The following is a 113434-nucleotide window of genomic DNA, read 5'->3' on the forward strand; positions in this document are numbered from 1 at the left end:
AGCACTTTCTCGATCGCGCCGATCGGGGCAACGGTGAATTCCGAAGGCTCCTGTGCGTGGGCGGCCATGGCGACGATCTTGGCGACCGGTTCCTGCCCGTTGGTCTTCGCAACGCTCTCGCGCGTCAGCACAACCGCCGCTGCGCCGTCGGAGATCGAGGAGGAGGTCGCTGCGGTAATCGTACCGTCCTTGGCGAAGGCCGGGCGCAGCTGCGGGATCTTGTCGGGGCGGCCCTTACCGGGCTGTTCGTCGTGCTCGACCGTCACATCGCCCTTGCGGGTGGAGAAGGTGACCGGCACGACTTCACCATCGAAGGCGCCGCTTTCGATCGCGGCATTGGCGCGGCGGAGCGATTCGATCGAGTAATCGTCCATCTCCTCGCGCGTCATCTGATAGTCATTGGCGGTGTCCTGCGCGAAGGTGCCCATCGCGCGGCCTTCCTCATAGGCGTCTTCGAGCCCGTCGAGAAACATGTGGTCGTAGGTCGTGTCATGGCCCAGGCGCGCGCCCGAGCGGTGTTTCTTGAGCAGGTAAGGCGCGTTGGTCATGCTTTCCATGCCGCCCGCGACGACATAGTCGATCGTGCCGCTGGCCAGCGCTTCTGCGCCCATGATCACCGTCTGCATACCGCTGCCGCAGACCTTGTTGACTGTGGTCGCCTGCACCGACTTGGGCAGACCTGCCTTGATCGAGGCCTGGCGGGCAGGGGCCTGACCGAGACCTGCGGGCAGCACGCACCCCATATATGTGCGGTCGAACTTGTCGGGCGCGACGCCAGAACGCTCGACCGCCGCCTTGACTGCCGTTGCGCCGAGATCGGTTGCCGAGACATCGGCGAGCGCGCCCTGCATGCCGCCCATCGGAGTGCGGGCGTAGGACAAAATGACGACGGGATCGGATGCGCTGAACTGGGTCATGCTTGTGCTGGTCCTTGTGTTCTGGAATATCAGTTGCCGAAGGCGACCTATCTGGTTGCCCAATATCCTAGTGCTGCATTGCAGCAAGATCAAACGGAGAGAGCAATGGCGGACGAACGGAAAAGTGAAATGGAAGTCGTACTGCGCAAGCAGCGAGCCGCCCACCACCAGATGCGCCCCGAGCCGATGGCGCTGCGCAAGGACCGGATCGAGCGCGCAATCAAGCTGCTCACGGACCATGGTAAAGACCTGTGCAAGGTGATGGCCGCCGATTTCGGCAACCGCTCGCCGCACCAGTCGATGATTACCGACATTGCGGGCACCGTGAATTTCGGCAAATATTGCCTCAAGCACATGGACAAGTGGGCGCGCCCCGAGAAACGCCATGTCCAGTTCCCGCTCGGCCTGCTCGGCGCGAAGGCCGAGGTGCGCTACGAACCCAAGGGTGTCGTCGGGATTCTCAGCCCGTGGAACTTCCCGGTAAATCTTGCCTTTGGCCCGCTGATGCAGATTTTTGCTGCCGGCAATCGCGCAATGATCAAGCCGAGCGAATTCACCGAGAAAACCAGCCTGCTGACCAAGGAACTGGTGGAAGAGTATTTCACCCCCGATGAATGTGCGGTCTTCACCGGCGGCCCCGAAGTTGCGGCGGCTTTCAGCGAGCTGCCCTTCGATCACCTGATCTTTACCGGCTCGACCGCCACAGGTCGCAAGGTCATGGAAGCAGCGGCGAAGAACCTCGTGCCCGTCACGCTCGAACTCGGCGGCAAGTCGCCGGTCTTCATGGGCGAAAGCGCCGATTTCGCCAAGGCAGGCGAACGCGTTGCGCTGGGCAAGATGCTGAATGCGGGCCAGATCTGCCTCGCACCCGACTACCTCTACGTCCCCGAAAGCAAGCAGGACGAAGCGATTCACGGCGTGTGGCAGGGCACCGCCAATATGTATCCGACGCTGCTCGACAACGAAGACTATGCCAGCGTCGTGACCGATCGCCACTTCGACCGTCTGCAGGAACTGGTGGCCGATGCGCGCGACAAGGGCGCGGAAGTGATCGAGGTCAATCCGGGCAATGAGGATTTCTCCAACACCAATGCCCGCAAGATGCCGTTGACGATCCTCAAAAACGTTACCGAAGACATGAAGGCGATGCAGGAGGAGATCTTCGGTCCCGTCCTGCCGGTGAAGACCTACGGCCATATCGATGAGGCCATCGATTACGTGAACGAGCACGACCGTCCGCTGGGTCTGTACTATTTCGGCCAGGATGCCGGAGAGCGCGAGAAGGTTCTGACCAAGACCATCAGCGGCGGCGTGACCGTGAACGACGTTATCTTCCACGTCTCGATGGAAGACCTCCCGTTCGGCGGTGTCGGGTCATCGGGCATGGGTAGCTATCACGGAGTGGAGGGTTTTCGCGAATTCAGCCATGCGCGCAGCGTCTATACTCAGCCCAAGATTGACGTCGCCAAGCTGGGCGGGTTCAAGCCGCCCTATGGTCCGGCCACGGAAAAAGCCGTCAAGACGATGATGAGATAGCGATAATGGAGGCCCTTGTCTTCGGGCGGGGCCTCCAACTGGGGAGCATATCGGTTTGTGCAGGAATTGGGCCATCCGCACCCTTGCACCATACGGGCGAGCGGCCTAGAGGCGGGCGCGAACCAAGCCCGACGCCTAGGAATCATTCGTGGTCGACCTCGAACAATACCTGCCCATCCTGATCTTCCTGTTCATCGCCGTGGCTCTTTCGGCGCTTTTCGTGTTCCTGCCGATGGGCGTTTCGCGGCTCACGGGTGCACACAAACCCGATGCGGAAAAGCTCAGCGAGTATGAATGCGGCTTCCCGGCGTTCGAAGAGCCGCGCAGCCAATTCGATGTGAAATTCTATCTCGTCGCGATCAGCTTTCTGCTATTCGACCTGGAGGCATCCTTTCTCTTTCCATGGGCGGTGAGCCTCGAATATACCGGGTGGACGGGCTGGATCGCCATGATGATCTTCCTGGGCATCCTGGCTATCGGCCTGGCCTATGAATGGAAGATGGGCGCGCTGGACTGGGACTGACATGAGCACTTCTACCATCATCACCCCGCCTCAGAGCGTCCCCGCCGCGCAAGGCGGCGAGGTGCGCCAGCCCGATGCGGATTATTTCAACGCCCTACAGACCGAAGTGAACGACAAGGGGTTCCTCGTCGCGTCGACCGAGGATCTGTTCCAATGGGCGCGGACCGGATCGCTGTGGTGGATGACCTTCGGTCTTGCCTGTTGCGCGGTGGAGATGATCCACGTCAACATGCCGCGCTACGACATGGAGCGTTTCGGCGTCGCGCCGCGTGCGTCGCCGCGACAGTCGGATGTGATGATCGTCGCCGGCACGCTGTGCAACAAAATGGCTCCGGCGTTGCGCAAGGTTTACGACCAGATGTCGGAACCGAAATACGTTATTTCGATGGGTAGCTGCGCCAATGGCGGCGGCTATTACCATTACAGCTATTCCGTCGTGCGTGGCTGTGACCGCATCGTGCCGGTGGACATCTACGTTCCCGGTTGCCCTCCGACTGCCGAGGCGTTGCTCTACGGCGTGATGCAGCTGCAGCGGAAAATCCGCCGCGCGGGCACGATCGAAAGGTAAGTGGCGATGGCAGTGTTACATTCCGCGCCCCGGTTCACGCAGATCGACGGGCTCAAGGCTACGCTTACGCAGGCTCTCGGCGATCATCTCGTCGAGGCGGATGAAGAACATGGCGAGTTGCTGTTCACCGTGAAGCGCGACAGCATCGGGGATGCGCTACGCATCCTGCGTGACGATCACGATTATCAGCAGTTGATGGAAATCGCGGGGGTTGACTATCCCAGCCGCGCCGAGCGGTTCGAAGTGGTTTATATGTTGCTCTCGCTCACCAGCAATAGCCGCATCATGGTGAAGTGTTCGGCTTCCGAAGATACGCCCGTGCCGACCGTGACCACGCTGTGGCCCAATGCGGGCTGGCTCGAGCGCGAAGTGTTCGACCTCTATGGCGTGCTGTTCGCGGGCAATACCGATCTGCGTCGTATCCTGACCGATTACGGCTTCGAAGGGCATCCCTTCCGCAAGGATTTCCCGCTCACCGGCTATCACGAGTTGCGCTATTCGGAAGACGAGAAGCGCGTCGTCTACGAGCCGGTTGAGCTTGCCCAGGACCTGCGTCAGTTCGATTTCATGAGTCCGTGGGAAGGTGCCGATTACGTGCTGCCGGGCGACGAGAAAGCGGACACGCCACCGGTCGACGATCCCAAGACTACCGAAAGCCCAAAACAGACGGGCGCGGGGGCAAAGGCCGATGCCAAGGCTGCCGAAAAGGTCAGCGCGGACGCTCCGGCCGAGAAGGACGGCGGCAAGAGTCCTCCGGCGCCCGAGCCGACCGAAGACGAGCCGGCCCGTTCCGAGCGCAAGGGCAAAACGACAGACACTGCCGAGGCCACCGAGCCGAAGACAAAGGATGGGAAATGATGCATCGTCTTTTTCTTCCTCTTGCGGCTCTCGCTCTGGCGGCCTGTTCCTCCGAACCTGCCGAGCAGGAAAATGCCGACGCTTTTGCCGATCGAATTGGCCAGGGTGGCGAGGCAACCGAGCTCGCCGGGGCTGACCCGGATGCTCCAAACACTGCCGTTCCAGTGCCGCCCGCTGGCGCCGATCTTACAGCGCTTCAGAAGCTCGGCGACATTGGCGGCGTCGAACTTGGCCCGCGCGACGGCGGGTGCACGTTGATGGTCGGCAGTGAAGAAATGCTGATTGCCGCCGGTATGCGCGACAAGGCGCTTCCCGGTAAGGCTGTGGTTCGGCTTGGCGGAAGCCTGATCGTCGTCGATGCCGATATGGGGGGTCTCGACGCCATCAGGAACGGGACAACCTTCAACGGGGAAGGTTTCGCCATCACCGTGACCCCGGCAGCGGGCGAGCAGCAGAGCCGCCCCGCAAACGTCACGGTGCGCGATGCGGCAGGCAAAACCCAATCCTATAGCGGTAACTGGATCTGCGCATGAGCCACGCCATGCATCTTGAAGAGTCGCCGACGACCGGCGACGAGGTGATTACCAATTACACGATCAACTTCGGGCCTCAGCACCCTGCGGCGCACGGCGTGCTGCGCATGGTCATGGAGCTCGACGGCGAGATCATCGAGAGGATCGATCCGCATGTCGGCCTGCTGCATCGCGGCACCGAAAAGCTGATCGAGCACAAGACCTACCTGCAGGCGCTGCCGTATTTCGACCGGCTCGACTATTGCAGCCCGCTGGCGCAGGAATACAGCTACGTCCTCGCGATCGAGAAGCTGCTCAACGTCGAAGTGCCCGAGCGCGGGCAGTATCTGCGCGTGCTGTTTGCCGAGCTGACCCGTATCTGCAACCACATGCTGAACATCGGCGCACATGTGATGGATGTCGGCGCGATGACGCCGAACCTGTGGGTGTTCGAGCTGCGCGAAGACTGCATGAACTTCTTCGAGCGTGCCTCTGGCGCGCGCATGCACTCGGCATGGTTCCGCCCCGGCGGCGTCCACCAGGACGTGCCCGAGAAGCTGCTGGTCGATATCGGCAACTGGATCGACAACCGCCTTCCCGAGCTGTTCGGCGATGCAATGAGCCTCGTGCTCGACAACCGCATCTTCAAGCAGCGCAATGTCGATATCGCTGTCGTAAGCAAGGACGACGCCGTGGCCTGGGGTTTCTCCGGCCCGATGATCCGCGCTGCGGGCATCCCGTGGGACCTGCGCAAGTCGCAGCCCTACGATGTTTACGACCGGATGGAGTTCGACATCCCCGTCGGCACCAATTCGGACTGCTACGACCGCTTCGTCGTGCGCGTGAAGGAAGTTTACGAGAGCGCGAAGATCATCAAGCAGTGCCTGGCGCAGATGCCGAGTGGCCCGATTTGCTCCGATGACCGCAAGGTTTCGCCGCCTAAGCGCGCCGAGATGAAGCAGTCGATGGAAGCGCTGATCCACCACTTCAAGCTCTACACCGAGGGCTTCCACGTGCCTGCGGGCGAAGTCTATGTCGCGACCGAAAGCCCCAAGGGCGAATTCGGCGTCTATCTCGTCAGCGACGGCTCTAACAAACCCTATCGCTGCAAGATCCGTCCGACGGCCTTCAGCCACCTGCAAGCAATGGATTTCATGTCGAAAGGCCACATGCTGCCTGATGCCACCGCCATCCTTGGCGCCATCGATGTCGTGTTCGGGGAGTGTGATCGCTAATGGCCCGCGAACTGTTCATCTTCGTCGTTGCATTCGCTGCATTCGCTTCCGCTGTGGCGGCTTACCTCGCCGCCTTCCACGGCGAAGCGTCGCTCAAGGAAATTCTCTCGACGGCCTTCGCTGCCGTCATCGGTCTCTATGTGGGCCGCTATGTCGAACGCAGGTTGATCAATGGCTGACCGTTCCCCCGCACCCGATACCCCTGAGCTGCGCGAGCGCTGGGGCGCTTTCGAGTTCACCGAAAGCTACCGTGAGCGCGCGGACGCGGCGATTGCGCGCTATCCCGAAGGGCGCCAGCGCTCTGCCGTAATGCCGCTGCTCGACCTTGCCCAACGCCAGGTCGGCGAGGAAACCGATACGCAGGGCTGGCTGCCGCTGCCGGTAATCGAATATGTTGCCGACTATCTCGATATGCCGGTCATCCGCGTGCTCGAGGTCGCCAGCTTCTACTTCATGTACAATTTGAAGCCGGTGGGTAAGTACCACGTGCAGGTCTGCGGCACGACGCCCTGCATGCTGCGCGGTTCGGACGGTCTGTTCGAGACCTGCAAGAAGCGCGGCATGAAGAAGGGCCATGTCACGGAAGACGGCCTGTGGACGCTCACCGAAGTCGAATGCATGGGCAATTGCGCCACCGCACCAATGGTCCAGATCAACGACGACAATTACGAGGACCTCAGCCCTGAGCGCCTCGACGCGATTCTCGACGAGTTGGCCGCAGGCAAGCAGCCCAAGACCGGCACGCAGATCGAAGGCAAGCGCACCAGCGAACCCCAAGGCGGGCCGACCACGCTTAAGGAAATGGTCGACGCCAATCACGATTACCGGAAGGAATGGTGATGGGCATTGCCACCATCCTCATCGCGCTGATCGTCGGCTTCATTGCCTGGAAGCTGCTCGTCGGCCTCGTAAAATTCGGTGTGCTCGCAGTGATCGCGGTCGCCGCCATCTACTTCCTCTCGCAAGGGGGCGCATTCTGATGCTGGCTGACAAGGACCGCATCTTCACCAATCTCTATGGCTTCCAGGACTGGGGCCTGAAGGCGGCGCAGCAGCGCGGCGACTGGGACGATACCAAGTCGCTGATCGCGCGCGGGCATGACAATATCATCGAGGAAGTGAAGGCTTCGGGCCTTCGCGGTCGCGGGGGTGCGGGCTTCCCCACGGGGCTCAAATGGTCGTTCATGCCGAAGGAATCGAAGGACGGCCGTCCCAGCTTCCTCGTCATCAATGCCGACGAATCCGAACCCGGTTCGTGCAAGGACCGCGAGATCATCCGCCACGATCCGCACAAGCTGATCGAAGGCGCACTGGTCGCCGGTTACGCCATGCGGGCGAGGGCGGCCTATATCTACATCCGCGGCGAATATATCCGCGAGGCCGAGACGCTGCAGGCCGCTATCGACGAAGCCTATGACGCCGGTTTGATCGGCAAGAACGCTTCAAAGTCTGGCTACGATTTCGACGTCTTCCTGCATCGCGGCGCGGGCGCATACATCTGCGGTGAAGAGACTGCGATGATCGAGAGCCTCGAAGGCAAGAAGGGTCAGCCCCGCCTCAAGCCGCCATTCCCGGCCGGCGCGGGCCTCTATGGCTGCCCGACCACGGTCAACAACGTGGAATCGATCGCCGTCGTGCCGACCATCCTGCGTCGCGGGGCAAGCTGGTTCGCGAGCTTTGGGCGTGAGAACAACAAGGGCACCAAGCTCTTCCAGATCAGCGGCCATGTGAACAAGCCCTGCGTGGTCGAGGAAGCGCTTTCGATCCCGTTCAGCGAGCTGATCGAAAAGCATTGCGGCGGCATCGTGGGCGGCAAGGACAACCTCCTTGCCGTGATCCCCGGCGGTTCGTCGGTCCCGCTGGTCCCGGCCGAGCAGATCTGGGATGCGCCGATGGACTTCGACGGCCTCAAGGACCTCGGCTCGGGCCTCGGCACGGCGGGTGTCATCGTTATGGACAAGTCGACCGACATCGTCCGCGCAATCAGCCGCCTGTCCTATTTCTACAAGCACGAAAGCTGCGGCCAGTGCACCCCCTGCCGTGAAGGCACGGGCTGGATGTGGCGCATGATGGAACGCCTGCGCACCGGCGACGCAGCAATCGAGGAAATCGACATGCTGCAGCAGGTCACCAAGCAGGTCGAAGGCCACACCATCTGCGCGCTGGGCGATGCAGCCGCATGGCCGATCCAGGGCCTCATCCGCCACTTCCGCCCCGAGCTCGAACGCCGGATCAATGAGCACAACGCCAAGTTCGCGGAGGCAGCGGAATGAGGGTGTCCTGCTTGAAAGCGATCATCGTTGGTTCGATCTTCGTGGGCGTCCTCTGCGGGAGTCCAGGTCATGCCCAACTGAAGCCGCATACTCCTGCAGGCACTCGTATCGCTAGCAACCCCAAAGCGATCGATCCCGACCTTGCTCGGAAAATGAAAAAGGACTTCGCCCGCTGCATTTACGAGCGAGACGACGATGTCGTCGATCGTTTGCTAAACAGCAGCGACCCGAAGACCGTAAACTTCGAGCAACTTGGCTTTGATGAAGCCGATCTGGTCGAGAAACTTGGGATGTCCAAGTGCCTGTCCCGAGCAATGACCGACGATCAATTGAGAGCGATGATGTCGTTTCAAATGGATGGCCTGCGGCCATTGCTAGCCGAAGAAGCTTACCTGAGTGCGACACGTGAACCGCCGCAGCTTGGCCCGGACGACGATGAATTCCTTACCAACAGGGTTTTTGTAGAGTCCGGCAAAGTCGTTCAGGCTAGGCTATACGGAGCGCTTGCCGACTGTATCGTCTTCAATGCACCTGCCGATGCCGATCGTCTTTTGCGGACTACTCCCGCAAGCGATGATGAATTGGCAGCAGTGAACGCGCTTGTCCCGACGCTGGGCAGGTGCGTGACGCAGGGGCAGGAGATCGTTCTTACGCCCTTGAGCGTGAGGGCACTGGTTGCAGACGGCCTATGGTCGCGGGTGCGATTTGGTGCGGAACGTGTGATGGAGGCCGCGGAATAATGCCTAAAGTCACCGTAGACGGACAGGAAATCGAGGTTCCGGACGGCGCGACCGTTCTTCAGGCCTGCGAGCTGGCGGGCAAGGAAATCCCACGCTTTTGCTATCACGAGCGGCTGTCGATCGCCGGCAACTGCCGCATGTGCCTGGTCGAGGTGAAACCCGGGCCGCCCAAGCCGCAGGCAAGCTGTGCGCTCCCGGCTACCGAGGGCCAAGAAATCCGCACCGACAGCGAGATGGTGAAGACCGCGCGCGAAGGCGTGATGGAATTCCTCCTTATCAACCACCCCCTCGATTGCCCGATCTGCGACCAGGGCGGCGAATGCGACCTGCAGGACCAATCGGTCGCCTATGGCCGCGGGGCGACGCGCTATGAAGAAAACAAGCGCGCGGTTACCGAGAAATATATGGGGCCGCTGATCAAGACGGTCATGACGCGCTGCATCCATTGCACGCGTTGTGTCCGGTTCAGCGAGGAAATCGCGGGCGTGGACGAGATCGGCGCGGTCGGTCGCGGCGAGGATATGCAGATCACGACCTATCTGGAACAGGCCGCCGAACACGAGTTGAGCGCCAATGTGATCGACCTGTGTCCGGTCGGTGCACTCACCTCGCGCCCCTATGCTTTCGAGGCGCGGCCGTGGGAGCTCAAGAAGACGCTCAGCATCGACGTATCCGATGCCGTCGGCGCGAACATCCGTCTCGACAGCCGTGGCCGCGAAGTCATGCGCGCGCTTCCGCGTATCAATGACGACGTCAACGAGGAATGGCTGTCCGACAAGGGCCGTTACCAGGTCGATGGCCTGACCAAGCGCCGCCTCGACAAAGTGTTCATGCGCAAGAGGGGCGGCCTCCAGCCCGCGAGCTGGGACGAGGCTTTCAAGGCTATCGCCAAGGCGAAGCCGGGCAAGGACATTGCCGCCATCGCGGGCGACATGGTCGATTGCGAAACCATGTTCGCAGCCAAGGCGCTGCTGGAGGCTTGCGGATCGAGCCTGCTCGAAGGCCGCCAGACCGGCATGGATTACGATGTGTCGAATCTTGCCGCAGTGAATTTCAACTCGACCTTCGCGGGGATCGAGACCGCCGATGCGATCCTGATCGTCGGCAGCCACATTCGTTGGGAAGCCCCGCTGGTGAATGTCCGCCTCCGCAAGGCGGTGAAGCGCGGCGCCAAGGTTTTCGTCATCGGCCCGCGCTGGGAGACAACCTATCCAGCCGAATTCCTCGGCGAGGACCTGTCGGTCCTGTCCAAGCTCCCGAAGGAAGTCGCCGAGGCTTTCAAGGGTGCGGAACGTCCCGCTATCATCATGGGCGGTGCGGCTCTCGCCAAAGGCGCGCTCGGCGCGGGCCTTGCCTTCGCCGAGACTTACGGTCTCGCGAAGGATGGCTGGAACGGTTTCAACGTCATGCACTTCAGCGCCGCGCGCATGGGCGGGCTGATGCTCGGCTATGCGCAGAAGGGCGGGATGAAGGACATCGCGGCGGCGAAGCCCAAGGTGGTCATCAGCCTTGGCGCGGACGAGATGGATTTCGAACCCTTCGCCGACGCGCTCAAGGTCTATATCGGCCATCACGGCGATCGCGGTGCGCACGCGGCGGACATCATCCTGCCGGGCGCCAGCTTTGCCGAGAAGGACGGGACCTACGTCAACACCGAAGGGCGCGTGCAGTTTGCCGAGAAGGCCGTTTTCGCACCGGGTGACGCGCGCGAGGACTGGACGATCCTGCGTGCGCTGGCCGATGCGCTGGGCGTTAATGTCGGCTTCGATAGCTTCGCAGAGCTTCAGTCGGCGATGATCGCTGAAATCCCGGCGCTGGGCGAGGAAGGCCTCGCGAACTACGGGGCCTTGCCCAAGGCAGATGCTAAGGCCAAGGCAGAGGGCGTCATCAACGCCTATCCGATCAAGGACTTCTACCTCACCAATCCGATCGCCCGCGCCAGCGCGGTGATGCAGCAGTGCTCGAGCGAACTGCTCGGCAATGGCGAGCTCGCGGAGGCTGCGGAATGACCGAATTCTTCCAATCCCTCGGCATGAACTACGAATGGGCGTGGTTCACCGCGACGATCGCGGGCATCCTGCTGATCGCGCTGCCGCTGATGCTGGCGGTCGCGATGATAATCTATGTCGACCGCAAAGTCTGGGCGGCGATCAATTTGCGCCGCGGCCCGAATGTGGTCGGCCCCTTCGGCTTGCTGCAGAGCTTTGCCGACGGTCTGAAGGTGTTCCTGCAGGAAACCATCATTCCGAGCGCGGCGAACAAGGGTATCTTCCTGCTCGCACCGATCGTGACTTTCACGGTCGCGCTGCTCGCCTGGGCGGTGATCCCCTTCGATGCGGGCGTTGTGCTTGCCGATATCAACGTCGGCCTGCTCTACGTCCTCGCGATCAGTTCCCTCGGCGTTTACGGCGTGGTCATGAGCGGGTGGGCGAGTAACTCGAAATACCCGTTCTTTTCGGCCATGCGTGCCGCCGCGCAGATGATCAGCTATGAAGTCTCGATCGGCTTCATCCTCGTCTGCGTCGTGCTGTTCGCAGGCACGTTCAACCTGTCCGGCATTGTCGCCGCGCAGCAGCAGTTCGGCCTCGGCATCATCAATGCCTATGTCGTGCACCCGCTGATCTTCCCGATCTGGGTGATGTTCTTCATCTCCTGCCTTGCCGAAACGCAGCGCGTGCCCTTCGACCTGACCGAGGCGGAGAGCGAGCTCGTCGCGGGTTACCAGACCGAATACAGCTCGATGAGCTTCGCGCTCTTCTGGCTGGGCGAATACGCCAACATCCTGCTGATGTGCTCGCTCAACACGGTCCTGTTCTTCGGTGGCTGGCTCCCCCCGCTCGATATCGACCTCATTCCGTGGTTCGATGTGCCGGGGATCGTCTGGTTCCTGCTGAAGACCTTCTTCTTCTTCTTCATGTTCAGCTGGGTCATGGCCACCGTACCGCGCTATCGCTACGACCAGTTGATGCGTTTGGGCTGGAAGGTCTTCCTGCCGCTCAGCCTTGGCTTCGTCGTTGTCATTTCCGGATATCTCATGGCCACCGGCCACTATGGAGCCGCCGCATGAGCGTCGCGCATCTGATCAAGTCGTTCACCCTGTGGGAGTTCGTGAAGGCGCACGCCCTCACGCTGAAGTACTTCTTCAAGCCAAAGGTGACGATCAATTACCCGTTCGAGAAGAACCCGATCAGCCCGCGTTTCCGCGGTGAGCATGCGCTGCGCCGCTATCCCAACGGGGAAGAACGCTGCATCGCCTGCAAACTGTGCGAGGCCGTGTGCCCCGCGCAGGCGATCACGATCGAGAGCGAACCGCGCGAGGACGGCAGCCGCCGCACCACGCGCTACGATATCGACATGACCAAGTGCATCTACTGCGGCTTCTGCCAGGAAGCCTGCCCGGTCGATGCGATCGTCGAAGGACCGAACTTCGAATACGCGACCGAAACGCGCGAGGAACTGCTGTACGACAAGGCGAAATTGCTGGCCAACGGGGACAAGTGGGAGCGTGCGATCGCCGCGAACCTTGAAGCCGACGCGCCCTATCGCTAACCGCCGCGCCAACGAGAAACGGGGCCAATGATTCAGATTATCGCCTTCTACCTGTTCGCTGCACTGGTCATCGCCAGCGCCGTCATGGTGATCATGGCGCGCAACCCGGTGCATTCGGTGCTGTGGCTGATCCTCGCCTTCTTCAACGCCAGCGGCCTGATGGTGCTGGTGGGCGCGGAATTCATCGCAATGCTGTTGCTGATCGTCTATGTCGGCGCGGTTGCGGTGCTGTTTCTGTTCGTCGTGATGATGCTCGACATCGATTTCGCCGAACTGCGCGCCGGATTCATCGCGAATTTTCCGCTCGGCATCGCCATCGCGTTGATCCTGGCTGCCGAGCTGATTTTCGGCATCGGGGCTTACCAGGCGGGGCAACTCGACCTTGGGGTTGCGGATGGGCGTGCATCGCCGATGCTCGAAGCTTCGAACACGGCCAATATCGGGGCTTTGCTCTACAGCGACTATGTCTTCCTGTTCGAAGCTGCCGGTATCATCCTGCTCGTGGCCATGGTGGGGGCGATCGTTCTCACCCATCGCAAGCACCCCGGCGGCAGACGCGGTCACCAGGATATCGGCAAGCAGAATCGTCGCAATCCCGATGAAGCGACTGTCATGAGACAGCCCGAAGTGGGCAAGGGGGTAGAGCTGTGATCGGCATCGAACACTATATCGTCGTCAGCGCTCTGCTTTTCGTGCTGGGTGTGCTGGGCATCTTCCTGAACCGGAAGAACATCATCGTCATTCTGATGGCGATCGAACTCATACTGCTCAGTGTAAACCTGCAACTGGTGGCTTTCAGCGCCTTCCTTGGCGATCTGGTCGGGCAGGTGTTCGCCATGTTTGTCCTGACGGTCGCTGCGGCAGAGGCTGCTGTCGGGCTCGCCATTCTTGTCATCTATTTCCGTGGCCGCGGCACGATCGCGGTCGACGATGTCGACCGGCTGAAGGGGTAAGCCACGGTGCATCCGATCCTTCTTATCGTCTTCCTGCCGCTGCTTGCGGCGATCGTTGCAGGGCTGGTCAACAAGTCCGCGCCCAGCATATTCGCCAAGTCGATCACGACTGGCGCGCTGTTCGTCAGTGCCGCGCTGAGCTGGCCGATTTTCCTCGGTTTCGTGGGCGGGACCTACGAACCGACGGTCGTGCCGGTGCTCAAATGGGTACAGTCGGGTACGCTGACCTTCGACTGGGCGTTGCGTGTCGACACGCTGACCGCAGTGATGCTGGTGGTGATCAACACCGTCTCCGCGCTCGTTCACCTGTATAGCTGGGGCTATATGGAAGAAGACCCGGATCAGCCGCGGTTCTTCGCCTACCTCTCGCTCTTCACCTTCGCCATGCTGATGCTGGTGACCGCCGACAATCTGGTTCAGATGTTCTTCGGTTGGGAAGGGGTGGGCCTTGCCAGCTACCTGCTCATCGGTTTCTGGTTCAAGAAGCCCAGCGCCAACGCCGCCGCGATCAAGGCCTTCGTGGTCAATCGCGTGGGCGACCTCGGCTTCATGCTCGGCATTTTCGGCACCTATCTGGTGTTCGACACGGTCTCGATCAGCGAGATCCTGGCGGCTGCTCCCGGCATGAGCGGGGCATCGATCGGATTCCTCGGCTACACTGTCTATACGATGGATGTGCTGTGCATCCTGCTGTTCATCGGTGCGATGGGCAAATCCGCGCAGCTTGGCCTGCACACCTGGCTTCCCGATGCGATGGAAGGCCCGACACCGGTCTCCGCGCTGATCCACGCCGCTACGATGGTCACTGCCGGCGTGTTCATGGTCGTCCGGCTATCGCCCATGTTCGAAACAGCTCCTATCGCGCTTGGCTTGGTGACCTTTGTCGGCGCCGCGACCTGTATCTTCGCCGCCACTGTCGGCACGACGCAGTGGGACATCAAGCGCGTCATCGCCTATTCGACCTGTTCGCAGCTCGGCTACATGTTCTTTGCTGCTGGCGTGGGCGCATACGGCGCGGCCATGTTCCACCTGTTTACGCACGCCTTCTTCAAGGCGCTGCTGTTCCTGGGCGCAGGCTCGGTCATCCACGCGATGCACCACGAACAGGACATGCGCTATTACGGCAACCTGCGTAAGCATATCCCGCTGACCTTCTGGGCGATGATGATGGGCACGCTGGCGATTACCGGGGTGGGCGTCTATCATCTGGGTGTCGGTTTCGCCGGTTTCTGGTCGAAAGATGCGATCATCGAAGTCGCCTTTGCACGCGGCACGGAACTCGGCAATTTCGCCTTCTGGATGGGTGTGTTCGCCGCGCTGCTGACCAGTTTCTATAGTTGGCGTCTGATGTTCCTCACCTTCTGGGGCAAGCCGCGCTGGATCGAGAGCGAACACATCCAGCACAGCGTTCACAAGACACCTGAAGAAGCGGGCGAGGATACCACCGGGGGCTATCACCCGCATGAAAGCCCGATTTCGATGCTTGTCCCACTTGGCGTTCTGTCGATAGGTGCCGTGTTGGCCGGTCAGATTTTCGCGCCGACCTTCCTCGACGATGCGGCGTTCTGGGGCAGCTCGATCTTCTATAACGAGCCGTTGATCCACGCGATGCACGCCGTGCCTTACTGGGTGAAGTATTCGGCGTTGGTGGTGATGCTGATCGGCCTGTTGGTCGCCTGGCTGGCCTATATCAAGGACACCAGCATTCCGGGTAAGACCGCCGAACAGCTCGGCCCGATCTATCGCTTCCTCTACAACAAGTGGTATTTCGACGAACTCTACCACTATCTCTTCGTGGTCCCGGCCTTCTGGCTTGGCCGCCAGTTCTGGAAACTCGGCGATGTCGGCACGATCGACCGCTTCGGCCCCAACGGCGTGGCCTGGGTCGTCGAGAAGGGGGCCGTCGGCGCCCGCAAGTTCCAGACCGGATATCTGTATAGCTATGCGCTGGTGATGCTTCTCGGGCTCGTCGCCGCGATCACCTGGGTGCTGTTCTGATGGAGTTTCCCATCCTTTCCCTGATGCTCGCCATCCCGCTGGCCGGCGCAATCGCCTGCCTTTTCCTCGGGGCACAGGCCGCGCGGATGACCGCGTTGCTGGCCACGCTGGTCAATCTTGCTCTCGGCATTCTCCTCTGGGTGAATTTCGAGATCGGCGGGCCGCAGTGGCAGTTCGTCGAGCGCGCCGAAATCTTCGCCGTCTTCAGCTATGCCCTGGGGATAGACGGTATTGCGCTCATGCTGATCATGCTCAGCGTGTTCCTGATGCCGATCTGCATCCTCGCCTCCTGGGACGCGATCACCAAGCGCGTGGGCGAATACATGAGCGCCTTCCTGCTGATGGAAGTGCTGATGATCGGCGTGTTCGCCGCGCAGGACCTCTACCTGTTCTACATCTTCTTCGAAGCCGGTCTGATCCCGATGTATCTGATCATCGGCGTGTGGGGAGGCGATAACCGCATCTACGCCTCGTATAAGTTCTTCCTCTACACGCTGCTCGGCTCGGTCCTGATGCTGATCGCGATGATGTGGATGGTGAACCAGGCGGGCACCACCGACATCCCGACCCTGCTGAATTACGACTTCGATCCTTCGGCGCAGACCTGGCTGTGGCTTGCCTTCTTCGCCAGCTTCGCGGTCAAAATGCCGATGTGGCCGGTCCACACCTGGCTGCCCGACGCGCACGTTCAGGCGCCGACCGCCGGTTCGGTAATCCTTGCCGGCGTATTGCTGAAGCTCGGCGGCTACGGTTTCATCCGCTTCAGCCTGCCGATGTTCCCCGAAGCGAGCGAACAGTTCGCCTGGCTCGTCTACATCCTCTCGATGGTCGCGGTGATCTACACCTCGCTGGTCGCGCTGGTACAGAACGACATGAAGAAGCTGATCGCCTATTCCTCGGTCGCCCACATGGCGATCGTGACCGTCGGCCTGTTCGCCTTCAACGTGCAGGGCATAGAGGGCGCGATGATGGTCATGCTCGGACACGGCCTCGTCTCGGGTGCACTGTTCCTGTGCGTGGGCGTCATTTACGATCGCCTGCACACCCGCGAGATCGCGCGTTATGGCGGGCTGTCGATCAACATGCCGAAATACGCGCTGTTCTTCCTGCTGTTCACCATGGCCAGCATCGGCCTGCCGGGCACCAGCAACTTCATCGGCGAATTCCTCGCGCTGGCCGGGATCTACAAGGTTTCGACATTGGTAACGCTGGTCTGCACCACGGGTATCATCCTGGGCGCCGCCTATATGCTTTACCTCTATCGCCGCGTGGCCTTTGGCGAACAGAAGAACGCCGATGCGGCCGCCATGCCCGATCTCAACGCCCGTGAATGGGCCATGCTCGCCCCGATCGCAGCCGCCGTGTTGTGGATGGGCGTCTATCCGGAAAGCTTCCTTGCCCCCATGCGTCAGGACATTGCCGCACTCGAGGCGCGCATCGCACGTGCCGCACCCGATTTCGACGCCGACAATGTGATCGGCACCCCGCGCGAGCATAATGCGAATTATGTCGCGGCGGCCCATGGTGAGGAGGGAGCGCACTGATGTCCTATGCAAGCTCTCTTTACCTGACCGGGGCTGAGGTCGGGCTTTCGCTGTTTGGGCTCGTTCTTCTGCTGGTGAGTGCCTGGAGCGGTCCCAGGTCGGGACGTCTGCTGACGGTAGTTACCGTTGCCGCGCTCGTCGCCGCTGCGGTGTTCAGCGCCCACCTTTTCGGCCGTGCCTCCGGTGGTGACGCAGTCGTGCGCGCCTTTGGCGATCTCTATCGCGCCGATGCTTTCGGCAGCTTCGCCAAGGTTCTGATCTATCTTGCGACCGCGGCCGTTCTCGTTGTGACACCGCGTTTCTTCGCGCAGGTCGGCGGGTATCGCGGCGAATACCCTGTTCTGATGCTCTTCAATGCGGTCGGCATGGGCATGATGGTCTCGGCCAGCGATCTGATGACGCTCTATATCGGCCTCGAAATGTCGAGCCTGTCGAGCTACATCCTCGCAAGCTTCCTGCGGCAGGATGACCGCTCGGCCGAAGCAGGGCTCAAATACTTCGTTCTCGGCGCGCTGGCTTCGGGCATCATTCTTTACGGCGTGAGCCTGGTTTACGGCTTTACCGGCACGACCAATTACGAAGGAATTCGCGCCGCTTTCGACACCAATTTCTCGACCGGTGCGCTGTTCGGCGTGGTCTTCGTGCTGGCAGGGCTAGCTTTCAAGGTGAGCGCCGTGCCGTTCCACATGTGGACGCCGGACGTGTATGAAGGCGCTCCGACACCCGTCACCGCGTTCTTCGCCAGTGCCCCGAAAGTTGCGGCAATGGGGATGTTGCTGCGAATGGCGATGGATCCCTTCGCGGGTGAAGTCGATAGCTGGCGGCAAATCGTGATCTTCGCCGCGCTCGCCTCGATCGTGGTCGGTGCGCTGGGCGCGATCAGCCAGCAGAACCTGAAACGCCTGCTTGCCTATTCGTCGATCAACAATGTCGGCTTTATCCTGATCGGTCTGGCAGCGGCCACTCCGGCGGGCGTGGCCGGTGCGTTGACTTATCTCACCATCTATGTGGCGATGGTGGTCGGCAGTTTTACGGCCCTGCTCATGCTGCGCGATCCGACAGGCAACAATCTGGAAACCTTCGCAGACATTTCCGGCCTGTCGACCAGGCGTCCCGCACTTGCCTGGTCACTGCTGGCCGTGATGTTCAGCCTTGCCGGCATTCCGCCGCTATTCGGCTTTTGGGGCAAGTTCGTGGTGTTCCAGGCCGCAGTGCAAGCCGATCTCGTCGCGCTGGCCGCCATCGGTATCGCGGCCAGCGTGATCGGTGCCTTCTACTACCTCAAGTTCATCAAGGTGATGTTCTTCGACGAGCCTATGCGCGAAGTCGAAGCGAGCAGCCCGATGGGACACTGGGCGGTGTTGGCCATCTGTGTCGCGATCATTTCGCCGCTCGGCTACCTGCTGACCATACCGCTGGGTGAGTGGACGGCGCAGGCGGCGGCGTCCTTCGTCGCCGCGATGTGATCCGCTTCGTTACCGAGACCGGTTCCACCAATTCCGATCTCGCCGCGCAATTACGCGCGGGCGAAACGGTGGCCGAGGGGCAGTGGCTGGTTGCCGATCGGCAGCTATCGGGGCGAGGGCGGCAGGGCCGTACCTGGTTCGATGGCCGGGGCAACTTCATGGGCTCCACCGCAGTTCATATCGCCCCGCGCGATCCAAATCCGGCGACCCTTGCGCTGGTGGCGGGCGTCGCGGCCTACGAGGCGGTCTCGAAGGTACTCGCCGACCCCAGCCAGTTGCGCCTTAAATGGCCGAACGATCTCATGCTCGGCAATGCGAAGCTCGCGGGCATCCTGCTCGAACGGGAAGGCGATGCGATCATTGTCGGCATGGGGGTGAACCTGGCGGCGGCACCCGAATTGCCCGATCGCAAGACAATCGCGCTGTCTGCGCTGGGGCCGGTGCCCGACCGCGACCTTTTCGCCCATGCGCTGGCCCGTGAATTCGATCGCGAGCTGGAGCGCTGGCGGACCTATGGGCTCGAACCGCTCGTGCGCCGCTGGGTTTCGGTGGCACATCCTGCCGGAACATCTTTGGTCGTCCAGCCACCGGGTGAAGGCCGGATAGAAGGAAGCTTCGCTGGTCTGACCGCCGATGGGGCGCTCTCGTTGCGCTTGGCCGATGGCTCCACCCGTGCCATCCATGCGGGCGATGTAATGCTCGCGAATGAGGAGAGTTGAGCCATGTTGCTGGCAGCCGATGTGGGGAATACCAATGTCGTCTTCGCGCTGATCGACGGGCGCGAAATCAAGGCGCGCTGGCGCATCGCCACCGACCCGCGCAGGACCGGCGACGAATACGCGGTATGGCTGTTGCAGCTCGCCGAATTCCAGGGCTTCGACAAGGGCGATATCACGCAGATGATAATCGGTTCGGTCGTGCCGCGGGCGATCCACAACCTTACCGTCCTGTCGGAAAAGTACCTCGGCATAACGCCCCTGATCGCGGGACAAGGAAGCGCCCAGTGGGGTTTCGAACTCGATATCGAACAGCCCAGTTCGCTGGGCGCCGACCGGGCGCTCAACACGCTTGCCGCCCATGCGAAATACGATGGCGACCTGGTTGTGGTGGATTTCGGAACAGCGACCACTTTCGACGCGGTCGACTTCACCGGAGCATATAAGGGCGGAATCATCGCACCGGGCATCAACCTCTCGCTCGATGCGCTGGTCGGCAATACCGCCAAGCTGCCGCGCATAGCGATCGACCGGCCCGACAGTGACAGCGTGATCGGCCGCAATACCGAAGACCAGATGCTGATCGGCGTATTCTGGGGCTATGTCGGACTTATCGAAGGATTGATTTCCCGAATGAAACACGAAATCGGCCGACCGGCCAAGGTAGTTGCGACCGGCGGATTGGCGATCCTGTTCGATGATAACACCGCGCTTTTCGACGCGGTCGATACCGATCTGACGCTTGAAGGGCTTGCCATTCTTGCGGAGCGCGCAGCTTGAAGAAGGACTTCACTCCCGAAGACGAACTGCTCTTCCTCGCGCTCGGCGGCTCGGGCGAGATCGGCATGAACGTCAATCTCTACGGATGCCAGGGTCGGTGGCTGATGGTCGATCTCGGCATGACGTTCTCGGGCGATCAATATCCCGGCGTCGACCTCGTCTTCGCCGATCTCGAATTCATCGAAGACCGCGCCGACAAGCTCGATGCGATCGTGCTGACCCACGCGCATGAAGACCATATCGGTGCGGTGCCCTATTTCGCGGCCGATCTCGACGTGCCGATCTATGCGACGCCGTTCACTGCCGAGCTTGTCCGGCGGAAACTGCAGGAAGCCGGGCTGGTCGACCAGGTCGATGTGCATGTCATTTCCGACGATCACGGCAGCTTCGCCGTCGGTCCGTTCGAAATTACCTATATCCCGCTCGCCCACTCGATCGCAGAGGGCAATGCGCTGTTGATCGATACGCCGCATGGGCGCATTTTTCATACGGGCGACTGGAAGCTCGATGAAGACCCGATCATCGGCGAGCCGACCACCGAAGAAGAGCTGACCGAAATCGGTGATGAGGGCGTGCTTGCGCTGGTCTGTGACAGCACCAATGTCTTCAATCCCGCCCCCAGCGGATCGGAAGGCGCCGTGCACAAGGGGCTGCTCGAAGAAGTGCAGCGCCACGCAGGCAAGCGTGTACTGGTCACAACCTTCGCCAGCAATGTCGCGCGTTTGCAGACATTGGGCGATGTCGCGCGCGAAACCGGACGGCAGATATGTGTCGCCGGGCGTTCGCTCGATCGGATCATCGAAGTCTCTCAGGATAATGGCTATCTGCTGGACTTCCCCGAGCCGCTCGACTTCGACACCGCGATGGGCCTGCCGCGCGGCGAATTGCTGATCCTGGCCACGGGCGGGCAGGGCGAACCGCGCGCGGCGCTTGCCCGGATTGCCGACGAGAACCACCCGCTCGAACTCGTTGGCGGCGATGTCGTCCTGTTCTCGAGCCGCCAGATCCCCGGCAACGAAATTTCGATCGGGGCGGTGCAGAACAAGCTGGCCGCGCGCGGAATCACCATGGTCACCGATCGCCAGAGCATGATCCACGTATCCGGCCATCCGGGACGCCCCGAGCTGGAAGCGCTCTATGGCTGGCTGCGACCGGACATTCTCGTTCCCGTTCACGGGGAGATGCGCCATATGCAGGAGCAGGGCAGGCTGGGTAAGGCCAATGGCATTCCCGATCAGGTCGTGCAGCAGAACGGCGATATCGTCCGCCTCGCGCCGGGCGCACCGGGCAAGGTGGCCGAAGTGCGGGCAGGCAGGCTCGTTCTCGATGGCGATATCATCGTGCCCGCCGATGGCGAGGCGATCGCCATGCGCCGCCGGATCATGCGCGAGGGTGTGGTCATCGTTGCGCTGGACGGCGATCTCAATCCGCGTCTCGACAGCATCGGCCTGCCGCTGGACGAGGATTACGGGGATTTTCTCGCGGAAGCGGCGGACGATATCCGTGCGGCGATAGCGAAGCTGCGCGGGCGCGACCGGCGCGACGAGGCGAGCATTCACGAGGCCGCGCGTCTCGCCGCTCGCCGCGCGGCCCAGCGCTGGTCGGGCAAACGCCCGCAGGTTCGCGTCATTCTGCCCAATCTGTAGGAGCCTTACCCATGGAATGGACCAGCATTCTCGCGATCTATTTCCTGTTCTTCGTCTTCAGCGCCTTCGTGCTGCTGCCTTTCGGCGTGCGCACGCATGACGAGGCGGGTATCGAGAAAGTCCCCGGCCAGGCAGACAGCGCACCGGTGGAATTCCGGGGCGGACGGCTGTTGTTGCGCGCGGCCGTGCTCGCCGCTCTCGTCACGGCGGTCTATGTGGCCAACTACATCAATGGCTGGATAACGGTCGAGGACCTGATCCTCTGGGGTCCCGACGCGGGGTGATTATTGCCGCAGGCGTTCGAGCGCCTGCGCCAGTACGACATAGAGCTTGCCCATATCGCTGCTGAGCAGGGTTACGCTGACTGCATTGCCATCACGTGTCGACAGCATGGTGCGCAGCATGGATTCGAAATCATGGATGTAGCGGCTTACATGCTCGCGAAAATCCCGATCGGTATCATAGAGTTCCGCGATCTCGCGCGCTTCGGTATTGTCGACAAGGCGGACTGCGCGGCGAGTGAATATGCCGCGATCCCCGCGCAAATAGCTCGCCCAGGCGGTGTCGGTAACTTCGGTCGAAAGCACCTTCGCGATGTCGATTGCGTTGGAATTCAGGCTTTCCGTGATTAGCGCGACACGGCGCGAGAAGTCGTTATCGACCTCCTCGCTGGCGCGCTCGCGTGCATGCGCGATGCGGCTTTCGAGATTGCCGGTCAGTTCGTTGACCTTGGCGAGCTGATCGCGGAGCTGGCGCATGGAATCGCGGCCTGCTTCGGCTGAGCGTGCAGTAGCCTCGCCCAAAGCGGTAATCGCCTCTTCGGTATGTTCGCGCAAAGCCCTGTCGATTGCTTCCGCGCTCTGTTCCCCGACCTTATCCGCGATGCGGGCAATGCGTGTCGCCTGTTCGCTTTCAATCGCTGAAAGGGCGGTGCGGGCGCTTTCTTCCAACTGTGCGATCGCGGCGCGCAATTCGCCGTGTACCCGCTCGGATAGTGTGGCGCTTTCGTCGCCCAAAGCAGCGACAGCGGAGCGCAACCGTTCGATACTGTCGATCTGAGCCACGGCGGTCTCGCCGAAGCCGGCCTGGAATTCGTCGACCGCACCCATCGCTTCGCGGCTGCGCAGCTCTGCGGTATCCATGCTCGCGGTCAGCGCCTCGCCCGCCGTTTTCGCCTGGTCGAGCAGATTCTTCACCTCCTCGGCACGCTCTTCGATACTGGCCAGACGATCCTCGCTCGCCGCCATTGCCACGGGCAGTTCGTCCCGGCTGTGCTTGACGCTCGCCTGTATAAGTTCGAGCAGGCGCACGCTGGCGTCGGTCAGGGCGGAGACTGCCTCATCGGTTCCCGTAAGCGCCTCCCGGCTTTCCGCCAGCTTGGCGTCGAGCGTGGCAATCCCGGAAGAGAGCTCCTGGCGGGCTTCGCGCCCTTGCTCGCTGACGGTGGAAAACGTCTCTCCGAGTGCGGCAATGCGGTCGGCAAGTTCTTCGCCTTCGGCGGCCATCAACGACAATTGCTCTGCTTGGGCGGCCCGGCGCTCGGCGATCACTTCATCGAGTTCGGCCAGGCGCTCGCTCATGCTGGTGCGCGCCTCGTCCTCGGTTTGAGATAGTTCGGCTTGGCGCCGCGAAGTTTCCTCCGCGAACAGGCGGTTGCGCTCGGCAATGCGCGCGTCGACCGTCTCGGCCTCGGCGAACAGATCCTTCAGCTTGGCATTGGCCGCGGCAATCGCCGAATCGTCGATCCGCGTAATCTCGGCAATGGCGTCGCGCAGCCGCTCCTGCATCGCTTCGACTTGTGCATTCCAAGCCGTCAAAGCATGCGCTTCTCCATCACGGATCGAGCTCGCTGTTTGGGCGGTTTCGTCTCTTAGACTGTCGAGGCGCTCGCGCAGGCTTTCCATGGCCGAATCCCGTTGGCGGGCGGCTTCGGCATCGGTTTCGGCCAACTCGCTGCGGAGCCGCTCGAACCGCGAACGGATCGAGGCGAGGGCCTCCACCTCGCGGCTGTCCAGCTCCCCGCGGAATGCTTCGCTGTTCGCGCGCAATTCGGCGAAACGCTGTTCTGCGATCGTGCCGAGCTGTTCGGAGCGGTCCGATAATTCTTCAAGGGCGGCGTCGACCCGTTTCCGCAACGAGCCCACCTGTCGTTCGCTTGCCATCCCGAATTCGTTGAGCCGCTCGAACCCGGCGATCAGCTCGTCCAGTTGGCGCTGTGCCTCGCGGCCTGCCCCGCCGATCTGGTTCGAGACATCCTTGGCCGAAGTCGAGATGACCGGCAAATTGTCGCGCAGCCGATCCATATTTTCCAAGGCGGTGACACTTACGCGCGCAATAGATTCGACCTGCTCTCCATTGTCGCTGATCAGCGATTGCAGGCGATCGGCATGCTCGGACAGGCGATCTGTCGCCATGCGGCCCAGGTAATCGAGTTCGTTCGTTTGCGTGGCCAGGAATTCGCGCGCCAGGCTGAGTTCGCGATTGACCGTGACGAGCCGGGTTTCCAGTTCCGCCGATCTGGCCGACAGGTCCTGAGCAACATCGGAAAAGCGTTTCGCTTCGCGCGTCGAATTGCGCATGGCCAGAAGCCATAGCGACACGATGAGTAGCACCGGTACAGCCCATTGGGTGACGATTTCCGTCCATCGGGACGGGGTGGGGCCGGCCAGTATTTCCAACTGGTGAGCCCAGCCGTAAAATGCCGTCCAACCGAACGTCGCCACTATGGCGAGAGTGGGGACAACCCACGCACGCTCTCTGGCCGGGTCCTCGTCCGCCCACCAATCCTCGTCGACAACCTCGTCATTCTCAAGCGAGGTTTCCTCGGTAACGCCCTCGGACCTAACGGCTTCCGGGGAACTTTCTTCGGTCGTCTTGTCGACGGCCTGGATTAGCGGACGCTTTGTCATGATTGCGAAATCTATCACCAAAGCGACCGGGCTTAAACCACAATTAACCGCGTCGAGGGCATAGGGTATCGATGGCCTATCATTCTGCCGAATTCGACGCCGCCCTGGCAACGGCGGCGGGCGACGATCCTTCGCTCCAGGGCGAGCTGCGCGCGGCTTTCGCAGGCAGCGTGGTTCGGCAACTGGATTTGCTGCGCCGTGCCCGCTGCGATGCCAATTGGGAAGTCGCTGCGGACAAGCTGCACGCTGTCGCCGCAGGCTTTCATGCCGTGGAACTGATGGGTTTGGCCGACGAGGCGCGTTTGGCGGCTCCCGGGGAGCCTACTGTTCTGCGCCGCATCGATGCTTTTGCCGAGGCTCTCGCCTGAGGGTAAATTGGCTGCGCGACTTGGCTTGTGGTGGAAGACCGCCCTAGAAGATGGGTTCGTCCAAAACGTCGCAACCGGAGTGAAGCGTGCGCGTCGCCCTGCTGTCCGTGCTCGATGGCCAATCAGAACCGCGCAAGACAGGAGCGCCCTTCCGTATGCTCGCCGGTGCGCGCCTCGTGGAGCGGCAGCTCGATATCGCGCTAGCTGCGGGATGCGAGGTCATAGCGTGTCTGGCAGACACGGTGGGGCGCGAAGTGATCGAGCTGCAACACCGGGCCGAAGCGGGGGGCGCGCGCTTCATCGCGCTGCACGAACCGCGTAAGCTGTCCGGAATGGTCACGGCAAGCGACGAATTGCTGGTCCTGGCGCCAGGCGTATTGCCCCATGAGGATGCGGTGCTGCGGCATCTGGCAAAGCCCGGCGTGCTCGTTTTTCCCGCCGATCCCGCAGTCGATCGAGGGTACGAGAGGATCGATGCGCATTTCGCGTGGGCGGGAACTCTGCTGGTTCGAGGCAATGCCGTCGAGCATCTGGCGCAGCTACCCGACGATGTGGACACTCCTTCCGCGCTTCTGCGGATCGCCCTGCAATCGGGCGTGCGCACGCATCCACTTGAAATGCGCCTGCTCGACGAGAATGTCTGGCTGCGCGATCCCTCTCCCGAGGAGCTTGCGGATAGAGAGCGGAGCTGGGTGGCCGGTCATGCCGATGTCGCGCCATTCACGGCACCCGGCCTTGCCATTGCGGAGCGTATGGGCGCCCGCCTCGCGCGCGATACGCCGGGAGAGCGCCTGCCGCGCTTTCTGGCGCTGGGCACCGTTGCCGCAAGCCTGCTCGCTTTGTCTCTAGGCCTGGCAGGGTGGGTGTCCTCGGCCTTCGCTCTGGCCGCGTTGGCGGTAACGCTGTTCGCAATGGAGGGAGTCGTTCGGCGGGTCACCACTGCCGGACAGGTCCGTCCGCGCGTTCCGATGATCGTGCAGATTCTAACTGTCCTGATCGATCCCCTGATCGTCCTGCTCATCGCTCTCGCATCTCCCGAAGACACCCAATGGCTGCGTCTCTTCGTGCCCGCGATCCTGATCGGTCTGTTGCATCTCGGGGAACGGGTCAGTGCACTGCGCTGGCGACGGAGCTACGCCGATCGGGTAGTGCTGGTTTCGATACTGCTTCCCGCAGTCCTGCTCGGCATCGTTCAGCCCGTCGTCGGGGCTTTGGCGCTCGCGGTTTTGATATCGATTTTCGTGACTTCGGACCCCAGGAACTAACGCTCGCTTAACCATGCCGCTGCTAATTTCGCACTATGCCGATGCCTGATGCAGCATCCCCCGGGGTCACCGACGACCAGGAGCCCCTGCGCGATGCACTCGCGCGGGGCAACGCCGCGCTTGCGCGGATCGGGCCGATACTGACGCACCTGATCGCCACTCCGGATCACTCGCTATTCAGCGACGAGATCATCGCTCGAGTCCGCGGCATGTGTCATAGCCTTGCCTGGCAGGCCCTGCGCGCCCAGGCCGAGGCGGCCGGACAAGTGGGTAGCGAGACCTTTGCCGAACGCCATGGCGAAGACCTTGCCAAGCATTTCTTCAACAGCCCTTCTTTGCTCGCGCATTGTCATGCGCTTGCGCTCGAATGGCAGCTCACGGAAAAGCTGGAGGTGCAATACGGGATCGATCCGGTTCTCTCTCCACTGGTTCAGGAACTGATCGCCGCGCCCGATAGCGGGCTCGCCAGCGCTGCCATGGCCTTGCTGACCTCGCAGGCGCGCTTCGCCCAGGCGCAGCGCCGGATGGAGCTACCTCTGGCGGAGTTGCCGGGCGACCTGTTCCATGATCTGCTGATGGGGTGGCGCGCCTATGGTGGCCAGTTACGCTCCGACGCCATGATTCGAGCTGAGGCGAAGCTGCGCAATGCCTTCGACGAGGGGGCGGGCCGGTTGGCCCTGCTGGCGCGGGTCGTGGCGGGTATGGGCAATACCGCATTGAGGGCACTGGACATCGATCAGGCGGGTACCGCATTGTATCTGACCGCGCTTGCCGTGCGATCGGGGCAGTCGCGGACCGCAGCCGTCCTGTCCACCAACCATCAGCAAACGGCCCGCCTGGCACTGGGGTTGCGGGCAGCAGGCCTCGATAGCGCCGACGTCGAGCGCCAGGTGTTGCGCCTTGTGCCCAAAGCGTTTCCCCCGCGGGAAATCGCCGGTATCGCCGCCGAGGAGGCGCGCTGTTTGCTTGCCGAGTCGGCACTTCCGGGAATGGCATGACCATGGCGAGCGTCGGAACCCGATACGTTGCCCATGGCAAGGCCGATGCTGATGGAAATCTGGTACGGGCCGATGACGTTCTCGCCCAGCTTCATCAGGCTTGCGGTGGGAAAATCGGATCGCGGATTGCGATCCCCGAACTGCTCGCCTTGGTCGAAAAGGCTTTGCGTTTCGGGTTGAAGCTGGCTCGCCAGTTCGAAGCCATCGACGGCGAAAACCGGGTCACTGCCTGGGTGGAGATTTGCCCCTTCACGGACGAAGCGGGAGAAGTGGCAGGCTGCACGATCGATGTTGTCAGTTGGCATAGCGAAGAATTGCCGCCCGAAAATGAAATCGAGGCGGCGCGGCGCCGGGTGGAGATCAATCGGCACCTTGCGGATTGCACCGCGCGGCTCGATTCGAACCAGCGGCTCTTGTCTATCGAGACACAGGCTCCCGACCTTGCCGATTTCGCCGAACAGGCGCTGGCCGCAGCCGGAAAACCGTGGACCGACCTGGTCCGCCTGCCGGGCAATACCCATCGGCAGCCGCTCCACTGGCGTCTGCTCGATGGTGCCACGTGCGAAATCGACGGATCGAACCGCAAGTGGACAGCCCATCTCGAACCATTGGGTCAGCCGCAACCAGGTAGCGCAGGTTTCGTTCTCTATCTGAGCGCCGAGCGCCCACTGGCGGACGATGGTGGCGATAGGGACCAAGACGAAGCCGAGGCGCCGTCCTTCGGCAGGGATCTCACGCCTGTTCTGCGGCAGCCGATCAATCGTATCATCGCCAATGCCGAAACGATCCGCACCAAGCTCGCCGGGCCTCTGGCCGATGAATACAGTTCCTACGCCGCCGATATCGCGACCGCCGCGCAGCACCTGCTTGCGCTGATCGACGACCTGTCGGATCTGGAAGTCGTGGAATCGGAGGATTTCATGACCGCACCCGACCGTATCGAACTTGCCGACGTTGCCCGCCGGGCTTGTGGTATATTGGGCGTTCGCGCTCGCGAGAAAGGAATCACGCTTGTCGCGCCGCCCGAGGGCGAAAGCCAGTTGGCGATCGCCGAATTCCGGCGTGTGCTGCAGATTCTGCTCAACCTCGTCGGCAATGCGATCCGGTATTCTCCGGACGACAGTCAGGTATGGATTCGGCTTGACCGGATCGGCAATCGCGCGCTCATAACCGTCGCCGATCAGGGACACGGGCTCGAACCGGAACAACAGGAGCGCGTTTTCGAGAAATTCGAACGCCTCGGGCGCAGCGGGGATGGAGGATCGGGTCTTGGCCTCTACATTTCCCGGCGAATTGCGCGCGCCATGGATGGCGATCTGACCGTGGAAAGTGCGCCGGGACAAGGTGCGCGGTTTACGCTTTCGGTTCCTGCGGCGGAGGATTTGCGCAAGGAGCCGCGCGACGGCCCGACCATACTGAAACCGCGCGACAAAGGCTAAGCGATCGGTCTCGATCGCGGATGAAAAAAGGGGCGCCGGATGGCGCCCCTCAACTATCCCCAAATTACCTTGTCAGCGCTGGCCGATGGGCACGTAGTCGCGTTCGGTCGGGCCGGTGTAAAGCTGGCGCGGACGGCCGATTACCTGAGCGGGGTCGGAAATCATCTCGTTCCACTGTGCGACCCAGCCGACCGTGCGTGCCAGCGCAAAGAGCGCGGTGAACATGGTGGTCGGGAAGCCGATCGCGTTGAGAATGATGCCGGAATAGAAGTCGACGTTCGGGAAAAGTTTCTTTTCCTTGAAGTAATCGTCGTTCAGGGCAAGCTCTTCCAGCTTCAACGCGGTTTCGAAGACCGGATCGTTCACGTTGAGCGCTTCGAACACTTCGCGCAGCGTCTGCTGCATCACCGTCGCGCGCGGATCGTAGTTCTTGTAGACCCGGTGGCCGAAGCCCATCAGGCGGAACGGATCGTTCTTGTCCTTGGCGCGCTCGATATAATGCGGGATGCGATCGGGCGAACCGATTTCCTGCAGCATGTTGAGCGCGGCTTCGTTGGCACCGCCATGCGCCGGCCCCCACAGGCAGGCAATGCCGGCCGCGATACAGGCAAAGGGATTCGCCCCCGACGAACCGGCCAGGCGCACGGTCGAGGTCGAGGCGTTCTGCTCGTGATCGGCGTGGAGGATGAAGATCCGGTCCATCGCGCGTTCGATCGCGGGGTGGATTTCATATTCTTCTGCCGGAACGCCGAAGGTCATGCGCAGGAAATTGCCGGTATAGCTGAGGTCGTTCTGCGGCTGCAGGAACGGCTGACCGACTGCATATTTGAACGCCATCGCCGCGATCGTCGGCATCTTGGCGATCAGGCGGTGGCTGGCGATCTTGCGCTGTTCGGGGTCCGAAATGTCGGTGCTGTCGTGGTAGAAGGCCGACAGCGCGCCGACCACGCCGCACATGATCGCCATGGGGTGCGCATCGCGGCGGAAGCCCTGATAGAACTGGCGGAGCTGGTCGTGCACCATAGTATGGCGCGTGATGGTGTAATCGAAATCGTCGAGTTCCTGCTGCTTCGGCAGCTCACCGTTCAGCAGGAGATAGGCGACTTCCATGAAGCTGGAGTTCTCGGCGAGCTGGCCGATCGGGTAGCCGCGATGGAGCAGGACACCTTCTTCGCCATCGATATAGGTCAGCGCACTCTCGCAGCTCGCGGTCGACTTGTACCCTGGATCGTAGGTGAATTTGCCGGTCGTGCCATAAAGCTTGCGAATGTCGACGACATCCGGCCCGACGCTGCCCTCCAGCACGGGAAATTCCTGGGTCTTGTCGCCCAGATCGAGAGTTGCCTGCTTGTCGGCCACGCGTTTCTCCTACTCGTTCTTCTCGGTGCCTGTCGGCGAGACCTGCGCATCGATACGCAGGAGCGACTCTTCCTTGCCCAACAGGACCAGCACATCGAAAATGCCGGGCGACGTGGTTGTGCCCGTCAACGCTGCGCGCATGGGCTGCGCGAGCTTGCCGAGACCCAGTTCGAGCTGCTCGGCATAGGATTTTGTAGTGGCTTCCAGCGCCTCGATTGTCCAGTCATTTTGCACATGCAGCATTTTTGACAATCCGGCGAGGCGATGACGAGCGTCGTCGTCGAGGAGCTTGGCTGCCTTTTCGGTCATTTCGAGCGGGCGGTTCGCAAAAAGAAATGCTGCGCCATCAGCAAGTTCAACGATGGACTTCGCGCGGGTTTTGAGAACCGGCATCGCTTCTGTCAGCAGCGCGACATCCGCTTTTGGCCCGATCCTGGCGGCAACGATTTCCGCCAACCGTGCATCGTCGGCCTCGCGTATATAGTGGCCATTGAGGTTCTGCAGCTTCTTGCTGTCGAAGCGTGCGGGGCCTTTGCCGACTCCGTCGAGATCGAACAGCTCGATGGCCTCCCGTTTGGTGATCTCTTCGCGGTCGCCATGACCCCAGCCGAGCCGAAGGAGATAGTTGAAGAGGGCTTCGGGAAGAATGCCCTCTTCATCGCGATAGGCCTCGACGCCCACGGCGCCATGGCGCTTGGACATTTTCGCACCATCCGGGCCATGGATCAGCGGAACGTGCGCGTAGACCGGGTCGGGCCAGCCGCCCTCGATGGTGTCCATCGCACGGATGATCGGCAACTGTCGGAAAGCGTTGTTCAGATGATCGTCGCCCCGGATGATGTGCGTCACCCCCATATCGTGATCGTCGACAACAACCGCGAGCATGTAAGTCGGCGTGCCGTCGGCGCGGAGCAGGACGTAATCGTCGATCTCGGCGTTGTTTACCGTGACCGCGCCCTGGACCGCATCGACGATCGTCGTCTCGCCTTCGGTCGGGACCTTCAGGCGGATCACAAAGGGCGCGCCGTCGGGCGCTTCGCTCTCGTCGCGGTCGCGCCAGCGTCGGTCGTAACGCATCGGCTGCTTGTTCGCGCGCTGCTCGGCACGCATTTCCTCGAGGTCCTCCGGGGTCGCGAAGCACTTATAGGCATGCCCCGCTTCGAGCAGCTTGTGTGCGACTTCGGCATGGCGTTCGGCGCGGTCGGACTGAAACACCGGTGCCTCGTCGAAATCGAGGCCCAGCCAGTCGAGGCCGTCGATGATTTTCTCGATCGCATCGGGGGTGCTGCGTTTGCGATCGGTATCCTCGATTCTCAGCAGCGCGCGGCCACCATGATGCCGCGCGTAAAGCCAGTTGAACAGCGCCGTTCGCGCACCGCCGATATGGAGATATCCGGTAGGCGAGGGAGCAAAGCGGGTGACGACCTGCCGGGTCTTGCTGTCACTATCGCTTGCCATTGTCTCACGCTTCCTTTCAAACACTTGCATGGCGACGCAGGGGACGCCTTCGATACCGATGGGGGAAGCGGGCGAAGAAGCCCGCCAGATAGTGCCGCGCCATTGGCGCATGCGCGGTCTCTTGTCCAGTTTCGCACAGCGTATCGAGGCCTTTCTGGAGACCGCACGTTTCGATCGCGGACCGTGGCTCGTCGTAGCTTTTACCGGTGGAATAGGTCTCTGGTTCCAGTTGGGAACACGGTGGCAGTGGCTGGCAGCGATCGGGCTGGCGCTGGGAACAGCTCTCGGCGCGATCGCTCTATGGCGCGGCGAGGAGAAGCGCGGCATCACTTTGGTCGCAATCGTCTCGATCTGCATTGCCTTGGCCGCCGGGATCGCACTGGTCTGGGCGCGCTCGGCGATGGTGGGAGCGGAACCTATCCCGCACCCGCGCTTCGAACGGATCGACGGGCGGGTTCTTGAGCGCGAGGAACAGCCTGCGGAAGATCGCGTAAGGCTCATCCTCGCCGCTCGGGATTCCCAGACCGGCCGGGCGGTGGCCTATCGGGTCAACATACCGTGGACGCAGGACCGGGCGGAGCTGCGCGAAGGGGCGAGGGTACGCCTTTCGGCCCGATTGATGCCTCCGTCTCCGCCGATTGTCCCGGGTGCCTATAACTTCGCGAGACGGGCCTGGTTCGAGGGGCTTTCGGCGACCGGATTGGCAGTCGGCGAAATCGAGCTGATCGAGCCATCTCGGGATTCGGCGGCCTCCCTCGCATCGATCCAGAGAGGCCTTTCGGGACATGTCCGCGATAGGCTCGGGGGCACCACGGCCGGCGCGATTGCAGCAACGCTGGCCAGCGGAGATCGGGGCGCCATCCCCCAGGCGGACGAAGAGGCCATGCGCGATGCCGGGCTGACGCATCTGCTTTCGATCAGCGGGTTGCATGTCAGCGCGATCATTGCGGCAACCTATCTGCTGGCTCTCAAACTGCTCGCCCTTTGGCCCTGGCTGACCTTGCGCGTGAGGCTTCCGCTGCTTGCCGCCGGTACGGCTGCTCTTGCTGGAATTGGGTATACGTTGTTGACCGGGGCCGAGGTTCCGACGGTTCGGAGCTGTATCGGGGCTTTGCTCGTCCTCGTTGCGCTGGCGCTCGGGCGAGAACCGCTTTCGATGCGGATGGTGGCGGTGGCGGCAGGCGCCGTGTTGGCACTATGGCCCGAATCGCTGGTGGGGCCGAGCTTTCAGATGAGCTTCGCCGCGGTTATCGCCATCGTTTCCCTCCACAATGTTCCGGCAATCCGGCACTTCCTTGCGCCGCGTGAAGAAAGCTGGCTGCGCCGACTCGGGCGGCGCGCATCCGTGCTTTTTCTCACCGGTCTCGTGATCGAGCTTGCGCTGATGCCGATCGTCCTGTTCCACTTCCATCGGGCGGGGGTCTATGGCGCGGCAGCCAACCTGATCGCGATCCCTCTGGTTACGTTCGTTTCCATGCCTCTCGTGGCGTTGGCTCTCTTGCTGGATCTTGTCGGAGCGGGCGCCCCCGCATGGTGGCTGGTCGGCCATTCGCTCGATCTGCTGCTCGCCATTGCGCATTTCTTTTCGGAGCAGCCCGGCGCGGTGAAACTGGCTCCGCGGATCGGGTTGAGCACCTTAACGCTATATCTCGTCGGCGCGTTGTGGTTGGCACTATGGCAGGGCAGGGCTCGCCTGTGGGGACTGGCGCCGGTTGCGATGGCCGCCTTCCTCATGATCTCTACGCCGACGCCTGATCTTCTCGTCACGCGTGATGGGCGGGATATCGGCGTGGCGAACCAAGCCGAACACGTGCTGGTCCTGCGCGGTGGCGAGACGAGCTACGCGCAGCAGAACTTGCTTGAGCTTTCGGGAAATGATCTGGAGCCGATACCGTTGGCTCAATGGCCGCAAGCCCGGTGTAGTGCCGAATTTTGCACGCTGACCGCAAAGCGAGCGTCCCCTGAGCAAGAACCTCGCTACTGGACGATCCTCGTCGCGCGCAACCGGGATCTTGTGGCGGAGCGCGCCCTGGCGGCGGCTTGCCAGAGAGCGGATATCGTTATCGCCGAACGCTATTTGCCACGGAGCTGCCGCCCACGCTGGCTGAAGATCGACCGCCGCTTCCTCCGAAGGGAAGGCGGGACGGCGATTTATCTTTCTTCCCGGAAAGTCGAGACTGTCGCGCAGGATCAGGGTGAACATGGCTGGTGGCGGGCTTCCGTCCGCTAATCACCGATCCGTTCATCAGTGGTAGCGCCGCAAGAGCCCCGCCAGCTTACCCTGCACCTGGACCCGGTGCGGTTCGTACATCTGTGCCTCGTAAGCGCTATTCGCCGGATCGAGCCGGACACGACCTGCATCGCGGCGCAGATATTTGAGCGTGGCCTCCTCATTATCGACCAGCGCGACCACGATCTCTCCATCACGTGCATTGTCGGTACGCTTGATCAGCGCGAAATCGCCGTCGAAAATACCCGCCTCGACCATCGAATCGCCCGACACTTCGAGCGCATAATGTTCGCCAGGGCCGAGCAGCGCGGCAGGCACCGGCATGCTCGACTGGCCTTCGATTGCCTCGATCGGAGCGCCGGCAGCGATGCGGCCATGCAGGGGAACGTCGATAATATCGTTGGCCGGCTCGGGAGCGACCGCCTTCGCGGTCAGCGCGGTGGCCATTGCATCGTTCGCAGGTGCAGGCTTGGGAGAACCCATGACTGCGTCTTCCGGCAGCTTGACAACCTCGAGCGCCCGCGCCCGATTGGGCAGCCGACGAATGAAACCGCGTTCTTCCAGCGCGGAGATAAGTCGGTGGACACCCGACTTGCTCTTGAGGTCCAGCGCCTCTTTCATTTCCTCAAAGCTGGGGGAAATACCGGTATCCTCCAGCTTTTGCTGGATGAAGCGGATCAATTCGTGTTGCTTGGCGGTCAGCATGGTGCGAGCTCCCGTGTCGCCTGTTCACAAGCGCGTGAACGAATGCGGAACAAGTAAGCAACCTGTTTCGACAAGTCAAGCAATAGCCCCGGTTTGGAGCAAGTTGCGCCGGAACAGACGTTCACGCTTTGCTCCGCTTCGGCCGTTTCAGCCGACAAGCAGCGCTCGGGTTGCTGCTTCGACATCGGGCTGCCGCATCAGGCTTTCTCCGACAAGGAAGCTGCGCACGCCAGAACGGGCGAGGCGGGCGCAATCGGAATGGGTCGAGATCCCGCTCTCGCCGACCAACAGGGCACCTTCCGGGGCGCGGGCAGCGAGCGTTTCGGTTGTCGCAAGATCGGTATCGAAGGTCTTGAGGTCGCGGTTGTTCACGCCGATCAAGCGCGATTTCAGCCCGGCAGCGCGTTCCATTTCGACGCTATCATGCACTTCGACCAGCACGTCCATTCCGTAATCGAATGCCGCTGCCTCGATTTCACGCATGGCACCATCGTCGAGCGCGGCGACAATGATCAAAATCGCATCGGCGCCGATCGCGCGGGCCTCGGCGACTTGCCACGTATCCACCAGGAAATCCTTGCGCAGGACCGGAAGGCTGCAGGCTGTGCGCGCTTCGACGAGGTAATCCTCGTGCCCCTGAAAGTAGGGGGCATCGGTCAGCACCGACAGACAGGCAGCTCCGCCTGCGGCATAGGCGCGCGCGTGATCGGCGGGCCGAAAATCCTTTCGGATTAGGCCCTTGGAGGGTGACGCTTTCTTGATCTCGGCAATCAGGCCGAAACCGCTCTGCTGCGCACGTGCCAAGGCCGAGCGGAAACCTCGAGGCGCCGATTGTCCAAGCGCCGCCGCGTCGAGATCGGCGCGCGAACGGGCTCGCTTGCGCGCGGCGACTTCCTCGCGCTTGGTTGCGCAAATCTCTTCGAGTTTGTTCATGTCAGATGGCCATCGCGATCCATTTTTCGAGCAGCGTCTTGGCCTTGCCCGAATCCAGCGCCTCGGCGGCGATTTCCGCGCCTTCGGTCCAGTCGTCGGTCCGCCCGGCGACGATGAGCGTCGCGGCGGCATTGAACAACACCGCGTCGCGATAGGGGCCGGGGGTCCCCGACAGAAGAGCCTCCAACGCCCGTGCGTTATGTTCGGGTTCGCCCCCGCGGATCGCTTCGACGGGTGAATGGGGCAAGTTGGCCTGCACGGCGACGACGCGGCGCATCTCGAAATCATTGCCCGTCACGTCGGCCAGTTCGTTTCCGCCCGCCAGGCTCAGTTCGTCGAGGCCTTCATCACCCGAGGCAATGAAGGTCCGCTCGGTCCCCAGCTTGGCCTTGGCGGCGGCATAGATAGGGACATAGGCGGGACGGGCGATGCCGATCAGTTGCCGCCGTACCCCGGCAGGGTTCGACAATGGCCCCATCAAATTGAAAATAGTCCGCACGCCGAGCTTCTGGCGAATGGGTTGAATGCGACCCATCGCAGGGTGGTGGTTTTTGGCGAAGAGAAAACAAATCCCGAGTTCCGCCAAAGTCTTCTCGGCGCTTTTCCCCGCCGCTTCCATGTCGAGGCCAAGCGCTTCGAGCGTATCCGCCGCGCCCGATTTGCTGCTCGCCGCGCGATTGCCGTGCTTTGCCACCGGAACTCCGCATGCCGCGACGACCAGGCTCACCGCTGTCGACACGTTGAGCGTGTGATGCCCGTCACCCCCGGTGCCGCAGCAATCGACGGTCCCTTCGGGAGCTTCGACCGGAATCAGCCGGGTCCGGAGCGCACGGGCAGCCCCGGCGATTTCCTCGGACGTTTCACTGCGCGCCGACATGTCCACGAGAAAGCGGGCGACGTCCTCGTCGGATGTCTCGCCATCGAGAATCCAGCCGAAGACCTCTTCCGCCTCCTTCTCGCCAAGGTGCTGCTTTGCATCGGGAAGTCGTTTCATGCCGGGACCTTGGCGGCGATACCGCAGATTTCGAGGAAGTTGGCAAGCAACGCGTGGCCGTGTTCGGTGGCAATGCTTTCGGGGTGGAACTGAACGCCGTGGATCGGCAGTTCGCGATGGCGGAAGCCCATCACGCTGCTGCCGTCGAGACCCGGTGTTTCGCTGGTGGCGTTGATCTCCAGGCAGTCGGGAATGTCCTCGACCACCAGCGAGTGATAGCGCGTCGCCGTGAAAGGCGAGGGAAGGCCGACAAAGATCCCGCTGGCATCATGCGTTACCGGAGACGTCTTTCCATGCATCAGCCCGCCGCGGACCACGCGCCCGCCGAAATGCTGACCGATTGCCTGATGGCCGAGGCACACGCCGAGCAGCGGCTTGCCCGCATCGGCGCAGGCCCTCACGAGGTCGAGGCTGACCCCCGCTTCGTTCGGCGTGCAGGGACCGGGCGAGATCAGATAACCCGCATGGTCTGCCGCCAGAGCCTCGCGCGCCGAAATGGCGTCATTGCGCAGCACTTCGACATCTGCGCCCATTTCCGTGAGGTAATGGACGAGGTTGAAGGTGAAGCTATCGTAATTGTCGATTACGAGAATGGCGCGGCTGTCGGTCATGTGTGCCGTCAATGAAGCTCTGGCGCTGGGCTTTCAAGCAAGGAAAGCTGCGAGATGCGAAACGTCAGCGTGACGTCACGCCCGTTTCCCGGCCAACCGGTCGGTGGCCCGGACCAGACCGTCGACAATACCGGGTTCGCTCGCACTATGTCCGGCATCGTCGACCATCCAAAGCTCCGCCTCGGGCCAGGCCTTCTTCAGAGCCCAGGCCGCGCTTGGCGGGGTGCAGATGTCATGGCGGCCCTGTACGATAATACCAGGAATACCGGACAGCCTGTCGACCTTCTCGAGCAGTTCGTTCTCCTCAAGGAAGAATCCTTCGAGGAAGAACTTGGCGCAGATACGCGCGAAAGGGACGGCCTTGGCCGGATCGCCGAAGCTTTCCAGCAGGGATTCGTTGGGCAACAGCGTGGCGACGTGGCCTTCCCACAGAGACCATTCGCGCGCCGCGGCAAGCCGCGTCGCCTCGTCCTCGCTCGTCAGGCGGTTGTAATAGGCGCGCACCAGATCGCCGCGTTCCTGCTCGGGAATGAGATCGATGAACTGGTCCCACTGTTCGGCCATGATCTCGCTCGCACCGTAGCCGTAGAGCCAGGTTTTTTCCCGTTCCCGAGCGAGAAAAACGCCTCGTAGAACCAGTTCGCTCACCCGGTTCGGATATTTCTGGGCATAGGCAAGCGCCAGCGTCGACCCCCAACTGCCACCGAAGACCTGCCATGTGTCGTGGCCGCACATCTCGCGCAGTCGCTCGATGTCGTCGACGATCCGCCAGGTGTCATTGTGTTCGATTTCGGCGAAAGGTAGCGATTTTCCGCAGCCGCGCTGATCGAACAGCAGCACATCGTAGAGATCCGGATCCCACTGTCTGCGATGATCGGGCGCCATGCCGCCACCCGGACCTCCGTGGAGGAACACTGCAGGCTTCGCGCCCCTGGTGCCGACCCGCTCCCAATAGAGCGAGTGACCTTCTCCGACATCGAGCATACCGGTCTCGAACGGTTCGATCTCGGGATAGAGCGTGCGGCGGGTTCCGGTCATTGGGAGGCCTTCTTCTTGATGACGGCGATCGGGCCGATGGGGGCCCCGGTGTCGAGCCGGTCGGTGGCGGGGTTCCACAGCAGAGACACATTGCCGTCGAGAAACAGTGCATTCTTTACATTGAGCTCGTCCTTGTAGAACCGGGCCAGCTTACCGAAAGAGATCGGGGCATTCGAGATCACGAAATGCGCGCGACCATTGTCGTCGACGCCGACTGCGTTGCGGATCAGGCGCGAAGGCCCGTCATGCGTTATTGTGGGATGGATTTTGCCATCCACCACCAGCATTGGTCCAGATTGCGTGCCGAATTCCGGGCGTTCCGTAACATTCGCGAGAAAGCTGTCGGTGCTGCGAACGACCCACTTGCCATCGCTGCCGTAGAACACGCCGTTGGGCTTCATGTGGAAATTGCCCTCGCCATCGGCGGTGTTGAGCGCCTGCAGGCGCTCGGAATCCTCAACGAAGTAGCCGATCGGCTCGCCCTCGTCGTCATACATCCCCGCATTCATTGCGAAAGCGATGGTGTCAGGATCCTGCGCGCGAGCGAAATCGGTCAGGCTGCGATAGGGCGCTTCGCCTTCTGGTCCGAGGTCCATCGCGATCCGATGCCGGGAAGGCACTGCGAGACAATGGGTTAGCGGTGTGTCCTCGAAAATGATCGAGCGGCAGGCGCTCTCGACCTGGCTGGCGAGCGTGGCGGTGGCGCTTGGCTCCGGAGTGGGAGCGGCGGCAGGCTCCTGCCCGTCGATGCGCGCGCGAGCGACCGGTTCGCCTTCCGGCTGAGCCTCGCAGGCCGTTAGCGCCAGCAGGGCCATGGCAGCGATGGAATATCTCATTGGCCAAATCCGGGTTCTCTCGCGAGACGAATGGCTTCTTTCGCCGCAGCGAGCAGGGCACCCGCTTTCGCTTCGCATTCACGCTGTTCATAGGCTGGATCGCTGTCGGCGACTATCCCCGCACCGGCCTGGACGTGCATCGTCCCGTCTTTCACGACAGCGGTGCGCAGGACGATGCAGCTATCGACCGATCCATCGGGAGCGAAATATCCGACCCCGCCGGCATAGGGGCCGCGCGTCGCCGGCTCGAGTTCGGCGATGATCTCGCACGCGCGTACCTTGGGCGCACCGCTGACGGTACCGGCGGGAAAACCGGCAAACAAAGCGTCGATCGCATCCTTCGACGGATCGAGCCTCCCGGTGACATTGCTGACGATATGCATGACGTGGCTGTACCGCTCGACAGTGAAACTCTCGGTGACAGTCACGCTGCCCGACTCGGCCACACGGCCCACATCGTTGCGGCCCAGATCGAGCAGCATCAAGTGTTCCGCCCGCTCTTTCGGGTCGGACAGCAGCGATTGTTCGGCGAGCCGATCTTCGGTCTGCGTCGCACCGCGCGGCCGCGTACCGGCAATCGGACGGATCGTGACCTCGCCCTCGCGCACGCGGACGAGGATTTCCGGGCTCGAACCGACGATCGCGAAGCCGGGCATATCGAGGAAATACAGGAAGGGCGACGGGTTCACCCGGCGCAGCGCCCGGTAAAGGGCCATGGGCGGTAGCGCGAAGGGCGACGTGAAGCGCTGGGACAGCACGACCTGGAATATGTCTCCGGCCTCGATATAGGCCTTGGCCCGCAGCACCATGGACTCGTATTCGTCCGCCGGCACGGTCGAGATGAGCTCGGGTTCCGGATGGTGCTGCACGGCGCCGCTTTCTACCACGACCGGACGAGCCAGCTTTCGCAGAACTTCGTCGATCCGCTCCGCTGCTTTTTCGATCGAGCCTTCGCGCCACACCGGTGCGATGCAGAACAGCGCATCGCTGAGGCGGTCGAAAACCAGCAAAACGGTCGGCCGGACGAAAAGCATATCCGGCAGCGCCAGTTCGCTTTCTGCCGGACGAGGCAGCTTCTCTACCAGCCCGATAGTTTCGTAGCCGAAATGACCGACCAAGCAGGCCAGCGCAGGGGGCAATTCGCCGGGCACATCGCATCGGCAGGTTTCAACCAGCGCGCGCAGACTCGCCAGCGCGCCATTCTCGCATGGTTTGAAAGCGTCCTGCCGCTGCTGCCAATCGCCGTTGATTTCCGCATCGTCGCCCGTCGCGCGGAAGACCAGATCGGGATCGAGGCCGATAAGGCTGTAGCGCCCGCGAATCTCTCCCCCCTCGACCGATTCGAGCAGAAAGTCGCCCCGGCCTTCTTCGAACAGCTTGAGGGCGGCGCCTACGGGCGTCTCCGTGTCCGACACGATCTCGCGCCAGATAAGCGTAGATCTGCCTTGCGCCAAGGCCTCGCGGGCCTGGCCGACACCTTTCAGACCGTTGTCCAACCGCGCCTCAGTTCCCGGCAAGCTGCTTGCGCACCGCCTCGATAGCCGACGCGTTGCGCGAAACACTCAGTTCCTGCTGCATGGCCTGGCCGAACTGTTCGACATATTCCTCGCCGATCAGTGGACCCATCTGGCGCTTCGCTTGGCCGATCAGCGGGTCGTCTTCCGCGATATCGTCCATCTCGATGTCGTTGAGCCGCACGATGAAGAAACCCATATCGCCTCCCGCATCGAGCTTTTTCGTGGTGTTCTTCGCCATGCTGAACAGCAGCGCGAGCGGCGGGGGAATACGCTGGTCGCGTTGGCGAGCCAGTTCCTCGCGGGTCATATTGACCGACTGTGCGGGCGGCACGCGGCGCTCTTCGGCCGCGAGAGCCTCGGCCATCGAATCGCCTTCACCGAGCCTGGCGATGACCCGGTCAGCGGCGGCCCGTGCGGCCTTCATACCCTGTGCGGCACGCCACCGGGCCTCGACCGCTTCCTCGATCTCGGCAAACGGAGCCGCAGCAGCGGGAGTGATGTTGCTGGCCTCATAGACCAGGTAGGTCCGACCGCTTTCGACCGGAGCGATCTCGGGTTCTTCCTCGTCCATCTGAAAGGCGGTGGCCAGAGCAGGTCGCAACACTTCGGGAATCGACTGGCGCGGATTATCCGCGAGTCGCCCGTCGGCCAAGACGGGACCGACCGAGGCAAGTTCGAGATCAAGCTCTTCGGCGACTTCGGTAAGCGTGGCACCGTCTCCCAGTTGCTCTTCGATTTCGCTGGCTAGGTTGGCAAGTCCGCTGACACGTTTTTCCTCGCGCACATCTTTGGCGATTTCTTCGCGAACCTGAGCCAGGCTGCGCGCAGGCTTGGTTTCGACATCGTCGACCCGCGCGACATGCCAGCCAAGCGGGCTACGGGCAGGCCTGCTCATTTCGCCTTGGACTGCTGTGAAATAGGCTGCCGCTACCGCTGGCGATGCCTGCGAAGCCAGTCCCTCACGCTCGACGTCCACGACAGGCGAGGCACGCAGGCCCGCTTCGCGCGCGACCTGTTCGAACGACGCACCGGCGGACACGCGGTCGCGGATCGAATTCGCCGCTGCCTCTGTGGGGACGATCAACTGGGTGAAATCACGGGTTTCGCTGGCCGCGTACTGTTCGGCGTCACGCTCGTAACGCGCGGCGATTTCGGCATCGGTCGGTTCGATCCGGTTGCCAAGCGCTGCCGAATCGAATGTCGCATAACGGATGTTTCTGCGTTCGGGGCGCACGAAATCGGCACGATTGGCATCGTAATATGCACGCAAGACCTTCGTCTCGGGATCATCCGAGGGCGCGTAAGTGGCCGCTGGCAAAAGTGCTATCGAGCCCTGGCGTCGTTCCTTGAAAAGCTGCGCGTACCGATAGGCCAGCTTGTCCGGTACGCTGGCGCCGAACCCTGCGGGAATCAGCATTTGCTGCGATAGCAAACCGATACCCAGATCTTCGCGTAACTGCGCGTCGGTCACGCGCTGGAGCGCCAGTGCCTGACGATAGGTATCCTCGCTGAAGTTCCCATCGGGACCGCGAAAAGCCGGGATCATACGGATTTCGCTGTTCACCAGATTGTCGCCCGCACGAATGCCATGTTCATCGGCATAGGCTTTTATGGCGGCGCGTTGAATCAGGGCATCCAGTGCGGAGGTCAAACCCCCGTCCCGCAGGAACTGCTGCATCGTGGCAGTGGGCTGTTCCCGTCGAACCTGTTCCAACCCGTTATTGGCGGCGCGAACAAGGTCGGATGTGGAGATTTTTTCATCTCCCACCACTGCGACACGATCGCCACCGGCAATTCCACCGAAAGTTCCAGTGCTCGATACGTCGGCGCTGGCAAAGGCCAGGGCGATCAATCCCAGAAAGGCGAGAGAGATCGCCAGACCGAGTTTGGTTTTGAAAAAATTGCGGAAAAACTGGAACATGATGTGCGGGCGATCCGGTTGGCTTGCTGCTGTCGATCAGGCGGTGCCTGAATTGGTTGAGGCGCTTTATCCCCCCTGCGACCTCGCGGCAACAGGTTGGAAAGGGTTTTGACGTGTGAAGAAACCTTCTCTAGCGGAGCGCGAGCAAGGCCCCATATAGCGGGCCATTCACTCAGACAATTCGCAGGACCTACTCATGGCCGAACGGCCCTACATCGTCGGAAACTGGAAAATGAACGGCACGCGTGCAATGCTTTCCGAAGCGCGCGCGATCGACCGGGCTGCGCAGCGGTATATGAAGGTCGAAGTGGCCGTCGCACCGCCTTACACCCTGATCCACGCGGTGCACCGCGAAGCCGAGCAGATCGGCGTTGGCGCGCAGGATTGCCATCCCGGTGCAGAAGGCGCGCACACTGGGGATATCAACGCCTCGATGATCGCCGATGCCGGCGCCAAGTTCGTAATTCTCGGCCATAGCGAGCGACGCCAGGATCATGGCGAGACCGGAGAGCTGATCAATGCCAAGATCGAATCGGCCCTCGAATCCGGATTGCGGGTGATCCTGTGTTGCGGTGAAACGCTCGAGACTCGCGATGCGGGGGAGGCCGAAAGCTACGTCCTGAACCAGATCGAATCTGCGCTGCCCCTGTTCGAAGATCCGGGTGAGCGCCTTACGATCGCCTATGAGCCCATCTGGGCCATCGGTACCGGGCGCACGGCCACAACCGACGATATCGCTTCAATGCATGGCGCGATCCGCGAGTTGCTCGTCAAAACCTATGGAGAGGAAGCTTCCGCGCAGGTCCGCATTCTGTATGGCGGGTCGGTCAAACCAGACAATGCGCGTGAAATCCTCGCCACGCCCGAAGTCGGCGGCGCGCTCGTTGGCGGGGCGAGCCTGTCGGCCGAAAGCTTTCTGGGCATCGTTGTCGGCGCCTCGGAATCGGAAGAGGCCTAACTCCCGCAACCTTGCCGTTTGCCACGCGCGCGCCTAGATGCGCGGTAGCCCAGCAATCCCAGTTCCAAGAGTACCCGCATGTTCCTCTTCCTCACCGTCGTTCAGGCGATCGTCGCAGCCGCGCTAGTCGGTGTCATTCTGATGCAGCGTTCCGAAGGCGGCGGCCTGGGAATCGGTGGCAGCCCCTCGGGTATGCTCAGTGCCCGCGGTGCCGCGGACTTCCTCACCCGTTCGACGAAATGGCTCGCGATTCTGTTCGTGGTGCTCTCGATCGCGCTGGCTGCCGTGGCAGTCGACACGACCGGAGGGGACGCCATCGAATCGACGCTCGATCGCACGGTGGCTCCGGCTGCACCGGCCGATCCGCTGGGCGCGGCGACCACCGGCGAGGAAGCGCCGGCAGGCGACGATCCGCTGGCTGACGTTACCGAATAATCCTCTTTCCATCGCAGGGGTGTGGATTGGGCCGCGTCGGCGGCGCAATGGTCATGTCTTTGCGCTTGCCCCGACTCCACTCTTCAGCTTAAGGCCCGACCCCCATGGCGCGGTATATCTTCATAACCGGCGGCGTGGTCTCCTCGCTTGGCAAAGGTCTCATGGCGGCATCGCTTGCTGCCCTCCTACAGGCGCGTGGCTACAAGGTCCGCATTCGGAAATTCGACCCCTATCTCAACGTCGATCCGGGGACGATGTCTCCTTATCAGCACGGTGAGGTCTATGTGACCGATGACGGGGCCGAGACCGATCTCGACCTCGGTCACTATGAACGCTTCACGGGCGTTTCGGCGCATCAGGGCGACAACATCACCTCGGGCCGCATCTATCAGGACATCATCGCCAAGGAACGCCGCGGCGACTATCTCGGCGCGACGGTGCAGGTGGTTCCGCATGTCACCGACGAGATCAAGGCCTTCGCCCTTGCGGGGCAGGATGATCACGATTTCATTCTGTGCGAGATCGGCGGCACGGTCGGCGACATCGAAGGCCTGCCCTTCATGGAAGCGATCCGTCAGCTTCGTAACGATCTGGAACCATGGCAAACGCTGAGCGTCCATGTCACGCTGGTTCCTTACATCGCGGCGGCGGGTGAGCTTAAGACCAAACCGACCCAGCACTCGGTACGCGAACTCGCCAGCCTCGGTATCAAGCCCGATGTGCTGCTATGCCGCGCCGAACATCCCATCCCCGACGGCGAGCGGCAGAAAATCGCCAATTTCTGCAATGTTCGCAAGGAAGCGGTGATCCCGGCGCTCGATGCGCCGTCGATTTATTCGGTGCCGTTGCAGTATCACGGCGAAGGCCTCGATACCGAAGTGCTGCGAGCCTTCGGAATCACCGACGCACCCGATCCGGACCTTTCGCGCTGGTACGATGTGGTCGATCGCCATTCGAACCCCGAAGGTGAGGTGACCATCGGGGTGGTGGGCAAGTATGTCGGCCTTCAGGACGCCTATAAATCGTTGAACGAGGCTCTGGTGCATGGGGGCATGGCCCACCGCGTCAAGGTCAATCTCAAGTGGATCGACGCCGAGGTCTTCGAAGGTGAAGACGCGGAGATCGCCGCCAAGCTCGAGCCGATGCACGGCATTCTGGTACCGGGCGGTTTCGGCGAGAGGGGGAGCGAGGGCAAGATTGCCGCAGTGCGTTTTGCCCGCGAACGCAAAGTGCCGTTTCTCGGCATCTGCCTGGGTATGCAGATGGCTTGTATCGAAGCCGCGCGCACGGCAGGTTTCGACAAGGCTTCCTCCACCGAGTTCGGTGAGACCGAAGAGCCGGTCGTTGGCATCATTACCGAATGGATGACTGCGGAAGGGCTGCAGACCCGCGAAGCGGGAGGGGACCTTGGCGGGACGATGCGTCTGGGTGCTTATGACGCGGCTCTGACCGCGAATAGCCACGTGTCGAACATTTACGGAGGCGCAACGACGATCTCGGAACGCCATCGTCATCGATATGAGGTCAATGGCGCCTATGTCGAGCCGCTTGAAAAGCAGGGGCTGATCTTTTCCGGAATGTCTCCCGACGGACTTCTCCCTGAAATCGTGGAACGACCCGATCACCCGTGGTTCGTGGGGGTGCAGTTTCACCCCGAACTGAAGTCAAAGCCGTTCGACCCGCATCCGCTGTTTGCCGGATTCGTCGGCGCGGCGCTGGAACAAGCTCGTTTGGTATAACACACCGCCAAATCGCGCGCCTACCTAAGTGGCTGGAATCGCGGAGTTGTGATCTTCAGGCGCTTGTAACGAGGCGACAAAATTCCTGTGCCTGGGATCCGCGGGTTTATCTTTTGATATAGATAATGCAGAATACACCTGTTTCCGCAGTCTTATGCGGAAGTTTTGAGACATGCGCTTCGCTTGCAAGCGGTGGGGCTTGCCTCGATGACGGCTGTCTTCTGCGACCCGGACGGTCGATTTCGAGGTTAGGCGGCGTTAAACGTCGCGGGGGCGGAACCCAGTTCCGCCCCCTATCGTTTCAATTGAGTTGTGAGTGTAGGGTTCAGGCAGCCTTGCTGCCGTCTTCCCCGTCATCCTTCACCACTTCGAGCGGTTGCTGGCCGCCGATAGCGATCTTCTTGGGCCTCATCGCTTCGGGTACCTCGCGCACGAGATCGATGACGAGCAGGCCGTCGGCGAGATCGGCATTCGCCACACGGACGTAATCGGCCAATTCGAAACGGCGTTCGAAGCCGCGATTGGCGATACCGACATGCAGCATTTCGCCGTCCGCGAGTTCATCGCGCTTCTTACCGGTCACGACCAGCAGGTTCTGCTGGGCGACGATGTCGAGATCGCCCTTGCGAAAGCCCGCGACGGCGAGCGTTATGCGATATTCGTCATCGCCGCGCCGTTCGATATTGAAAGGGGGGTAGTTGTCGCCACCGGCATTGCGTGCCTGGCGTTCCATCAGGTCGAAAACACGATCGAATCCGACGGTGGAGCGACGAAAAGGGGTAAGGTCCATACGGTTCATCGAAACAAATCCTCTTATGAGCGATTCTATGGTGGCGGGGTCCGCATTCGGCACCCCGTCGCCGCCACACCCATAGTGGCGACGCATTCGAGATAAGCGCGCCATTTCGGCTTTCAAGAGCTGCCTGTGTGCTCTAGTTTTGTCTTTGAGATACAAGGGACATTCGATGAACCAACCCCAAGTGGACATTTATACCAAATTCGGCTGCGGATACTGTTTCCGCGCCAAGCGCCTGCTCGATGAGAAGGGGGTGGATTATACCGAGTTCGACATCACCATGGGCGGCCCCAAGCGCGAGGAAATGCTGCAGCGGGCACCCGGCGCGATGACCGTTCCGCAGATTTTCATCGGCGATACGCATGTCGGCGGGTCGGACGAACTCGCCGCGCTCGAACGTGAGGGCAAGCTTGACGCGTTGTTGACTGCCTGAATGCCCAGAATTGCCATCCTTCAGATGACCTCGGGAATCGATCCAGAGGCCAATGCGCATATGCTTGCCGATGCGGTAGAGCGAGCTGCGGGGGAGGGGGCGGCAATGCTCTTCACTCCCGAAATGTCCGGATTGCTCGATCGTGATCGGAAACGCGCGGCAGGCGCGATCTCGATCGAACAGGAGACACCCGCCCTTGCCATGGTCCGGGACGCGGCCAGCAGGGCTGGAATCTGGGTGTCGCTGGGATCACTGGCCGTGGCGACCGATGAAGAGCGCTGGGCCAATCGTGCCTTCGTGATCGATCCGCGCGGGGAAATCGCAGCCCGCTACGACAAGATTCATATGTTCGATGTCGACCTTGCTAGTGGCGAAAGCTGGCGTGAATCGAATGCCTACAAGCCGGGCGACGAGGTCGTGACCGTGGCCGATACACCCGTCGGAAAGCTGGGTCTGTCGATTTGCTACGACATTCGGTTTCCCGCGTTGTTCGAGGCGCTCGGGCGCGCGCGTTGCGACTGCATCGCCATTCCCGCTGCTTTTACGGTTCCGACAGGCAGTGCACACTGGCACGTACTCCAGCGAGCACGAGCGATCGAGGCGAGCGCGTTTGTCGTGGCGGCAGCGCAGGTGGGCGAGCATGAGGATGGACGCCAAACCTACGGCCACAGTCTTGTCGTCGATCCCTGGGGCGAGGTGCTGCTCGACATTGGCGGGGAGCAGGCCGGGTTGGAATTTGCGGATATCGACCTTACCCGTATCGCTGCCGTGCGCGAGCAAGTACCAAGCCTTGCCAATCGCCGCGAAATCGCCAAATAGGCCGGTACGATGATCGTATTCGACCTCTCTTGCAGTGAAGGCCATCGGTTCGAAGGCTGGTTCGGTTCTTCCGAAGATTATGCCGATCAGAAAGCCAAGGGCCTGTTGGCCTGCCCGGCCTGTGGAAGTGCCGAAGTTGCCAAAGCGCCGATGGCGCCTTCCGTACCGGCCAAGGGTAGCATGCGCGAGCAAAGTGGTGGCGATGTCACGCAGTTGGCGACAGGTGAAATGCCGGCGGAGGTCAAAAAGGCGCTGGAGACTCTCGCCAGGGTCCAAGCCAAGGCGCTCGAAAACAGCACTTGGGTGGGCGACCAGTTCGCCGAAAAAGCGCGCGAAATGCATTATGGCGAAGCCGACGAGGGGCCAATTCACGGACGCGCAACCCGCGACGAAGCGGAAGACATGCTTGCCGAGGGAATAGCCGTCGCGCCGCTGATTGTGCCCGTTGCGCCACCCGACGAACTCAACTGATTGCCACCTCGGTCCGAGCCGCTATACGGGGCTCCGGAGCGCCCGTAGCTCAGTCGGATAGAGCATCAGATTCCTAATCTGGGGGCCACAGGTTCGAATCCTGTCGGGCGCACCAATCTACTCCGGATGGCTGCCAATCGAACGCAAATCTCCATCGCGTGGAGCAAGGCCTGGCAAGTTTCCCGACGGCGTCACCGACCAAATCGACGTGCGATCGCGGCGAGCGCCGTAAGTGTCACCGAGCACAGGCCGAGCAGGATACAGGTCCCGGCCCAGCCATAGGCGTCATAGGCGGCGGTTCCGGCATAGCTCCCGAGCCCGCCGCCGATGAACATAATCACGACATAGACGGTGGTCAGCCGGGTTCGGATCGCTGGGTCCAGCGCGAGGAATGTCATACGTCCGGTCACGTCCACTCCCGGCCCGACCAGGTTCGTGATGATGAGGGGCACGAGCAACCCCCACAACGAACCGCCGAGTGGCCATAGGAGAAGGATCCCCACGAATTGGATCATCGCGAATATGGTGCGGGCATTTCGTGGACCGACATGATCCGCCCATCGCCCCAGTCGCGGGGTCGAGATGATGCTGACCGCTGCCAGACCGGCCAGATACCCTACCGTATCGGTGCCATATCCCATTTGCGGAGAGGTGAGGTAGAGCGCCAGTCCCAACCACACGGCAATGAACTGCGCGAAATTGAGGGCCTGGATCGTGCCCGACAGCAACACTTCCTTGTGTTTTCCGACAAGCGGGAAGACCGACAACAGCAGGTTTCGATAGGACTGGCGCCCTTCGGCGGAGCGTTCCCCGCCTTCCATCAACCGCGGCAAGGCGATGGTGACCGCCAGCATGAGAGTTGTCGCTATCCAGTACACGGCGCGCCAGCCGTACCGCTCGGAAACGACGCCCGCGCCGACACGGGCCACCAGAATACCGAGGATGATACCTGCTGCCAGCTTGGCGGTCACCTGCCCGAGCCGTTCCGGTGCCACGCGTTTGGAAGCGTAGGCGGGCAGGAGGTACGGGGCGATAGTGAAATAGCCCAGCAGGGTAGAGCCCAGCACGAAGAGAGAAAATCCTTCGGCCAGGGTCATGATGGCCAGTGACAGGGTCTGACCGGTGGCGAAAGCGATTGTCAGACGGCGGTTCGATATCCGGTCACCCAGCGGGAGCAGCATGAAAATACCGACTGCCAGCGCGAGCTGGTTGAGCGCGGGCACGAGCCCTATTCGCGCATGGCTCACACCGAAATGATCGGCGACATCGCCGATGATCGGGTGAATGTAATAGGCGTTGGCGGTCACCACCGCTGCCGCAATGGCGAGCGAGGTTTCCTGCGCGCCGGTCAGTCGCGCGGGCTGTTTCAAACCAGATGGCCCGCCTTGCGCGCCATATCGATCACACCCTGCGCCAGCGCCTCGGGCTGGTCTTCCTGGCAGAAATGTCCGCAGCTCGGCAGCGTTCGGTGGGGCTGATCTTTCGCGCCGACTATCCGCTCGATAAGGAAATTCTCGCTGCCCTTGGTTACCGGATCGTCCTCGCCGAACAGGGTCAGGAAGGGCTTGTCGTACGCCGCGAGCGAGGGCCAGGCCCGCTTGTTGTCGTCAACCCCGGGCATGCCATCCTCGACCGGTACGAGCGCGGGGAAGGCGCGCGCGCCGGCCTTGAAAGGTTCGTCGGGGAAGGGGGCGTCGTAGGCGGCGATCTCTGCTTCGCTGCGCGGCGTGGCCGTGGCGCGGTCGAGCAGGGGGCCGATACGGAAATCGGGCGAGCTCCTTGCAAATTCGCGCCAAGCAAGAAAGGCTTGGCTCGGTGTGCCCCCTGCGGGCAGGAAGGTATTGCTGGCGACAACGCAAGCAAACAGGTCTGGGGCGTGTGCGACCATGCGCAGGCCGAGCAATCCGCCCCAGTCCTGGCAGAACAGCGCCGCCGGTCGCGGTTCGATCGCCGTGCGCCACTGTTTCAACCAGGCGACATGGCGGGCGTACGTGTAAAACCCGATATCGTCGGGCTTGTCGCTCTTTCCGAAGCCGATCAGATCGGGGGCGAGCACGCGGAAACCGGCGTCGACAAGGATCGGGATCATCTTGCGATAGAGGAACGACCAGCTCGGCTCGCCGTGAAACAGCAAAACCGGCGGAGCATCTTTCGCCCCTTCGTCGACATAATGCTGCCGGGCGGTCAGCCCGTCGCCAAGATCGACCTCGAACCAGTTTTCCGCAAACGGATAATCCGGAATCCCGGCGAAACACTCTGATGGCGTGCGCAGGATCTGCATCGGTCTCTCCTTCCAGGAGACCGCGCAACCCGGTCTCGATTCGAAACCTTAAGGCGTCTTGCGATCGGTGTCACCCAATTGGCTGACAGGCACGGCCTCTTTGAAAGTGTGGGTGACATAGGGGAAAGGGATCTCGATCCCGGCATTGTCCAACGCAGCCTTGATCGCGCGCACGACCTTGTCCTTGCTTTCCCAGCCGTCGCGAGGCGTCGAGCCCGCCCACCAGCGGACGAGAAAATCGACCGAACTCGAATTGAATTCCTGCGCGAAAATGTCGACGCCCTTGCTCGCCAGTACGTTGTCGAGACCCTCGACCGCGCGGCGAATGATATCGGCGGCATGGTCGAGCTGGGTGTCGTAGGAAACCCCGACCACGACTTCGTGCCGCCGCTGTTCCTTATCGGTGAAGATCTCGACCGGGTTCTTGAACAGGATGGAGTTCGGAACGACCGTCAACTCGCCCGAGAGCTTGCGCACATGCGTCTCGCGCAGCGTGATGTGTTCGACCTTGCCGGTAATCCCTTCGCATTCGATCACATCGCCGATGCGCATTTTCTCGCGCACCATAATGAGCACGCCGGCCAGAAAGTTCTCGAAGATGTCCTGGAATGCGAAGCCGATCGCCACCGCGCCGATACCCAGGCCTGCCAGCAAGCTGGCGGGCGTCATGCCGGGCATGACCACGATCAGTGCAATCATCAGACCGACGATCCAGATCGCGAGGCGCACGATCGTGTCGATCAATTGTTTGAGGCTGGGGCGGATTTCGGTGCCAGCGGTCAGCCGGTCGGCAATCCGGACGGCAAATTTGGCTATGATCCAGGTCAGCAGAAGAATGAACAGTGCGATGACGAGCCCGGGCACCGCGCGAACGAAGCCCTCGGCCATATCGACCAACTGGTCCTGCAATGTGGAGAAGGTATTGACCGTCTGGTCGTAGGTTTCGCCGGCCGGCGTGGTCTGCGTGGCTTGCATGGAGTTCCTCGGTTGTCCCGCACTCAACGGGACAACCGGAGGTGAGTTCCAGACCGGTTAACCCTTGGCTTTTTGGGCGTGTTCCTTGCGCGCGATCTCATGCAGCCAGTCGGCATGGCGCGGCGCTTTCTTGGTTTCGCTCCATTCGTCGAGCATCAGCGGCGCGACGCGCTTCAGTTCCGCATATTGCTCGTCGGTCCCGATATCGGCGGCCAGTTCCACACGGTGGCCGTTCGGATCGAAAAAGTAGATCGACTTGAAAATGCCGTGATGGGTCGGGCCGAGCACGTCGATGCCGAGGCTTTCGATATGCTCCTTGGCGGAGAGCAGCTCTTCCTCGCTATTCACGCGAAATGCGAGATGCTGAACCCAGGCGGGTGTATTCTCGTCGCGGCCCATGTCCTTCTGGTTGGGCAGTTCGAAGAAGGCGAGGATGTTGCCGTTACCCGCGTCGAGGAAGACGTGCATGTAGGGATCGTAGGCGCCGGTCGAGGGCACATGATCCTCGGCAAAGGCAGTGGTATAATCCATGCCCAGTACCTTGCCGTACCATTCGACGGTCTCTTTCGCGTCCTTGCAGCGATAAGCGGCGTGATGCACGCCGCCCAGCTTCACGGGGTGGTCTGCGACGTCGCTCATTCGGCAGGCTCCGCTTCGACCGTTTCGGCATCTTCGACCTGGAGAACGCCGCGACGCACCTGATCGCGTTCCATGCTTTCAAACAGCGCCTTGAAATTACCTTCGCCGAAGCCTTCGTCACCCTTGCGCTGGATGAATTCGAAGAACACCGGGCCAACCTGCGCTTCCGCGAAAATCTGTAGTAGCAGACGCGGCTTGCCGCCTTCGGTGGTGCCGTCAAGCAGGATGCCGCGCGCCTTGAGCTCGTTTTCGTCCTCGCCATGGCCCGGAAGACGTTCGGACAGCATTTCGTAATAGGTTTCGGGCGGAGCGGTCATGAAGGGGACGCCGAGCTCCTTGAGATTATCCCAGCATTTGACAAGATCGTCGCAGATCAGCGCGATGTGCTGGATGCCTTCACCGTTGAATTCGCGCAGGAACTCTTCGATCTGGCCCTTGCCACCTTCGCCTTCTTCGTTGAGCGGGATGCGAATCTTGCCATCCGGCGCGGTGAGCGCTTTCGAGGTCAGACCGGTATATTCGCCTTTGATGTCGAAGAAGCGGATTTCGCGGAAGTTGAAGAGCGTCTCGTAATAGTCTGCCCAATATTTCATGCGGCCATTGTAGACGTTGTGCGTCAGGTGATCGATTACGTTGAAACCGGCGCCGACCGGCCATTTTTCCACTCCGTCGAGATATTCGAAATCGATGTCGTAGATCGATAGGCCGTCGCCGTCCTGGTCCGCATAGCGGTCGATCAGATAGACGATGGCGCCGCCAATCCCGCGGATAGCGGGAATGCGCAGTTCCATGGGGCCGGTCTCGACCGCAACCGGCTCGGCTCCGCGTTCGAGCAACTCGGCATAGGCGCCTTTCGCATCGCGCACGCGAAAGCCCATGCCACAGGCCGACGGGCCATGCTCGCGCGCGAAGAACCATGCTGCGCTTTTCGGTTCGTAGTTCAGAATCAGATTGATCTGGCCCTGACGCCACAGATGCACGTCTTTCGAACGGTGCGTGGCAACGTGGGTGAAACCCATGGCTTCGAAAACAGGCTCGATCACACCCTTTTCAGGAGCGCAGAATTCGACGAATTCGAAGCCGTCGAGGCCGATGGGGTTTTCGAAGAGATCGGGCATTTCAGTCCTCTGGTCACGTGATTTGGTTTCAGGAGAAACTAGTTACACCTGCAACCGTATCCTGTCAAGAAAACGAACGGGGCAAGGCCATGCAGTGTTCCGCTCCTGCGGCGAAGCGGTTCCGGAGGAGAGAATTGCCTTGCGCGAAGGGGTTAACTGTGATTCTCTATTCCTATGCGGCGAACACACTCCATGGCGGCGATTCAGCGGGCGAAGGCAATGCAGCATGCTGCACTGGCGGCGCTGCTCGTCATGGGAGGTCTGGCGATTGCTGGCCCTTCCGGCTTGCTTGCCTGGAGTGAGAATTTGCGCTTGCTGGACCAGCGCGAAGCACAGCTCGCTCAGCTTGAGGCACAGCGTGAGGCGCTGGAAAATCGCGTCGCCTTGCTGCACCCCGACCATGCCGATCCGGATATGGTGGGCGAATTGCTGCGTAGCCAGCTCAATGTGGTCCACCCCGACGAAGTGGTGATCAAGCTCGAAGATTGACGGGGCGAAACCTTCGCTTTCCGTAAGGGTTTTTCGTATGCACCCGCGCTCTGCCGTTGCGCGAGGCCTGCGCCTGTGCCTATAGGCGCAACCGATATTCCTCCCCGGAAGTACAAGGACAAAAGTCTTGGCCAAAGCCCCTCGGAGCAAGAAAAAGCCCGCTCAGTCGCCTGCTGAAGATACCGACTTCGTTCTCCATTCGCTGCAAGACGCACTGGAGAAGAAGAAGCGCTATGACGCGAGCCAAGAGCAGATGCTCCACTTTTACGAGCAGATGCTGCTCATCAGACGGTTCGAGGAACGGGCCGGGCAGCTCTACGGGCTTGGTCTGATCGGCGGGTTCTGCCACCTCTACATTGGCCAGGAAGCCGTTGCCATTGGGCTCCAGTCGGCGCTCGACGGGGAGAAGGACAGCGTCATCACCGGCTATCGCGACCATGGCCATATGCTTGCTTACGGCATCGATCCCAAGGTCATCATGGCCGAGCTCACGGGCCGCGAAGCCGGCATTTCGAAAGGCAAGGGCGGGTCCATGCACATGTTCTCGACCGAGCATAAGTTCTACGGCGGGCACGGCATTGTCGGCGCGCAGGTTGCACTCGGCGGCGGGCTCGCACTTGCGCATCAATATAACAACGATGGCGGCCTCTGCCTCGCCTATTTCGGCGATGGCGCAGCCAATCAGGGCCAGGTTTACGAGACCTTCAACATGGCGAGCCTGTGGAAGCTGCCGATCGTGTTCGTGGTCGAAAACAACCAGTACGCCATGGGCACGAGTACGGCCCGGTCGAGTGCCGAAACCGAATTCTATCGCCGTGGCACCGCTTTCCGCATCCCGGGCATGGATGTGAACGGAATGGACGTGCTCGAAGTGCGTCAGGCAGCCGAAATCGCCTTCAAGCATGTGCGCGAGGGCAAGGGGCCTGTGCTCATGGAGTGCAACACCTATCGCTATCGCGGCCATTCCATGTCCGACCCGGCCAAATATCGCACCCGCGAGGAAGTGCAGGATGTGCGCGAACATAAGGACCCTATCGAAGGACTTAAGAAGGTGCTCCTCGAGAACGGCTCGACCGAGGACGAGCTCAAGGCAATCGACAAGGGTATTCGCAAGACCGTGACCGAAGCCGCCGACTTCGCCGAGAATTCTCCCGAGCCGGACGCGTCCGAACTCTACACCGATGTTCTGGTGGAGGAGTATTGAGCCATGGCTATCGAACTGAAGATGCCCGCGCTGTCGCCCACCATGGAGGAGGGCACGCTTGCCAAGTGGCTCAAGGCCGAAGGTGACGAGATCGTCGCCGGTGACATTATCGCCGAGATCGAAACCGACAAGGCGACGATGGAGTTCGAGGCGGTCGATGAAGGTACGCTCGGCAAGATCATGGTGGCCGAAGGCACCGAGGGCGTGAAGGTGGGCACGGTCATCGCCATGCTTGCGGGCGAGGACGAGGAGGTTTCCGATGTCGAGGCGCCTGCCGAAAGCGCTCCGGTCGACGATGTTCCGGGAGAGGGCAAGGATGTCGGCCGTGAACCGAGCGAGGCGGAGATCACCAAGCCCGCGCGCAAGGTCGATGTGAAAGACCCCGAGGTCCCCGAAGGCACTACCTTCGTTTCCACCACTGTGCGCGAGGCCCTGCGCGACGGCATGGCCGAAGAAATGCGCCAGGACGAACGCGTCTTCGTGATGGGGGAGGAAGTCGCGGAATATCAGGGCGCCTACAAGGTAACCCAGGGCTTGCTCGACGAGTTCGGCCCCAAGCGCGTGATCGACACGCCGATCACCGAATACGGCTTTGCCGGTATCGGCACCGGCGCGGCGATGGGCGGGCTGCGCCCAATCGTCGAGTTCATGACCTTCAATTTCGCCATGCAGGCGATCGATCATATCATCAATTCGGCAGCCAAGACCAATTACATGTCGGGCGGCCAGATGCGCTGCCCGGTGGTTTTCCGCGGCCCGAACGGCGCGGCGAGCCGCGTCGGCGCGCAGCACAGCCAGAACTACGGCCCGTGGTACGCCAGCGTGCCGGGCCTGATCGTCATCGCGCCTTATGACGCGGCCGATGCCAAGGGTCTGATGAAGGCCGCCATCCGCTGCGAGGACCCGGTGGTCTTCCTCGAGAACGAGCTGGTCTATGGCCGCAGCTTCGACGTCCCCGATGTCGACGATTACGTCCTGCCGATTGGCAAGGCGCGGATCATGCGCGAAGGCTCGGACGTCACCATCGTCGCCTATTCCATCGCTGTGGGCCTCGCGCTCGAAGCCGCCGAGCAACTGGCAGGCGAAGGCATCGATGCCGAAGTCATCGACTTGCGTACGCTGCGCCCGCTCGACAGGGATGCGATCCTCACCTCGCTTGCCAAGACCAATCGCCTCGTCATCGCCGAAGAAGGCTGGCCGACCTGCTCGATCGCGGCCGAGGTGATGGCCATTTGCATGGAGGACGGATTCGACCATCTCGACGCGCCGGTTCTTCGGGTGTGCGACGAGGATGTGCCGTTGCCCTATGCCGCCAATCTGGAAAAGCTCGCGCTGATCGACGCGCCGCGCATCGTGAAGGCGGCGAAGAAGGTCTGCTATCGCGACTGACGTACAGAGCAGGGGTGATGGCCTGTCGGGCTTGCTGGACGAATGTCCAGAGGTCTCGCGCATTGCCTTTGCGAGCGTTCGCGACAAGCCCGAAATGTGGCTGGCAGCCTTCGCGCTCGACGGGCGGATCGGTCGCATGGTGCTAAGTGCCAGCGAGCCATTGCTGGGCCAGATGCGGCTCGCCTGGTGGCGCGACCAGTTCGGCCGGTCCGTTGCGGAGCGACCGCGTGGTGACATCCTCCTCGACCTGATTGGCCGGACCTGGGAGGGGGCAGAAACCTCGCTTCTGGCGCTCGTCGATGGGTGGGAAGCCCTGCTCGCACCGCGACCGCTCGAGGCGTCTGCAATGGCTCGCTTCGTGGAGGGGCGGGAGAAGCTGGCTATCGGACTGGCGGAAGGTGCCGATGAAGCTTCGGCCAAGTCCGAGGCTGCGCGCGCGGGCAAGCTGTGGGCTTTGGCCGACCTGGCTGTCCACGCGCAGGACGATGGCGAACGGGCACAGGCGCTCGACCACGGAATGCGGCTGGCCGAACCAGTTCTGAAACTAGCGGGCTCCCTACGACCACTCGCCGTTGTCGGAGGCCTTGCCCGACGTTCGCTGCGTTCCGGGGGGCGCGAAATGCTGGGCGATCGGTTTAGCCCGTTGGTGGCCTTGCGGTTGGGCCTGTTCGGACGTTAGTCTAAGCTCTGCGGGAATAGGGGAACGGGCCGATGAACCGGATATTGCTAGGAGGGTTGGTGGCGCTCGCTCTGGTCGGGCTTGGCGCCTTCTGGTGGCAGGGCAGGGCGCAGATCGAGCGCGGCGCGCCGCCGCCGGCCCCGATCGAGACCAGAGATCCATTGCCCGAGATACCGGCCTCGGATCCGGGCGATTTGGTCGGCCCGGCGCCGCCAATGGCGACCGAGCTCACCAGGGAACAGCGCCGTTTCTTTCGCTATGATCGCAACCGCGATTGGCGGATTACGCGAACCGAGATGCTCTCGACCCGTTCCGATGGGTTCCGGAAGCTCGACAAGGACGGCAACAACCTCCTCGATTTCGAGGAATGGGCCGTGGCGACGGTCGACAAATTCGAGAGCGCCGATACCGATGGCGACAATCAGCTAACGCCGGGTGAATTCGCCACCACTGCGCCCAAGCCGAAAAAGACGCGTCGCTGCGCTTGCTAGGCCGGAACGGCTTCCAGCCCCGCCAGCCATTCGCCGAAATCCTCCTTGGCGCGATTGGTATAGGCTTCCTTACGAACCTTTTTGCCAACATCGTGCAGCGGCGGAAAGAGGCCGAAATTGACATTCATGGGCTGGAAGGTGGCGGCCTCGGCATCGCCGGTAATATGCGACAACAATGCGCCGAAGGCGGTGGTGCGCGGTGGCGATAACCAATCGCTCCCGGCCAGCTCCGCGGCTGCCATCAGGCCTGCCATCAGCCCCACGGCGGAGCTTTCGACATAGCCTTCGCAGCCTGTGATCTGCCCTGCGAAGCGGATATGTTCACTACCGCGCAGGCGCAATTGCCGGTCGAGAACCAGTGGAGAGTTGATGAAGGTGTTGCGATGCAGTCCGCCGAGCCGCGCGAATTCGGCGTTCTCCAGACCGGGGATGGTTCTAAAGAGCTCGACCTGCGCGCCGTATTTCAGCTTGGTCTGGAAGCCCACCATGTTCCACAGTGTGCCGAGCTTGTTGTCCTGCCGTAGCTGAACCACGGCATAGGGCCAGCGCCCCTGCGGATGCTCCTCGGTTGTATCGTAGGGATTGTCGAGGCCGACACCCTTCATCGGCCCGTAGCGCAGCGTCTCCACCCCGCGTGCGGCCATCACCTCGATCGGCATGCAACCGTCGAAATAGGGTGTGTCCGCCTCCCATTGCTTGAATTCGGTCTTCTCGCCATCGATCAGGCCCTGGTGGAAGGCGAGGTATTGCTCCTTCGTCATTGGGCAGTTGATGTAATCGCCGTCCTCGTTGCTGGCCTCGGTACGCTTGTTCCAGCGCGACTGGATCCAGCATTTGCTCATGTCGATGCTGTCGCGGTGGACGATAGGCGCGATCGCATCGAAGAAGGCAAGTCGGTCCTGTCCGGTGGCGCCCACGATGCTGTCGGCCAGTGCCTGTGCGGTCAGCGGCCCGGTCGCTACGATGGCGAGACCGTCCTGGGGCAGGGCATCGACCCGTTCACGCACCACGGTTACGTTCGGATGTTCCTCCAGCGTCCGCTGCACTTCGGCGGAAAAAACATCGCGGTCGACCGCCATGGCGGACCCAGCAGGAACGCGCGCAACCTTGCCGGCACGCATGATGAGACTGTCGAGCCGACGCATCTCGTGATGCAGCAGGCCGACCGCGTTCTTGGTGTCATCGTCCGAACGGAAACTGTTCGAACAGACGAGTTCTGCCAGCCCGTCGGTCTGGTGGGCGGGTGTCATCTCCCCGCTGCCGCGCATTTCGGACAAACGCACCTGGAAGCCGCGTCGGGCAAGTTGCCATGCAGCTTCGCTGCCGGCCAAGCCGCCGCCGATAATGTGGATATCATGGGTCATCGCGCGGCCCCTAATCCTTGCAAGGCCCCCTCGACAAGGCCTAGCGAGGCTGAATGCCTCATCCCGCTCTTGCCAAACATCGTCCTTGGCTTCTCGCGAGCCTCGTTGCCGGAGTCAGCTATTTCTTCGTGTCCGATGATCCGATCGGCGGGGCCTGGCTCATGTTGTGGAAGGGCGCCGGTGTCGCCTTTCTGGCGATCTACGCGGCGTTTCGGGGCAAGGGCGTCGATGGTCTCCTGATCGCGGCCGTTCTCATGTTCGGCGCCATGGGCGACGTCGCTCTCGAACTCAGCTTCCTTGGCGGAGGCAGCCTCTTCGCCGTGGGGCATGCAATTGCCATCGCTCTCTACCTGCGCAATCGGCGCGAACATGCCAGCAGCAGTCAGGTGATGACGGCTGCCGCGCTTCTTCTCCTGACCCCGGTGATTGCCGGTTTGATTACCTATCCGGTGAACAACTGGCATGTCGCGACAGCCTATTCCGGGGTGGTCGGCGCAATGGCCGCAGCGGCATGGCTGAGCCGATTCCCGCGCTATCGGGTCGGGGCCGGTGCAGTCATGTTCGTCGTCAGCGATTTGCTGATTTTCGCCGGAGAGGCAGGGGCGCTACCGAGATCGGTCACCGAATGGCTCATCTGGCCCCTTTATTATGGCGGGCAGTTCCTGATCGCCACTGGCGTCGTGCAGACCCTGCGCAAGGATCCGGCCCCCACAGGGGCTTAGCCGCTCCAGGCCGCAATCGTGGTCCGGTGCAGTTCGCGCCGATATCCCTCATAACCGCCGGTCGCCTTGTGCAGGACCGAGCGATTGTCCCACATGACCAGCATGTCGTGTTCCCATCGGTGGCGATAGACGAACGCGTCGCGTGCCTGCCATTGCGCGAGGTCGGATAGCAGCGCGATCGCTTCGGCCTGGATCATGCCTTCTATCCCGACGATATAGCCAAGGGTGGAATAGAGGCATTCCACGCCGGTTTCGGGATGACGTTGGACGAGCGGATGCAGTTGAGTCGCGCGTGCGCTTTCATCGGGCTCGATCGCCATCGATCGCCCCTCATCACGCTTTCCATAGGTGCCTTCAGGTGCATAAGCGAGCTTAGCGCTATGGATCGCCGTGAGCTCGCGGAGGTAGTCCTTGCGCTGGTCGGGCAGGGCAGCGAATGCGGCGGCCTGGTCGGCGAACAACGTATCGCCGCCCTTGGGCGGAATATCGACCGCCAGCAGGCAGGTTCCGGCGGGCGGATGTTCGAGGAAGCTCCAGTCACTGTGCCAATTCTCGGCGAATAGCGGCGTCTGTTCGTCGGCCTCGCGCAGGATTGCGGCGATGTGCTCGCGCCCTTCAATCGGTGTGAAGAAAGGGTCATCGCCGAAGCCTCCCATTGCAAGCGTGAACGCCTCGAGCGCGTCATCGCTCATCGACTGTCCGGGGAAGGCCAGCACTTTGTGTTCGAGCCAGAGCGAGCGGATCTCCGCCGTCAACCAATCCGTTAGCGGCTGCGACAGGTCGAGCCCGGTGACATACGCGCCGCACGCCTCGCCGCTGGGCTCGACCGTCAGGCTCATCCGCCCGGTTCCCCGTCGATATTCTTGTCCGAATGCTTGGTGGTGTAAGGCTCGGTCTTGTCGAAGCCGCCGCGATCCGCGATCTCATCCGCCACCGCTTCCTCGGCCTCGTTTTCCGGTTCCTCGTTTTCGTCGATCCTCGCCGCTTTGACGATTTGTTCGCCCTTCGCCACATTGAAGATGCGCACGCCCGAAGACCCGCGGCCCGAAATCGAGAAGCCCTCATGGCTCTCGAACCCGCCATCTATCAGATGGCGGAAAGTGAGCGGCAGACGGATCAGTTTGGCCTGGTCGGTTACCAGCATCAACTGCATGCCATGACGGACCGGGAAACTGGCCACGACATGGCCATTCCGGTTTGGATTGCTCGAGGGTTCGCCGATATTGGTCAGGCCCTGGCCACCACGCCCGGTCGTACGATATTCGTAGGCGGAGGAAATCTTGCCATAACCGTTGGCGGTCAGCGTGAGAATGAACTCCTCTGCCTCGGCCATTTCGGTGATCTTATCCCGGTCGAGCGTCGGGGCGTTCTCGTTGTTCTTCCAGTCGGCGGCACGCAGATAAGCATCGCGAACCTCGGTATCGCGTTCGCCTGCGTCGAGCACGGCCATCGAGACGACCTTTTCCCCATCCTTCAGTTTCATGCCGCGCACCCCGATGCCGGTGCGGCTTTTCGTCTCGCGCGCGTCGCTTGCAGCGAAGCGGATAGCCTTGCCGGCATCGGAAGCGAGGAAGATCTCCTTATCCTCGGTAAGCAAACGCACGCCGATAAGGCGGTCGCCGCTGCCCTCGACGAAGCCCATCGCATATTTGCCGTTGCTGGGGACATTGGTGAAGGCATCCATCGAGTTGCGCCGCACCATGCCTTGCTCGGTCGCGAAGACGATGTTGAGTTTCGCCCATTCGTTCTCGTCCTCGGGGAGCGGGAGAACATTGGTGACCCGCTCCTCATCGCCCAGGGGCAGGAGGTTGACCATGGGGCGGCCCTTGGTCTGCGGGCCTCCTTCGGGCAGTTTCCAGACCTTCAGGCGATAGACGCGGCCTGTGTTGGTGAAGAACAGCACCGGGTTGTGCGTCGAGGTGACGAACATCTCGACCACGGCATCTTCATCCTTGGTCGCCATCCCGCTGCGGCCCTTGCCCCCGCGGTTCTGTGCCCGGAAAGCGTCCAGCGGGGTGCGTTTGATGTAGCCGCCATGGGTCACCGTCACGACCATTTCCTCGCGCTCGATGAGGTCCTCATCCTCGATCCCGTCCCAAGCCGGTGCGATTTCGGTGATGCGCGGGGTCGCGTAGGTGTTGCGGATTTCAACGAGTTCTTCGCGCATCACGCTGTAGAGCTTTACGCGATCCGCCAGAATGGAGAGATATTCCTCGATGGCGAAACTGAGTTCTTTGAGTTCATCGCCGATCTCATCGCGACCCAGTGCCGTCAGGCGATGAAGACGCAGGTCGAGAATGGCCTTCACCTGACGTTCGGACAACCGATAGGTGCCGCCGGTCTGCTCGTCGTTCGGTTCGATCGCTTCGACCAGCGCGATGTATTGCGCGATATCGCCGATCGGCCATTCCTTGGCGAGCAGCTTGGCGCGGGCATCGGCGGGGTTGGACGATCCGCGGATCATCGCCACGACTTCGTCGAGATTCGAAACCGCGACAACGAGGCCGAGCAAGATGTGCGCCCGTTCGCGCGCTTTGTTCAGCTCGAACTTGGTGCGCCGAGTGATAACTTCCTCGCGGAAGCCGATAAAGGCTTGTACGAAGTCGCGAAGGGTAAGAACCTCGGGTCGACCGCCGCGTATAGCGAGCATATTGGCCGGGAAACTCGCCTGCGCGGGCGTGTAACGCCAAATCTGGTTGAGCACGACCTCGGGTGAGGCATCGCGTTTGAGATCGACGACAACCCGCACGCCTTCGCGGCTCGATTCGTCGCGAATGTCCGAGACTCCCTCGATCCGCTTCTCCTTGGCCGCTTCGGCGATCTTCTCGACCAAGCCGCTCTTGCCGACCTGATAGGGGATCGCCGACAGTACGATCGCCTGCCGATTGCCCTTGGTCTCGATCTCATGGCGCGCGCGCATCAGAATCGAACCGCGTCCCGTGGTATATGCCGCGCGGGCGCCCGACTTGCCGAGTATCAGGGGAGCGGTCGGGAAGTCGGGTCCCGGAATGATTTCGAACAGCTCTTCCGAGGTGAGGGCCGGGTTTTCGATGAAAGCAAGGCAGCCATCGATCACTTCGCCGAGATTATGTGGCGGGATATTGGTTGCCATGCCGACCGCGATCCCGCCGGCGCCGTTGACCAGCAAATTGGGGAAGCGGGCGGGAAGGACGGTCGGCTCCCGCCGTGACCCGTCATAGTTGTCGGTGAAATCGACAGTATCCTTGTCGAGATCGTCGAGCAGGGCATTTGCCACACGTGCAAGCCGCGCCTCGGTGTAACGCATGCTGGCGGGCGGATCGGGGTCCATCGAACCGAAATTCCCCTGGCCATCGACCAAGGGTACGCGCAACGACCAGTCCTGCGTCATCCGGGCGAGTGCATCGTAAATCGCGGAATCGCCATGCGGGTGATAGTTACCCATCACGTCACCGACGATCTTCGCGCTCTTGCGATAGGGGCGCCCCGCGACGAAACCACCTTCCTGGCTGGCAAAAAGAATGCGGCGGTGGACCGGCTTCAGACCATCGCGCACATCGGGCAAAGCGCGGCTGACGATCACGCTCATCGCGTAATCCAGATAGCTCGTCTTCATCTCATCGACGATGTCGATGCGTGCGTAATCATCTCCGCCGGGGGCGGGGGTATCCAGGATGTCGGTGTCGTTGGACAAAACGTGAAATTCCGTATTGCGAACTGCTTATGTTCTGGTGCCCCCAACCTTAGGCCAAAGGGGGGAGCAGCGCCACACAATGCGGGAACCATCGTCCGGTTTCGTGCGCTTTTTCCACATATGGGTAGGGCTTGTGCCAAGGATGACCATGAACGAGGAACAGAAGGCGCATTCAATCCGTATTCAGCACCGCCAGGGTAGAAAAATTTGCAATGAGAACGCACACGCGGCATGTGCCGCCCAACCAATTGCGATCTGTCGCTTCGTGCGTTCGAACCCCTGTCCACTCTTGGGAGTTTTCACATGATTTTCACTCGTCTCGGCCGCAAGAATAGCGCGGCTTCGACCTTCGCTCTTGCCATTGCGCTCGCGACCGGCGGGGCTTTTGCCGTTGCTGCGCTCGAAGCCCCGGCCTTCGCGCAAAAGGAAAAGAAGAAAAAGGAGGCCAAACCGCAATACTCGAAAGGCTTTATCGAAGCCTACAAGCCGCTCGAAACGATCGCTGCGGCCGAGGCGGTCGATTATCCGGCGATCAAGGCAGGTATTCCCAGCCTCGTGGCAGCCGTGGAAACCGATGACGATCGGTATGCGGCGGGCAGCTTTATCTATTCCAACGGTGCCAAGAACCAGGATCAGGCAGCAGCCCTGCAGGGTATGGAAATGATGCTGAAGAGCGGCAAGGTTCCCGAGGACAAAATTGGCCAGTTCAATTTCGTGGCCGGACAGGTGGCGTATACCGCCAAGGATTATGCGAAGGCGCGCCCCTATTTCCAGGCTGCGGCCGACGCTGGCTATACCGAAAACGATCCGATGATCTTCGTGGCCGAAAGCTATTTCGCCGAAAATCAGCCGCAACAGGGGCTGAGCTATCTCAGCGATCTGATCAATGCGAAAATCGCAGCGGGTGAGACCGTCGACGAGGGCTGGCTGCGGCGAGGCCTTGCGCAAGCCTACAACAATCAGCTCAACTCCGAGGTGAGGAAGTATTCCACTTGGTACGTCACCCAGCATCCGAGCGACGAGAGCTGGCGTGACGCCGTGGCGATCCTGCTCAATACGGGTGGCTATCAGAACCCCGAGATTCTCGACCTGCTGCGGCTTGGTCAGCGTGCTGGCGTTCTGAACGATGCCAAGCTCTATCTCGAGTACATGGATGCCGCGGATTATCGCCGCCTTCCGGCGGAGGTCGTATCGCTCATCGACGAGGGATATGCGAAGGGGGTTCTCGACAAAACCGATCCCTATGTCGTCGACACCCGCCGTCAGGCCGCAGAGCGCGCTGCCAAGGACCGCGCCGACCTGGCGGGTCTGAAGGCTGATGCGGACAAGGCTAGCGCCTCGATCGCCACAGTTCTCGCTGCTGGCGATACGCTTCTCGGCCTGGGCGAACCGGCCAATGCAGAGACCTATTACGCAAAGGCGGTGAACATGCCGGGCGCAAACACGCCGATGGTCCTCACACGTTTGGGTATCGCGCAGTTCGACCAAGGCAAATTGGCCGAGGCGAAGGCGACCTTCGACAAGGTCGAGGGCGCGCGCCAGGCGATCGCCAACCTCTGGGCGATATACGCCACCCAGCAAGCAGATGGCGCCGCGATGTAAAGGCGGTACTCACCCATCACGAGAAAGGGCGCGATCTTCGGTTCGCGCCCTTTTTTCGTCAGCGCAGCCGTTTTACGAAGCTCTGACCATTGGCGCGGCGCTCGACCGAAAAGTTGGGGATGGCCTCGATAAGGTCGGTGAGCCGAGCGAAACCGTAATTGCGCGTGTCGAAACTCGACCGATTGCCCGCCCGCTGGCCGACTTCCGCCAGCTTCGCGAAACCGTTTTCGTCACGCTTGCTTGCCGCATAGGCATCGAACAGCAAGTCGAGCAAATCCTGGTCGAGGACATTGGAATTGCCGCTCGGTCCGCTTTTGCCATTCTGTTCTTTTTCGGCTTTCACCAGAGCGTTCACGTCGATGAAGCGCGTGCAGGCCTGACGGAAGGCCTCCGGTGTTTTCGCGCCGCCGAAACCATAGACGGGTAGGCCCTCCTGTCGGATGCGCATCGCGAGTGGCATGAAATCGCTATCCGAACTCATGATCCCGAACCCGTGGACACGTCCGCGATAAAGCAGGTCCATCGCGTCGATGGTCATCTTCATGTCGGTGGCGTTCTTGCCCTTGGTCATGTCGAACTGCTGCTGCGGTTCGATGCCATAGCGGTGCATCAGGTCGATCCACCCCTTGAGACTGGCCTTGCGCCAGTTCCCGTAGGCTCTGCGGATGTTGACTTGGCCGAGTTCCGCCAGGACGGTGAGGACCGGATCGATGCCGGTCGGGCTCGCATTGTCGGAATCGATGAGGAGGGCGATGTTGCGCGGTTCAAAGTCTGCCATGGCATCGCTAGATGTCTTGCCCAGGCCCGCCGTTCAAGGACTTATTCCTCAGCCTCGAATTCGCCCGTCTCCTCGTTGCGGACATAGAGCACACCCTCGGAAATGGCGAAGAACGCGCCGCGCAGCTTGAGGTCTCCACTTGCAACCTTCTCGCGTACGCATGGAAAGGTGCGCAGGTTTTGGATGCTGACGCCGACCGCTGCCATTTCCATCGCTCGTTCCGCTTCCCGGCTCTCGGTCCCATAGCGTCGGGCTATGGGATCGCGCGCCTCGTCGAGCAGATGAACCCAATTGGCGATGAAGCCGCCTTCCCCCAACTGGTTGCCATACAGGTCCTGCGTCAGCGCTGCCTTGCAACCGCCACACATGCCGTGCCCCATCACGACGATCTGTCGAACCTGAAGAAACTGCACGGCAAATTCAAGCGCGGCCGAAACGCCATGCTGCCCGGGCGATGTTTCAAAGGGGGGAACCAGTGCTGCGACATTGCGCACCACGAAGATTTCCCCCGGATCGACATCGAAGATCTGGGCCGGGTCCACCCTGCTGTCGGAACAGCCGATGATCATCAGTTTCGGATGTTGACCTTCGCTGACCAGAGTGTCGTAGCGCGCTTTCTGGCGCGGATACCCTTGTTTGCGGAAGCGCTTGTACCCTTCGAGCAGTTCGGCGAATTCGGGCATCAGAACCGCTCTCCGCGTATGACCTGAATATCCCACATCGTCAGCAACAAGCCGTGACTGGTCAGAATCGGCGCGAGATCTTCGGCCAGCGCCATGGCCTTGCCTTCCGGAGCAATAGTGAGAACGAATACCTTGTCGGTTCCCATCACACGTTCCTCGCGCCAGTGACCGTCGCGGCCCTTGCCCGACTGCACCGGTGTGATCGTCCATCCGGTGATCCCGGCGCGATCGATGGCGTCGGTGACGCGGCGTACCAAGGCCACGTCGGCAAGGATTTCGATCCGCTTGCGGGTTACGGTTTCGATCATGGCGCGAGGCCTCCCTGTCCGGCGATCATCGAAGCGAAGGCGCTGATCAGGCCGATATTGATCAACACGTTGAAGGGGAAGGTAATGCTGAGCGACATGGTCAGGTAGATGCCTGGATCGGCTTCGGGCAGGGCAAGCCGCATGGCTGCCGGGACCGCGATGTAGCTGGCGCTGGCGCACAGTACGCCAAGCGCGGCGGCCGAACCGACGTCGAGCCCGACGACCGTGCCGAGGATCGTTCCCACTGCACCGTTCACCAGCGGAAGAAAAATCGCGATCGAGGCGAGGCGCCAGGTAATGGCGCGCGAATCCATCATGCGCCGCGCCGCGATCAGTCCCATGTCGAGCAGGAAGATGCACAGCACGCCCTTGAACCCTGCTTCGAAGAAGGGACTGACATCGGCAAATCCGTCGGTCCCGCCGATCAGCCCGATGGCAAACGCCCCGAGCAGCAGCACGACCGACGAATTGAAGAACACTTCGTGCAGCATTTCGCGCATGCTCTGGCCATCGTCGCTGCCGAACCCGCGCGCCAGCAGCAGACCGGCAAGGATTGCGGGGCTTTCCATCGTAGCCATGACCGCGACCATGTAGCCACCGGAAGGCTTGCCCTGGAATTCGAGAATCTCGACGGCGGTCACGAAGGTCACGACGCTGATCGAACCGTAATGGGCGGCAACCGCACCGGCGTTGATCCGGTCGAGCCGTCCGAAACCGCGGATCAGCCAGAACGCGAAGATCGGCAGGATAAATCCGGCGGCGATACCCGCGATGAGCGCGACGGCAACCGTCAGGCTGAAACCCGATTCGGAAACCGCGACACCGCCCTTGAGGCCGATTGCCGCCATCAAATAGAGCGACATGCCCTTGGCGATTGCTTCCGGAATGGCGAGGTCCGACCTTGCAAAAGCTGCCAGCAGGCCGAGTACGAAAAAGAGCACCACCGGAGAGGTGAATGTCTGGAGTGTCGTAGCGTCCATGTCCGTCGCGGTAGCTCTGGCTTCGACGCGCGGCAAGCGGCATTCAGTACGAGTTCACAGTGTGCGCACCAGTCCTCGGCCTGATCGGGGAGGGGATATGAAAAGAAAAATCGCAATAGCTACGGTCAGCCTCTTGGCGCTGAGTGCGTGCGGACCCAATTATTTCGTCAAGGGTCACGCCCTGAAACCCGCCCAGCAGGTCGACGTCGCGACCGCGCCGACAGGAGCGCTCGTCAGCAACAATTTCGGCAATTCCTGCCGGACCCCGTGCAAGCTCCCTCTTCTGACGGCGCGCGGAGGAGAACTGCTGATCGAGAAGGAAGGGTATTTCGCCGAACTTTACTATATCGGCTCGGAGATCTCCGGCACGAAGGTCGCCTTGCAAGCGAGCGATATAGCGCTCGACGCGATCGATCCCGAACCGGTGACGATCGGGCTGACCGCAATTGCCCATATGATCAGCGGGAAGGGCGCCGTAATGGACCTCGATCGCCGTGAGATACGCAGCGAACTCATTCCGTTGCCCGAGGGCGAGGAGGAAACGCTGGCCACATCCGATCCTCTGACGGGAGAACGCATTCCCATCGATCTTTCGGAGCCCGCTTCCTAATGCGAATGCCATGGTTGCGGCCCGGACGGCGAGGGCCTAGATGGGCCGCGACATGAACGACCTCTCCTCCCCGCCCAAGCCCGAGGGCGAACGCCCCAAGATGCAGCGCAAACCCGACTGGATTCGGGTAAAGGCGCCGGTCAGCCACGGCTATCAGGAAACGCGCAAGCTTATGCGCGAACTGAACTTGCACACCGTTTGCGAGGAAGCGGCGTGTCCCAATATCGGCGAGTGCTGGACCAAGAAGCACGCCACGGTGATGATCCTCGGCGATACCTGCACGCGCGCCTGCCGATTCTGCAATATCAAGACGGGCATGCCGATGCCGGTCGACCCGCTGGAACCAGAACACACCGCCGCCGCGGCCGCCGCGATGGGGCTTGAACATATCGTCATCACCAGCGTCGACCGCGACGATCTCCCGGATCGCGGGGCGAGCCAGTTCGTCAAGGTCATCACCGCGCTGCGCCGCGAAACGCCCGATACAACGATCGAGATCCTCACACCCGACTTCAAGGGGCGGATGAAGCAGTCGATCGCCGAGATCTGCGAGGCAGGCCCCGACGTCTTCAACCACAATCTGGAGACCGTGCCGCGCCTCTACCCGACGATCCGCCCGGGCGCGCGCTATTATGCCTCGCTGCGACTCCTCGAAGAGGTCAAGGCGCACAACCCGCTGATCTTCACCAAGTCGGGCATCATGCTCGGTCTCGGCGAGGCCCGGCTCGAAGTGCACCAGGTGATGGACGATATGCGCAGCGCGGATATCGATTTCATCACCATGGGCCAGTATCTCCAGCCCACGCCCAAGCATGCGAAGGTGGAGGAATTCGTCACGCCTAAGCAATTCGCCGCTTATGGGGCGATTGCCCGGGCCAAGGGTTTCCTCCAGGTAGCCTCGAGCCCGCTGACCCGGTCGAGCTATCATGCCGGTGACGACTTTGCGCAAATGCGTGCCGCGCGCGAAGCGAAACTCACCAAACAGGGCGCCTGATGCCCGGTATAAACGAGAAACGTCGCCTACCGTACAGCCAGGAACAGATGTTCGATCTGGTCGCCGACGTCGGCCGCTATGGAGAATTTCTACCTTGGGTTGTCGCGACGCGCGTGCGGAGCGACAGCGAAACCGAAATGGTCGCCGACATGCTGGTCGGCTTCAAGGCGATCCGCGAAAAGTTCACCTCGCGGGTGCTCAAGCATCGGCCCGATCATATCGAGGTCATCTACGTCGACGGTCCGTTGAAGGATCTCGACAACAATTGGACCTTCACCGCCACGGATGATGGGGGGTGCGAAGTCGATTTCTGCGTCGAATTCACTTTCCGCAATGCCGTCTTCGAAGCTCTGGCCGGGCAGTATTTCGACCGCGCGTTTCGCAAAATGGTCCAGGCTTTCGAAGATCGCGCGGACGAACTCTATGGCCGTGAAAACGCCGTAGCCAACCTCTAGGGCAGGAGCAATTCCAGCGCGCATATCGTCGCTTCGCGGCGTATTTCGGCGCGCGAAGCCGGTTCGAAACGCTTGAGCTCGCCTTCGGGTTCGCCTTCCTCACCGCGAACCACGCGGGCAAAGACCACGGTACCCACGGGTTTCAGATCGGTGCCTCCGGCAGGCCCGGCAACCCCGCTGATCGCGACCGCAATATCGGCGTTGCTTCTTTCCAGTGCGCCCTTCGCCATGGCCCAAGCACAGGCGATCGATACGGCACCGAAAGTCTCTATGATCTCGAGCGAGACATCGAGGCATTCCATCTTCGATTCGTTCGAATAGGTCACGAAACCGCGGTCGAGCACGGAGGAAGACCCGGGCACCTCGGTCAGAGCGGCGGCTACCAGGCCGCCGGTGCAGCTTTCCGCCACGGTCACCTTGCGGCCTATTGCGCTGTTCGCTTCGACCACGCGCTTCGCGAGCTCTTCGATCTCGGGCGGGAGGAGACCGTCGCTCATTGCGTTTCCGTTTCACAGATCGCGGGCTCCTTGACGCCGGTAACGTCGAGGATGAAGGTCAGAAGGCCGCCGAGGTTTTCGGGCGGCAACGGCGCGAGCAGTTCCATCGCCCGTTCGATCTTCGAACAGTCCTTCGGTTTGATCTCCTCGCCGACCTTCTGGGCAAGGAACGCGTCGACGATCGGGCGGAGCGCATCGGCGGGAAGCTCGCCCAAGGCACCGGCCTGTTCATCGGCCCCGCCACTGGCGGCCAGAGCGAGGAATACGCGCAGCGTGCCGGGCCAGTGTTCGCTCTGCATCGCGCTGTAGGGAGCGACGAAGTCCTCGCCTTGCGTCGCAAAGAAACCGTCTGCGGCGAGATGCGGGGTGCATGACACGCGAAAACCATCGGCCACGACCGGGATCGCATAAATCCCGGCATCGGTCACATCGTCGGGGGCGAGGCAAGCCTGTGCCGACGCGGACTTTGCCTGGACGAGCGCGATGGCGGTCATGAATGTCGTGACTATCCTGCTGTTCCGTTTCATGCCCATTCGCCTACTCCCTGATGACCGAAGTGATCGCCTGCGCGGCAATGCCTTCGCCGCGCCCGGCGAAGCCGAGCCGTTCGGTCGTGGTGGCCTTTACCGATATCGCTCCGATGTCAATGTCGAGCAGATTGGCGATCCGTTCGCGCATCGCATCACGATACGGGCCGATTTTTGGCGCTTCGCAGATAATCGTCAGGTCGATATTGCCGACACGGTAGCCGGAGTCGCCGACCAGCTTACCGGCATGGATGAGAAAGCGATCGCTGCTGGCTCCCTGCCATTGCGGATCGCTCGGCGGAAAGTGGCTGCCGATATCGCCCTTGGCGACGGCGCCGAGCAAGGCATCCACGATGGCATGTAGCGCGACATCGGCATCGCTGTGCCCGGCGAGCCCCTTGTCATGCTCGATGCGAATACCGCCGAGCCACAATTCCTCCCCTTCGGCGAGGCGATGGACATCGAACCCCATTCCGGTGCGAATGGCTGGTGCAACCTTCATGAAGTCCTCCGCGAATGTCAGTTTCGCCAGGTGTTCGTCGCCCTGCACATGGGCAACCTCGCCCCCTGCCGCGCGCAGCACTTGCGCATCGTCCCCCGCATCGGTTTCGCCATCCCACGCACGGTGGGCTTCGAGAATAGGCCGATATCGAAATGCCTGCGGTGTCTGGACACGGCGAAGCTGTTCGCGCTGCGCGCTTCCGGTCATCATACCGTCCGTGTCGATCGACAGGCTATCCACGACCGGGAGGACCGGAATAGCACCCTCCGTCTTCTCCAATGCGGACAGCAGACGATCAATGACCTCGACGGGCAGGTGCGGTCTCGCCGCATCGTGAATCAGAACCCGGTCGGCCTCGCCAACTTCCTCGAGCGCGCGGGCGACCGAAAGCTGCCGTGTTTCGCCGCCGGCGACCAGCGTAAAACCCGTCAGCCCGGCGAGCGCATTTCGCGCTGCGCGTTCGCCATTGGCGGGAATCGCGATAACCAACGGATCCGCGCCGGCAGAGATCAGCGTTTCGACCGAATGCCGCAATACCGGTTTGCCCCTCCAGATCGCGAATTGCTTGGGCAGTTTTTGCCCCGCGCGCAGACCTTTGCCGGCGGCAACGACGATTGCCGCGAATTGGGGGAGGGGGCCTGTGTCCTGCATATCGATGCTGCGCGCTAGCCGCTTGCCGTTTTGGTCGCAACGCACTATGTCGCTGCCCAATATTTAGGCATTGAATTTCCGATGAGCACACACCCTTTTCCAGCGGCGCCGCCGAAGCCGATCCTTGTCGGAGACGTGTCGATCGACACACCGGTCGTTCTTGCGCCGATGACGGGGGTTACCGACCTCCCGTTTCGCAAGCTGGTCCGCCGCTATGGTTCAGGCCTCAATGTGACCGAAATGATCGCCAGCGAAGCCGCGATCCGCGAAACGCGTCAAAGCATTCAGAAGGCCGCTTGGGATACGACGGAGGAGCCGGTTTCGATGCAGCTCGTGGGCTGCGATCCCGACAGCATGGCCGAAGCCGCGAAACTTCAGCAGGACAATGGCGCGGCCATTATCGATATCAACTTCGGCTGCCCGGTGCGCAAGGTGGTCGGCCAACTGGCAGGCTCGGCCCTGATGCGTGAGGTGCCCCTGGCGACCAGGCTTATGGAAGCGACCGTGAAGGCGGTCGACGTTCCGGTGACGGTGAAGATGCGCATGGGCTGGGATCATGCCGATCTCAACGCCCCCGAATTGGCACGCATTGCCGAGGATCTCGGCGTCAGGATGATCACCGTCCACGGCCGCACCCGTAACCAGATGTACAAGGGTAGCGCCGACTGGGCCTTCATCCGCAAGGTGAAGGATGCCGTGTCGATTCCGGTCATTGCGAATGGCGATATCTGCACCATTGCCGATGCCGCCAGGGCACTGGACCAGTCGGGTGCCGACGGCATCATGATCGGTCGCGGTGCCTACGGCAAACCGTGGTTGCTGGGCCAGGTCATGCATTGGTGGCGAACGGGCGAAGTTCTCGAGAGCCCCGGTTTCGACGAGCAATATGCCGTACTTGTAGAACACTACAAGATGATGCTCGACCATTACGGCGAAGGTGTTGGCACCAAGATCGCGCGCAAGCACCTTGGCTGGTACACCAAGGGTTTGCACGGTTCGGCGGAATTCAGAAACTTCGTCAATTTCATCGACGATCCCGCCACGGTCCTCGACGAGATCGAGCGCTTTTACGAACCTTTCATGCATCGCCGCGCCGCGTGACCACAAGCACGGGCGTACCCGACGCGCGTGCCCAGATCGCCGCGCTGATCTTCGCCGTATTGCTGCTCGACGAGGATGATCTCATCGTGGAGGCCAACCATGCAGCGGAGGAGATGTTCGGTCGCAGCGCACGCAAGCTGTGCGAGAAGCGTTTCTGGGATGTGGTCGGCATTTCCGACCAGCGATTGAGCGACACGCTGCGCAGCGCGGAAGCGCGGATAGTCGCGCGGGGCGTGACCATCGCGACGGCGCAAGGAGAGCGGCGGGTAAACATCAGCAGTTCACCGCTGCATGGCGCTGCCGGATGGCGTGTGCTGACACTGTCCGACGCCGGTCAACCCGAGATCGATGACGACGAGAATGAACGGGTAGAGCTGCGGGCTCCCGCGGTATTGGCTCACGAAATCAAGAATCCACTCTCCGCCATTCGCGGGGCGAGCCAGTTGCTCGCGCGGCGGGTGGCGGGAAAGGACAAACCGCTGGCGCGAATGATATCCGCCGAAGTCGACCGAATTGCCCAATTGATCGATCGGATGCAGCAACTCGGTGCAAAGCCGGTCGAGATTACAGGTCCGTGCAATCTGCACGAGGCCATCCGCAATGCGATGGGCACCGTGCGGGCGGGCCGTGCCGAGCCTTGCGAACTGGTGGAAGAGTTCGACCCATCGCTCCCTCCGGTAGCGGCAGATCAGGGCGCGCTCGAGCAGGTCCTCATAAATCTGATGGCGAATGCGTGCGATGCCAGCGCGGGAATCGACGATGCCCGGGTGAAGGTTCGTACGCGCTTCGCCAGCGGTCTGGTTTTCAACACCATCCGGTTTGGGAAGGTCACGCGCCTGCCGATCGAAATCACCGTGATCGATAGCGGCCCGGGCATCGATCCAGCGCTTCACGAACATGTGTTCGAGCCCTTTGTGTCGAGCAAACCTCAGGGGCAGGGCCTCGGTCTGGCTCTCGTACGCAAGTTGTTGCGCGACATGGGAGGACGCATATCGCACGAGCGCGACGAGCGCGCTGGCGAAACCCACTTTCGGATCAATCTGCCGGTAGCGGCAGGGTAGGACATTTCATGGCGCACGCGGTTCTGCTGGTCGAAGACGATAGGAGCATAGCAACGGTCATCACCGAAGCGCTGCGCGACGATGGCTTCGACGTGACGAGGTGCGAGAGTATTGCCCAGCGCGATGTGCTTTTGGCCGAGCGGCACTTCGACGTCATGCTGACCGACGTAGTTCTGCAGGATGGCGACGGTCTGGCGTCGATCGAGGCCGTGCGCGCGCAGGCCCCCGATATGCCGGTGATCGTCCTCTCGGCGCAGAACACGCTGGATACCGCAGTAAGGGCGAGCGACAGCAATGCGTTCGAATACTTCCCCAAACCTTTCGACCTGGATGAGCTCACCCAGGCCGTAACGCAGGCGGTTGCGAGCCGACCCGCGTCCCAAGATCAAGCTGCGGACGATGACGACGCCTTGCCGCTGATCGGGCGCAGCCCTGCCATGCAAGGCGTGTTCCGGATGATCACCCGCGTCTTGCGCAACGATCTTACCGTGCTGATCACGGGGGAAAGCGGCACGGGGAAGGAGCTGGTGGCAGAGGCCATCCATGAGCTGGGTTCACGCAAGACCGGCCCGTTCGTTGCGGTCAACATGGCGGCCATCCCGCACGATCTTCTCGAAAGCGAACTTTTCGGACACGAGCGTGGCGCTTTCACGGGGGCCGTGGGCCAACAAATCGGCAAGTTCGAACAGGCCAATGGCGGCACGCTGTTCCTCGACGAAATCGGAGACATGCCTGCTGAGGCGCAGACACGCCTGCTGCGCGCTCTCCAGTCGGGAAAGATTCGCCGCGTGGGCGGCCGCCAGGAAATCGGCGTCGACGTGCGCATCGTCGCCGCCACAAACCGGGATCTGACCCCGATGATCTCCGACGGGCGCTTCCGCGAGGATCTCTATTATCGCCTCAATGTCGTTCCGATCCACCTTCCCCCGCTGCGCGAGCGCCGAGAGGACATCGGCGCTCTGGTGCGGCATTTCCTGGGGCAGGCTGCGGCAGAGGGATTACCTGCGCGACAAGCAGTCTCCAGCGGCGTGGAGGCGCTCGAACAGCGCGATTGGCGTGGCAATGTGCGCGAATTGCGTAACGCGGTATTCCGTCTCGCACTCATGGCGCGCGACGACGTCATCGATCGCTCGGCAGTCGAAGATGTATTGCCGCAGTCGGCTCTCGATCCGAACACCGGGGAAAAGCGTGGGTTCGAGGCGGCCGTGGAGGATTGGGTAGAGGACGTGCGTCCCGCCGATGGGACGCTTTACCATGCCGCCCTTGCGGCTTTCGAAACCCCGCTGTTCGAACTCGCTCTCGCGCGGACAGGTGGCAATCAGCTGCGCGCGGCCCGGATGCTGGGGATCAATCGCAACACCTTGCGCAAGCGGCTATCCGAGCTTGGGATCGCGCCGGAGGATTTCGGCCGAAGGCGCTGAGGGAAGGGCGCTCGACCGCTACACCCCTCCTTTTGTCGTATTTATACTTGCAAACGTGCAACAGTGGCGTTGTATGCGCGCCACGATGGCCACCAACTTTGCAGATACGAGACGACAGACCCCGCGATGGTGGCGAAGATTCGTTGTGGCATCGCGGCGTCAGAACTTCATTGCCTATGTCGAAATCGTAGCGGCGATTGCCTTCCTCGTCATGGTGGCGAGCACGTGGGCGACCTTCACCAATGCCCCTCCGAACGGCGCATTGCTGCCATCCCGACAAGTGGCAGGGCTGCTGATCGGAACGCTCATCCCCGCAATGGCCTTGCTGGTGCTGGCCGGACGCAGGATCGCGCTGCGCCGCGCCGCGGGGAGCACGGCACGCTTGCACGTTCGTCTCGTATTCTTCTTCTCCATGATCGCAGCAGTACCCACGCTGTTGGTTGCAGGGTTCGCGGCATTTCTATTTCAGTCGGGAGTCGATTTCTGGTTTTCCGACGATTCCCGCGGACTGATGGAAAATGCCAACCAGCTCGCGGAGGGATATTACGAAGAGAATCAGCTCGATCTTGCGAACGAGACAATCTCCATGGCGATGGATATGCGTGCAATCCTCGGCAGGGTCCAAGTAACCGATCCGAATTTCGCGCTCGTCTATCAGTACCAGGCCGAGCCGCGCGACGTCATCGAGAGCGCGATTTTGCAGGCCATGCCGGACACGACGATGCGTACAGCCGTCGTGTACGGTCTCAACGAAGATAGCGACCCCCGCGCCTTTGCTCAGGATTCGCTGGAAGTGCTTTCAGGCGGCGAGCAGGTGGCCGTGCGGGGGAGCCCCGAACGTATCGAAGCGGTCGCGCCCATCGACCGCGATGCGGGAATCTACCTCTACACCGCTCGTAATGCCGAAGCCGGGACCTTCCGCAGTTGGCAATCCGCGCGTTCGATTTCCACCGCTTACGACGAACTGACCAAGCGCGCCCGCGCATTGCAGCTACGGTTCAATCTTGCGCTGTTTTTCGTATCCTTGGCATTGGTTGGCCTGGCCGTGTGGTTCGCGCTGCGGTTCGCCGATCGCCAGGTCGAACCTCTGACCGATCTCGTCGCGGCGGCGCGCAAGGTGGGTGCGGGGAATTTCGCTTTGCGTGTCGAAGGGCGGACGGGGGCGGACGAGATCGGCCTGCTCAATCGCGCTTTCAACCGAATGACAGCGCAACTGGAAAAGCAGACCGATGCGTTGCTCTCGGCCAATACCGAGCTGGAGGAGCGCCGTAGCTTTATCGAGGCTGTTCTGGAATCCGTCAGCGCGGGAATCATATCGGTAGACGAGGATCTCTGCGTTTTGCTGATGAATGGGCCGGCGCAGGCCATGCTCGGCAGGTCCGTCAGCGGGAATCGGCCGGATGCGACGCTCGACCAATTGGCGCCGCAGATCGCATCGATGGTGCGCGGAGGGCTTTCGCAAGGTGTCGTATCGCATAGTCGCGAGGGCGAACTCCTGACGCTTGCCGTCAAGATCAGGCGTGAAAGCGACGGACACGTTATCACCTTCGAGGATATCACGCGCCAATTGCTGGACCAGCGACAGGCCGCCTGGTCGGATGTCGCGCGCAGGATTGCGCACGAAATCAAGAATCCCCTGACACCGATCCAATTGGCTACCGAGCGTCTCAAGCGGCGCTATCGCAAGCAGATCGAAAGCGATGGCGAATTGTTCGATGAGCTGACCAGCACGATCGTTCGGCAAGTGGGTGACCTGCGCAAAATGGTCGATGAGTTCTCCAGTTTTGCGCGCCTTCCCAAACCGAGCTTCCGACCTGAGGACGCGATTGATCTCATTCGCCAGTCGCTGTTCCTCCAGGAGGTCGCGCATCCCGCCGTCGATTACCGCTTGCAGGCGCCCGATGGCCCCCAACGTATTCAGTGTGACAGGCATCAACTCGGCCAGGCGCTTACAAATACACTAAAGAATGCTTACGAAGCCATTGAAGCGAAATCGCAATCTGCCGACGTGGATTACCGCGGTAAAATTCTAGTGGAGGTCCAGGCGGACGATGAAGCCGTGACCGTTTCCGTGCAGGACAATGGTATCGGGTTGCCGCAGGACCGAGTAAACATTCTCGAGCCTTATGTGACGACACGCGAGAAGGGCACTGGTCTGGGCCTCGCGATCGTGAACAAGATCGTCGAGGAGCATGGCGGGGAAATGACATTCACCTCGGTCGAAACCGGGGGCACGCGCGTGATCATGCGATTTGCGCGCGATCCGCTCGCCGAAACGGGCGATGCGCAGAAGAATAATCAAAGAGAAGGGTAGGGACGCATCATGGCGCTGGATATTCTGATCGTCGATGACGAACGCGACATCCGCGAACTGGTAGCAGGAGTGTTGAGCGACGAAGGCTATGAATGCCGCACTGCCGGCGACAGTACGGCTGCTCTCGAAGCGGTCGATGAGAAGCGGCCGAGCCTGGTTCTGCTCGATGTGTGGCTTCATGGCAGTCCGATGGACGGGCTTGAGGTGCTCGATGCCATAAAAGTGCGCGAGCCGGATCTGCCGGTGATCATCTTCTCCGGCCACGGCAATATCGACACCGCCGTTAGCGCGGTGAGCCGCGGTGCAGTCGATTTCATCGAGAAGCCATTCGAGGCCGAGCGTTTGCTCCACCTTGTCGAGAGGGCAACCGAGACCGAGCGCTTGCGCCGCGAAAACACGCGATTGCGGGAAAACCTGGCCCAGGGTGACGAGTTCACGGGTAACTCGGCAGTGATCAACGCAGTGAGGGCAACTCTCAAGAGGGTCGCAAGTACGGGAAGCCGGGTTCTCGTCACAGGCCCTGCCGGAGCGGGGAAAGAGGTCGCCGCTCGGTTGCTGCACAGTTGGAGCTCAAGAGCCGACAAAGCATTCGTCATTGTCAATTCGGCTCGCATCACTCCCGAACGCTTCGAAGAGGAACTGTTCGGCGAGGAAGCCGACGGGAAGCTGGTTCGACCGGGTCTGCTGGAGACGGCGGATGGGGGCACGCTTTATCTCGACGAGGTCGCCGACATGCCACTGTCGACGCAGGCGCGCATATTGAGGGTTTTGACCGAGCAGAGTTTCGTAAGGGTCGGCGGGACACGGCAGATTGGTGTCGACGTGCGCGTTGTTTCCTCGACCTCTCGCGATCTGGCGAAGGAAATGGAAGAACAGCGGTTTCGAGAGGATCTGTTCTATCGCCTGAACGTGGTTCCCGTGGAGGTCCCCTCGCTCGCCGAAAGGCGCGACGACATCCCCGCATTGGCCGATAGCTTCTTTGCCCGATACGCCACCGAACAGGGCCTGCGTCCTCCAACGGTCAGCGAGGAGGCTCTGGCCGCTCTACAGGCCTATGATTGGCCCGGAAATGTCCGCCAGCTTCGCAACGTGGTGGAACGGACCATCATATTGACGCCGCGCGAAGATCTGGAGCAGATCGAAGTGGATATGTTGCCCGAGGAGGTCATGGGCGGAAAAGCGGGCGGCAATGGCGGTGTGGGGGCCATGATGGGCGCGCCCTTGCGGGAAGCTCGGGAGAATTTCGAGCGCGAGTACCTGACCGTTCAAATCCGCAGATTCTCCGGGAACATTTCCAAGACGGCGAACTTTATCGGCATGGAACGGTCGGCATTGCACCGCAAACTGAAATTGCTCGGGATGGTCGAACGCAAGGGGCAAGAGCGCAAGAATTAGGCGGGAGCGAAAAGGGATACGTTCTCTGACAAAATCAGGAATTCGTTGCGCGAATAGGCATTCTCTTCCACAATGATTGCGTCTGGAAGGTGATCCAAACAAACTCGGGCGTGGTGGGCGCCCAGATTGCGGCCTTTATTAGGTCAGCCAAGAAACGGGAAAAAGACATGTCCGGTGATCGAACGCTATCGGCACGACCGCGCCCAAAACAGCCCGAATCCGGGCAGGGTAATCGCCCTGCGAATTTGCAGGATGCGTTTCTGAATCTGCTGCGCAAAAACAAGGCGCCGGTGACGATGTTTCTCGTCAAGGGCGTCAAGCTTCAGGGCATCGTAACCTGGTTCGACAATTTCTCGATCCTGCTGCGCCGTGACGGGCAATCGCAGCTCGTCTACAAACATGCGATCAGCACCATCATGCCGGCACAGCCGGTCGATACCAGCCAGTTCGCAAGCCAGGGATCGGGCGCCAAGCAGCGCCTTCTGCAAGACGTTTTCCTGAGCCGCGTCCGCCAGGCGGAAGCACAGGTGACCATGTTCCTGGTCAACGGCGTCATGCTGCAGGGCAAGATCGCCGCTTACGACCTGTTCTGCATGCTGCTCGAACGAGACGGGTATGTTCAGCTCGCATACAAGCATGCCGTGTCCACGATCCAACCCGCAACCCCGGTCGATCTGACCGAAGATTGGGAAGAGGGCGAAAGCTGAGTTTCGATGATGACCTGATGGGCGAAGTGTCGCGCGGTGCGCGAGCACTTGTCGTATGCCCGGATATACGAGGCATGGCCTATGACCTCGATGCACAATCGCGTCTCGCTGAAGCGGAGGGGTTGGCGTTGGCGATCGGTATCGTCATCGCCGAAAGCTTCGTTCTCCCGGTTCGCGAGGTACGTCCGAATCTGTTGTTCGGGGCGGGGCAGGTCGACAACATTCGCATCGCCTGCGAACAGAACGAGGCCGAGCTGGTCGTGGTTGATGGCGCGCTCAGCCCGATTCAGCAGCGCAACCTGGAAGAGAAACTCGCGCGCAAGGTCATCGATCGGACAGGGCTGATCCTCGAAATCTTCGGGGAACGCGCTGCAACCGCGGAAGGACGGTTGCAGGTGGAACTCGCCCATCTCGATTACCAGCAAAGCCGCCTGGTCCGTAGCTGGACCCACCTCGAACGGCAGCGGGGCGGCTTCGGATTTCTTGGCGGACCCGGCGAAACGCAGATCGAAGCCGACCGGCGAATGATCCGCCAGCGCATGGGGCGTTTGCGCAAGGAACTGGAGCAGGTTCGCAAGACCCGTGGCCTCCATCGCGAGCGGCGGGAACGCGCACCATGGCCGGTCGTGGCGCTGGTCGGCTATACCAATGCCGGGAAATCGACACTGTTCAACCGTCTTACAGGGGCGGCAGTCATGGCCGAGGATTTGCTTTTCGCCACTCTCGATCCGACGATGCGTGCGATTGCGCTGCCCGGGGTCGAGAAGGCCATTTTGTCCGATACGGTGGGCTTTATCTCGGATCTCCCCACCCAACTGGTTGCAGCTTTTCGAGCAACTCTGGAAGAGGTGACTTCGGCCGACGTCATCTGCCATGTGCGCGACATTTCCAATGCGTCGACTGCCGCTCAGAAGGCGCAGGTTCTCCAGGTCCTCCGCGACCTGGACGTGCTCGACGGACAAGGGGAGGGTTCCTCGATTCCGATCCTGGAAGTCTGGAACAAGTGGGATCAATTGTCCCCCGCAGATGCCGAGGATTTGGCGGCGCAGGTGGAAGCCGACGAGGGAATAGTCGCCACCTCTGCCATTACAGGGGAGGGCGTCGATGTCCTGCTCGAGCGGCTTGGCGAAATGTTGACGCGCAATGCTGCCCTGCGCACGTTCGAGGTCGCGGCGAGCGATGGCCGCAGAATTGCATGGCTACATGCCCATGGCGAGGTGATCGAGGATGTCGCGGACGAAAGTGACGGGGCAATTCGGCTGATCACTGTAAGGCTCAATCCGAAAGAGCTTGGACAGTACGAGGCGCTGGCTTAACCAACCTCCCGTTTCGCGCGCTGCCAGTATTTTTCTTGCGAGATCAGATCGAGTTTCGCGAAACCCTCGTCCTCCGCTTCGGATAGCCGTTCCATCTCCCTGAATCGTCGTTCGAATTTGGCATTTGAAGCGCGTAGAGCCTGTTCTGGATCGACGCCGTAGCGGCGGATGATATTCACGACCACGAAGAGCACGTCGCCAGCCTCCATCATTCGTTCATCGTCGGTCCGGGCGGTGGCGAGTTCGGCCAGCTCTTCGTGCAGCTTTTCGATCGGACCTTCCAGGTCCTGCCATTCGAAACCAACCCTGGCAGCGCGCTTCTGAAGCTTGTGCGAGCGCAATAGAGCCGGAAGAGCCTGGGCAACACCGTCCATCGCGCTCGTCGCACCCGAGGCCGAACGCTCCGCAGCCTTGATATCCTCCCAGCGATCGTCTTCCATGACCCCGCCTTCCTCGCCGAAGATGTGCGGATGTCTGGCGATCATCTTATCGGAAATGTCGTGTGCGACATCTTCATAGGAGAAATCGCCGGCTTCTTCCGCCATTCGCGCGTGAAAGACGACCTGAAACAGCAGATCGCCAAGTTCCCCGCGCAGATCATTCATATCCGCGCGTTCGATAGCGTCCGCTACTTCGTAGGCTTCTTCGATCGTATAGGGTGCGATGGTGGCGAAATTCTGAGCCGTATCCCATTCGCATCCAGTTTGCGGGTCGCGAAGGCGGGCCATGATCGCGAGTAGTCTGTCAGTCTGCTGGGACATGGCGTTGCTCTAACCAGCGCGCCGGGAGATCGGAAGGGGTGCAGGTCATAGCTGTCCACCGCAACATCTAGGGTGATAATATATATTATGTTAAATATGATCGAGCATTCAGCGAACCATGTCGATGAACAGGATGACAATAGCGAAGATTCCCGCCCATGCCCCTGCCATAAAAAATCCCCTTCGCAGGCCGATCTGATGCGAACGAAAGCCCGACGCGACAAGGATCAGGAACCCAAGCAAGGAAACCAGCGAAACGATTTGATATTCGTTCACGCGGCCATCTCCAATCCATCGTAGCCCACGGTGACATTCGCCGGAACCTCGGAACATAGACTCCGGTAGTCCATACTCTTGTCCATATGCGTGAGCACGGTTCTGCGCACCTTGGCCTTGCGCGCCAGCTCGAGAGCCATATCTAGATTGGCATGCGTTGGATGCGGCCGCCTGCGCAGGCAATCCACCACCAGAATATCGGCGCGTTGAAAGCACCGAACCATTGCCGGTGTGATCTCGCTGAAATCGGTGGCGTAGACGATCGATTTACCGTCGGCTTCGAAGCGAAAGCCCGTGCTTGTCACCGGACCATGCGGCATTTCTACATAGTCGAAGGAAAAGCCTGCAATAAGTTGTTTTTGCGTGATTTCTCGAAGATCGATAAGGGTGGGATAACCGAATTGGCCTTCGAAGACATAGTCGAAACGCCGCCGCAACCGTTCGCAGGTCACCTTGCTCGCAAAGCCCGGCAATGGATTGCTGCGATCGTAGCGCATGACCCGCAGATCATCGATGCCGTGGCAATGGTCGGCATGGTCATGCGTCCAGAAGACCGCATCGACCTTCGCAACTCCGTTGGCCAGAAGCTGCGCCCGCAAGTCCGTCGAGGTATCGACGAGGAGCTTTCGACCGGCATCGTTTTCGACGATAATCGATACACGCATACGCCGGTTGCGCGGTTCGTGCGGGTCGCATTCGCCCCAGTCGTTGCCGATCCTCGGCACACCGGTAGACGTGCCGGAGCCGAGCATCAGCAGTTTCACGCGGCCGCCTTGCTGAACAGCGTGTAGAAATTGCGCGTGGTATACTCCGCCAAATCTTCGAGGCTTTCGGAGCGCAAATCCGCGAGAAATTGCGCGGTGTCCCGGACGAAACCCGGCTCGCAGGTCTTGCCGCGATGGGGGACCGGGGCGAGGAAGGGGCTATCGGTTTCGACCAATAGCCGGTTATGTGGGACGTTCCTAGCGAAGTCCTGCAAGCTCTTCGCGTTCTTGAAGGTCACAATGCCTGAAATCGACACCGACAGTCCAAGTTCAAGGACCCTCTCGCCGAAAGCGGCCGAGGCAGTGAAACAGTGGATCAGCGCGGGAAAGGCCCCCTTCCCCAGCTCCTCTTCGAGGATCGCCAGCGTGTCGGCTTCGGCATCGCGCGTATGGATGATCACCGGGAGCTGAACTTCGCGCGCGACATCGATATGGAGCCGAAACAACTGCTGCTGGGCTTCTCGGTCGGAGTGCTCGTAATAGTAATCGAGCCCGGTTTCGCCGATGCCGATCACCTTGGGATCACGCGTCGCCTGGAAAAGTTGCTCGCGGGTCAGGTCCTGATGCTGGTCTGCGTGATGGGGATGGATTCCGACGCTGGAATAGACATCGGAGTTCGACAGCGCCGTAGCGACCACCTGGCCCCATTCCGCCCGCTTGGTCGAGATATTGAGGAAGGCCTTCACCCCTGCCCCGCGAGCGCGATCGAGCACGGCGGCCTGGTCGTCAACAAGGCCTTCGTACTCGAGGTGGCAGTGGCTATCGACCAGCATCAAGCGGGCTCTTCTTCCGGCAGTTCGAGGCGCGGGAAGACCGGGGTCGGCTTGTCGATCGTGTGCCCTGCCGCAGCGAGCGTGCGGAACCAGGCTTCATCCGCCAGATCGGCATATGCGCGCTTGTCCGCCGGTATGCCCAGCTGGTCGAGTACCGAGGCGGCCTTCTCCGGCACCACGGGCTGAATCGCGATGGCCAGGTCACGAATGGCCATGAAAAGAGTCTGGAGCACGGCCTTCATCCGTTCCGGGTCGGACTTTTTCAGCGCCCAGGGCGCCTGTTCATCGACATAGGCATTGCATGCAAACACCGCCTTGAGCCATGCCTCGATACCGACCGAGAACGCGAGTTGATCGAATTCGCGCGGGAGAACGTCGCTACAGGCTTCTTTCACTTTGGCCAGCAGGGCATTGTCGTCTTCGTTCTGACTGAACGCCTCAAGCTTGCCATCCATGTTTTTGACGATCATCGAAAGCGTGCGCTGGGCGAGGTTGCCGAAGCTGTTGGCGAGTTCGGCGTTGACCTTGTTTACAAGAGCTTCTGCCGAATAACTACCATCCTGTCCGAAGGTGACTTCGGCGAGAAGGAAGTAGCGAAGGGCGTCGACGCCGAAGGTTTCGGCAAGCTCCATAGGATCGGTCACATTGCCGAGCGATTTCGATTCCTTGACGCCGCGATTGAGCAGGAAGCCGTGACCGAAAACCTTCTTTGGTAGCGGCAGATCGGCGCTCATCAGGAAGGCCGGCCAGTAGATCGTGTGGAACCTAACGATGTCCTTGCCTATCAGATGGAGGTCGGCGGGCCAGAACTTGTCCCACAGCGCGCCGCCATCGGGGTAGCCGACGCCGGTGATGTAGTTGGTCAGCGCGTCCACCCAGACATACATCACATGGCCGTCGCTATCGGGCACCTTCACTCCCCAGTCGAAGCTGGTGCGGCTGACCGACAGATCCTGCAGGCCCCGCTCGACAAAGGCGATCATCTCGTTTCGGCGGCTTGCCGGTTCGAGAAAACCCGGCGCTTTGAGCAGCTCGAGTAGCGGCTCGGCATATTTCGACAGGCGGAAGAACCATGTCTCTTCCTCGGTCCATTCGACCGGTGTGCCCTGCGGAGAGAGCTTTTCGCCCCCCTCCCCTTCGACGAGCTCCTTTTCGTCGTAATAGGCTTCGTCACGAACCGAATACCAACCTTCGTAGCGATCCAGATAGAGGTCGCCCTTTGCCTCCATCGCCCGCCAGATCGCCTGGCTTGCGCGATGGTGATCAGCATCGGTGGTCCGAATGAAACGATCGTAGGAGATGTTCAAAACATCGAACAGCTCCCTGAAATAGCCCGACATTTCATCCGCGAGCTCACGCGGTGTCTTGCCCATGTCGCGCGCTTTCTGGGCCATTTTCAGGCCATGCTCGTCGGTGCCGGTCTGAAAACGGACCTCGCGCCCGCGCAGGCGCTGGAAGCGGGCGATTACATCGGCCGCGATCGTTTCATAGGCATGGCCGATATGCGGCCTGCCATTGGGATAGTGGATCGCGGTGGTAAGGTAATAAGGTTCAGCCATCGGCCCGCTCGCTAGCCGCAGCGGCCTTCGCGAGCAAGGTGCCGATTTCTATCGCCAGAAGCCCGGCGTCGAAATTGTAGGTCGGCTGCTCGCCGCTCAGGCGCACCAGCTCGCTATGCGCGTCGATTATCCTGTCCGGATTGTCCAGCGAAGCCTCGAGACGCTGCGCCACCACCGATCGCGCAAGTTCCAGGACGGCGCGGATGCGTTCGCGGTCAGGACGGGCGCCGATCAGCCCGGCCAGTGTGCCCCGGAGGTGAAAATCGGGATCCCCGCGGTCGAGGATGTTGCCCATGGCCTGCGCGACCTTGCCCAGTTCCATGTCGACGAATTGCCGAGCGGCCCCTGGAGACCCCGCAGCCGCCGCGATGGCTGCCGCCCGCGTTGCGTCATCCGCATCCGGCGCCAGATCGCGCAACAGAAGGTCCATTTGCGCTTTGGATACGGTCGGGAAGCGCAATACCCGGCAGCGCGAGCGGATTGTGGGTAATAGCCGGGCCGGGCTATGGGAAACCAGGAGGAAATATGTCCCCACTGGTGGTTCCTCCAGACTTTTGAGCAAAGCATTGGCGGCGTTGCGCTCGAGATCGTCGGCCGGATCGATGATGATGGCACGCCGGTCGCCCATTGTCGGCCGCGTACCCAGTCGGCTTTGCATGGCTCGGATCTGTGCGATGCGGATGCTGCGGGCCAATTCGTAAGGTTTACCATCGGCGCGCTTGCGCTCTTCCTTGTCGTCCTTGGGAGCATAGGTGAGCACGTGGATGTCCGGGTGGTGCTGGGCCTCGGTTTGATCCGCTCCGACGAGTTCGCGTGCGGCCGCCAGGGCAAAGCTGCCCTTACCCACGCCGCGGCGCCCCGCCAGGAGCCAGGCATGGTGCATCCTTTCCCCCGCCAGCGCCTCGTGCCACTCGCGCCAGGCGGTTTCATGGCCAAGCAGCATCAGGGGTTCCTCAAAAAGCGTGATAGCGCATCGAGGATCTTTTCGTGCACCTCCTCGACGGACCCGCTGCCATCGACGATAGCGAATCGATCCGGCTCGGCCCGCGCGAATTCCAGAAAGGCAGCGTTTACGGATGCGTGATACTCGGCTGCTCTTCCGCCGATCGCATCGCTTTCTTCTCCGTCACGATTGACCAGACGCGCGGCGACATCACCCATGGGCGCGTCGATGACGACTGTGACATCCGGCACCAATCCCGCGCTGCCTATCTCGTGCAAAGTCCGCACGCGATCGTCGCCCATCCCGCCCGCTCGGCCCTGGTAGGCGCGACTGGAATCGAGGAAGCGGTCGCAGATCACCCAATCGCCGGCTTCGATCGCGGGGCGAATCTTGCGGGCAACGTGATCGGCCCGCGCGGCGGCAAAAAGCAGCGCCTCCGCTTCGAGAGTCCAGCCCTCGCCGGGTGGCGATAGGAGCAATTCTCTGATCGCTTCCGCACCGGGTGTTCCGCCCGGCTCGCGCGTCAATTCAACCGAACGGCCTTCTCCACGCAGAAATTCGGCCAACAAGCGAGCCTGGGTCGACTTGCCCATGCCTTCGCCACCCTCGAATGCGATGAAACGGCCCGGCGTCACGCAAGCCAGCTCCTGAAGGCATTGAATACCCGCTGAATCACCGTCGCCTCGAGAACCTCCTCTCGGGCCACGAGCGGGACGCGGTAACTCGGCATACCCGTCACCGTGACGAGAAGTTCAGCGACACGTTCGCCTTTGGCGATCGGCGCTCGCAACGGCCCCTCATAGCGGAGCGAAAGGGAAATTTCCGGCTTGCTGCCCTTTGGCACGGATACCCGTACGCCTCGCGGCGTCGTCAGGCCGACTTCGGACGCGCCACCTCCTTGCACACGAGCGCTCGCCACCCGTGCGTCAGGCACGAAAAGCGTCCGATTGTCGAACGTCTCATAACCCCATTCGATGAGGGAGCGGGAGGCCCGCGCCCTCGCCCGTGCCCCGGGGCTGCCGCCGACGACCATCACCAGACGCCGTCCGTCGCGCTGCGCCGAACCGAGAAAGCCGAACCCGGCCTGATTGGTAAAACCTGTCTTGATTCCGTCCGCGCCTCTCACCACGCCGGAAATCGGATCGTGGTTGTTTTGCGTAATGCCGTTATATTCGAATTCCCTCGCACCCACGAAATGGCGATATTTCGAAGGATGGCGTGTCACCAATGCCTGCGCCAGCGTTCCCAGATCGCGGGCGGTGACAAAGGTCTTGCCTTTATCCATCCATCCGTTGGGATTGCCGAACCAGCTATCCGTCATGCCTATCTCGCGGGCCTTGGCGTTCATCGCGGCGACCCAATCCTCCACCGATCCGGCGGCTCCTTCCGCCAGCACCACGGCGCCATCATTGGCCGAAACGGTAGTGACCCCATGCAGCAGATCGTCAACCGTAACGCGTGCGTTTGCCGGCAGAAACATGGTCGATCCCTTGCGGCTCCACTGGCGAAACGTTTCGGGTCTGATTCCGAAAACCTGCTGGGGGAAAAGCCGGCCCTCCTCCATCCACTCGAAAGCCAAGAAAGTGGTCATCACCTTGGTGATCGATGCCGGCATGAAGCGACGGTCGATATCCCGTTCGAAGAGGACTTGTCCGCTCGACGCGTCGAGGAGGTAAGCAATCGGAGCGTCTTCCACCCTGGGTATGGCGGGACCAGGGTTATCCCTCGCTCCCAGTGGCGCGGCGACCAAAACCGTTGCCAGAACGGCGAGCGAAGTCAGACGATAGCTCAAATGGGCTCCCTCTCGCCGAGGCAAGCGCCACGGTCGTGTCAATCGAGTAAACGAATTTCGGCGTCGCTATAGCCCCGCTCGCGCAGCATGGCGAGCGCCTGCTCGGCCTGTCCACGGGTTGCGAAAGGCCCGACCCGCACGAGCGTCAGATTGCCACTCGTTTCAAGGTACCCCTGGACCCGCCGGGCCAGCCCGTCGGCATTGGATCGCACGGAAAAGGCACCCAGCTGCACCGCGAATTTCCCATCTTCGGCAGTCTCCACCATGACCGGTGCAGGTGTCGGGCCACCGTCAACCGCCATGGGCAGTTCTGGGCGCAGCACCTCGCTTTCCGCGGCGGGCTGAGCATCGTCATCGGTGTCGATTTCTTGCGGGGGCGATGGCATGGCAGCCTCCTCGTCGGGATCGACCGTCGCGATGTCCGGGGCGGGTATCGCGCCGCTCACCTGCGCCTGCCGGGGATCCTCCAGTGATGCAGAACCGCGTTCCGGCAAGCGGCGCTTGAGCACTTCGAGCAGGCCCTGCGGGGTGTCCATGCGCAATGGCGCTTCGCGTCCGGCACGCAGTTCCGCGCGATGCTCTTCGGGAGGATTGACCCGGCGCACCCGTATCGGAGCGCCCTCATCCGCACCCAATTGACCCAGTGCATCAGCCGACAATGCCAGCAGACGCTCATTGGTCATCGGACCGCGACGCTCGAGCCGCACGAGGATCGTTCTTCCCGTATCGAGAGCAGTCACTTCGATATAGCTTGGCAGGGGTAGCGTGCGGTGCGCGCCGGTAATTCCTTTCGTACCGGCTTCGTCCACCGTGACATATCCGACCTGATCGTAATTCATCGTGTCGAGCGGTGTATAGGTCACGCCATCTATGGTGAAAGGATCGCCAATGACGATCGGATAATCGGCCGAAGGTCCGTTGCCGATAGACCGTGCTGCAGGTGCCGGTGCATCCTGCGCGATGCTGGCGCAAGCACCCAGGCCGAAAGAGCCCAGCCCGGCCAGTGCGGCACCAAGGATCCTAGTTTCCAATTTCATCGGCCAGCAATCCCACACTCATGGCGTAATAATTCGAGCAGTTATATTCGAGAATGACCCGATAATTCGACGTTAACAGCCAAGCGGATGTTCCGGGGCCATCGGGCTGAAAGAGCGTCACAAGCAGATCGTCACCGATCGCACGTTGGGGTTGAACGCCCAGTTCACGCCATTCTCGAACCGTCTTGTAGACGCTGTGGCGCTCATGCACCCTGGCGCAAACCGGGGCGACAATTTCGGTGCGGTGGGAAGCGACATCGAAATTGGAGGGGATATATGCTCCCACACCCCAGGGCTGGCCACTGCGCCAACCGGCATCGCGGAAATAGTTGGCGATGGATGCAAGCGCATCAGCGCCGCTATTCATGATATCCGCGCGGCCGTCGCCGTTCCCGTCGGCCGCGAGGCGAAGGTAGACGGAGGGGAGGAATTGCGGATTGCCGAACGCGCCCGCCCAACTGCCCTTGAGCTCGCTGCGGGAATAGCCTTTGTCGGCAACCTTCATCAGCGCGACCCATTCGCCAGCGAACAGATCGCGGCGACGCCCTTCCCACGCCATGGTCGCCAGAGCCCGCGACAGATCGAAGCCGCCCTTGACCGCACCATAGGCGGTTTCGTGACCCCAGATTGCCACGAGTATCTCGCCCGGAACGCCGTATTGCCGCTCGATAGAACGGATGGTGCCCGAATATTGCGAATAGGCTCTGCGGCCCCCCATGATGCGAGCACTATCGACATGCCTCGCGATATAGGGCGCCAACGGCGGATAGCCGGTGCTGGTCGGCGCCCCGGGCTGGTTGCGATCCAATTCGATGACGCGATAATTTGGCTCCAGGCCCGCGGTCATCCGGGCGAGTGTACTTTCGCTGACTCCTTCGGCGCGTGCCCGGGCTATCAAAAGCTGCAGATAGGCGTCGAAGCTGAGATCCTCCTGCGCCTGCGCCGGAACGGAAGGAAGCGAGAGGGCCATGGCCCCGAGGGCGACAAGAAAGCGACGAAAAATCATACCCTCATTGTCGCAGAGGGAAGCTTAACGGCAAGTGTCATTCACCGTTTGCGAAAAACTATCCATCGAAGTTCCTCGGGGCGTGACAAATGCACTCTATGTGGGTAGCTAGCGCCGCGCTCGCGGAGAGGTGGCAGAGCGGTTGAATGCACCGGTCTTGAAAACCGGCAAGGGCGCAAGCCCTTCGTGGGTTCGAATCCCACCCTCTCCGCCAGCTATCCACCGCGATCTAGTGCTTCGGCGAGCGAGTGATACCTGCGGTTATCAGGAGAATAGTCTCCACGACCGACGCCGGACTGGTTCCGAAGCGCGATATGGTCCTCGACCAGCCCGCCATCGCGCTGACCTTCGGGCACGCAGTCGCTGTGCTGCGGATCATCGCCGATTTCATATTCCATGCGCTTACTCCTTTGGTCAGTAAACGCCGGTCGATACGATCATGTCCAGGTTGGGCGGTAAGGCGCGCGAGCCATGCGACCAGAGACAGCTTTCAGAGCCACGAGAACGGCGGCCACGCCCGGCATTAAGGCAGCCTCCGATCCTGACGCGCCATCGCGGCACCTCAAGCCTCAGTTCCCCCTCCCTGCGATTTCGTCCATCGCGTCGCGCAATTTCGGGTCCCATTCGGCCTTCAATTCCCTGATCTTGGCCAGGAGCTCCTCGTTTTCGTAGGGTGGAATGTCGAGTCGGTAGGCATCGGCGACTTCGCGCATGGATGTGCGATCCATTTCCTCGAATGCCTCCACCATCGCAGTCGCGGCCTGGCGGTCATGGCCCAGCGCCTCGTAAACCGAGCGGCCTATACGCAGCGCGCTGTCGTAAGTCTCCCGTACAATGTCCCGGCATCCCATCGCCCATAGGTGATAGACATGGTCGCGATCTTTCGCGCGGGCCACCACATGCAGGTTCGGAAAGGTTTCGCAGGCATAGCGGACCAGCTTGTCGATCTGCTGGCGCTCGTCCAGCGCGACCACCAAGATGCGTGCCCGCTCGATCCCGGCGCTTGCCAGCAGGTCGGGACGCGTCGCATCGCCGTAATAGGTTGTTATGCCGAATTTCTTCAGATTCTCCAGATGCTGGCTGTTGTAATCGATGACCGTCGCGCGGTGCCCCGCGGCATCGAGCATGCGATCGACGATCCCGCCTACACGCCCTCGCCCGGCGATGATAATCGGGTTTTCCTCATCGATGGCGTCGGCCTCGTCGGGAGTCTGGCTGGTGCAATAGGCATGCGCGATCAGCTTGTCATACAAGATGAAGAGCAGCGGGGTGACGAGCATGGTCAGCGCCACGATCAGCAGCAATTGATCGGCGAAGGCCTGGTCGAACACCGCATTGCCGACCGCGAAGGCGATCAGCACGAAGGCGAATTCCCCTGCCTGGGGCAGACTTAAGCAGAACAGCCACAGTGCCTGGCGGCGCAGGCCGTAGAGCCAGCCGATGGTCAGCAGCACTGCCATCTTGGCCGCGATCGTCACAGCCGCCCAGAAGACCACCGATTGCCAGATCGTGCTGGCCAGCACGAAGTCGATCCCCGCGCCGACTGTAATGAAGAACAGCCCGAGCAGCAGGCCCTTGAACGGATTGATGTCGCTTTCGAGCTCGTGGCGATATTCGCTGGTTGCGAGCACCACGCCCGCCACGAAGGCGCCCAGCGCAGGCGATAGTCCGACAAGCGACATCAACAGCGCGATCCCGATAACGACCATCAGCGCGGCGGCCGTGAACAGTTCGCGCAGGTTGGCCTTGGCAATGTACCGGAACAGGGGGCGGATCGCATAGATTCCAATGGCGATCACCGCCGCAACAGCGCCGATCCTGGTGACGCCTGCCAGCCATCCGGACATGCGCGCGGTGAGGTCGATGCCGCCATGCGCGCCGCCCCCACCATGGGCCACCGCCCCTGCCGCGAGATCGGGCAGTGCCAGCAGCGGCAGCAGTGCCAGAATCGGGATCACAGCGACGTCTTGCACCAGCAGCACCGAGAAGCTGGCCTCGCCGCCCTCGGTCTTGAGCAGGCCCTTCTCGGTCAGGGTCTGGACGATGATCGCGGTCGAGCTGAGGGCGAGCACCATTCCGATCGCGAGCGCGGTCTGCCAGGGCTGGCGATCGATCAGCGCAATACCGGTAATGACCAGAGTGGTCAGCAGAACCTGCCCGCCGCCAAGCCCGGCGAGCTTGCCGCGCATCGCCCACAGCCGCCTGGGTTCCATTTCGAGGCCGATGATGAACAGCATCATCACCACGCCGAATTCGGCGAAGACCTGCAACGCCTCGACATCGACCTTGAGCGAGGCAAGCAGCGGCGAGATCGCCATCCCGGCCAGCAGATAGCCGAGCACCGAGCCCAATCCAAAGCGGCTCGCCAGAGGAACAGCGACCACGCCTGCGATGAGGATGAGGAAGGCGAGGATCAGGAACCCGGTCACTGTAGTCTCGCCCTCCCCCTATGCCTGGTCAGATATGCAGTGCCCTGCCGTAGCTCGCAAGCACGCTTTCGTGCATGCTTTCGCTGATCGTCGGGTGCGGGAAGACGGTGTTCATCAGTTCCGCTTCGGTCGTTTCCAGCGTCTTGCCGACGACGAAGCCCTGGATCATCTCGGTCACTTCCGCGCCGACCATGTGTGCGCCGAGCAGTTCGCCGGTCTTGGCGTCGAACACGGTCTTCACGAAGCCTTCAGCCTCGCCCAGCGCGATGGCCTTGCCGTTGCCGATGAAGGGGAAGGTGCCGGCCTTGACGCTGTAGCCTGCTTCCTTGGCTTTCGCCTCGGTCAGGCCGACGCTGGCGATCTGAGGGTGGCAATAGGTGCAGCCCGGGATGTTGCTGCGGTCGAGCGGATGGGGATGCACGTCCTTATTGCCCAGCTCCCTGGCAATGGCCTCTGCGGTGGTGACGCCTTCGTGGCTCGCCTTGTGCGCCAGCCAGGGGCCCGGCGTGCAGTCGCCGATTGCCCAGAGGCCCTTGGACTTGGTGCGACCATAATCGTCGATCTGGATGAAGCCGCGGTCCATCTCGGCCAGCTTTTCCAAGCCGATGTTCTCGGTGTTCGGTACAATGCCGATGGCGGTGATGCAGTGGGTGAATTCGGTCTCGGAGACCTTGCCGTCCTTGGCCTTGATCTTGGCCTTCACGCCGCTGCCGGACACCTTGATGTCCTCTACACCGGCGCCGGTCATGATCGTCATGCCTTGCTTGGTCAGGCTCTTCTCGAGGAAGGCGGAGACGTCCTTGTCCTCCACCGGCACGATCCGGTCGAGCATTTCGACCACGGTCACGTCGCAGCCCATGTCGTTGTAGAAGCTGGCAAACTCGATGCCGATCGCGCCCGACCCGATCACGAGCAGCTTCTTCGGCATTTCGGGCGGCACCATCGCATGGCGATAGGTCCATACGCGCTTGCCGTCGGCAGGGGCAAACGGCAGGTCGCGGGCGCGCGCGCCGGTTGCGACGATCACATGCTTGGCGGTCAGCTTCTCCTCGCCCTTTTCGCCCTTCACGGTCAGGCTGGTCGGTCCGGTCAGCGTGCCCTCGCCCATATGCACCGTGATCTTGTTCTTCTTCATCAGGTGCGTGACGCCCTGATTGAGCTGCTTGGCCACACCGCGGCTGCGCTTCACGACGGCTGCGAGGTCCGCCTCGATCTTGCCGGCAATCTTGAGGCCATAGTCGCTCGCATGCTGGGCATAGTGCAGGATTTCGGCGCTCCGCAGCAGCGCCTTGGTCGGGATGCAGCCCCAGTTCAAACAGATGCCGCCCAGCAGTTCGCGCTCGACGATGGCGGTCTTGAGGCCCAGCTGCGCGCAGCGGATCGCCGCGACATAGCCGCCAGGCCCGGAACCGAGAACGATGACGTCGTACTTGTCAGCCATGATAACTCCGAAGTGGTTCGCCGTTTACCCGGCGAGAAATTCTACATCTTTCGCCAACACCCAACCCGCGCGGCACGGCCCGTCATAGGCGCGCGGCTCGGCGACCGGACTGCTGACGCGGCAATCGCCGGGTTCCTGGAATTCGCCGCTCGCATAGACCACGCCCTGCCAGTCACCTTGCGCCTCGCACAGCCAGACAAGCGTGCTCTGCTCGAGCGTGTCGCTGGCGCGCGCGCCTTCTTCGGGCGCGTCGCGGATGACCTGCTTGCGGTACATTCCGCCAACCCGGCCAAGCCCGCCGCACGCATCGAGGCCCGGACCGTCGAGACCGACCATCGGGGCACGGGCCTCCGGATAGGTCTCGGCTTCGGGAGCAGGCGGGCCGCTGACTGTCCCCAACGAAAGGAGCAGCGCGGCAATCATGCCCACTGCTCCGCCACCGCGCGCGGGCGATCGTTTTCGTCGAGCAGGACAAATTTGAACGTGCCCTGCGCCACCCTGGTCTCAGCCTCGCCATTACGCTCGCGAGCGATGGCTTCGGCGGCGATGGTGAGCGAGGTGTTGCCGGTGGCGGCGATGTCGCAATAGACCGACAGCTCGTCCCCCACCTGCATCGCGCCGGGAAAGGCGAAATCTGTAGCCGAGACGACCACCGCCTTGCCTTTGCCATGTCGACTGGCGAGCGAGCCCGCGCCCAGCGCCATCTGGCTCATCAGCCACCCGCCGAACACCCCGCCATAGGGGTTGAGATCGGTCGGCATGGCCGTGACGCGGATGAGGGGGGAGCGGCTGTCAGTCAACAGTCATTGCCTTTGCGGCCGCTTTGCCGAAATTCTTCACGATCTCGTCCCGAACCTTGGCGCGCACGATTCTGTCGTGCATAGACCAGAATTCAAAATAACTAGCATAAGTAATGAAGGCCTTAATTGAATAGCTGTTGGCAGGTGCCGGGCGCGCAGGCCAAGGACCATGACTACTGACAATGGGGCCTCCAAGACCCACCCTCATGTTGAGCGCAAGTCCCTTCTTATCGTAGAGATAGGTCGCATTAAGTTCTGCAACTGAATACGAATAAGCCCCTTCCCTAGAGGCAATACCGCCTACGTAGGAAACGCTCCCAAGAAGGCCAATACCAGTCGCTTCGAACCATCCTTCGCGTTGATCACTATTGAATTGCGCCAAGGGGGTGAGGACTGCGAAATGAGGACCCCGGCTCGAGATAACTCGATGCGGACCTGGATCGAGCCGATTGATAAGTAGTACCCGACCGATACAGCGTATCCCCGATGTCGAGTATACTAGTTCGTTGTCTTGAAAGACGTCGGCATTTCTCAAACCACCAGCCCCATCGGGTTCTCGACCAGTTGCTGGAAGGCCTCCATCAATTGCGCGCCGTCGGCGCCGTCAATGGCGCGGTGGTCGAAGCTGCCGGTGGCGCTCATCACGGTGGCGACACCCAGCGCGCCGTCGATCACCCAGGGGCGCTGCTCGCCTGCGCCGACCGCGAGGATCATCGCCTGCGGCGGGTTGATCACCGCGTCGAACTGCTTGGTGCCGAACATGCCGAGGTTGGAAAGCGAGGCAGTGCCGCCCTGGAATTCATGCGGCTGCAGCTTGCCGTCGCGCGCCTTGCCCGCAAGCTCCTTCATCTCGTTGCTGATCTGCGCGAGGCCCTTGCGGCCCGCATCGCGGATGATCGGCGTGATCAGGCCCGAAGGCGCAGCGACCGCGACCGAGATATCCTCGCGGCTGTATTGGAACAGCTCTTCGCCCTGGAAGCTGACATTGCAGGCAGGCACACGCTGGAGCGCGCGGGCGAGCGCCTTGATCAGCAAATCGTTGACTGACAGCTTCACCCCGTCCGCCTCCAGCGAGGCATTGAGCTGTTTGCGCAGGTCGAGCAGCGCATCGAGACGCACATCCACGGTGAGGTAGATGTGCGGGATGGTCTGCTTGGCTTCGGTCAGGCGCTTGGCGATGACCTTGCGGACATTGTTGAGCTTCTGTGCTTCGTAAGGCGCGTCGAGATCGCCGCCCAGCGTCGCGGGTTTGGCGGGAGCGCTGGGCGCAGGCGCGGCGGCTTCAGCCTTGGCGGGCGCGGCGCCGGCCGTCGCACTCTCGACGTCTGCTTTCACGATCCGGCCGTTCGGGCCGCTGCCCTTCACGCCCGAAAGATCGATACCCTTCTGCTCGGCGATCCGCTTGGCTAGCGGCGAGGCGATGATACGGTCCTTGTCCGTCACCCCAGCGGACGCTGGGGTCGCTTTCGGTTGAGCGGAGCCGACAGCGGTCCCAGCTTTCGCTGGGACGACGTCCTTTTCTTCTTCCTTGGCTTCGGTGGGCTCTGCAACGGGCGCATCGCCCGCAGGCGCGGCCTTTGCCGCTTCGTCAAGGTCCTCGCCCTCCTCGGCAAGCATGGCGATGACCGTGCCGACCTTCACGCCCTCGGTCCCTTCCTCCACCGCGATGGAGGCGATCGTGCCTTCGTCCACGGCTTCGAATTCCATCGTCGCCTTGTCGGTTTCGATCTCGGCCATGATGTCGCCGGCATTGACCGTGTCCCCCGGCTTTACCAGCCATTTGGCGAGCGTGCCCTCCTCCATGGTGGGCGAAAGGGCGGGCATCTTGATCGGCGTGGGCATGGTTTTGACGTTACGTCCTCGCTGGGGAGTGAGTTCGACCGCACCTCTGGCGAAAAGGTTCGTCGCCTGCAAGGTCCTTGCGCAGAATACGAATTAGCGGGTAGTCCGCTGCCGAGGGAGCCGGGGAGCATCGATGCGTACATACCTTGTCGTCATGGACGAGACCGAAGAAGCCAGACAGGCGCTGCGCTTTGCCTCGTTGCGGGCGCAGAAAACCGGCGGATCGGTGCATATTCTGGCGCTGGTGCCGCAGCAGACCTTCAACGCGTTCGGCGGCGTTCAGGCGACGATCGAGCAGGAAGCGCGCGAGCGGGCCGAAGTGATGGCCAACAGTGCGGCGGGAAACATTTTCGGCGAGATGGGCAAGATGCCGACCATCGCCGTGCGTCCGGGCTCGGCCGCCGACGTTATCCGCAAATATATGGATGAACACGGCAATATCGCCGCACTGGTTCTGGCGACGAGTGCCGAAGGCGGGTCCGGCCCGCTGGTGACGCATTTCGCAGGCAATGCAAGCAGCCTGCCCTGCCCGCTCTACCTCGTCCCCGGCGGCCTGAGCCGCGAACAGATCGACGCGCTGGCCTAACCCGGCAGACCGTCGCAATGCGGGATGTCTTCCAGGCGCACATCCCATTCAGCCCGGCTTGCACAGAAAATATGTGCGTCGGGCAGAAGATCGATAGCGCTGTCGAGACACCCTGCCGGCACCACGATCCCCGCCCCGTCGTCCGCACTCTGCGGGACCGATGATCCGCAAATCGTGCAGAAACTCTTCCGATGCCGGGTGTACGGTACGCGATAGGTCCTGACCGTTTCCTGCCCGCAAAGCCAGTGGAGCTCGGCCGCCTGCGAGAAGAGATTGGCCGCGTGGGCCGATCCGGTATCCTTGCGGCAGCGCCGACAATGGCACAGGAAGAAGCTCTCGAAAGGCCCCGTCACCCGGAACCGGACGGCGCCGCAATTACAAGACCCTTCTGCGTTCGTGGCCATATCCGCCTGCCCCTCCCTGTCGAAATCGGTCGGCGGAGCCCCGCGCCGCCCTTTGGCTCACTTCTTCTTGCGCCCCTGGTGCCGGATATTCCCCGGCCGTCCGCGTTTGCCTTGATCGTGCTGCTGGCGGGGAGCGCCCTTGCCCTTAACCGGCGGCTTTTTCGGGCCACGCTTCTGATGCGAGCGCTTCTTCGCGCGAACGCGATTGCCGCGCGGTTCGATGCCCAGCCCGTCGCTGTCGGGCACTTCGAATTTCAATGCACCGGTCAGTGCATTGGCCTCGGCGAGCTTCAGTTTGAGGCGGTCGCCCACGGCATATTTGGTCCCGCTGCTTTCGCCGATCAGCTTTTGCGCCTTCTCGTCATAGCTGAAGTATTCGCGCCCAAGCGTGCTGACCGGCACAAGGCCGTCACCGCCCAGTTTCTCGATCGTGGCGAAGAACCCGAAGCCCTGCACGCCGGTGATGCGCGTATCGAAGGTCTCGCCCACGCGGCCCGAAAGCCAGGCAGCGACATAGCGATCGATCGTGTCGCGCTCCGCCTCCATCGCGCGGCGCTCGGTCTGGCTGATCGCATCGGTGATCTGGTGCAGCGCGGCCTTGTCACGATCCGAAAGGCCGGATGTCTCGGGCAGGTCTATCTTGGGTTTGGGCTGTTCGAGCGTATAGGCCTCGACCAGCGCACGGTGGACGAGAAGGTCGGCGTAGCGGCGGATCGGCGAGGTGAAATGCGCATAAGAGCCGAGCGAAAGGCCGAAGTGCCCCGCGTTCTGCGGCCCGTAAAAGGCCTGCGCCTGGCTGCGGAGCACCGCTTCCATGATCAGCGCCTTTTCTGCCGGGTCGGCAATGTCCTTGAGCATGCGGTTGAACAGCCCCGGTGTGATCACTTGGCCCAGCGCGAACTTCTTGCCTTGCGTGGCGAGATACTCGCGGAAGGCGAGCAGCTTCTCGCGGCTCGGCTGTTCGTGCACACGGTAGACGACGGGCGCGGCCTTGGCCTCGAGCGCCTTGGCCGCGGCGACATTGGCGGCGATCATGAAATCCTCGACCACGCGGTGCGCATCGAGCCGCTCGCGCAGGGCGATTTCCTCGATCACACCTTCGTCGTTGAGACGTACCTGTCGCTCGGGCAATTCGAGATCGAGCGGATCGCGCGCCTGCCGCGCCTTGAAAAGCAGCTTCCACGCGCCCCACAGATTCTGCAGGTATTCGGGTGCATCGCCCGCATCGATGGCGGCCTGTGCGTCCTCATAGGCGATGTTCTTCGCCAGGCGCACAATAGCGCGGGTGAAGCGCCAGTCGCTGACCTTGCCGTCCTTGTCGATGCGGATGTGGCACGCCATCGCGGCGCGATCGACATCCTGTTTGAGACTGCAGACGTCGGCGCTCAGCACTTCGGGCAGCATCGGCACAACACGGTCGGGGAAATAGACTGAATTTCCGCGCTTCCGCGCCTCGCGGTCGAGCGCGCCACCGGGGCGGACGTAATAGCTGACATCGGCAATCGCGATGATCGCGCGGTAGCCGCCCTTCCCGTCGGGCTCGGCCCAGATCGCATCGTCGTGATCGCGCGCATCGGCAGGGTCGATGGCGACGATGGGGACATCGCGCAGGTCTTCGCGATGGTCGGGCGAAAGCGGCAGGTCGACCGCCCGCTCCGCCTCGGCGATGGTTTCCTGCGGGAAGATGTGCGGGATACCGTGCTTGGCGATAGCGATCAGGCTGAAGGCCTTGGGCGCGAGCGGGTCGCCGACCACCTCGACGACCTTGACCTTGGAACGGGCGGATTTGCCCATCCGCTCGGCCAGCACCAGTTCGCCTTCCTTCGCCTCGCCGACATCGCCGATGGGCGCACTTTCGCGCACGCGCTTGTCGACGGGGGCGAGCCAGTAATTGCCGCTGCCATCCTTTTCGACGACGCCCATCAGCCCTTCGGTGCGCGCAGGCAGCTTTTTGATCGGCGTCGCGCGCCACCCGCGCTCGGTTTCTTCATTGCGCGCAAGAATCCGGTCGCCACGTTTGAGCGCGGCCATCTTCTTGCTTTCCTTCACCATCAGGCGCGGCGGTTTTTCCTTGTTGTCGGGCGCCCAGTTCTCGGGCTCGGCCACCGGCTCTCCATCCTCGATCGCAACGATCTTGAGCACGGTTACCTTGGGTACACCGCCCATCCGGTGATAGGCGGTGCGTTTGCCGTCGATCAGGCCTTCTTCGGCCATGTCCTTGAGGCGCTTTTTCAGCGCGATCTTTTCCTGACCCTTGAGCCCGAACGCCTTGGCGATCTCGCGCTTGCCGGCAGGTGTGTCGGAGGTCTGGATGAATTCGAGAATCTGGTCTTTCGTCGGAAGCCCCTGCGGCTTCCGGAATTTGTTCTGTTTTGTCATGCGCGCAATATGGGGATGGGTAGGCGACATGTCACCTCTTCCGCCTCACTGCGTTAACCTCTCCGTTCGTGTCGAGCGAAGTCGAGACACTCTGGCACAGCGCAGCGGTACTCGACTACGCGCTCCGCTTGGTACGAACGGTTGGTGTCAGTAGGCCTTGGCCAGCAGGATGCGCTCAACAGCCGCATCGCCGGTGAAGATACAGGCACCGTCCACCGGGCTCGCGTCCATGGGCACGTTGCGGATGGTGAGCTTATGCTCCTTCAGCCGCTCGACGACCTTGTCCAGCGCTTCGCCCGTGGGCTTCGACCACTGGACTTCGACCCAGCCGGGATAGCGCGAGGCGGCGAAGTGCTTCTCGACTTCGGCAAACTCGGTCACGCCGCGCGTAATGTTCGCATCCCGGCGCTCCGCCGCCTGCGTGAGCAGCACGTTCTGTATGTCGGCGAGGATGTCGGCGATGGTGTGGCCTGCCGTATCGCGGGTCGGGTTCTGGAACGCGGGCTTGCCCGTTGCGGCGTCCCACAGCCGGTCGCGGCGCAGCAGCGAGACGACACCGTTTTCCATGTCACGGCCGCCGACCTCGACGATCACCGGCGCACCCTTGCGGACATAGTCCCAGCGCTTCTGCGCAGCCTTGCCGGGCCGCGTGTCGAGCAGCACGCGAAGCGGCTCGCCAAGCACACTCTGGCTCGCCAGCGTCGCGCGGAGCGCCTCGCAATAGTCGATCAGGGCTTCGTCCTCGGGCTTCTCGCGCAGCATGGGCAGGATCACGACCTGCTGCGGTGCGATCTTGGGAGGCAAGCGCAGACCGTCGTCGTCCCCATGTGTCATGATGACACCGCCGATCATCCGGGTGGAGACGCCCCAGCTCGTCGTATGGGCAAGGCTTTCGCTGCCTTCGCGGTTCTGGAATTTGATCCCGCTCGCTTGCGCGAAGTTGGTCCCGAGATAGTGGCTGGTGCCGGCCTGCAGCGCCTTGCCGTCCTGCATCATGGCTTCGATCGACCAGGTTTCGAGGGCGCCGGGAAAACGCTCGTTCTCGGGTTTCTCGCCCGGAATGACGGCCAGCGCCAGGTCCTCGTCCGCGAAGGCGCGGTAGACCTCGAGCATGGTGAGCGTGTGCTCCTTCGCCTCGGCCTCGTCGGCATGGGCGGTGTGGCCTTCCTGCCAGAGGAACTCGCTGGTGCGCAGGAACATGCGGGTGCGCATTTCCCAGCGGACGACATTGGCCCACTGGTTGAGCTTCAGGGGAAGGTCGCGCCAGCTCTGCACCCAGCGCGCCATCGCATCGCCGATGATGGTCTCGGAAGTCGGGCGGACGACCAGCGGTTCCTCCAGTTTGGCCTCGGGATCGGGGACCAGCCCGCCATCCTTGCCAGCGATCAGGCGGTGGTGCGTGACGACCGCCATTTCCTTGGCGAAGCCTTCGACATGCTCAGCCTCGCGCTCGAAGTTGGAGAGCGGAATAAAGATCGGGAAATAGGCGTTCTCGTGACCTGTCGCCTTGATCCGGTCGTCCAGCAAACGCTGCATGCGCTCCCAAATGCCGAAGCCCCACGGCCTAATGACCATGCAGCCGCGCACCCCCGATTCCTCGGCCATTTCGGCAGCGCTGATGACTTCCTGGTACCACGCCGCAAAATCGTCTTCGCGGCGTGTGGTTAAGGCATGGCGGATCTGGGCCACGGTGCGGTCTCACTTCAAAGTTGAATTCGCATCGCCCCTAGCCGTTCGTGTCGCGCGAAGTCGAGACACCAATTTACTCTGTCAGCCAGTCTCTCGACTACGCTCGAGACGAACCGAGCCGGAGGTTTGCCCTACTTGCTTATCTCGTCGAGCTTCTTTTGCATTTCCGCCATTTGCTTGCGCATCTGGGCAAGTTCGTCTGCCTGATCGGCGGGATTGCCCGGCGCGGAAGATTTCCGCGTTCCGGGAATGAACGCCTCGGCCGCGTTCTGCATCATCTTGAAATTGGCTTCGGCCATTTTGGCCAGGGGGTTGCTCTCGATTCCCTTGGCGAAGGCTGCCTGCAATTGCTCGCGGTTCTTGCGCAGGTTCGCCATGCTCGCTTCGAGATAGCTCGGCATCATTGCCTGCATGGAATTGCCATACATGGAGATGAGATCGCGCAGAAAGCTGACGGGCAGCATCTGTGTGCCGTGGCTTTCCTCCTCGACGATGATCTGCGTCAGGATGGTATGCGTGATATCGTCGCCGGACTTTGCGTCGAGCACGTGGAAATCGACATTCTCGCGAACCATCTTGGCCAGATCGTCCAGCGTGATGTAGCTGCTGGTATCGGTATTGTAGAGCCGCCGGTTGGCGTATTTCTTGATGATGATCGGTTCGCCCTCGGCGGTCCGCTTTGCCATATGCGCATGCTCCCCAATTGTGCGTTGCAAGGGGCTTAGCATGTGCACAAACTGCGGCGCAACATGACGCAAAGGTCAACCGAAGCGATTGCCGAGTACGGTGAGCAATTCATATTGCGATAGAGTGGTTTGCCGCGCAGCATCGGGAAGGTGGTACGGCAGTTCCACCCAGTCGCCCTCGGCGAGTTCGGAGGCCTCGGAAAGATCGAGGACGATCATGTCCATGGATACTTTGCCGAGGATCGGCAGACACCTGTCTCCTTGCGTAAAATACGCCCCCGCCCAACTGCGTAAAATGCCATCGGCATAGCCGAGCGAGACGACCCCGATCGTCATCCTGCGCCGTGCGGTGAAGGTGGCGTTGTAGCCGACGGTCGACCCGGCATCGATTTCGCGGGTCTGGATCAGCGCGGCTTGCGGGCGGACCACCTGCCTTATGGCATCGGCAAGCTCATCCCTGGGAACACCGCCATAGAGCGAGAGCCCGGGCCGCGTCAGATCGAAGCCATACTCGGCGCCCAAGGCAATCCCTGCGCTGTTCGCGAGACTTGCCTCCTTGTGCGATATCTGCGGAAGGCAGGCACGGAATGCCGCCAGTTGGCGCGCATTCGTGGCGCTATCTTCGTCGGCGCAGGCAAGGTGGCTCATCAACACTTCAACATCGAGCGCCTGGATGGCGGGGGCGCTCGCTTCGCCCGGCGAAATGCCGAGGCGATTAATGCCCGTATCGATCATCAGGTGGCAGGGACCGCCCCCGCCATCCGTCCAGAGCTTAGCCTGCCGCAGGCTGTCGATAACCGGACGGACGCCGGTAGCGCGGGCAAACTCCACATCGTCCGACGTCGACAGGCCGTGAAGCACCGCGACCCGATCGGCCGGAACATGCGCGAGGACAGCGGGCACCTCGCTCCAATGCGCGACGAAGAAATCGCGGCATCCCGCATCGCGCAGGACCGGCATACACCGATCCACGCCCAGGCCGTAACAATCCGCCTTCACCGCCGCCCCCGCGCGAGCCTTTCCGGAAAGCGTGTCGAGTGCGCGCCAGTTGCTCGCCAACGCGGCGTCATCGATATGCAGCCGCAAGGTCGGCGGCGGGAGTTCGGTCATGCGGGTCTCACGGAAGAACTGGGGATGCAGGCGGGTCCTGCCCGCTATCCTCGAAATCGCGCGGCGGACCATCCGGCAGACCCCACCAGGCGACAATCAAGCCAAAGCCGACTACCGCTATCGTGTACCAAAGGCCTGCATAAGCGTTGCCGGTCATCGCCACGATATAGCCAGCGATCAGTGGCAGAAAACCGCCGAGATAGCCCGCACCGATATGGTAGGGGATCGACATCGAGCTATACCGGATTTTCGCGGGAAACATCTCCGACAGCAAGGCCGCGACCGAGCCGTAGGTCAGGGCCGATAATACGCCCAGCAACAGCAACAGGGCGACGATCCCGACCAGGCTCGCGAAAGGTGGTGTCTGGCGCGCGAAGTCATAGCCATTGGTTTCGAGCCATGACTGAACGCTCGCCCGGCGTGTATCGTCGGGCAGGTCTTCGTAGCCATAGATCCTGCTTCCGATGGCAAGCTGGGCTGCCGCCGCGTCATCGATGGTATAGGGAATGCCGAGCGCGGTAAGATCCTGAAGCGCGCGGCCGCACGGACTGGCCTGAACCTCGGCGAAAGGATCGTATTCGCATTCTGGCCCGCTGACCGTCACCGGTGCAGCGCGCGCGCTGCGCTCCAACCCCGGATTTGCCAGCGAACCGATGGCCCAGAACACGGGAAACAGCAGAACCAGCGAAGCAATGGCGCCGATAATGATCGGTTTCTTGCGTCCCACCCTGTCGGACCACTTGCCGACCACGACGTAAAAGCTCATCGAGATCGTGCCCGCGATCAGCAGCATCCATTCTACCACGCTTTCGTCCACGCGCATCGGCCCGCGCAGGAACGACAGGCCAGAGAAGAAGGCCGTGTACCAGATGGTCGTGAGAACGCCGGTAATGCCGAACAGGGCCACGAAAATCCGCTTGGGATTGCCGGGATAGGTCAGGCTTTCCTTGAACGGATTGGCGCTGGTTTCGCCAGCAGCCTTCATCGCTTGGAATACGGGGCTTTCCGACAGTTTCAGCCGCATCCAGAGCGAGATGAACAGAAGCACGATCGACAGCAGGAAGGGAATGCGCCAGCCCCAGGCCGCGAAATCGTCGGCCGGGATCAAGGCGCGGCAGGCAATCACCACAGCGATCGACAGTACGAAGCCGCCAACCACGCTCGCCTGGATAAAGCTGGTATAGAAACCGCGCTTTTCGGGCGGGGCATGTTCGGCGACATAGATTGCCGCGCCCCCATATTCGCCGCCCAGGGCCAGGCCCTGCAATATCCGCAGGCAGATCACGATGATCGGCGCGGCCAAGCCGATGCTGGCCGCGCTCGGGATCAGGCCGACGCCCGCCGTGGCAATACCCATCAGCGTGACCGTGACGAGGAAGGTATATTTCCGGCCCAGTCGGTCGCCGAGAAAGCCGAAGAGGATTGCGCCGAGCGGACGAAATCCGAAACCGACCGCGAAGCCTGCCCAGACCAGCAAGATTTCGAGCGTCTCGTTGTCGCTGGGAAAAAAGGCCGCGCCGATCAGCCCGGCGAGAGTTCCATAAATGAAAAAATCATACCATTCGAAGACCGTGCCGGCGCTGCTCGCGGCGATCACGAGACGGATCTCCTTTTCCGTCGGTTCCCTATGCGGCGTGACGGCACAATCGACCATTTCGCGCTCCCTCCTTCGCGATATTTATGTTCTCAACACGCCGGTCTAGCGAGCGTCAGAGGGCTTGGAAAGCGCGTCCAGCGCCGCTCTCCACGGCAGGAGGATCGCTTCGTGCCGGCCGTGATGCCGACGCGCGGGCTCGAGCAATTCGAGCCGCGGCAGGATCGAGCTCGGAGCAGTGCCCGCCAGCCAGCTTTCCAAGGCGCGAAGCATATCGCCGACTTTTGCCCGGTCCATGCCATGCGCCTCCCGGGCGAAGATCGCTGCCGAGGCCTGTCCGACCGCGCAGGCTGTGGCCTTCAATCCAATGTCCGCGAGCCGTTCGGACCCGGACGATGACAGCTCGATCACGCTGCCGCAGCTACGCGATCGCGCGCGCCCGGTGGCCACAGCGGCCCCATGGAAGGGATAGTCCGCCAGTTCGATGGCCAGTGCCAGAAGCTGCGGCGAATAAAGCGCGGGTGCGCGCGGGGTGTCCATTATTGCCCGTCGGCAGACTGCTCGCGCAGGCGCGACCGGCGTTCCGCGAGGGCCTCGACCAGCGCGCGCGAACTTGCATCGACCAGCTCATAACTCCGCGCGGTAGTTATCCAGCTCGGTCGCCCCTTATAGCCCCAAATCCCGTCATAACCCAGGACAAGCAGCGAGAAAGCGATGACCACGATCACCACGCCCTTCAAGGCTCCGAAGCCAAAGCCCAATACGCGATCGATCGGCCCCATGACCGAACCGCGTGAAGCGGTTCCGACATTGCTGGCGATGACTTTCATCGCGGCATAGGGGATCAGAAGCAGCAGGGTGAAGGATAGCAGCGAGGTCGTGATTTCGGGGCCGATATAGTCTTCCAGCGCCAGCGTCAGAGGCGTGTGCAGGAAACGGATCGCGAAAGCCGCCAGAATCCAGGCGGCCAGCGACAGGATTTCCTGCATGAAACCGCGCATGAATCCACCGGCCGCGGCAATGCCGACGATCAGCAGAACTAAGTAATCGAAACCCGTCATGACCCTTCCTTGAAATGGCGGATTTATGGGTTCCCGATTATCCGGTCAACGAGATTGGCCAATTGTCCCAATCCGTCATAGCGAAGCTCGGACGAGCCGCCTTTCACATCGGACGGCCCGAAACCGCAATCGAAGCCAAGCTTGGCCGCCTCGCGCAGTCGCAGTCCGCCATGGGCGACGGGCCGGATCTCTCCGGCAAGCGACACTTCCCCGAGCCAGACGCTGCGCGGCGGAAGCGGCTTGTCGGCCATCGCGCTGACCAGCGCCGCGGCAACCGCCAGATCGGCGGCGGGATCGGAGAGACGATAACCGCCAGCGACATTTAGATAGACTTCGGCCGAAGAGAAGTTCAGCCCGCAGCGCGATTCCAGCACCGCCAGCAGCATCGCAAGGCGGCCATTGTCCCAGCCCACAACCGCCCGCCTCGGCGTCGCGCCCGATTGCAGCCGCACGATCAGCGCCTGGATTTCGACCAGCACCGGCCGCGTGCCTTCGATTGCCGGGAACACCGCGCTGCCCGCCATCGGCTCGTCTCGGCCGGACAGGAACAGCATGGAAGGATTGTCGACCTCTTCCAGGCCTTCCCCCGCCATGGCGAAGACCCCGATTTCGTCGACCGCGCCGAAGCGGTTCTTGAGCGCGCGCAGGATGCGGTACTGATGGCTGCGCTCGCCCTCGAAGCTCATCACCACATCGACCATATGTTCGAGCACGCGCGGGCCGGCGATGTTGCCGTCCTTGGTCACGTGGCCGACCAGAACCAGCGCAACGCCGTTTTCCTTGGCATAGCGGATCAGTTCGAAAGCGCAGCCGCGGACCTGGCTGACCGTTCCGGGTGCGCCTTCGATCGTATCCGAATGCATAGTCTGGATCGAATCGATCACCATCAGCTTCGGCGTATCCATCGTGCCGAGTGTGGTGAGAATGTCGCGCACGCCGGTCGCGGCGGCGAGTTTGACGGGGGCGTCGGACAGACCGAGCCGCGCCGCGCGCATCCGCACCTGCGCCGAAGCCTCCTCGCCGCTGACATAAACCACGCCATGTCCTTCGCGCGCGATCAACGCCGCCGCCTGAAGCAGCAAGGTCGATTTTCCGATACCGGGATCGCCGCCCAGCAAAATGGCGGAACCGGGGACCAGTCCCCCGCCCAGCGCCCGGTCGAATTCCGCAAGGCCGGTGGGCTGGCGCTGTGGCAATTCGCCGGGTTTGTCGAGATCGACGAACTGCACCGCCCTGCCACCACTGGACAGATCGTGCTTCATCGAAAACACGGTGGCGGGCGCATCCTCCACCAGCGTATTCCACTCCGCGCAGTCGGCGCATTGCCCCTGCCAGCGGTGCGAGACGCTGCCACAAGCCTGGCAGACATAGCGTTTCTTCGGCTTGGCCATGGCGCATCGCTAAACGGAACATTTGCGGAACGCAATTGCCTTGCGCGATTTATCCCGTCATGAAGCTGGGCGATGCGGCAAAAGGAATTGAGGATCGCACTGGTCTGCTACGGCGGCGTGAGTCTGGCGATCTATATGCATGGCGTGACGCGGGAATTGTGGCAGCTTGCCCGCGCCAGTCGAGATTTCCATACACGGGCTTCGTCACGCGGCGGGGTCGATGCGGTTTATCGCGCCCTGCTGGAGACGATCGAGGAGGAAAAAGGGCTCCGGCTTCGGGTCCTGCCCGACATCATGAGCGGAGCGAGCGCGGGCGGGATCAATACCGTCTTTCTGGCGCAGGCCATTCATTCGGGGCAGTCGCTCGAACCTCTCACCGACCTGTGGCTCGAAGTGGCCGATGTCGATGAACTGGTCGATCCGGCCGCCCGAATAAAATGGCGGTTCTCGAAGTTCTGGGCACAACCCTTCGCCACCTGGCTGCTGAGCCGACCCGGTAGCAACCTCGCGGGCGAAGTCGCCGCCGAAACGCAGGCCGAGGTGGAGCGCAAGGTCTCGCATCTCATTCGCGGACGCTGGTTCGAACCGCCCTTTTCCGGACTGGGCTTCTCGCGGCTTCTCGAGCGGGCCTTCTCGGTGATGGCCGCCAGCCCGACCGATGCGCCGCTGCTGCCGCCCGGTCACCCGCTGGATCTCTATGTCACGGCAACCGATTTTCACGGCCATCTCGAATTGTTGCGGCTGCACAGCCCTACGGTCGTCGAAGATACCGAACACCGGATGCCGATCGCGTTTCGCGCGCGGACTCCGGATCGCGGTGGCCATGATCTGGCAAATCCTCTCGAACTGGTATTCGCCGCACGCGCGACGGCGAGTTTTCCCGGAGCCTTCCCGCCCTTGCGGATCGAGGAGATCGACCGGCTATCCAACCTCACCGAACGCACCTGGCCCGAGCGGGATAGCTTTTTGAACCGCATAATGCCGGTTCATGTTGCGCGGCAAACGCTTGATAACGTATCGCTTATCGATGGTTCGGTATTGGTCAACAAACCGTTTGCCGGGGCCATTGCCGCGCTGCAGGGCAGGCCTGCCCAGCGCGAGGTCGACCGCCGCTTCGTCTATGTCGATCCGCGTCCCGAACGGATCGGCGATCGCACCGCCGAGAAAAGCGAACCGGTCGGTTTCTTCTCGGCTATCTTCGGGTCGCTCTCGACCCTTCCGCGCGAACAGCCGATACGCGACAATCTGGAGCAACTCGAAGAGCAGAGCCGCGAGGCCGAACGGCTCAGCCGGATGGTGGCGGCCTTGCGCCCCGAAGTCGACGCGGCGGTGGAGAAGCTGTTCGGCCGCACCTTGTTTCTCGACCGGCCGACGCCTGCCCGGCTCAAGAATTGGCGCCAGAAGGCGCAGCAGGCCGCCGCGGAACGAGCGGGTTATGCGTTTCATGCCTATGCCCAGGCCAAGTTCACCGGCATCGTTGGCAGGCTGGCGCGGCTTACACTGCAATCGGCGCCCAAACTCGGCCTGGACGATCCCGCCCCCATCGAAAGCGTACTGCGCCAGGAGCTCATGCGCCGAGGCCTCGATACGCTGTCGGCGCCCTCCGGTGGCGCGTCGGCCGAAGCGATCGCCTTCTTTCGCGAGCACGATATCGGCTTTCGTATCCGCCGCCTGCGCCTGCTCGCCCGCCGTCTCGCGCGGGATTGGGAAGCGGATCCGGACATCCCGGACGATGCGCTCGAGACGGGGCGTGACGCGGTCTATGAAATTCTTGCGCTCTATTTCGAGAAGGAAGGGTTATCGGCACTCGGAGATGCGTTCGAACCGCTGGCCGAGGAGGTAATGCGCGATCCGGGAACGCTGCTCGATCTGATCGAGGCACGGCGCCTGCTGCCCGAGCTGGACGAACGGGCCGAGGAAATGCTTGCCGCCGCGCTCGAGAACATGCCCAAGAACCTGCGGCGACGGATGCTGCTGACCTATCTCGGCTTTCCCTTCTATGACGTTGCCACACTGCCCTTGCTGCGCAATGAGGGATTGACCGAATTCGACCCGGTCAAGGTCGATCGCATCAGTCCCGAAGATGCGCGAAGCATTCGCGAAGGGGGCACGCAAGCGACGCTGCGCGGTATCGAATTCTACAATTTCGGGGCGTTTTTCAGCCGGGCCTATCGGGAAAACGATTATCTCTGGGGCCGTTTGCACGGCGCCGAACGGATGATCGATCTCGTTTGCTCGACCCTTCGCACTCCCTTCGCGGTAGAGACTTGCCGGTCTTTCAAGCGCGAGGCATTTCACGCCATTCTCGACGAGGAGCAGGAGGCGGGCCGCTGCAGCCAGCGGCTGCTTGATACGCTTCGCGCCGAAATCGTCGAGCGCCTGCCCTAGCCCCTTGCCTTGGCGAAGAAGAGCAGCATCACCAGACGCCCGCTTTCCGGATCGGTGCCGAAACCCGGAGCCGAATTGTGGAATTGCCACGGTGAGAACAACAGCAGTCGATTGAAGCGCATCGGCACACGCATCACCCGCTCCCACTTTGCGGGTTGCGTCGTATCTTTATTAACGACGGTGCTGACGAGATCGTCGAGATTGTCGAATCCGGTCGCGGCAAGCTCTGCGCCATTCGTGGGCACCCGCTCGAGCCCGGTACGTTTATGCCGGAAAAAATCGGTTCCACCGGCGCCCGGCTTCGCGCAATCCTCGGGCCGCGAGAGATAGAGGATGCCGGAATAGAAGGCCGGGTCCACGTGTACGCCGCTCCGCCCCTTGTCCGATTTCAGCGTGAGCCGACAGTGTCCGTGTTCGGTGCCCTCCGCTCCCGCCAAGTCGATACCGATATGTCGCGAGACGGCGGCATTGATGCCATCCACCTCCAGAGCGGAAGTCGAATCCCGGCCCGGATAATTTCCGCCAGTCCCGGGGAGCGCATATCGCAGCGCCAGAGCCGCACGGCGCGCGGCCCAGGGATCGGTCAGAAAATCGTCGATGACGGTAAGCGAAGGCAACATGACGCGCGCTTATCGCGGCCCCTTCGTCACTTGGCAATCACCCGCCAAAGGCATCCTTGAGCTTGTCGAAAAAGCCGCGGCTTTCGGGGCACTCCTCGCCGGTTTCCAGCTCGCGGAACTGTTCCAGCAGCGCGCGCTGCTCCTTGCTCAGCCTGGTCGGCGTTTCGACCGCGATTTCCACCACGAGATCGCCGCGACCACGGCCCTGCAGCACGGGCATGCCTGCCCCGCGCTGCCGCAACTGCTTACCCGACTGAATGCCTGCGGGGATTTCGATCGTAACCTCTTCCCCGTCGATATTGGGAATATCGATCGATCCGCCGAGTGCGGCTGCGGTGAAGCTGATCGGCACACGTGTAGCCAGCGTCGTGCCTTCGCGCTGGAAGATGTCGTGCGGTTTCACATGGATGAAGATGTAAAGATCGCCCGACGGCGCACCGCGCGGCCCGGCTTCACCCTTGCCCGACAGACGGATACGCGTGCCGGTATCGACACCGGGCGGAATGTCCACCTCGAGCGCCTGAACCTTGTCGATGCGCCCTTCGCCGCGGCAATCGCGACAGGGCGACGAAATGACTTCCCCGCTGCCATGACAATTGGGGCAGGGCCGCTCGACGACGAAGAACCCCTGCTTGGCCCGGACACTGCCCTGGCCATGGCACAAATTGCAGGTACGGGCGCGCGTGCCGGGCGTGGCGCCCGAGCCGTGGCAGGTTTCGCAATTCTGCGAGACTTCGATCTCGATTTCGGTCGACTTGCCGTGAAAGGCCTCTTCGAGATCGATCTGCATGTCGTAGCGCAAATCCGCACCCCGGCGGGGACGTGCCCGGCCGCCGCCACCGAAAGCGCTGCCGAAAATCGTTTCGAAAATATCGCCGATATCCCCGAAATCGGCACCACCCGGTCCACCACCCGGGCCGCCCTGTTGAAAGGCGGCATGTCCATAGCGGTCATAGGCGGCGCGCTTTTGCGGGTCCTTGAGCACTTCATAGGCGGCGCTGACCGCCTTGAATTTCCCTTCGCTTTCGGTGCAGCCCGGATTGCGATCGGGGTGGTGCTTCATCGCCAGTTTGCGATAGGCGGACTTGATCGTCGCGCCATCGGCGTCGCGGCTTACCTCGAGCAGTTCGTAGAGATCGGTTTCAGTCGTCGACATGGTTTTCCAATGGCTAATCGCCACCGGTGCGGGAATGCACCGATGGCGATTGGCTTCTCATCAGGCAATCAGTTCTTCGAGTCTTCGTCGACTTCCGAGAATTCGGCGTCGACGACCTCTTCGTCCGCGCCAGCGTCGGAAGATGCATCGCCTTCCGGAGCGTCAGGCGCGGCATTGGCCTGTTCCTGCTCGTAGATCGACTGACCCATTTTCATCGCCGACTGCGACAGATCCTGGGCCTTCGCATTGATGTCGGCCGCATCGTCACCTTCGAGAGCGGTCTTGAGCGCCGCGACCTTTTCTTCGACTTCGCTCTTCAGCGAAGCGTCGATCTTGTCGCCATGCTCTTCGAGCTGTTTCTCGGTCGCATGGACGAGGCTGTCGGCCTGGTTGCGCGCTTCGGCGCTTTCCTTGCGCTTCTTGTCTTCGTCGGCGAACTTTTCAGCGTCCTGAACCATCTTCTCGATGTCGTCATCGGACAGACCGCCCGACGCCTGGATGCGGATCTGCTGTTCCTTGCCGGTGCCCTTGTCCTTGGCAGACACGTTGACGATGCCGTTGGCGTCGATGTCGAAAGTGACCTCGATCTGCGGCACACCGCGCGGCGCGGCTGGAATACCGACCAAGTCGAACTGGCCCAGCATCTTGTTGTCCTGCGCCATCTCGCGTTCGCCCTGGAAGACGCGGATGGTCACCGCGTTCTGGTTGTCCTCGGCGGTCGAGTAGGTCTGGGTTTTCTTGGTCGGGATCGTCGTGTTGCGGTCGATCATCTTGGTCATGATACCGCCCAGCGTTTCGATGCCCAGCGAAAGCGGGGTCACGTCGAGCAGCAACACATCCTTGACGTCGCCCTGGAGGACGCCGGCCTGGATGGCTGCACCCATGGCGACGACTTCATCGGGGTTCACGCCCGTGTGCGGCTTGGAACCGAAGAACTCTTCCACGACTTCGCGAACCTTGGGCATGCGGGTCATGCCGCCGACCAGGATAACCTCGTCGATTTCGTTCTTCGAGACGCCCGCGTCGGCCAGAGCCTTCTTGCAGGGCTCGAGCGTGCGCTTGATCAGGTCGCCGACAAGCTGTTCGAGCTTCGAACGGCTGATCGTTTCGACGAGGTGCAGCGGGGTTGAGCTGCCGCCTTCCATGCGCGCGGTAATGAAGGGCAGGTTGACTTCGGTCTGGGCCGAGCTCGACAGTTCGATCTTGGCCTTCTCGGCTGCTTCCTTGAGGCGTTGCAGGGCGAGCTTGTCGGTCCGGAGATCCATGTTCTCCTTCTTCTTGAACTCGTCCGCGAGATATTCGACGATCGCGCTGTCGAAGTCTTCACCGCCCAGGAAGGTGTCGCCATTGGTCGACTTCACTTCGAAGACGCCGTCGCCGATTTCGAGAACCGAGACGTCGAAGGTACCGCCGCCAAGGTCGTAAACGGCGATGGTCTTGCCGTCTTCCTTGTCCATGCCATAGGCAAGCGCGGCCGCAGTCGGCTCGTTGATGATGCGCAGCACTTCGAGACCGGCGATCTGGCCGGCGTCCTTGGTCGCCTGGCGCTGCGCATCGTTGAAGTATGCGGGAACGGTGATCACGGCCTGCGTGACGGTTTCACCGAGATAGCTCTCGGCGGTTTCCTTCATCTTCTGAAGGATGAAGGCGGAAACCTGGCTGGGCGAATATTCCTCGCCGCCGGCTTCGACCCATGCGTCGCCATTCTTGCCCTTGACGATGTCGTAGGGGACGAGCTCCATATCCTTCTTGGTCAGCGGATCGTCGAACCGGCGACCGATCAGGCGCTTGATCGCGAAGAGGGTGTTGTCCGGATTGGTGACGGCCTGGCGCTTGGCAGGCTGGCCGATCAGGCGCTCGCCATCCTTGGTGAAAGCGACGATCGAAGGCGTGGTGCGCGCGCCTTCCGAATTCTCGATGACTTTGGGCTTGCCCCCGTCCATCACGGCAACGCAGCTGTTGGTGGTGCCGAGGTC

At 61.8% G+C, this 113434-nt stretch carries 110 protein-coding genes and 2 tRNA genes (2 of these 112 only partly in view); 55 read left to right on the top strand and 57 right to left on the bottom strand.

The window, feature by feature from the left end:
- Positions 1-917 carry the 5' portion of a thiolase family protein gene (locus MUY37_RS07760; RefSeq protein WP_499194776.1) on the bottom strand. Its footprint begins 280 nt before the window's first position, so only the first 917 of its 1197 coding nucleotides appear in the window; its start codon is at positions 915-917; its stop codon lies off the left edge, out of view.
- Between the two features lie 105 nt (positions 918-1022).
- On the opposite strand from MUY37_RS07760, the gene MUY37_RS07765 reads away from it, so the two are divergent.
- The 23 genes from MUY37_RS07765 (at position 1023) to MUY37_RS07875 (ending at position 22097) form a co-directional block, all read left to right on the top strand.
- Positions 1023-2453, top strand: coding sequence for a coniferyl aldehyde dehydrogenase (locus tag MUY37_RS07765; RefSeq protein ID WP_499194777.1), 1431 nt, complete (start codon positions 1023-1025; stop codon positions 2451-2453).
- A 148-nt stretch (positions 2454-2601) separates the two neighbouring features.
- Positions 2602-2976 (top strand): NADH-quinone oxidoreductase subunit A, encoded by a 375-nt coding sequence (gene ndhC, locus MUY37_RS07770; RefSeq protein ID WP_499194778.1) that lies wholly within the window; start codon positions 2602-2604, stop codon positions 2974-2976.
- A 1-nt stretch (position 2977) separates the two neighbouring features.
- Positions 2978-3544 carry a NuoB/complex I 20 kDa subunit family protein gene (locus MUY37_RS07775; RefSeq protein WP_499194779.1) on the top strand — a complete coding sequence of 189 codons (567 nt, stop codon included), beginning with the start codon at positions 2978-2980 and terminating at the stop codon, positions 3542-3544.
- 6 nt (positions 3545-3550) lie between these two features.
- The gene (locus MUY37_RS07780) at positions 3551-4402 is read left to right on the top strand and encodes an NADH-quinone oxidoreductase subunit C (RefSeq protein ID WP_499194780.1); all 852 of its coding nucleotides are present in this window, start codon (positions 3551-3553) and stop codon (positions 4400-4402) included.
- The gene (locus MUY37_RS07785; RefSeq protein ID WP_499194781.1) at positions 4399-4935 is read left to right on the top strand and encodes a hypothetical protein; all 537 of its coding nucleotides are present in this window, start codon (positions 4399-4401) and stop codon (positions 4933-4935) included. Before MUY37_RS07780 ends, MUY37_RS07785 begins: the two co-directional genes overlap by 4 nt.
- Positions 4932-6149 (top strand): NADH-quinone oxidoreductase subunit D, encoded by a 1218-nt coding sequence (locus MUY37_RS07790; protein ID WP_499194782.1) that lies wholly within the window; start codon positions 4932-4934, stop codon positions 6147-6149. The genes MUY37_RS07785 and MUY37_RS07790 overlap by 4 nt, the downstream gene beginning before the upstream one ends.
- Entirely contained in the window at positions 6149-6328 is a 180-nt protein-coding gene (locus MUY37_RS07795) for a hypothetical protein (protein ID WP_499194783.1), read from the top strand. Before MUY37_RS07790 ends, MUY37_RS07795 begins: the two co-directional genes overlap by 1 nt.
- Positions 6321-6989, top strand: coding sequence for a complex I 24 kDa subunit family protein (locus MUY37_RS07800; RefSeq protein WP_499194784.1), 669 nt, complete (start codon positions 6321-6323; stop codon positions 6987-6989). The genes MUY37_RS07795 and MUY37_RS07800 overlap by 8 nt, the downstream gene beginning before the upstream one ends.
- Positions 6989-7129, top strand: a complete 141-nt coding sequence (locus MUY37_RS07805) for a hypothetical protein (protein ID WP_499194785.1) — start codon at positions 6989-6991, stop codon at positions 7127-7129. Before MUY37_RS07800 ends, MUY37_RS07805 begins: the two co-directional genes overlap by 1 nt.
- Positions 7129-8421, top strand: coding sequence for an NADH-quinone oxidoreductase subunit NuoF (gene nuoF / locus MUY37_RS07810; protein ID WP_499194786.1), 1293 nt, complete (start codon positions 7129-7131; stop codon positions 8419-8421). Before MUY37_RS07805 ends, nuoF begins: the two co-directional genes overlap by 1 nt.
- An 11-nt stretch (positions 8422-8432) precedes the next feature.
- Positions 8433-9161: a hypothetical protein gene (locus MUY37_RS07815; RefSeq protein WP_499194787.1), complete on the top strand. Its 729-nt coding sequence runs from the start codon at positions 8433-8435 to the stop codon at positions 9159-9161.
- Positions 9161-11170 (top strand): NADH-quinone oxidoreductase subunit NuoG, encoded by a 2010-nt coding sequence (gene nuoG, locus MUY37_RS07820; RefSeq protein WP_499194788.1) that lies wholly within the window; start codon positions 9161-9163, stop codon positions 11168-11170. The genes MUY37_RS07815 and nuoG overlap by 1 nt, the downstream gene beginning before the upstream one ends.
- Complete coding sequence (gene nuoH, locus MUY37_RS07825; protein ID WP_499194789.1) at positions 11167-12228, top strand: NADH-quinone oxidoreductase subunit NuoH; 1062 nt, start codon at positions 11167-11169, stop codon at positions 12226-12228. The genes nuoG and nuoH overlap by 4 nt, the downstream gene beginning before the upstream one ends.
- Positions 12225-12710, top strand: a complete 486-nt coding sequence (nuoI, locus tag MUY37_RS07830; protein ID WP_115416842.1) for an NADH-quinone oxidoreductase subunit NuoI — start codon at positions 12225-12227, stop codon at positions 12708-12710. Before nuoH ends, nuoI begins: the two co-directional genes overlap by 4 nt.
- A 27-nt stretch (positions 12711-12737) precedes the next feature.
- The gene (locus MUY37_RS07835; protein WP_499194790.1) at positions 12738-13361 is read left to right on the top strand and encodes an NADH-quinone oxidoreductase subunit J; all 624 of its coding nucleotides are present in this window, start codon (positions 12738-12740) and stop codon (positions 13359-13361) included.
- Positions 13358-13663 carry an NADH-quinone oxidoreductase subunit NuoK gene (nuoK, locus tag MUY37_RS07840; RefSeq protein WP_115416840.1) on the top strand — a complete coding sequence of 102 codons (306 nt, stop codon included), beginning with the start codon at positions 13358-13360 and terminating at the stop codon, positions 13661-13663. The genes MUY37_RS07835 and nuoK overlap by 4 nt, the downstream gene beginning before the upstream one ends.
- Before the next feature lie 6 nt (positions 13664-13669).
- Positions 13670-15661: an NADH-quinone oxidoreductase subunit L gene (nuoL, locus tag MUY37_RS07845; protein WP_499194791.1), complete on the top strand. Its 1992-nt coding sequence runs from the start codon at positions 13670-13672 to the stop codon at positions 15659-15661.
- Entirely contained in the window at positions 15661-17205 is a 1545-nt protein-coding gene (locus MUY37_RS07850) for an NADH-quinone oxidoreductase subunit M (RefSeq protein WP_499194792.1), read from the top strand. Before nuoL ends, MUY37_RS07850 begins: the two co-directional genes overlap by 1 nt.
- Entirely contained in the window at positions 17205-18671 is a 1467-nt protein-coding gene (gene nuoN / locus MUY37_RS07855) for an NADH-quinone oxidoreductase subunit NuoN (RefSeq protein WP_499194793.1), read from the top strand. Before MUY37_RS07850 ends, nuoN begins: the two co-directional genes overlap by 1 nt.
- The gene (locus MUY37_RS07860; RefSeq protein ID WP_499195131.1) at positions 18668-19390 is read left to right on the top strand and encodes a biotin--[acetyl-CoA-carboxylase] ligase; all 723 of its coding nucleotides are present in this window, start codon (positions 18668-18670) and stop codon (positions 19388-19390) included. The genes nuoN and MUY37_RS07860 overlap by 4 nt, the downstream gene beginning before the upstream one ends.
- 3 nt (positions 19391-19393) lie before the next feature.
- A complete protein-coding gene (locus tag MUY37_RS07865) occupies positions 19394-20167 on the top strand; it encodes a type III pantothenate kinase (RefSeq protein WP_499194794.1) in 774 nt (257 codons plus the stop codon).
- On the top strand, positions 20164-21813 hold the full coding sequence (locus tag MUY37_RS07870; protein ID WP_499194795.1) for a ribonuclease J: 1650 nt from the start codon (positions 20164-20166) through the stop codon (positions 21811-21813). The genes MUY37_RS07865 and MUY37_RS07870 overlap by 4 nt, the downstream gene beginning before the upstream one ends.
- A gap of 11 nt (positions 21814-21824) precedes the next feature.
- Entirely contained in the window at positions 21825-22097 is a 273-nt protein-coding gene (locus MUY37_RS07875; RefSeq protein WP_499194796.1) for a DUF1467 family protein, read from the top strand.
- On the opposite strand, the gene MUY37_RS07880 is transcribed toward MUY37_RS07875, so the two are convergent.
- Entirely contained in the window at positions 22098-24722 is a 2625-nt protein-coding gene (locus MUY37_RS07880) for a coiled-coil domain-containing protein (RefSeq protein ID WP_499194797.1), read from the bottom strand.
- A 71-nt stretch (positions 24723-24793) separates the two neighbouring features.
- Here MUY37_RS07880 and MUY37_RS07885 point away from each other — a divergent pair, with 71 nt between their 5' ends.
- The 4 genes from MUY37_RS07885 (at position 24794) to MUY37_RS07900 (ending at position 28792) form a co-directional block, all read left to right on the top strand.
- Positions 24794-25090: an Hpt domain-containing protein gene (locus MUY37_RS07885; RefSeq protein WP_499194798.1), complete on the top strand. Its 297-nt coding sequence runs from the start codon at positions 24794-24796 to the stop codon at positions 25088-25090.
- An 86-nt stretch (positions 25091-25176) separates the two neighbouring features.
- Positions 25177-26355: a hypothetical protein gene (locus MUY37_RS07890; RefSeq protein WP_499194799.1), complete on the top strand. Its 1179-nt coding sequence runs from the start codon at positions 25177-25179 to the stop codon at positions 26353-26355.
- A gap of 41 nt (positions 26356-26396) precedes the next feature.
- Complete coding sequence (locus MUY37_RS07895; RefSeq protein ID WP_499194800.1) at positions 26397-27353, top strand: hypothetical protein; 957 nt, start codon at positions 26397-26399, stop codon at positions 27351-27353.
- Positions 27350-28792 (top strand): sensor histidine kinase, encoded by a 1443-nt coding sequence (locus tag MUY37_RS07900; RefSeq protein ID WP_499194801.1) that lies wholly within the window; start codon positions 27350-27352, stop codon positions 28790-28792. Before MUY37_RS07895 ends, MUY37_RS07900 begins: the two co-directional genes overlap by 4 nt.
- Positions 28793-28864: 72 nt before the next feature.
- Here the strand turns inward: MUY37_RS07900 and MUY37_RS07905 are convergent, their stop codons facing one another.
- Positions 28865-30151: a citrate synthase gene (locus tag MUY37_RS07905; RefSeq protein WP_499194802.1), complete on the bottom strand. Its 1287-nt coding sequence runs from the start codon at positions 30149-30151 to the stop codon at positions 28865-28867.
- A 9-nt stretch (positions 30152-30160) separates the two neighbouring features.
- Positions 30161-31609 carry a glutamate--tRNA ligase gene (gltX, locus tag MUY37_RS07910; RefSeq protein ID WP_499194803.1) on the bottom strand — a complete coding sequence of 483 codons (1449 nt, stop codon included), beginning with the start codon at positions 31607-31609 and terminating at the stop codon, positions 30161-30163.
- Positions 31610-31637: 28 nt separating this feature from the next.
- Here gltX and MUY37_RS07915 point away from each other — a divergent pair, with 28 nt between their 5' ends.
- Positions 31638-33839, top strand: coding sequence for a ComEC/Rec2 family competence protein (locus MUY37_RS07915; RefSeq protein ID WP_499194804.1), 2202 nt, complete (start codon positions 31638-31640; stop codon positions 33837-33839).
- A 15-nt stretch (positions 33840-33854) separates the two neighbouring features.
- On the opposite strand, the gene lexA is transcribed toward MUY37_RS07915, so the two are convergent.
- The 8 genes from lexA to MUY37_RS07955 all read right to left on the bottom strand — a co-directional run bounded on the left by lexA (position 33855) and on the right by MUY37_RS07955 (position 42394).
- Entirely contained in the window at positions 33855-34544 is a 690-nt protein-coding gene (gene lexA, locus MUY37_RS07920; protein ID WP_499194805.1) for a transcriptional repressor LexA, read from the bottom strand.
- Positions 34545-34691: 147 nt separating this feature from the next.
- The gene (trpC, locus tag MUY37_RS07925; RefSeq protein WP_499194806.1) at positions 34692-35477 is read right to left on the bottom strand and encodes an indole-3-glycerol phosphate synthase TrpC; all 786 of its coding nucleotides are present in this window, start codon (positions 35475-35477) and stop codon (positions 34692-34694) included.
- Between the two features lies 1 nt (position 35478).
- Complete coding sequence (gene trpD / locus MUY37_RS07930; RefSeq protein ID WP_499194807.1) at positions 35479-36471, bottom strand: anthranilate phosphoribosyltransferase; 993 nt, start codon at positions 36469-36471, stop codon at positions 35479-35481.
- Positions 36468-37082 carry an anthranilate synthase component II gene (locus MUY37_RS07935; RefSeq protein WP_499194808.1) on the bottom strand — a complete coding sequence of 205 codons (615 nt, stop codon included), beginning with the start codon at positions 37080-37082 and terminating at the stop codon, positions 36468-36470. The genes trpD and MUY37_RS07935 overlap by 4 nt, the downstream gene beginning before the upstream one ends.
- Positions 37083-37157: 75 nt before the next feature.
- Entirely contained in the window at positions 37158-38120 is a 963-nt protein-coding gene (pip, locus tag MUY37_RS07940) for a prolyl aminopeptidase (RefSeq protein WP_499194809.1), read from the bottom strand.
- Positions 38117-38956, bottom strand: a complete 840-nt coding sequence (locus MUY37_RS07945) for a phosphodiester glycosidase family protein (protein WP_499194810.1) — start codon at positions 38954-38956, stop codon at positions 38117-38119. The genes pip and MUY37_RS07945 overlap by 4 nt, the downstream gene beginning before the upstream one ends.
- Positions 38953-40440, bottom strand: a complete 1488-nt coding sequence (gene trpE, locus MUY37_RS07950) for an anthranilate synthase component I (RefSeq protein ID WP_499195132.1) — start codon at positions 40438-40440, stop codon at positions 38953-38955. The genes MUY37_RS07945 and trpE overlap by 4 nt, the downstream gene beginning before the upstream one ends.
- Positions 40441-40459: 19 nt before the next feature.
- A complete protein-coding gene (locus MUY37_RS07955) occupies positions 40460-42394 on the bottom strand; it encodes a peptidylprolyl isomerase (RefSeq protein ID WP_499194811.1) in 1935 nt (644 codons plus the stop codon).
- Between the two features lie 196 nt (positions 42395-42590).
- On the opposite strand from MUY37_RS07955, the gene tpiA reads away from it, so the two are divergent.
- From tpiA to pyrG, 3 genes are all read left to right on the top strand, one after another.
- A complete protein-coding gene (gene tpiA, locus MUY37_RS07960) occupies positions 42591-43352 on the top strand; it encodes a triose-phosphate isomerase (protein WP_499194812.1) in 762 nt (253 codons plus the stop codon).
- Between the two features lie 78 nt (positions 43353-43430).
- Positions 43431-43787 carry a preprotein translocase subunit SecG gene (gene secG / locus MUY37_RS07965; RefSeq protein WP_499194813.1) on the top strand — a complete coding sequence of 119 codons (357 nt, stop codon included), beginning with the start codon at positions 43431-43433 and terminating at the stop codon, positions 43785-43787.
- A gap of 104 nt (positions 43788-43891) precedes the next feature.
- Positions 43892-45526, top strand: coding sequence for a CTP synthase (gene pyrG / locus MUY37_RS07970; protein WP_499194814.1), 1635 nt, complete (start codon positions 43892-43894; stop codon positions 45524-45526).
- A 325-nt stretch (positions 45527-45851) separates the two neighbouring features.
- Here pyrG and MUY37_RS07975 read toward each other — a convergent pair whose 3' ends face one another.
- Positions 45852-46325 (bottom strand): Hsp20 family protein, encoded by a 474-nt coding sequence (locus MUY37_RS07975; protein ID WP_115417893.1) that lies wholly within the window; start codon positions 46323-46325, stop codon positions 45852-45854.
- A 166-nt stretch (positions 46326-46491) separates the two neighbouring features.
- Between MUY37_RS07975 and grxC the strand changes: the two genes are divergently transcribed.
- From grxC to MUY37_RS07995, 4 genes are all read left to right on the top strand, one after another.
- The gene (gene grxC / locus MUY37_RS07980; RefSeq protein WP_499194815.1) at positions 46492-46755 is read left to right on the top strand and encodes a glutaredoxin 3; all 264 of its coding nucleotides are present in this window, start codon (positions 46492-46494) and stop codon (positions 46753-46755) included.
- A complete protein-coding gene (locus tag MUY37_RS07985; RefSeq protein WP_499194816.1) occupies positions 46756-47574 on the top strand; it encodes a carbon-nitrogen hydrolase family protein in 819 nt (272 codons plus the stop codon).
- A gap of 9 nt (positions 47575-47583) precedes the next feature.
- Positions 47584-48045: a DUF1178 family protein gene (locus MUY37_RS07990; protein ID WP_499194817.1), complete on the top strand. Its 462-nt coding sequence runs from the start codon at positions 47584-47586 to the stop codon at positions 48043-48045.
- A gap of 38 nt (positions 48046-48083) precedes the next feature.
- A tRNA-Arg gene (locus MUY37_RS07995) sits at positions 48084-48160 on the top strand.
- Between the two features lie 76 nt (positions 48161-48236).
- Here MUY37_RS07995 and MUY37_RS08000 read toward each other — a convergent pair.
- From MUY37_RS08000 to hppD, 5 genes are read right to left on the bottom strand one after another with little or no spacing between them, the layout of a single operon-like run.
- Positions 48237-49415 carry an MFS transporter gene (locus MUY37_RS08000; protein ID WP_499194818.1) on the bottom strand — a complete coding sequence of 393 codons (1179 nt, stop codon included), beginning with the start codon at positions 49413-49415 and terminating at the stop codon, positions 48237-48239.
- On the bottom strand, positions 49412-50326 hold the full coding sequence (locus MUY37_RS08005) for a haloalkane dehalogenase (RefSeq protein ID WP_499194819.1): 915 nt from the start codon (positions 50324-50326) through the stop codon (positions 49412-49414). Before MUY37_RS08005 ends, MUY37_RS08000 begins: the two co-directional genes overlap by 4 nt.
- Positions 50327-50374: 48 nt before the next feature.
- Positions 50375-51301 (bottom strand): mechanosensitive ion channel family protein, encoded by a 927-nt coding sequence (locus MUY37_RS08010; RefSeq protein WP_499194820.1) that lies wholly within the window; start codon positions 51299-51301, stop codon positions 50375-50377.
- 57 nt (positions 51302-51358) lie between these two features.
- Positions 51359-51940, bottom strand: a complete 582-nt coding sequence (locus tag MUY37_RS08015; protein ID WP_115416810.1) for a VOC family protein — start codon at positions 51938-51940, stop codon at positions 51359-51361.
- Positions 51937-53058, bottom strand: a complete 1122-nt coding sequence (gene hppD / locus MUY37_RS08020) for a 4-hydroxyphenylpyruvate dioxygenase (protein ID WP_499194821.1) — start codon at positions 53056-53058, stop codon at positions 51937-51939. The genes MUY37_RS08015 and hppD overlap by 4 nt, the downstream gene beginning before the upstream one ends.
- A gap of 192 nt (positions 53059-53250) precedes the next feature.
- Here hppD and MUY37_RS08025 point away from each other — a divergent pair, with 192 nt between their 5' ends.
- The 5 genes from MUY37_RS08025 (at position 53251) to MUY37_RS08045 (ending at position 57310) form a co-directional block, all read left to right on the top strand.
- A complete protein-coding gene (locus MUY37_RS08025; protein WP_499194822.1) occupies positions 53251-53547 on the top strand; it encodes an FtsB family cell division protein in 297 nt (98 codons plus the stop codon).
- A gap of 127 nt (positions 53548-53674) precedes the next feature.
- Positions 53675-54751, top strand: coding sequence for a pyruvate dehydrogenase (acetyl-transferring) E1 component subunit alpha (gene pdhA, locus MUY37_RS08030; RefSeq protein WP_499194823.1), 1077 nt, complete (start codon positions 53675-53677; stop codon positions 54749-54751).
- A gap of 3 nt (positions 54752-54754) precedes the next feature.
- Entirely contained in the window at positions 54755-56140 is a 1386-nt protein-coding gene (locus MUY37_RS08035; RefSeq protein WP_499194824.1) for a pyruvate dehydrogenase complex E1 component subunit beta, read from the top strand.
- Between the two features lie 31 nt (positions 56141-56171).
- Positions 56172-56819 carry a hypothetical protein gene (locus tag MUY37_RS08040; RefSeq protein WP_499194825.1) on the top strand — a complete coding sequence of 216 codons (648 nt, stop codon included), beginning with the start codon at positions 56172-56174 and terminating at the stop codon, positions 56817-56819.
- A 32-nt stretch (positions 56820-56851) separates the two neighbouring features.
- Positions 56852-57310, top strand: a complete 459-nt coding sequence (locus MUY37_RS08045; RefSeq protein ID WP_499194826.1) for an EF-hand domain-containing protein — start codon at positions 56852-56854, stop codon at positions 57308-57310.
- Here the strand turns inward: MUY37_RS08045 and trmFO are convergent.
- Positions 57307-58674 (bottom strand): methylenetetrahydrofolate--tRNA-(uracil(54)-C(5))-methyltransferase (FADH(2)-oxidizing) TrmFO, encoded by a 1368-nt coding sequence (trmFO, locus tag MUY37_RS08050; protein ID WP_499194827.1) that lies wholly within the window; start codon positions 58672-58674, stop codon positions 57307-57309. The two genes, MUY37_RS08045 and trmFO, sit on opposite strands and share 4 nt — an antisense overlap.
- 53 nt (positions 58675-58727) lie before the next feature.
- On the opposite strand from trmFO, the gene MUY37_RS08055 reads away from it, so the two are divergent.
- Positions 58728-59396: a lysoplasmalogenase family protein gene (locus MUY37_RS08055; protein WP_499194828.1), complete on the top strand. Its 669-nt coding sequence runs from the start codon at positions 58728-58730 to the stop codon at positions 59394-59396.
- Here MUY37_RS08055 and MUY37_RS08060 read toward each other — a convergent pair.
- Positions 59393-60235, bottom strand: a complete 843-nt coding sequence (locus MUY37_RS08060) for a TauD/TfdA dioxygenase family protein (protein WP_499194829.1) — start codon at positions 60233-60235, stop codon at positions 59393-59395. The genes MUY37_RS08055 and MUY37_RS08060 overlap by 4 nt on opposite strands.
- Entirely contained in the window at positions 60232-63069 is a 2838-nt protein-coding gene (gene gyrA / locus MUY37_RS08065; protein ID WP_499194830.1) for a DNA gyrase subunit A, read from the bottom strand. Before gyrA ends, MUY37_RS08060 begins: the two co-directional genes overlap by 4 nt.
- A 303-nt stretch (positions 63070-63372) precedes the next feature.
- On the opposite strand from gyrA, the gene MUY37_RS08070 reads away from it, so the two are divergent.
- The gene (locus tag MUY37_RS08070; RefSeq protein ID WP_499194831.1) at positions 63373-64671 is read left to right on the top strand and encodes a hypothetical protein; all 1299 of its coding nucleotides are present in this window, start codon (positions 63373-63375) and stop codon (positions 64669-64671) included.
- Positions 64672-64729: 58 nt separating this feature from the next.
- On the opposite strand, the gene MUY37_RS08075 is transcribed toward MUY37_RS08070, so the two are convergent.
- The 4 genes from MUY37_RS08075 to MUY37_RS08090 are packed head-to-tail and all read right to left on the bottom strand — an operon-like array spanning position 64730 to position 67420.
- Complete coding sequence (locus MUY37_RS08075; protein ID WP_499194832.1) at positions 64730-65449, bottom strand: NYN domain-containing protein; 720 nt, start codon at positions 65447-65449, stop codon at positions 64730-64732.
- A gap of 41 nt (positions 65450-65490) precedes the next feature.
- Positions 65491-66132 (bottom strand): carbonic anhydrase, encoded by a 642-nt coding sequence (locus MUY37_RS08080; RefSeq protein WP_499194833.1) that lies wholly within the window; start codon positions 66130-66132, stop codon positions 65491-65493.
- Positions 66132-66440, bottom strand: coding sequence for a P-II family nitrogen regulator (locus MUY37_RS08085; protein ID WP_499194834.1), 309 nt, complete (start codon positions 66438-66440; stop codon positions 66132-66134). The genes MUY37_RS08080 and MUY37_RS08085 overlap by 1 nt, the downstream gene beginning before the upstream one ends.
- On the bottom strand, positions 66437-67420 hold the full coding sequence (locus MUY37_RS08090) for a sodium-dependent bicarbonate transport family permease (protein WP_499194835.1): 984 nt from the start codon (positions 67418-67420) through the stop codon (positions 66437-66439). The genes MUY37_RS08085 and MUY37_RS08090 overlap by 4 nt, the downstream gene beginning before the upstream one ends.
- Before the next feature lie 97 nt (positions 67421-67517).
- Between MUY37_RS08090 and MUY37_RS08095 the strand changes: the two genes are divergently transcribed.
- The 3 genes from MUY37_RS08095 to MUY37_RS08105 are packed head-to-tail and all read left to right on the top strand — an operon-like array spanning position 67518 to position 69479.
- Positions 67518-68030, top strand: coding sequence for a hypothetical protein (locus MUY37_RS08095; RefSeq protein WP_499194836.1), 513 nt, complete (start codon positions 67518-67520; stop codon positions 68028-68030).
- A gap of 52 nt (positions 68031-68082) precedes the next feature.
- Positions 68083-69024, top strand: a complete 942-nt coding sequence (gene lipA, locus MUY37_RS08100) for a lipoyl synthase (protein WP_499194837.1) — start codon at positions 68083-68085, stop codon at positions 69022-69024.
- On the top strand, positions 69024-69479 hold the full coding sequence (locus tag MUY37_RS08105) for a type II toxin-antitoxin system RatA family toxin (RefSeq protein ID WP_499194838.1): 456 nt from the start codon (positions 69024-69026) through the stop codon (positions 69477-69479). Before lipA ends, MUY37_RS08105 begins: the two co-directional genes overlap by 1 nt.
- Here MUY37_RS08105 and MUY37_RS08110 read toward each other — a convergent pair.
- The 3 genes from MUY37_RS08110 to MUY37_RS08120 are packed head-to-tail and all read right to left on the bottom strand — an operon-like array spanning position 69476 to position 71656.
- Positions 69476-69976 (bottom strand): CinA family protein, encoded by a 501-nt coding sequence (locus tag MUY37_RS08110; RefSeq protein ID WP_499194839.1) that lies wholly within the window; start codon positions 69974-69976, stop codon positions 69476-69478. The two genes, MUY37_RS08105 and MUY37_RS08110, sit on opposite strands and share 4 nt — an antisense overlap.
- Complete coding sequence (locus MUY37_RS08115; RefSeq protein ID WP_499194840.1) at positions 69973-70503, bottom strand: hypothetical protein; 531 nt, start codon at positions 70501-70503, stop codon at positions 69973-69975. The genes MUY37_RS08110 and MUY37_RS08115 overlap by 4 nt, the downstream gene beginning before the upstream one ends.
- Before the next feature lie 10 nt (positions 70504-70513).
- The gene (locus MUY37_RS08120) at positions 70514-71656 is read right to left on the bottom strand and encodes a bifunctional 2-C-methyl-D-erythritol 4-phosphate cytidylyltransferase/2-C-methyl-D-erythritol 2,4-cyclodiphosphate synthase (RefSeq protein ID WP_499195133.1); all 1143 of its coding nucleotides are present in this window, start codon (positions 71654-71656) and stop codon (positions 70514-70516) included.
- An 81-nt stretch (positions 71657-71737) separates the two neighbouring features.
- Between MUY37_RS08120 and dusB the strand changes: the two genes are divergently transcribed.
- The 7 genes from dusB to hflX all read left to right on the top strand — a co-directional run bounded on the left by dusB (position 71738) and on the right by hflX (position 80971).
- A complete protein-coding gene (gene dusB / locus MUY37_RS08125) occupies positions 71738-72757 on the top strand; it encodes a tRNA dihydrouridine synthase DusB (RefSeq protein WP_236924023.1) in 1020 nt (339 codons plus the stop codon).
- Positions 72754-73818 carry a two-component system sensor histidine kinase NtrB gene (locus tag MUY37_RS08130; RefSeq protein ID WP_499194841.1) on the top strand — a complete coding sequence of 355 codons (1065 nt, stop codon included), beginning with the start codon at positions 72754-72756 and terminating at the stop codon, positions 73816-73818. The genes dusB and MUY37_RS08130 overlap by 4 nt, the downstream gene beginning before the upstream one ends.
- An 8-nt stretch (positions 73819-73826) precedes the next feature.
- Positions 73827-75239 (top strand): nitrogen regulation protein NR(I), encoded by a 1413-nt coding sequence (gene ntrC, locus MUY37_RS08135; protein WP_499194842.1) that lies wholly within the window; start codon positions 73827-73829, stop codon positions 75237-75239.
- An 85-nt stretch (positions 75240-75324) separates the two neighbouring features.
- Complete coding sequence (locus MUY37_RS08140; protein ID WP_499194843.1) at positions 75325-77553, top strand: sensor histidine kinase; 2229 nt, start codon at positions 75325-75327, stop codon at positions 77551-77553.
- 9 nt (positions 77554-77562) lie between these two features.
- Entirely contained in the window at positions 77563-78948 is a 1386-nt protein-coding gene (gene ntrX / locus MUY37_RS08145) for a nitrogen assimilation response regulator NtrX (protein ID WP_499194844.1), read from the top strand.
- Between the two features lie 167 nt (positions 78949-79115).
- The gene (hfq, locus tag MUY37_RS08150; RefSeq protein ID WP_115416788.1) at positions 79116-79655 is read left to right on the top strand and encodes an RNA chaperone Hfq; all 540 of its coding nucleotides are present in this window, start codon (positions 79116-79118) and stop codon (positions 79653-79655) included.
- 17 nt (positions 79656-79672) lie between these two features.
- Positions 79673-80971, top strand: a complete 1299-nt coding sequence (hflX, locus tag MUY37_RS08155) for a GTPase HflX (RefSeq protein ID WP_499194845.1) — start codon at positions 79673-79675, stop codon at positions 80969-80971.
- Here the strand turns inward: hflX and mazG are convergent.
- The 10 genes from mazG to MUY37_RS08205 all read right to left on the bottom strand — a co-directional run bounded on the left by mazG (position 80968) and on the right by MUY37_RS08205 (position 89882).
- Positions 80968-81732 (bottom strand): nucleoside triphosphate pyrophosphohydrolase, encoded by a 765-nt coding sequence (mazG, locus tag MUY37_RS08160; RefSeq protein WP_499194846.1) that lies wholly within the window; start codon positions 81730-81732, stop codon positions 80968-80970. The two genes, hflX and mazG, sit on opposite strands and share 4 nt — an antisense overlap.
- Positions 81733-81840: 108 nt before the next feature.
- Positions 81841-82008, bottom strand: coding sequence for a hypothetical protein (locus tag MUY37_RS08165; RefSeq protein WP_499194847.1), 168 nt, complete (start codon positions 82006-82008; stop codon positions 81841-81843).
- Positions 82005-82772, bottom strand: coding sequence for an MBL fold metallo-hydrolase (locus MUY37_RS08170; protein WP_499194848.1), 768 nt, complete (start codon positions 82770-82772; stop codon positions 82005-82007). The genes MUY37_RS08165 and MUY37_RS08170 overlap by 4 nt, the downstream gene beginning before the upstream one ends.
- Positions 82769-83545: a TatD family hydrolase gene (locus MUY37_RS08175; RefSeq protein ID WP_499195134.1), complete on the bottom strand. Its 777-nt coding sequence runs from the start codon at positions 83543-83545 to the stop codon at positions 82769-82771. The genes MUY37_RS08170 and MUY37_RS08175 overlap by 4 nt, the downstream gene beginning before the upstream one ends.
- A complete protein-coding gene (gene metG, locus MUY37_RS08180) occupies positions 83545-85104 on the bottom strand; it encodes a methionine--tRNA ligase (RefSeq protein ID WP_499194849.1) in 1560 nt (519 codons plus the stop codon). The genes MUY37_RS08175 and metG overlap by 1 nt, the downstream gene beginning before the upstream one ends.
- Positions 85097-86047, bottom strand: coding sequence for a DNA polymerase III delta subunit-related protein (locus tag MUY37_RS08185; protein ID WP_499194850.1), 951 nt, complete (start codon positions 86045-86047; stop codon positions 85097-85099). The genes metG and MUY37_RS08185 overlap by 8 nt, the downstream gene beginning before the upstream one ends.
- Positions 86047-86682 (bottom strand): dTMP kinase, encoded by a 636-nt coding sequence (gene tmk / locus MUY37_RS08190; protein WP_499194851.1) that lies wholly within the window; start codon positions 86680-86682, stop codon positions 86047-86049. The genes MUY37_RS08185 and tmk overlap by 1 nt, the downstream gene beginning before the upstream one ends.
- Positions 86679-87839 carry a D-alanyl-D-alanine carboxypeptidase family protein gene (locus MUY37_RS08195; RefSeq protein ID WP_499194852.1) on the bottom strand — a complete coding sequence of 387 codons (1161 nt, stop codon included), beginning with the start codon at positions 87837-87839 and terminating at the stop codon, positions 86679-86681. The genes tmk and MUY37_RS08195 overlap by 4 nt, the downstream gene beginning before the upstream one ends.
- Positions 87840-87877: 38 nt before the next feature.
- Positions 87878-88876 carry an SPOR domain-containing protein gene (locus MUY37_RS08200; RefSeq protein WP_499194853.1) on the bottom strand — a complete coding sequence of 333 codons (999 nt, stop codon included), beginning with the start codon at positions 88874-88876 and terminating at the stop codon, positions 87878-87880.
- Entirely contained in the window at positions 88860-89882 is a 1023-nt protein-coding gene (locus tag MUY37_RS08205) for a lytic murein transglycosylase (RefSeq protein ID WP_499194854.1), read from the bottom strand. Before MUY37_RS08205 ends, MUY37_RS08200 begins: the two co-directional genes overlap by 17 nt.
- A 124-nt stretch (positions 89883-90006) precedes the next feature.
- On the opposite strand from MUY37_RS08205, the gene MUY37_RS08210 reads away from it, so the two are divergent.
- Positions 90007-90096, top strand: a tRNA-Ser gene (locus tag MUY37_RS08210).
- Position 90097: 1 nt separating this feature from the next.
- On the opposite strand, the gene MUY37_RS08215 is transcribed toward MUY37_RS08210, so the two are convergent.
- From MUY37_RS08215 to MUY37_RS08245, 7 genes are all read right to left on the bottom strand, one after another.
- Entirely contained in the window at positions 90098-90280 is a 183-nt protein-coding gene (locus tag MUY37_RS08215) for a hypothetical protein (RefSeq protein WP_499194855.1), read from the bottom strand.
- A gap of 171 nt (positions 90281-90451) precedes the next feature.
- Entirely contained in the window at positions 90452-92311 is a 1860-nt protein-coding gene (locus MUY37_RS08220; protein ID WP_499194856.1) for a cation:proton antiporter domain-containing protein, read from the bottom strand.
- 28 nt (positions 92312-92339) lie between these two features.
- Positions 92340-93752, bottom strand: coding sequence for a dihydrolipoyl dehydrogenase (gene lpdA, locus MUY37_RS08225; protein WP_499194857.1), 1413 nt, complete (start codon positions 93750-93752; stop codon positions 92340-92342).
- Between the two features lie 24 nt (positions 93753-93776).
- A complete protein-coding gene (locus tag MUY37_RS08230; RefSeq protein ID WP_499194858.1) occupies positions 93777-94175 on the bottom strand; it encodes a hypothetical protein in 399 nt (132 codons plus the stop codon).
- Entirely contained in the window at positions 94172-94513 is a 342-nt protein-coding gene (locus MUY37_RS08235; RefSeq protein ID WP_499195135.1) for an acyl-CoA thioesterase, read from the bottom strand. Before MUY37_RS08235 ends, MUY37_RS08230 begins: the two co-directional genes overlap by 4 nt.
- Before the next feature lie 31 nt (positions 94514-94544).
- Positions 94545-94934, bottom strand: a complete 390-nt coding sequence (locus tag MUY37_RS08240) for a hypothetical protein (protein WP_499194859.1) — start codon at positions 94932-94934, stop codon at positions 94545-94547.
- Positions 94935-95083: 149 nt separating this feature from the next.
- Positions 95084-96394 carry a pyruvate dehydrogenase complex dihydrolipoamide acetyltransferase gene (locus tag MUY37_RS08245; RefSeq protein WP_499194860.1) on the bottom strand — a complete coding sequence of 437 codons (1311 nt, stop codon included), beginning with the start codon at positions 96392-96394 and terminating at the stop codon, positions 95084-95086.
- 133 nt (positions 96395-96527) lie between these two features.
- Here MUY37_RS08245 and MUY37_RS08250 point away from each other — a divergent pair, with 133 nt between their 5' ends.
- Positions 96528-96980: a universal stress protein gene (locus MUY37_RS08250; protein WP_499194861.1), complete on the top strand. Its 453-nt coding sequence runs from the start codon at positions 96528-96530 to the stop codon at positions 96978-96980.
- Here the strand turns inward: MUY37_RS08250 and MUY37_RS08255 are convergent.
- The 9 genes from MUY37_RS08255 to radA all read right to left on the bottom strand — a co-directional run bounded on the left by MUY37_RS08255 (position 96977) and on the right by radA (position 107294).
- Positions 96977-97384 (bottom strand): GFA family protein, encoded by a 408-nt coding sequence (locus MUY37_RS08255; RefSeq protein ID WP_499194862.1) that lies wholly within the window; start codon positions 97382-97384, stop codon positions 96977-96979. The two genes, MUY37_RS08250 and MUY37_RS08255, sit on opposite strands and share 4 nt — an antisense overlap.
- 57 nt (positions 97385-97441) lie before the next feature.
- Positions 97442-99763 (bottom strand): ribonuclease R, encoded by a 2322-nt coding sequence (gene rnr, locus MUY37_RS08260; protein ID WP_499194863.1) that lies wholly within the window; start codon positions 99761-99763, stop codon positions 97442-97444.
- A 147-nt stretch (positions 99764-99910) separates the two neighbouring features.
- Positions 99911-101452, bottom strand: coding sequence for a proline--tRNA ligase (gene proS, locus MUY37_RS08265; RefSeq protein WP_499194864.1), 1542 nt, complete (start codon positions 101450-101452; stop codon positions 99911-99913).
- A 131-nt stretch (positions 101453-101583) separates the two neighbouring features.
- Positions 101584-102138, bottom strand: a complete 555-nt coding sequence (phaR, locus tag MUY37_RS08270) for a polyhydroxyalkanoate synthesis repressor PhaR (RefSeq protein WP_499194865.1) — start codon at positions 102136-102138, stop codon at positions 101584-101586.
- Between the two features lie 75 nt (positions 102139-102213).
- Complete coding sequence (alr, locus tag MUY37_RS08275; protein WP_499194866.1) at positions 102214-103248, bottom strand: alanine racemase; 1035 nt, start codon at positions 103246-103248, stop codon at positions 102214-102216.
- Positions 103249-103255: 7 nt separating this feature from the next.
- Positions 103256-104902, bottom strand: coding sequence for an MFS transporter (locus MUY37_RS08280; RefSeq protein WP_499194867.1), 1647 nt, complete (start codon positions 104900-104902; stop codon positions 103256-103258).
- Between the two features lie 45 nt (positions 104903-104947).
- Entirely contained in the window at positions 104948-105382 is a 435-nt protein-coding gene (locus MUY37_RS08285; RefSeq protein ID WP_499194868.1) for an iron-sulfur cluster assembly scaffold protein, read from the bottom strand.
- Positions 105382-105903 carry a CvpA family protein gene (locus tag MUY37_RS08290; RefSeq protein ID WP_499194869.1) on the bottom strand — a complete coding sequence of 174 codons (522 nt, stop codon included), beginning with the start codon at positions 105901-105903 and terminating at the stop codon, positions 105382-105384. Before MUY37_RS08290 ends, MUY37_RS08285 begins: the two co-directional genes overlap by 1 nt.
- A 23-nt stretch (positions 105904-105926) precedes the next feature.
- The gene (gene radA / locus MUY37_RS08295; protein ID WP_499194870.1) at positions 105927-107294 is read right to left on the bottom strand and encodes a DNA repair protein RadA; all 1368 of its coding nucleotides are present in this window, start codon (positions 107292-107294) and stop codon (positions 105927-105929) included.
- Between the two features lie 72 nt (positions 107295-107366).
- On the opposite strand from radA, the gene MUY37_RS08300 reads away from it, so the two are divergent.
- On the top strand, positions 107367-109682 hold the full coding sequence (locus MUY37_RS08300; protein WP_499194871.1) for a patatin-like protein: 2316 nt from the start codon (positions 107367-107369) through the stop codon (positions 109680-109682).
- On the opposite strand, the gene MUY37_RS08305 is transcribed toward MUY37_RS08300, so the two are convergent.
- The 3 genes from MUY37_RS08305 to dnaK form a co-directional block, all read right to left on the bottom strand.
- Positions 109679-110302, bottom strand: a complete 624-nt coding sequence (locus tag MUY37_RS08305; RefSeq protein WP_499194872.1) for a DUF6445 family protein — start codon at positions 110300-110302, stop codon at positions 109679-109681. The two genes, MUY37_RS08300 and MUY37_RS08305, sit on opposite strands and share 4 nt — an antisense overlap.
- A gap of 37 nt (positions 110303-110339) precedes the next feature.
- Positions 110340-111458, bottom strand: coding sequence for a molecular chaperone DnaJ (dnaJ, locus tag MUY37_RS08310; protein WP_499194873.1), 1119 nt, complete (start codon positions 111456-111458; stop codon positions 110340-110342).
- Between the two features lie 68 nt (positions 111459-111526).
- Positions 111527-113434, bottom strand: partial view of a molecular chaperone DnaK gene (gene dnaK, locus MUY37_RS08315; RefSeq protein ID WP_499194874.1) — the 3' portion only. The gene runs 21 nt beyond the window's last position; the window shows 1908 of its 1929 coding nt (coding positions 22-1929); its start codon lies beyond the right edge, outside the window — the gene reads right to left on this strand; its stop codon occupies positions 111527-111529.

Source organism: Qipengyuania sp. ABI-127-1 (assembly GCA_022953095.1).
GTDB lineage: Bacteria > Pseudomonadota > Alphaproteobacteria > Sphingomonadales > Sphingomonadaceae > Qipengyuania.

Bases quoted from the DNA above. Each gene is read 5' to 3' on its own strand.
- MUY37_RS07765 (WP_499194777.1), top strand. From the start codon at position 1,023: ATGGCGGACGAACGGAAAAGTGAAATGGAAGTCGTACTGCGCAAGCAG.
- MUY37_RS07775 (WP_499194779.1), top strand. From the start codon at position 2,978: ATGAGCACTTCTACCATCATCACCCCGCCTCAGAGCGTCCCCGCCGCG.
- MUY37_RS07780 (WP_499194780.1), top strand. From the start codon at position 3,551: ATGGCAGTGTTACATTCCGCGCCCCGGTTCACGCAGATCGACGGGCTC.
- MUY37_RS07785 (WP_499194781.1), top strand. From the start codon at position 4,399: ATGATGCATCGTCTTTTTCTTCCTCTTGCGGCTCTCGCTCTGGCGGCC.
- MUY37_RS07790 (WP_499194782.1), top strand. From the start codon at position 4,932: ATGAGCCACGCCATGCATCTTGAAGAGTCGCCGACGACCGGCGACGAG.
- MUY37_RS07795 (WP_499194783.1), top strand. From the start codon at position 6,149: ATGGCCCGCGAACTGTTCATCTTCGTCGTTGCATTCGCTGCATTCGCT.
- MUY37_RS07800 (WP_499194784.1), top strand. From the start codon at position 6,321: ATGGCTGACCGTTCCCCCGCACCCGATACCCCTGAGCTGCGCGAGCGC.
- MUY37_RS07805 (WP_499194785.1), top strand. From the start codon at position 6,989: ATGGGCATTGCCACCATCCTCATCGCGCTGATCGTCGGCTTCATTGCC.
- nuoF (WP_499194786.1), top strand. From the start codon at position 7,129: ATGCTGGCTGACAAGGACCGCATCTTCACCAATCTCTATGGCTTCCAG.
- nuoG (WP_499194788.1), top strand. From the start codon at position 9,161: ATGCCTAAAGTCACCGTAGACGGACAGGAAATCGAGGTTCCGGACGGC.
- nuoH (WP_499194789.1), top strand. From the start codon at position 11,167: ATGACCGAATTCTTCCAATCCCTCGGCATGAACTACGAATGGGCGTGG.
- nuoI (WP_115416842.1), top strand. From the start codon at position 12,225: ATGAGCGTCGCGCATCTGATCAAGTCGTTCACCCTGTGGGAGTTCGTG.
- MUY37_RS07835 (WP_499194790.1), top strand. From the start codon at position 12,738: ATGATTCAGATTATCGCCTTCTACCTGTTCGCTGCACTGGTCATCGCC.
- MUY37_RS07850 (WP_499194792.1), top strand. From the start codon at position 15,661: ATGGAGTTTCCCATCCTTTCCCTGATGCTCGCCATCCCGCTGGCCGGC.
- nuoN (WP_499194793.1), top strand. From the start codon at position 17,205: ATGTCCTATGCAAGCTCTCTTTACCTGACCGGGGCTGAGGTCGGGCTT.
- MUY37_RS07865 (WP_499194794.1), top strand. From the start codon at position 19,394: ATGTTGCTGGCAGCCGATGTGGGGAATACCAATGTCGTCTTCGCGCTG.
- MUY37_RS07875 (WP_499194796.1), top strand. From the start codon at position 21,825: ATGGAATGGACCAGCATTCTCGCGATCTATTTCCTGTTCTTCGTCTTC.
- MUY37_RS07880 (WP_499194797.1), bottom strand. From the start codon at position 24,722: ATGACAAAGCGTCCGCTAATCCAGGCCGTCGACAAGACGACCGAAGAA.
- MUY37_RS07885 (WP_499194798.1), top strand. From the start codon at position 24,794: ATGGCCTATCATTCTGCCGAATTCGACGCCGCCCTGGCAACGGCGGCG.
- MUY37_RS07895 (WP_499194800.1), top strand. From the start codon at position 26,397: ATGCCTGATGCAGCATCCCCCGGGGTCACCGACGACCAGGAGCCCCTG.
- MUY37_RS07900 (WP_499194801.1), top strand. From the start codon at position 27,350: ATGACCATGGCGAGCGTCGGAACCCGATACGTTGCCCATGGCAAGGCC.
- gltX (WP_499194803.1), bottom strand. From the start codon at position 31,609: ATGGCAAGCGATAGTGACAGCAAGACCCGGCAGGTCGTCACCCGCTTT.
- MUY37_RS07915 (WP_499194804.1), top strand. From the start codon at position 31,638: ATGGCGACGCAGGGGACGCCTTCGATACCGATGGGGGAAGCGGGCGAA.
- lexA (WP_499194805.1), bottom strand. From the start codon at position 34,544: ATGCTGACCGCCAAGCAACACGAATTGATCCGCTTCATCCAGCAAAAG.
- trpC (WP_499194806.1), bottom strand. From the start codon at position 35,477: ATGAACAAACTCGAAGAGATTTGCGCAACCAAGCGCGAGGAAGTCGCC.
- trpD (WP_499194807.1), bottom strand. From the start codon at position 36,471: ATGAAACGACTTCCCGATGCAAAGCAGCACCTTGGCGAGAAGGAGGCG.
- MUY37_RS07935 (WP_499194808.1), bottom strand. From the start codon at position 37,082: ATGACCGACAGCCGCGCCATTCTCGTAATCGACAATTACGATAGCTTC.
- pip (WP_499194809.1), bottom strand. From the start codon at position 38,120: ATGACCGGAACCCGCCGCACGCTCTATCCCGAGATCGAACCGTTCGAG.
- MUY37_RS07945 (WP_499194810.1), bottom strand. From the start codon at position 38,956: ATGAGATATTCCATCGCTGCCATGGCCCTGCTGGCGCTAACGGCCTGC.
- MUY37_RS07955 (WP_499194811.1), bottom strand. From the start codon at position 42,394: ATGTTCCAGTTTTTCCGCAATTTTTTCAAAACCAAACTCGGTCTGGCG.
- tpiA (WP_499194812.1), top strand. From the start codon at position 42,591: ATGGCCGAACGGCCCTACATCGTCGGAAACTGGAAAATGAACGGCACG.
- secG (WP_499194813.1), top strand. From the start codon at position 43,431: ATGTTCCTCTTCCTCACCGTCGTTCAGGCGATCGTCGCAGCCGCGCTA.
- pyrG (WP_499194814.1), top strand. From the start codon at position 43,892: ATGGCGCGGTATATCTTCATAACCGGCGGCGTGGTCTCCTCGCTTGGC.
- MUY37_RS07975 (WP_115417893.1), bottom strand. From the start codon at position 46,325: ATGAACCGTATGGACCTTACCCCTTTTCGTCGCTCCACCGTCGGATTC.
- grxC (WP_499194815.1), top strand. From the start codon at position 46,492: ATGAACCAACCCCAAGTGGACATTTATACCAAATTCGGCTGCGGATAC.
- MUY37_RS07985 (WP_499194816.1), top strand. From the start codon at position 46,756: ATGCCCAGAATTGCCATCCTTCAGATGACCTCGGGAATCGATCCAGAG.
- MUY37_RS07990 (WP_499194817.1), top strand. From the start codon at position 47,584: ATGATCGTATTCGACCTCTCTTGCAGTGAAGGCCATCGGTTCGAAGGC.
- MUY37_RS08005 (WP_499194819.1), bottom strand. From the start codon at position 50,326: ATGCAGATCCTGCGCACGCCATCAGAGTGTTTCGCCGGGATTCCGGAT.
- MUY37_RS08010 (WP_499194820.1), bottom strand. From the start codon at position 51,301: ATGCAAGCCACGCAGACCACGCCGGCCGGCGAAACCTACGACCAGACG.
- MUY37_RS08015 (WP_115416810.1), bottom strand. From the start codon at position 51,940: ATGAGCGACGTCGCAGACCACCCCGTGAAGCTGGGCGGCGTGCATCAC.
- hppD (WP_499194821.1), bottom strand. From the start codon at position 53,058: ATGCCCGATCTCTTCGAAAACCCCATCGGCCTCGACGGCTTCGAATTC.
- MUY37_RS08025 (WP_499194822.1), top strand. From the start codon at position 53,251: ATGGCGGCGATTCAGCGGGCGAAGGCAATGCAGCATGCTGCACTGGCG.
- MUY37_RS08035 (WP_499194824.1), top strand. From the start codon at position 54,755: ATGGCTATCGAACTGAAGATGCCCGCGCTGTCGCCCACCATGGAGGAG.
- MUY37_RS08045 (WP_499194826.1), top strand. From the start codon at position 56,852: ATGAACCGGATATTGCTAGGAGGGTTGGTGGCGCTCGCTCTGGTCGGG.
- trmFO (WP_499194827.1), bottom strand. From the start codon at position 58,674: ATGACCCATGATATCCACATTATCGGCGGCGGCTTGGCCGGCAGCGAA.
- MUY37_RS08055 (WP_499194828.1), top strand. From the start codon at position 58,728: ATGCCTCATCCCGCTCTTGCCAAACATCGTCCTTGGCTTCTCGCGAGC.
- MUY37_RS08060 (WP_499194829.1), bottom strand. From the start codon at position 60,235: ATGAGCCTGACGGTCGAGCCCAGCGGCGAGGCGTGCGGCGCGTATGTC.
- MUY37_RS08070 (WP_499194831.1), top strand. From the start codon at position 63,373: ATGATTTTCACTCGTCTCGGCCGCAAGAATAGCGCGGCTTCGACCTTC.
- MUY37_RS08075 (WP_499194832.1), bottom strand. From the start codon at position 65,449: ATGGCAGACTTTGAACCGCGCAACATCGCCCTCCTCATCGATTCCGAC.
- MUY37_RS08080 (WP_499194833.1), bottom strand. From the start codon at position 66,132: ATGCCCGAATTCGCCGAACTGCTCGAAGGGTACAAGCGCTTCCGCAAA.
- MUY37_RS08085 (WP_499194834.1), bottom strand. From the start codon at position 66,440: ATGATCGAAACCGTAACCCGCAAGCGGATCGAAATCCTTGCCGACGTG.
- MUY37_RS08090 (WP_499194835.1), bottom strand. From the start codon at position 67,420: ATGGACGCTACGACACTCCAGACATTCACCTCTCCGGTGGTGCTCTTT.
- MUY37_RS08095 (WP_499194836.1), top strand. From the start codon at position 67,518: ATGAAAAGAAAAATCGCAATAGCTACGGTCAGCCTCTTGGCGCTGAGT.
- lipA (WP_499194837.1), top strand. From the start codon at position 68,083: ATGAACGACCTCTCCTCCCCGCCCAAGCCCGAGGGCGAACGCCCCAAG.
- MUY37_RS08105 (WP_499194838.1), top strand. From the start codon at position 69,024: ATGCCCGGTATAAACGAGAAACGTCGCCTACCGTACAGCCAGGAACAG.
- MUY37_RS08110 (WP_499194839.1), bottom strand. From the start codon at position 69,976: ATGAGCGACGGTCTCCTCCCGCCCGAGATCGAAGAGCTCGCGAAGCGC.
- MUY37_RS08115 (WP_499194840.1), bottom strand. From the start codon at position 70,503: ATGAAACGGAACAGCAGGATAGTCACGACATTCATGACCGCCATCGCG.
- MUY37_RS08120 (WP_499195133.1), bottom strand. From the start codon at position 71,656: ATGCAGGACACAGGCCCCCTCCCCCAATTCGCGGCAATCGTCGTTGCC.
- dusB (WP_236924023.1), top strand. From the start codon at position 71,738: ATGAGCACACACCCTTTTCCAGCGGCGCCGCCGAAGCCGATCCTTGTC.
- ntrC (WP_499194842.1), top strand. From the start codon at position 73,827: ATGGCGCACGCGGTTCTGCTGGTCGAAGACGATAGGAGCATAGCAACG.
- MUY37_RS08140 (WP_499194843.1), top strand. From the start codon at position 75,325: ATGGCCACCAACTTTGCAGATACGAGACGACAGACCCCGCGATGGTGG.
- ntrX (WP_499194844.1), top strand. From the start codon at position 77,563: ATGGCGCTGGATATTCTGATCGTCGATGACGAACGCGACATCCGCGAA.
- hfq (WP_115416788.1), top strand. From the start codon at position 79,116: ATGTCCGGTGATCGAACGCTATCGGCACGACCGCGCCCAAAACAGCCC.
- hflX (WP_499194845.1), top strand. From the start codon at position 79,673: ATGGGCGAAGTGTCGCGCGGTGCGCGAGCACTTGTCGTATGCCCGGAT.
- mazG (WP_499194846.1), bottom strand. From the start codon at position 81,732: ATGTCCCAGCAGACTGACAGACTACTCGCGATCATGGCCCGCCTTCGC.
- MUY37_RS08175 (WP_499195134.1), bottom strand. From the start codon at position 83,545: ATGCTGGTCGATAGCCACTGCCACCTCGAGTACGAAGGCCTTGTTGAC.
- metG (WP_499194849.1), bottom strand. From the start codon at position 85,104: ATGGCTGAACCTTATTACCTTACCACCGCGATCCACTATCCCAATGGC.
- MUY37_RS08185 (WP_499194850.1), bottom strand. From the start codon at position 86,047: ATGCTGCTTGGCCATGAAACCGCCTGGCGCGAGTGGCACGAGGCGCTG.
- MUY37_RS08200 (WP_499194853.1), bottom strand. From the start codon at position 88,876: ATGAAATTGGAAACTAGGATCCTTGGTGCCGCACTGGCCGGGCTGGGC.
- MUY37_RS08205 (WP_499194854.1), bottom strand. From the start codon at position 89,882: ATGATTTTTCGTCGCTTTCTTGTCGCCCTCGGGGCCATGGCCCTCTCG.
- MUY37_RS08215 (WP_499194855.1), bottom strand. From the start codon at position 90,280: ATGGAATATGAAATCGGCGATGATCCGCAGCACAGCGACTGCGTGCCC.
- lpdA (WP_499194857.1), bottom strand. From the start codon at position 93,752: ATGGCTGACAAGTACGACGTCATCGTTCTCGGTTCCGGGCCTGGCGGC.
- MUY37_RS08230 (WP_499194858.1), bottom strand. From the start codon at position 94,175: ATGATTGCCGCGCTGCTCCTTTCGTTGGGGACAGTCAGCGGCCCGCCT.
- MUY37_RS08235 (WP_499195135.1), bottom strand. From the start codon at position 94,513: ATGCCGACCGATCTCAACCCCTATGGCGGGGTGTTCGGCGGGTGGCTG.
- MUY37_RS08245 (WP_499194860.1), bottom strand. From the start codon at position 96,394: ATGCCCACGCCGATCAAGATGCCCGCCCTTTCGCCCACCATGGAGGAG.
- MUY37_RS08250 (WP_499194861.1), top strand. From the start codon at position 96,528: ATGCGTACATACCTTGTCGTCATGGACGAGACCGAAGAAGCCAGACAG.
- MUY37_RS08255 (WP_499194862.1), bottom strand. From the start codon at position 97,384: ATGGCCACGAACGCAGAAGGGTCTTGTAATTGCGGCGCCGTCCGGTTC.
- rnr (WP_499194863.1), bottom strand. From the start codon at position 99,763: ATGACAAAACAGAACAAATTCCGGAAGCCGCAGGGGCTTCCGACGAAA.
- phaR (WP_499194865.1), bottom strand. From the start codon at position 102,138: ATGGCAAAGCGGACCGCCGAGGGCGAACCGATCATCATCAAGAAATAC.
- alr (WP_499194866.1), bottom strand. From the start codon at position 103,248: ATGACCGAACTCCCGCCGCCGACCTTGCGGCTGCATATCGATGACGCC.
- MUY37_RS08280 (WP_499194867.1), bottom strand. From the start codon at position 104,902: ATGGTCGATTGTGCCGTCACGCCGCATAGGGAACCGACGGAAAAGGAG.
- MUY37_RS08285 (WP_499194868.1), bottom strand. From the start codon at position 105,382: ATGGACACCCCGCGCGCACCCGCGCTTTATTCGCCGCAGCTTCTGGCA.
- MUY37_RS08290 (WP_499194869.1), bottom strand. From the start codon at position 105,903: ATGACGGGTTTCGATTACTTAGTTCTGCTGATCGTCGGCATTGCCGCG.
- radA (WP_499194870.1), bottom strand. From the start codon at position 107,294: ATGGCCAAGCCGAAGAAACGCTATGTCTGCCAGGCTTGTGGCAGCGTC.
- MUY37_RS08300 (WP_499194871.1), top strand. From the start codon at position 107,367: ATGCGGCAAAAGGAATTGAGGATCGCACTGGTCTGCTACGGCGGCGTG.
- MUY37_RS08305 (WP_499194872.1), bottom strand. From the start codon at position 110,302: ATGTTGCCTTCGCTTACCGTCATCGACGATTTTCTGACCGATCCCTGG.
- dnaJ (WP_499194873.1), bottom strand. From the start codon at position 111,458: ATGTCGACGACTGAAACCGATCTCTACGAACTGCTCGAGGTAAGCCGC.